General features: G+C 35.6%; 125 protein-coding genes, 3 tRNA genes and 1 riboswitch (1 of these 129 running past the window's edge). Of the genes, 90 read left to right on the top strand and 38 right to left on the bottom strand.

Going from position 1 to position 115343, the window contains the following annotated elements; all coding sequences use genetic code 11:
- The 6 genes from WFH39_RS05740 to WFH39_RS05715 form a co-directional block, all read right to left on the bottom strand.
- Positions 1-3: transfer RNA gene (locus WFH39_RS05740), tRNA-Glu, on the bottom strand; it reaches 69 nt to the left of the window's first position.
- A gap of 94 nt (positions 4-97) precedes the next feature.
- Positions 98-169: transfer RNA gene (locus tag WFH39_RS05735), tRNA-Glu, on the bottom strand.
- 11 nt (positions 170-180) lie between these two features.
- Positions 181-435, bottom strand: coding sequence for a 30S ribosomal protein S20 (rpsT, locus tag WFH39_RS05730; RefSeq protein ID WP_076391798.1), 255 nt, complete (start codon positions 433-435; stop codon positions 181-183).
- 67 nt (positions 436-502) lie between these two features.
- Positions 503-823 (bottom strand): hypothetical protein, encoded by a 321-nt coding sequence (locus WFH39_RS05725; protein WP_214588311.1) that lies wholly within the window; start codon positions 821-823, stop codon positions 503-505.
- Positions 824-833: 10 nt separating this feature from the next.
- A tRNA-Glu gene (locus tag WFH39_RS05720) sits at positions 834-908 on the bottom strand.
- 56 nt (positions 909-964) lie between these two features.
- Positions 965-2251 (bottom strand): N-acetylmuramoyl-L-alanine amidase family protein, encoded by a 1287-nt coding sequence (locus tag WFH39_RS05715; RefSeq protein WP_336689126.1) that lies wholly within the window; start codon positions 2249-2251, stop codon positions 965-967.
- A gap of 65 nt (positions 2252-2316) precedes the next feature.
- On the opposite strand from WFH39_RS05715, the gene WFH39_RS05710 reads away from it, so the two are divergent.
- The 4 genes from WFH39_RS05710 to WFH39_RS05695 all read left to right on the top strand — a co-directional run bounded on the left by WFH39_RS05710 (position 2317) and on the right by WFH39_RS05695 (position 6030).
- A complete protein-coding gene (locus tag WFH39_RS05710) occupies positions 2317-4905 on the top strand; it encodes a putative LPS assembly protein LptD (RefSeq protein WP_336689125.1) in 2589 nt (862 codons plus the stop codon).
- A gap of 56 nt (positions 4906-4961) precedes the next feature.
- Positions 4962-5342 (top strand): RidA family protein, encoded by a 381-nt coding sequence (locus WFH39_RS05705; RefSeq protein WP_214588314.1) that lies wholly within the window; start codon positions 4962-4964, stop codon positions 5340-5342.
- A complete protein-coding gene (locus WFH39_RS05700; RefSeq protein WP_108409502.1) occupies positions 5342-5794 on the top strand; it encodes a hypothetical protein in 453 nt (150 codons plus the stop codon). The genes WFH39_RS05705 and WFH39_RS05700 overlap by 1 nt, the downstream gene beginning before the upstream one ends.
- A gap of 68 nt (positions 5795-5862) precedes the next feature.
- Positions 5863-6030, top strand: a complete 168-nt coding sequence (locus WFH39_RS05695) for a hypothetical protein (protein WP_336689124.1) — start codon at positions 5863-5865, stop codon at positions 6028-6030.
- Between the two features lie 66 nt (positions 6031-6096).
- On the opposite strand, the gene WFH39_RS05690 is transcribed toward WFH39_RS05695, so the two are convergent.
- Positions 6097-7620, bottom strand: a complete 1524-nt coding sequence (locus WFH39_RS05690) for a trypsin-like peptidase domain-containing protein (protein ID WP_214591173.1) — start codon at positions 7618-7620, stop codon at positions 6097-6099.
- 357 nt (positions 7621-7977) lie between these two features.
- On the opposite strand from WFH39_RS05690, the gene trhO reads away from it, so the two are divergent.
- On the top strand, positions 7978-9345 hold the full coding sequence (gene trhO / locus WFH39_RS05685) for an oxygen-dependent tRNA uridine(34) hydroxylase TrhO (protein WP_336689123.1): 1368 nt from the start codon (positions 7978-7980) through the stop codon (positions 9343-9345).
- Between the two features lie 5 nt (positions 9346-9350).
- The gene (locus WFH39_RS05680) at positions 9351-9926 is read left to right on the top strand and encodes a 5-formyltetrahydrofolate cyclo-ligase (RefSeq protein ID WP_336689122.1); all 576 of its coding nucleotides are present in this window, start codon (positions 9351-9353) and stop codon (positions 9924-9926) included.
- Here WFH39_RS05680 and WFH39_RS05675 read toward each other — a convergent pair.
- Together WFH39_RS05675 and WFH39_RS05670 are read right to left on the bottom strand one after the other, a co-directional pair.
- Positions 9875-10456: a hypothetical protein gene (locus WFH39_RS05675; RefSeq protein ID WP_336689121.1), complete on the bottom strand. Its 582-nt coding sequence runs from the start codon at positions 10454-10456 to the stop codon at positions 9875-9877. The genes WFH39_RS05680 and WFH39_RS05675 overlap by 52 nt on opposite strands.
- Positions 10440-11618, bottom strand: a complete 1179-nt coding sequence (locus tag WFH39_RS05670) for a hypothetical protein (RefSeq protein ID WP_336689120.1) — start codon at positions 11616-11618, stop codon at positions 10440-10442. The genes WFH39_RS05675 and WFH39_RS05670 overlap by 17 nt, the downstream gene beginning before the upstream one ends.
- A 184-nt stretch (positions 11619-11802) precedes the next feature.
- Here WFH39_RS05670 and WFH39_RS05665 point away from each other — a divergent pair, with 184 nt between their 5' ends.
- Positions 11803-12075, top strand: coding sequence for a hypothetical protein (locus tag WFH39_RS05665; protein WP_290265926.1), 273 nt, complete (start codon positions 11803-11805; stop codon positions 12073-12075).
- 120 nt (positions 12076-12195) lie between these two features.
- Here the strand turns inward: WFH39_RS05665 and WFH39_RS05660 are convergent, their stop codons facing one another.
- The gene (locus WFH39_RS05660) at positions 12196-12963 is read right to left on the bottom strand and encodes a TrmH family RNA methyltransferase (RefSeq protein WP_336689119.1); all 768 of its coding nucleotides are present in this window, start codon (positions 12961-12963) and stop codon (positions 12196-12198) included.
- Between the two features lie 66 nt (positions 12964-13029).
- On the bottom strand, positions 13030-14574 hold the full coding sequence (gene rmuC / locus WFH39_RS05655) for a DNA recombination protein RmuC (protein ID WP_336689118.1): 1545 nt from the start codon (positions 14572-14574) through the stop codon (positions 13030-13032).
- 276 nt (positions 14575-14850) lie between these two features.
- On the opposite strand from rmuC, the gene WFH39_RS05650 reads away from it, so the two are divergent.
- Positions 14851-15510, top strand: coding sequence for an SGNH/GDSL hydrolase family protein (locus WFH39_RS05650; protein ID WP_336689117.1), 660 nt, complete (start codon positions 14851-14853; stop codon positions 15508-15510).
- Positions 15511-15554: 44 nt separating this feature from the next.
- Here the strand turns inward: WFH39_RS05650 and WFH39_RS05645 are convergent, their stop codons facing one another.
- The gene (locus tag WFH39_RS05645) at positions 15555-16310 is read right to left on the bottom strand and encodes a DUF5995 family protein (RefSeq protein ID WP_336689116.1); all 756 of its coding nucleotides are present in this window, start codon (positions 16308-16310) and stop codon (positions 15555-15557) included.
- Positions 16311-16452: 142 nt separating this feature from the next.
- Between WFH39_RS05645 and WFH39_RS05640 the strand changes: the two genes are divergently transcribed.
- The gene (locus WFH39_RS05640) at positions 16453-16626 is read left to right on the top strand and encodes a bacteriocin-like protein (protein ID WP_290265937.1); all 174 of its coding nucleotides are present in this window, start codon (positions 16453-16455) and stop codon (positions 16624-16626) included.
- A gap of 37 nt (positions 16627-16663) precedes the next feature.
- Here the strand turns inward: WFH39_RS05640 and WFH39_RS05635 are convergent, their stop codons facing one another.
- The 4 genes from WFH39_RS05635 to WFH39_RS05620 form a co-directional block, all read right to left on the bottom strand.
- Positions 16664-17398 (bottom strand): hypothetical protein, encoded by a 735-nt coding sequence (locus WFH39_RS05635; RefSeq protein ID WP_336689115.1) that lies wholly within the window; start codon positions 17396-17398, stop codon positions 16664-16666.
- 12 nt (positions 17399-17410) lie between these two features.
- Positions 17411-17875, bottom strand: coding sequence for a YciI family protein (locus WFH39_RS05630; protein WP_336689114.1), 465 nt, complete (start codon positions 17873-17875; stop codon positions 17411-17413).
- 10 nt (positions 17876-17885) lie between these two features.
- On the bottom strand, positions 17886-19064 hold the full coding sequence (gene pncB / locus WFH39_RS05625) for a nicotinate phosphoribosyltransferase (protein ID WP_336689113.1): 1179 nt from the start codon (positions 19062-19064) through the stop codon (positions 17886-17888).
- A 92-nt stretch (positions 19065-19156) separates the two neighbouring features.
- Positions 19157-19633: a Dps family protein gene (locus tag WFH39_RS05620; protein WP_336689112.1), complete on the bottom strand. Its 477-nt coding sequence runs from the start codon at positions 19631-19633 to the stop codon at positions 19157-19159.
- A gap of 423 nt (positions 19634-20056) precedes the next feature.
- On the opposite strand from WFH39_RS05620, the gene rpsL reads away from it, so the two are divergent.
- From rpsL to WFH39_RS05590, 6 genes are all read left to right on the top strand, one after another.
- Positions 20057-20470 carry a 30S ribosomal protein S12 gene (gene rpsL / locus WFH39_RS05615; protein WP_027381287.1) on the top strand — a complete coding sequence of 138 codons (414 nt, stop codon included), beginning with the start codon at positions 20057-20059 and terminating at the stop codon, positions 20468-20470.
- A gap of 23 nt (positions 20471-20493) precedes the next feature.
- Positions 20494-20970 carry a 30S ribosomal protein S7 gene (gene rpsG, locus WFH39_RS05610; RefSeq protein ID WP_214588325.1) on the top strand — a complete coding sequence of 159 codons (477 nt, stop codon included), beginning with the start codon at positions 20494-20496 and terminating at the stop codon, positions 20968-20970.
- A 6-nt stretch (positions 20971-20976) separates the two neighbouring features.
- Entirely contained in the window at positions 20977-23094 is a 2118-nt protein-coding gene (gene fusA, locus WFH39_RS05605) for an elongation factor G (RefSeq protein WP_214588326.1), read from the top strand.
- Positions 23095-23111: 17 nt separating this feature from the next.
- The gene (rpsJ, locus tag WFH39_RS05600) at positions 23112-23417 is read left to right on the top strand and encodes a 30S ribosomal protein S10 (RefSeq protein ID WP_002661363.1); all 306 of its coding nucleotides are present in this window, start codon (positions 23112-23114) and stop codon (positions 23415-23417) included.
- 124 nt (positions 23418-23541) lie between these two features.
- Positions 23542-24378, top strand: coding sequence for a GLPGLI family protein (locus tag WFH39_RS05595; protein ID WP_336689111.1), 837 nt, complete (start codon positions 23542-23544; stop codon positions 24376-24378).
- A gap of 128 nt (positions 24379-24506) precedes the next feature.
- Positions 24507-25007, top strand: a complete 501-nt coding sequence (locus WFH39_RS05590) for a low affinity iron permease family protein (protein WP_336689110.1) — start codon at positions 24507-24509, stop codon at positions 25005-25007.
- A gap of 21 nt (positions 25008-25028) precedes the next feature.
- On the opposite strand, the gene WFH39_RS05585 is transcribed toward WFH39_RS05590, so the two are convergent.
- The 7 genes from WFH39_RS05585 to WFH39_RS05555 form a co-directional block, all read right to left on the bottom strand.
- Positions 25029-27737 (bottom strand): hypothetical protein, encoded by a 2709-nt coding sequence (locus tag WFH39_RS05585; protein WP_336689109.1) that lies wholly within the window; start codon positions 27735-27737, stop codon positions 25029-25031.
- Positions 27738-27868: 131 nt separating this feature from the next.
- Complete coding sequence (locus tag WFH39_RS05580; RefSeq protein WP_336689324.1) at positions 27869-28846, bottom strand: hypothetical protein; 978 nt, start codon at positions 28844-28846, stop codon at positions 27869-27871.
- A complete protein-coding gene (locus WFH39_RS05575) occupies positions 28846-29259 on the bottom strand; it encodes a hypothetical protein (RefSeq protein ID WP_336689108.1) in 414 nt (137 codons plus the stop codon). Before WFH39_RS05575 ends, WFH39_RS05580 begins: the two co-directional genes overlap by 1 nt.
- 348 nt (positions 29260-29607) lie before the next feature.
- Positions 29608-30408, bottom strand: a complete 801-nt coding sequence (locus WFH39_RS05570; protein WP_336689107.1) for a hypothetical protein — start codon at positions 30406-30408, stop codon at positions 29608-29610.
- A 14-nt stretch (positions 30409-30422) separates the two neighbouring features.
- The gene (locus WFH39_RS05565; RefSeq protein WP_116095820.1) at positions 30423-31154 is read right to left on the bottom strand and encodes an MIP/aquaporin family protein; all 732 of its coding nucleotides are present in this window, start codon (positions 31152-31154) and stop codon (positions 30423-30425) included.
- Between the two features lie 17 nt (positions 31155-31171).
- The gene (gene glpK / locus WFH39_RS05560) at positions 31172-32668 is read right to left on the bottom strand and encodes a glycerol kinase GlpK (RefSeq protein ID WP_336689106.1); all 1497 of its coding nucleotides are present in this window, start codon (positions 32666-32668) and stop codon (positions 31172-31174) included.
- Positions 32669-32688: 20 nt separating this feature from the next.
- Complete coding sequence (locus tag WFH39_RS05555; RefSeq protein WP_336689105.1) at positions 32689-34278, bottom strand: glycerol-3-phosphate dehydrogenase/oxidase; 1590 nt, start codon at positions 34276-34278, stop codon at positions 32689-32691.
- 115 nt (positions 34279-34393) lie between these two features.
- Between WFH39_RS05555 and WFH39_RS05550 the strand changes: the two genes are divergently transcribed.
- From WFH39_RS05550 to rplQ, 30 genes are all read left to right on the top strand, one after another.
- Positions 34394-35158: a DeoR/GlpR family DNA-binding transcription regulator gene (locus WFH39_RS05550; protein WP_185144384.1), complete on the top strand. Its 765-nt coding sequence runs from the start codon at positions 34394-34396 to the stop codon at positions 35156-35158.
- A 135-nt stretch (positions 35159-35293) separates the two neighbouring features.
- Complete coding sequence (locus WFH39_RS05545; RefSeq protein ID WP_336689104.1) at positions 35294-36106, top strand: GLPGLI family protein; 813 nt, start codon at positions 35294-35296, stop codon at positions 36104-36106.
- Between the two features lie 294 nt (positions 36107-36400).
- Positions 36401-37027, top strand: a complete 627-nt coding sequence (rplC, locus tag WFH39_RS05540; protein ID WP_076391854.1) for a 50S ribosomal protein L3 — start codon at positions 36401-36403, stop codon at positions 37025-37027.
- Positions 37018-37647 carry a 50S ribosomal protein L4 gene (gene rplD / locus WFH39_RS05535; protein WP_214588337.1) on the top strand — a complete coding sequence of 210 codons (630 nt, stop codon included), beginning with the start codon at positions 37018-37020 and terminating at the stop codon, positions 37645-37647. Before rplC ends, rplD begins: the two co-directional genes overlap by 10 nt.
- A 3-nt stretch (positions 37648-37650) precedes the next feature.
- Positions 37651-37941, top strand: a complete 291-nt coding sequence (gene rplW, locus WFH39_RS05530) for a 50S ribosomal protein L23 (RefSeq protein ID WP_042720941.1) — start codon at positions 37651-37653, stop codon at positions 37939-37941.
- A gap of 21 nt (positions 37942-37962) precedes the next feature.
- On the top strand, positions 37963-38784 hold the full coding sequence (gene rplB, locus WFH39_RS05525; protein WP_027381305.1) for a 50S ribosomal protein L2: 822 nt from the start codon (positions 37963-37965) through the stop codon (positions 38782-38784).
- A 2-nt stretch (positions 38785-38786) separates the two neighbouring features.
- Positions 38787-39065 (top strand): 30S ribosomal protein S19, encoded by a 279-nt coding sequence (rpsS, locus tag WFH39_RS05520; RefSeq protein ID WP_002983209.1) that lies wholly within the window; start codon positions 38787-38789, stop codon positions 39063-39065.
- Positions 39066-39067: 2 nt separating this feature from the next.
- Entirely contained in the window at positions 39068-39466 is a 399-nt protein-coding gene (gene rplV / locus WFH39_RS05515; RefSeq protein ID WP_050020604.1) for a 50S ribosomal protein L22, read from the top strand.
- Between the two features lie 8 nt (positions 39467-39474).
- Positions 39475-40227, top strand: coding sequence for a 30S ribosomal protein S3 (gene rpsC / locus WFH39_RS05510; RefSeq protein ID WP_087708000.1), 753 nt, complete (start codon positions 39475-39477; stop codon positions 40225-40227).
- A 97-nt stretch (positions 40228-40324) separates the two neighbouring features.
- Positions 40325-40750 (top strand): 50S ribosomal protein L16, encoded by a 426-nt coding sequence (gene rplP, locus WFH39_RS05505; RefSeq protein WP_214588338.1) that lies wholly within the window; start codon positions 40325-40327, stop codon positions 40748-40750.
- Between the two features lie 12 nt (positions 40751-40762).
- On the top strand, positions 40763-40948 hold the full coding sequence (gene rpmC / locus WFH39_RS05500) for a 50S ribosomal protein L29 (protein ID WP_027381309.1): 186 nt from the start codon (positions 40763-40765) through the stop codon (positions 40946-40948).
- A gap of 12 nt (positions 40949-40960) precedes the next feature.
- On the top strand, positions 40961-41215 hold the full coding sequence (gene rpsQ, locus WFH39_RS05495) for a 30S ribosomal protein S17 (protein ID WP_029297775.1): 255 nt from the start codon (positions 40961-40963) through the stop codon (positions 41213-41215).
- A 2-nt stretch (positions 41216-41217) separates the two neighbouring features.
- A complete protein-coding gene (gene rplN / locus WFH39_RS05490) occupies positions 41218-41586 on the top strand; it encodes a 50S ribosomal protein L14 (RefSeq protein ID WP_007839504.1) in 369 nt (122 codons plus the stop codon).
- A gap of 20 nt (positions 41587-41606) precedes the next feature.
- Positions 41607-41933, top strand: coding sequence for a 50S ribosomal protein L24 (rplX, locus tag WFH39_RS05485; protein ID WP_076391862.1), 327 nt, complete (start codon positions 41607-41609; stop codon positions 41931-41933).
- Between the two features lie 13 nt (positions 41934-41946).
- Positions 41947-42498, top strand: coding sequence for a 50S ribosomal protein L5 (rplE, locus tag WFH39_RS05480; protein ID WP_072883928.1), 552 nt, complete (start codon positions 41947-41949; stop codon positions 42496-42498).
- Between the two features lie 3 nt (positions 42499-42501).
- Positions 42502-42771, top strand: coding sequence for a 30S ribosomal protein S14 (gene rpsN, locus WFH39_RS05475; protein WP_029297771.1), 270 nt, complete (start codon positions 42502-42504; stop codon positions 42769-42771).
- A 145-nt stretch (positions 42772-42916) separates the two neighbouring features.
- Entirely contained in the window at positions 42917-43315 is a 399-nt protein-coding gene (gene rpsH / locus WFH39_RS05470; protein ID WP_116095828.1) for a 30S ribosomal protein S8, read from the top strand.
- 17 nt (positions 43316-43332) lie between these two features.
- Complete coding sequence (gene rplF / locus WFH39_RS05465; protein WP_087707999.1) at positions 43333-43878, top strand: 50S ribosomal protein L6; 546 nt, start codon at positions 43333-43335, stop codon at positions 43876-43878.
- Positions 43879-43893: 15 nt separating this feature from the next.
- The gene (gene rplR / locus WFH39_RS05460) at positions 43894-44247 is read left to right on the top strand and encodes a 50S ribosomal protein L18 (RefSeq protein ID WP_100377194.1); all 354 of its coding nucleotides are present in this window, start codon (positions 43894-43896) and stop codon (positions 44245-44247) included.
- A gap of 19 nt (positions 44248-44266) precedes the next feature.
- On the top strand, positions 44267-44788 hold the full coding sequence (gene rpsE, locus WFH39_RS05455) for a 30S ribosomal protein S5 (RefSeq protein WP_047401284.1): 522 nt from the start codon (positions 44267-44269) through the stop codon (positions 44786-44788).
- Between the two features lie 10 nt (positions 44789-44798).
- On the top strand, positions 44799-44975 hold the full coding sequence (gene rpmD / locus WFH39_RS05450; protein ID WP_007839493.1) for a 50S ribosomal protein L30: 177 nt from the start codon (positions 44799-44801) through the stop codon (positions 44973-44975).
- A gap of 19 nt (positions 44976-44994) precedes the next feature.
- On the top strand, positions 44995-45444 hold the full coding sequence (rplO, locus tag WFH39_RS05445; RefSeq protein WP_034678030.1) for a 50S ribosomal protein L15: 450 nt from the start codon (positions 44995-44997) through the stop codon (positions 45442-45444).
- A 9-nt stretch (positions 45445-45453) separates the two neighbouring features.
- Positions 45454-46833, top strand: a complete 1380-nt coding sequence (gene secY / locus WFH39_RS05440; protein ID WP_072953559.1) for a preprotein translocase subunit SecY — start codon at positions 45454-45456, stop codon at positions 46831-46833.
- Positions 46834-46836: 3 nt separating this feature from the next.
- Positions 46837-47052 carry a translation initiation factor IF-1 gene (gene infA / locus WFH39_RS05435; protein WP_055861802.1) on the top strand — a complete coding sequence of 72 codons (216 nt, stop codon included), beginning with the start codon at positions 46837-46839 and terminating at the stop codon, positions 47050-47052.
- Positions 47053-47115: 63 nt separating this feature from the next.
- Entirely contained in the window at positions 47116-47232 is a 117-nt protein-coding gene (rpmJ, locus tag WFH39_RS05430) for a 50S ribosomal protein L36 (RefSeq protein WP_007839480.1), read from the top strand.
- Between the two features lie 9 nt (positions 47233-47241).
- Complete coding sequence (gene rpsM / locus WFH39_RS05425; protein WP_076391870.1) at positions 47242-47619, top strand: 30S ribosomal protein S13; 378 nt, start codon at positions 47242-47244, stop codon at positions 47617-47619.
- Positions 47620-47631: 12 nt separating this feature from the next.
- Positions 47632-48021 (top strand): 30S ribosomal protein S11, encoded by a 390-nt coding sequence (gene rpsK / locus WFH39_RS05420; RefSeq protein WP_002983263.1) that lies wholly within the window; start codon positions 47632-47634, stop codon positions 48019-48021.
- A 19-nt stretch (positions 48022-48040) separates the two neighbouring features.
- Positions 48041-48649 (top strand): 30S ribosomal protein S4, encoded by a 609-nt coding sequence (gene rpsD / locus WFH39_RS05415; RefSeq protein ID WP_029297746.1) that lies wholly within the window; start codon positions 48041-48043, stop codon positions 48647-48649.
- A 33-nt stretch (positions 48650-48682) separates the two neighbouring features.
- Positions 48683-49678 carry a DNA-directed RNA polymerase subunit alpha gene (locus WFH39_RS05410; RefSeq protein ID WP_062162712.1) on the top strand — a complete coding sequence of 332 codons (996 nt, stop codon included), beginning with the start codon at positions 48683-48685 and terminating at the stop codon, positions 49676-49678.
- A gap of 6 nt (positions 49679-49684) precedes the next feature.
- Complete coding sequence (gene rplQ / locus WFH39_RS05405) at positions 49685-50209, top strand: 50S ribosomal protein L17 (protein WP_076391872.1); 525 nt, start codon at positions 49685-49687, stop codon at positions 50207-50209.
- A gap of 57 nt (positions 50210-50266) precedes the next feature.
- Here rplQ and WFH39_RS05400 read toward each other — a convergent pair whose 3' ends face one another.
- Positions 50267-50686 carry a hypothetical protein gene (locus WFH39_RS05400; protein WP_336689103.1) on the bottom strand — a complete coding sequence of 140 codons (420 nt, stop codon included), beginning with the start codon at positions 50684-50686 and terminating at the stop codon, positions 50267-50269.
- 183 nt (positions 50687-50869) lie between these two features.
- On the opposite strand from WFH39_RS05400, the gene WFH39_RS05395 reads away from it, so the two are divergent.
- From WFH39_RS05395 to WFH39_RS05355, 9 genes are all read left to right on the top strand, one after another.
- Positions 50870-51502 (top strand): response regulator transcription factor, encoded by a 633-nt coding sequence (locus tag WFH39_RS05395; RefSeq protein WP_336689102.1) that lies wholly within the window; start codon positions 50870-50872, stop codon positions 51500-51502.
- 5 nt (positions 51503-51507) lie between these two features.
- Positions 51508-52245: a hypothetical protein gene (locus WFH39_RS05390; RefSeq protein WP_336689101.1), complete on the top strand. Its 738-nt coding sequence runs from the start codon at positions 51508-51510 to the stop codon at positions 52243-52245.
- Positions 52246-52289: 44 nt separating this feature from the next.
- Positions 52290-52907: a hypothetical protein gene (locus WFH39_RS05385; protein WP_336689100.1), complete on the top strand. Its 618-nt coding sequence runs from the start codon at positions 52290-52292 to the stop codon at positions 52905-52907.
- Positions 52867-53364 carry a sensor histidine kinase gene (locus WFH39_RS05380; protein ID WP_336689099.1) on the top strand — a complete coding sequence of 166 codons (498 nt, stop codon included), beginning with the start codon at positions 52867-52869 and terminating at the stop codon, positions 53362-53364. The genes WFH39_RS05385 and WFH39_RS05380 overlap by 41 nt, the downstream gene beginning before the upstream one ends.
- Before the next feature lie 15 nt (positions 53365-53379).
- Entirely contained in the window at positions 53380-53667 is a 288-nt protein-coding gene (locus WFH39_RS05375) for a sensor histidine kinase (protein WP_336689098.1), read from the top strand.
- Between the two features lie 111 nt (positions 53668-53778).
- Positions 53779-54924, top strand: a complete 1146-nt coding sequence (locus tag WFH39_RS05370; RefSeq protein ID WP_336689097.1) for a YEATS-associated helix-containing protein — start codon at positions 53779-53781, stop codon at positions 54922-54924.
- Positions 54925-55093: 169 nt separating this feature from the next.
- Complete coding sequence (locus tag WFH39_RS05365; protein WP_336689096.1) at positions 55094-56887, top strand: coiled-coil domain-containing protein; 1794 nt, start codon at positions 55094-55096, stop codon at positions 56885-56887.
- Between the two features lie 180 nt (positions 56888-57067).
- Positions 57068-58360, top strand: coding sequence for a phosphopyruvate hydratase (eno, locus tag WFH39_RS05360; RefSeq protein WP_336689095.1), 1293 nt, complete (start codon positions 57068-57070; stop codon positions 58358-58360).
- 90 nt (positions 58361-58450) lie between these two features.
- On the top strand, positions 58451-59737 hold the full coding sequence (locus WFH39_RS05355; RefSeq protein WP_076391888.1) for a citrate synthase: 1287 nt from the start codon (positions 58451-58453) through the stop codon (positions 59735-59737).
- A gap of 82 nt (positions 59738-59819) precedes the next feature.
- Here WFH39_RS05355 and WFH39_RS05350 read toward each other — a convergent pair whose 3' ends face one another.
- Both WFH39_RS05350 and WFH39_RS05345 read right to left on the bottom strand, forming a co-directional pair.
- Entirely contained in the window at positions 59820-60245 is a 426-nt protein-coding gene (locus WFH39_RS05350; RefSeq protein WP_336689094.1) for a hypothetical protein, read from the bottom strand.
- A gap of 68 nt (positions 60246-60313) precedes the next feature.
- Positions 60314-60475, bottom strand: coding sequence for a hypothetical protein (locus WFH39_RS05345; RefSeq protein ID WP_214588350.1), 162 nt, complete (start codon positions 60473-60475; stop codon positions 60314-60316).
- 312 nt (positions 60476-60787) lie between these two features.
- On the opposite strand from WFH39_RS05345, the gene WFH39_RS05340 reads away from it, so the two are divergent.
- The 13 genes from WFH39_RS05340 (at position 60788) to WFH39_RS05280 (ending at position 72190) form a co-directional block, all read left to right on the top strand.
- Positions 60788-61702, top strand: a complete 915-nt coding sequence (locus WFH39_RS05340; RefSeq protein ID WP_336689093.1) for a dimethylarginine dimethylaminohydrolase family protein — start codon at positions 60788-60790, stop codon at positions 61700-61702.
- An 88-nt stretch (positions 61703-61790) separates the two neighbouring features.
- Positions 61791-62186, top strand: a complete 396-nt coding sequence (locus WFH39_RS05335) for a four helix bundle protein (protein ID WP_271160252.1) — start codon at positions 61791-61793, stop codon at positions 62184-62186.
- Between the two features lie 113 nt (positions 62187-62299).
- Entirely contained in the window at positions 62300-63223 is a 924-nt protein-coding gene (ctlX, locus tag WFH39_RS05330) for a citrulline utilization hydrolase CtlX (protein WP_336689092.1), read from the top strand.
- Between the two features lie 24 nt (positions 63224-63247).
- Positions 63248-63607 (top strand): S-adenosylmethionine decarboxylase family protein, encoded by a 360-nt coding sequence (locus WFH39_RS05325; RefSeq protein WP_336689091.1) that lies wholly within the window; start codon positions 63248-63250, stop codon positions 63605-63607.
- Between the two features lie 3 nt (positions 63608-63610).
- On the top strand, positions 63611-65083 hold the full coding sequence (locus WFH39_RS05320; protein WP_336689090.1) for a DUF4178 domain-containing protein: 1473 nt from the start codon (positions 63611-63613) through the stop codon (positions 65081-65083).
- A 3-nt stretch (positions 65084-65086) separates the two neighbouring features.
- Positions 65087-65284: a hypothetical protein gene (locus WFH39_RS05315; protein ID WP_228423024.1), complete on the top strand. Its 198-nt coding sequence runs from the start codon at positions 65087-65089 to the stop codon at positions 65282-65284.
- Between the two features lie 12 nt (positions 65285-65296).
- The gene (locus tag WFH39_RS05310) at positions 65297-65512 is read left to right on the top strand and encodes a DUF350 domain-containing protein (protein ID WP_336689089.1); all 216 of its coding nucleotides are present in this window, start codon (positions 65297-65299) and stop codon (positions 65510-65512) included.
- Positions 65505-67019: a polyamine aminopropyltransferase gene (locus WFH39_RS05305; protein WP_288460345.1), complete on the top strand. Its 1515-nt coding sequence runs from the start codon at positions 65505-65507 to the stop codon at positions 67017-67019. The genes WFH39_RS05310 and WFH39_RS05305 overlap by 8 nt, the downstream gene beginning before the upstream one ends.
- Positions 67020-67077: 58 nt before the next feature.
- Complete coding sequence (locus tag WFH39_RS05300; RefSeq protein WP_336689088.1) at positions 67078-67416, top strand: hypothetical protein; 339 nt, start codon at positions 67078-67080, stop codon at positions 67414-67416.
- Positions 67400-67699 (top strand): type II toxin-antitoxin system RelE/ParE family toxin, encoded by a 300-nt coding sequence (locus tag WFH39_RS05295; protein ID WP_336689087.1) that lies wholly within the window; start codon positions 67400-67402, stop codon positions 67697-67699. The genes WFH39_RS05300 and WFH39_RS05295 overlap by 17 nt, the downstream gene beginning before the upstream one ends.
- Before the next feature lie 121 nt (positions 67700-67820).
- Positions 67821-69311, top strand: coding sequence for an NAD(P)-binding protein (locus WFH39_RS05290; RefSeq protein WP_336689086.1), 1491 nt, complete (start codon positions 67821-67823; stop codon positions 69309-69311).
- A gap of 67 nt (positions 69312-69378) precedes the next feature.
- Positions 69379-70404, top strand: a complete 1026-nt coding sequence (locus WFH39_RS05285) for a hypothetical protein (protein ID WP_336689085.1) — start codon at positions 69379-69381, stop codon at positions 70402-70404.
- A 28-nt stretch (positions 70405-70432) separates the two neighbouring features.
- Positions 70433-72190 carry a discoidin domain-containing protein gene (locus WFH39_RS05280; RefSeq protein ID WP_336689084.1) on the top strand — a complete coding sequence of 586 codons (1758 nt, stop codon included), beginning with the start codon at positions 70433-70435 and terminating at the stop codon, positions 72188-72190.
- Positions 72191-72249: 59 nt separating this feature from the next.
- Here WFH39_RS05280 and WFH39_RS05275 read toward each other — a convergent pair whose 3' ends face one another.
- The 7 genes from WFH39_RS05275 to WFH39_RS05245 all read right to left on the bottom strand — a co-directional run bounded on the left by WFH39_RS05275 (position 72250) and on the right by WFH39_RS05245 (position 81020).
- Complete coding sequence (locus tag WFH39_RS05275; protein ID WP_336689083.1) at positions 72250-73077, bottom strand: GLPGLI family protein; 828 nt, start codon at positions 73075-73077, stop codon at positions 72250-72252.
- Between the two features lie 10 nt (positions 73078-73087).
- The gene (locus WFH39_RS05270) at positions 73088-73936 is read right to left on the bottom strand and encodes an alpha/beta hydrolase fold domain-containing protein (protein ID WP_336689082.1); all 849 of its coding nucleotides are present in this window, start codon (positions 73934-73936) and stop codon (positions 73088-73090) included.
- A gap of 84 nt (positions 73937-74020) precedes the next feature.
- The gene (locus WFH39_RS05265; protein WP_336689081.1) at positions 74021-76282 is read right to left on the bottom strand and encodes a TonB-dependent receptor domain-containing protein; all 2262 of its coding nucleotides are present in this window, start codon (positions 76280-76282) and stop codon (positions 74021-74023) included.
- Between the two features lie 290 nt (positions 76283-76572).
- On the bottom strand, positions 76573-76911 hold the full coding sequence (locus tag WFH39_RS05260) for a DUF3817 domain-containing protein (RefSeq protein ID WP_336689080.1): 339 nt from the start codon (positions 76909-76911) through the stop codon (positions 76573-76575).
- 81 nt (positions 76912-76992) lie between these two features.
- On the bottom strand, positions 76993-77577 hold the full coding sequence (nadD, locus tag WFH39_RS05255) for a nicotinate (nicotinamide) nucleotide adenylyltransferase (protein ID WP_336689079.1): 585 nt from the start codon (positions 77575-77577) through the stop codon (positions 76993-76995).
- A gap of 9 nt (positions 77578-77586) precedes the next feature.
- Positions 77587-79299 carry a single-stranded-DNA-specific exonuclease RecJ gene (gene recJ, locus WFH39_RS05250; protein ID WP_214588364.1) on the bottom strand — a complete coding sequence of 571 codons (1713 nt, stop codon included), beginning with the start codon at positions 79297-79299 and terminating at the stop codon, positions 77587-77589.
- A 98-nt stretch (positions 79300-79397) separates the two neighbouring features.
- On the bottom strand, positions 79398-81020 hold the full coding sequence (locus WFH39_RS05245; protein ID WP_087707950.1) for an ABC-F family ATP-binding cassette domain-containing protein: 1623 nt from the start codon (positions 81018-81020) through the stop codon (positions 79398-79400).
- Positions 81021-81225: 205 nt separating this feature from the next.
- Here WFH39_RS05245 and smpB point away from each other — a divergent pair, with 205 nt between their 5' ends.
- The 5 genes from smpB (at position 81226) to WFH39_RS05220 (ending at position 85941) form a co-directional block, all read left to right on the top strand.
- Positions 81226-81684, top strand: a complete 459-nt coding sequence (smpB, locus tag WFH39_RS05240; protein WP_087707948.1) for an SsrA-binding protein SmpB — start codon at positions 81226-81228, stop codon at positions 81682-81684.
- A 77-nt stretch (positions 81685-81761) separates the two neighbouring features.
- Positions 81762-83252, top strand: coding sequence for an OmpA family protein (locus tag WFH39_RS05235; protein WP_336689078.1), 1491 nt, complete (start codon positions 81762-81764; stop codon positions 83250-83252).
- 94 nt (positions 83253-83346) lie between these two features.
- Positions 83347-84087: a YebC/PmpR family DNA-binding transcriptional regulator gene (locus tag WFH39_RS05230; protein WP_235133004.1), complete on the top strand. Its 741-nt coding sequence runs from the start codon at positions 83347-83349 to the stop codon at positions 84085-84087.
- Positions 84088-84145: 58 nt separating this feature from the next.
- Entirely contained in the window at positions 84146-84973 is an 828-nt protein-coding gene (locus tag WFH39_RS05225; protein WP_336689077.1) for a UDP-2,3-diacylglucosamine diphosphatase, read from the top strand.
- A complete protein-coding gene (locus WFH39_RS05220) occupies positions 84970-85941 on the top strand; it encodes a glycosyltransferase family protein (protein WP_336689076.1) in 972 nt (323 codons plus the stop codon). The genes WFH39_RS05225 and WFH39_RS05220 overlap by 4 nt, the downstream gene beginning before the upstream one ends.
- Here WFH39_RS05220 and WFH39_RS05215 read toward each other — a convergent pair.
- Complete coding sequence (locus tag WFH39_RS05215) at positions 85930-86220, bottom strand: GNAT family N-acetyltransferase (RefSeq protein WP_076394996.1); 291 nt, start codon at positions 86218-86220, stop codon at positions 85930-85932. The genes WFH39_RS05220 and WFH39_RS05215 overlap by 12 nt on opposite strands.
- A 49-nt stretch (positions 86221-86269) precedes the next feature.
- Positions 86270-86632 carry a helix-turn-helix transcriptional regulator gene (locus WFH39_RS05210; RefSeq protein ID WP_235133001.1) on the bottom strand — a complete coding sequence of 121 codons (363 nt, stop codon included), beginning with the start codon at positions 86630-86632 and terminating at the stop codon, positions 86270-86272.
- A gap of 149 nt (positions 86633-86781) precedes the next feature.
- Here WFH39_RS05210 and WFH39_RS05205 point away from each other — a divergent pair, with 149 nt between their 5' ends.
- Positions 86782-87288, top strand: a complete 507-nt coding sequence (locus WFH39_RS05205; RefSeq protein WP_336689075.1) for a hypothetical protein — start codon at positions 86782-86784, stop codon at positions 87286-87288.
- 725 nt (positions 87289-88013) lie between these two features.
- Here the strand turns inward: WFH39_RS05205 and WFH39_RS05200 are convergent.
- The gene (locus WFH39_RS05200) at positions 88014-88754 is read right to left on the bottom strand and encodes an RDD family protein (protein ID WP_108410658.1); all 741 of its coding nucleotides are present in this window, start codon (positions 88752-88754) and stop codon (positions 88014-88016) included.
- A 27-nt stretch (positions 88755-88781) separates the two neighbouring features.
- Here WFH39_RS05200 and WFH39_RS05195 point away from each other — a divergent pair, with 27 nt between their 5' ends.
- The 9 genes from WFH39_RS05195 to WFH39_RS05155 all read left to right on the top strand — a co-directional run bounded on the left by WFH39_RS05195 (position 88782) and on the right by WFH39_RS05155 (position 97490).
- Positions 88782-89765 (top strand): stage II sporulation protein M, encoded by a 984-nt coding sequence (locus tag WFH39_RS05195; RefSeq protein ID WP_336689074.1) that lies wholly within the window; start codon positions 88782-88784, stop codon positions 89763-89765.
- Positions 89752-90711, top strand: coding sequence for a DUF4013 domain-containing protein (locus WFH39_RS05190; protein WP_336689073.1), 960 nt, complete (start codon positions 89752-89754; stop codon positions 90709-90711). Before WFH39_RS05195 ends, WFH39_RS05190 begins: the two co-directional genes overlap by 14 nt.
- On the top strand, positions 90704-91498 hold the full coding sequence (locus WFH39_RS05185; protein ID WP_336689072.1) for a DUF4129 domain-containing protein: 795 nt from the start codon (positions 90704-90706) through the stop codon (positions 91496-91498). Before WFH39_RS05190 ends, WFH39_RS05185 begins: the two co-directional genes overlap by 8 nt.
- Positions 91499-91510: 12 nt before the next feature.
- Complete coding sequence (locus tag WFH39_RS05180) at positions 91511-92668, top strand: hypothetical protein (RefSeq protein ID WP_288460328.1); 1158 nt, start codon at positions 91511-91513, stop codon at positions 92666-92668.
- Between the two features lie 89 nt (positions 92669-92757).
- Positions 92758-93789: an AAA family ATPase gene (locus WFH39_RS05175; protein WP_076395014.1), complete on the top strand. Its 1032-nt coding sequence runs from the start codon at positions 92758-92760 to the stop codon at positions 93787-93789.
- A gap of 17 nt (positions 93790-93806) precedes the next feature.
- A complete protein-coding gene (locus WFH39_RS05170; protein WP_336689071.1) occupies positions 93807-94931 on the top strand; it encodes a transglutaminase domain-containing protein in 1125 nt (374 codons plus the stop codon).
- Between the two features lie 18 nt (positions 94932-94949).
- Positions 94950-96272, top strand: a complete 1323-nt coding sequence (locus WFH39_RS05165) for a DUF58 domain-containing protein (protein ID WP_273139877.1) — start codon at positions 94950-94952, stop codon at positions 96270-96272.
- A gap of 67 nt (positions 96273-96339) precedes the next feature.
- Entirely contained in the window at positions 96340-97056 is a 717-nt protein-coding gene (locus WFH39_RS05160) for a phosphodiester glycosidase family protein (RefSeq protein WP_336689070.1), read from the top strand.
- Between the two features lie 8 nt (positions 97057-97064).
- Positions 97065-97490, top strand: a complete 426-nt coding sequence (locus WFH39_RS05155; protein ID WP_235132994.1) for an OsmC family protein — start codon at positions 97065-97067, stop codon at positions 97488-97490.
- Positions 97491-97567: 77 nt separating this feature from the next.
- On the opposite strand, the gene WFH39_RS05150 is transcribed toward WFH39_RS05155, so the two are convergent.
- Positions 97568-101098: a DUF7619 domain-containing protein gene (locus WFH39_RS05150; RefSeq protein ID WP_336689069.1), complete on the bottom strand. Its 3531-nt coding sequence runs from the start codon at positions 101096-101098 to the stop codon at positions 97568-97570.
- Positions 101099-101378: 280 nt separating this feature from the next.
- On the bottom strand, positions 101379-103994 hold the full coding sequence (locus tag WFH39_RS05145) for an MGH1-like glycoside hydrolase domain-containing protein (RefSeq protein ID WP_336689068.1): 2616 nt from the start codon (positions 103992-103994) through the stop codon (positions 101379-101381).
- 187 nt (positions 103995-104181) lie between these two features.
- Positions 104182-104289, top strand: a riboswitch (SAM riboswitch).
- Between the two features lie 57 nt (positions 104290-104346).
- Between WFH39_RS05145 and WFH39_RS05140 the strand changes: the two genes are divergently transcribed.
- From WFH39_RS05140 to metF, 8 genes are all read left to right on the top strand, one after another.
- Entirely contained in the window at positions 104347-105294 is a 948-nt protein-coding gene (locus WFH39_RS05140; RefSeq protein WP_336689067.1) for an alpha/beta fold hydrolase, read from the top strand.
- The gene (locus WFH39_RS05135; RefSeq protein WP_336689066.1) at positions 105287-106831 is read left to right on the top strand and encodes an ACT domain-containing protein; all 1545 of its coding nucleotides are present in this window, start codon (positions 105287-105289) and stop codon (positions 106829-106831) included. The genes WFH39_RS05140 and WFH39_RS05135 overlap by 8 nt, the downstream gene beginning before the upstream one ends.
- 235 nt (positions 106832-107066) lie before the next feature.
- Positions 107067-108233, top strand: coding sequence for an O-succinylhomoserine sulfhydrylase (locus WFH39_RS05130; RefSeq protein WP_336689065.1), 1167 nt, complete (start codon positions 107067-107069; stop codon positions 108231-108233).
- Positions 108234-108296: 63 nt separating this feature from the next.
- Positions 108297-109307: a homocysteine S-methyltransferase family protein gene (locus WFH39_RS05125; RefSeq protein WP_076395034.1), complete on the top strand. Its 1011-nt coding sequence runs from the start codon at positions 108297-108299 to the stop codon at positions 109305-109307.
- A gap of 84 nt (positions 109308-109391) precedes the next feature.
- Entirely contained in the window at positions 109392-110483 is a 1092-nt protein-coding gene (locus WFH39_RS05120; protein WP_336689064.1) for a fatty acid desaturase family protein, read from the top strand.
- Between the two features lie 4 nt (positions 110484-110487).
- A complete protein-coding gene (gene metH, locus WFH39_RS05115) occupies positions 110488-113148 on the top strand; it encodes a methionine synthase (RefSeq protein WP_336689063.1) in 2661 nt (886 codons plus the stop codon).
- 56 nt (positions 113149-113204) lie between these two features.
- Entirely contained in the window at positions 113205-114203 is a 999-nt protein-coding gene (locus WFH39_RS05110) for a T9SS type A sorting domain-containing protein (RefSeq protein ID WP_336689062.1), read from the top strand.
- Complete coding sequence (gene metF / locus WFH39_RS05105) at positions 114203-115162, top strand: methylenetetrahydrofolate reductase [NAD(P)H] (RefSeq protein ID WP_059137971.1); 960 nt, start codon at positions 114203-114205, stop codon at positions 115160-115162. The genes WFH39_RS05110 and metF overlap by 1 nt, the downstream gene beginning before the upstream one ends.
- The last annotated feature ends 181 nt before the right edge of the window (positions 115163-115343 follow it).

Below are 115343 nucleotides of genomic sequence, written 5' to 3'. Positions count from 1 at the left end.
GCCATCTAATTTCTACGAATAATCGCAGGGTTAGTTTTTTGTTTTTATAAGTTTCAACTCTTATCAATTACTAGGTTAGAGTAGTAATTAAGTTTTGTAGCCCGTAGGGGAATCGAACCCCTCTTACCAGAATGAAAATCTGAGGTCCTAACCGATAGACGAACGGGCCAACTATACTTATTAAGCTAGTTTATTAACGTGCTTAGTTAATTTGCTTTTTAAGTTAGCTGCTTTGTTTTTGTGGATAATGTTTTTCTTAGCTAACTTATCCAACAAAGAGATAACCTTTGGCAATTGCTCTGCAGCAGCAGCCTTATCTTCTTCATTTCTTAACACTTTCATTGCTGTTCTAGCAGTCTTGTGGTAGTATCTGTTACGAAGTTTTCTTACTTCGTTTTGTCTGATTCTTTTTAATGCTGATTTATGATTTGCCATATCGTTCAAATGTGAGTGCAAAAGTAAAAACTTTTTTTTTATCCTCCAAATTTATTTTCAAAAATTTTTAATTTTCTTCGGATAAATATTTTCTGAGTTTATCTATTGCCTGTTCTATTTTAATATTCTCTTCTTCTCTTTCTATTTTTTTGATAGTGTTGCTGAGCATTACTATCGCATTGTTCCATTCTCCAGTGGTATTGGTGAAGGTAAGTCCGTCAATCGTTACTTCAAAAGTGACCCTTTCTCCAGTCCTGTCAAGTCTGAAACTTATTTTATCATCACTGCCTGTTATCCCGCCTTCATTGATTTTTAAATCGTAACTTTTTGGGTTAGAGTGGATTTTCTTAAAAAGCAATTTTGCTTCTTGTATTTTTAAATCCGGCATGATATAAATTTGGTAGCCTATAGGAGAATCGAACTCCTGTTGCAAGGATGAAAACCTTGAGTCCTAACCACTAGACGAATAGGCCAAATTTTGAGGTTGCAAAAGTAATAATTAACTTTTTAACTTCAAAATTATTTTTTATTATTTGAAAACTTTTTGAATTACGGTATTCTTAATTCCTTTAGCCTCAAGATCTTTCTGTAATTTCACTGCATCCTCCAGAGAATACACTTTTCCGTATGTATAATAGAAAACTCCGCTTTCTTTGTTTCTTTCCACATCTTTCAGCGTCTGAAGAATGAAAGAATTTCCATTGAGTTTTTCACCAACGTATACTTCAATCGTATAATACCCTGTGCTCAGTTTTTGGTTCGGCATAAATCCAACTGCATATGCATTTTTAAACCCTGCATCTTTTGCCGTTTTAATGTTGATATCTCTTACAGAAGCAAGGTTGGTAACCCCGTAATAATATTTGTACTGTCCGTTCTCTTTGATAGGCAGGATATAATTTAACCCTTTTAAAGCAGGATCTCCATCGTTGTATTTTTCAGGAGAGCTAAGCAATAGGATTCTGAAATCGTTTTTCAGTGCTACTTCCGCCAGTTTATCCGGTTCAGGTTTTTTCACCACTGCCGAAACACCTGATTTCCTGTCGATTGCTTTTTTATAATCAATAATAGCCTGATAAATACTTTCCGAAATTTCCTCCTGTCCTTTTTCTGATGCCAGATAATGGCTTTCTTCGGGATGATTGATAAATCCGGTTTCAATTAATACAGAAGGCATCGCATTCATACGGAGAACGTGCAGGTTTTTCTGGAACACCCCGCGGGAACTTCTTTTGTCTTTATTCACAAAATTATTTTCTACCAGTCCGCCAAGAAGAAGGCTGGATTCCAGATATTTGCTTTGCTGAAGCTTCAGGGCGATTAAAGACTCCGGTGAGCTTGCATCATAAGAACCAAAGGTCTGCTTATCTTTTTCATCAAGGAAAATCACATCATTTTCTCTTTTTGCCACTTCAAGATTGGTGTCGTTCTGATCCGGTCCCTGTACATAAGTTTCTGTTCCGTACGCGGTTGGTCTTTTGGAAGAATTACAGTGTATGGAAACAAAAAGATCTGCTTTGCTTCTGTTCGCAAGATTGGTTCTGTCGGATAACGAAGGATATTCGTCGATCTTTCTTGTATAGATTACTTTAAAATCTTTATTTTTTTCCAGCATTGCCCCAACTTTAAGGGTAATAGCAAGCGTTACATCCTTTTCGGAGATCCTTCCGATATCGGTGTAGGTTCTGTTAGCTCCGTAATCACTTCCCCCGTGTCCGGCGTCCAAAACAATGGTAAATTTCTTTTGCGAAAAAATAAAGTTGGTAAACAGGATGAAGAGAAATGATAAAATTATTTTAAAATTTACTTTGTGCATCTTACAGTTTTAAAATTTATATTAATTTTGAGCCTTAATTGTTTACATATAAATATAACAAAAAATTGGTCAAAACCGTCTCCAAAAATATATTACAAATTTTAATTATCCTAATTTTTAACAATTTTTTAGCACAGCAAAAGCCTGAAAAATTGCCTGAAAATGCGGTTAATGATACTATTTCCAAAAAAGATACCATTGTTCTGAAAAAGGAGCCTCTGGAATCTGTGCTGCAGACAAAAGCGGATTATCAGAGAAGAGATTTCCAGAAAAAAATGGTGTATCTGAACAAAAATGCCCAGGTGAAATACCAGGATATGCAGATTGATGCAGACTATATTTCCATCGATGAGCAGAAACATCTCATGTATGCACGTGGGAAACAGGATTCTCTGGGTAAAATTATCGAGCCTGTTATTACAACGCAGGCCGGGAAAAAATATGAAACCACAGAATTTCAGTATAACACCTTAACAAGACAGGCAATTGCCTATAATGCAAGAACCGAAGAAAGTGAAGGGGTAATTACGGCAAACAAAACCAAAAAGTACAACGACAGTATCTTCGCGATGAGCCGCGCAGATTACACAACCGACGATTATTACATCAAGAAAAAAGATACAGCGGCAGATTATTTTTTAAGAGCAAGATATCTGAAACTTGTAAAAACAAAAAACAAATCTTCCATTGTTTCGGGACCGATTCAGATGTATATAGAGCAGGTTCCCACTCCGCTTATCATGCCTTTTGCGATTCTTCCTTTTTCAAGCAAAAGATCTGCAGGTATTCTGATCCCGAGTTTCGGGGAAAGACAGGATGTAGGATTTTTCCTGAATAGTCTGGGCTATTATCAGCCGATAGGAGAGCATTTCGATCTGAAAATTCTTTCGGATATTTATACGAAAGGAAGCTGGAATTTGCGGCCGGAGATGAATTATATAAAGAAATACCGCTATTCCGGAAATTTTTCTGCGGACATCGGAACCATGGTTCGCGGAATCAAAGGTCTGGATAATTACAGTAAAACAGGAACATACAGAATTGCGTGGAGACATACGCAGGATTCGAAAGCCAATCCTTTCCTCACGTTTTCGGCATCGGTAGATATTGTAAGTACAAAGTTTTATAACAATACACTGAACAACAATTATATCTTAAATCAGAATGTTTTAAACACCCAACAGAACTCTACGGTTACCATTACAAAGAGATTTTTAAAACTTCCGGTTACCATTACGGGAACAGCTTCGTATTCTCAGAATTTTGCAACCGGTTTATCAGATCTGCGTCTGCCGCAGATGAACGTGGCAATTAATCAGTTTTACTTATTTAAGTCAAAAACGGGAGTACGTGCTGGTCTGCTTGAGAATTTAACCGTAAATACTGGGGTGAATTTATCTAATTTTGTTCAGACCAATGAAGGGGAACTGTTTAAAGCAGCAATGTGGGATAAATTACAGACAGGAGTTAAAAATAACATTGCTTTAGGAACCAATACAACTGTTGCGAAATATTTCACATTCAGTTTAGGGGCGAATATTGATAATGCGTTAACTACAAAAACCATCAATAAATTCTACGATCCGCTTCAGAATAAAGTAATCACGGAAACCAATAAAGGAATTTCCGGATATTCTACATTTTCTACCACAGCAAGTATTCAGACGACTTTATACGGGCAGGCAAACTTTAAGAAAGGTTCTGCGATTGAAGCCATCAGACACATGATGACACCGAGTATCGGGTTTACCTATTCTCCGGATTTCGGAGGTTCCGGCTATGGATATTTTAAAAATTATTACGACGCGAACGGAGCTTTAACGCCGTATTCTATTTTCGAAGGCGGAATTATCGGAAGCCCGACCACAGGATTGGTGGGAGCTTTAGGCTTTAACATCGGAAACAATCTGGAAATGAAAGTAAAATCGAAAAGTGATTCTACAGGCGTGAAGAAAATAAAGATTTTTGAATCTCTTAACCTTTCCGGAAATTATAATTTTGCAGCAAAAGATCACCCTTTTTCTATTATTACGATTACGGGGCAGTCTTCTTTCTTTAATAATAAGCTAAGCCTTAATACGAGTTTATCTTTAGATCCGTATAAAATTATCTTCCTTCCGGGGCAGGATGCGGGAATCAGAACAGAGCAGTTCGGCTACTTCAGTGTTCAGGGATTCAATGTTCAGATGTCTTATCCTTTAAGCAGCGAAATTTTTGGTGAGAAAACAGACTATGCCAAAAAGTATAAAACGAAAGGTGAGGTTAGAAATGAAAATTATTATTTTGATGATGATAATTATGCGCATTTCAATCAGGCATGGACATTAAACGTAAATGCAAACTATGCCTACACGAAAAGTTCGGCATCCAGAACCCCGACCAAGCTTGCTTCTGTAGGGCTCGACGGGAGTATTAAACTTACCCCGTACTGGAACATCAATGGGAGTACGCACTATGATATGGTAACGCAGAAACTGGCATATACCCGAATTGGTTTTGCAAGAGATCAGCGAAGTTTTACTATTAATTTCAACTGGGTTCCTTTCGGGCAGTATAAAGTATATGACTTCTTTATCGGCATCAAAGCCAATATCTTAAGCGATGCGCTGAAATATAAAGACAGAAGTTTTACACAGCCTAATGCACCTTTCTAATATTTGATTCTAGAAATAGAATATAAATTTTATATTTGCATCCAAAATAAATTTTCATGAAAAAAGTAATCAACACTGTTAATGCTCCTGCTGCTATTGGACCCTATTCACAAGCCAATATGGCAAACGGAATATTGTATATTTCCGGACAGATCCCTGTAGATCCTGCAACCGGAAAGCTGGTAGAAGGAATTGAAAAGGAAACGCACCAGGTGATGAAGAATCTGGACGCTATTCTTAAAGAAGCAGGAATGACTTTTAAAAATGTTGTAAAAGCTACCATTTTCCTTAAAAGTATGGATGATTTTGCTGTAATGAATGATATTTATGCTTCCTATCTGGATGCTGAAAGTTTCCCTGCGCGCGAAACGGTACAGGTTTCCTGCCTGCCGAAAAATGTGGATATTGAAATTTCTATGATTGCACATCAGGATTAATGAACTTTATAAGAAATACAATTGCGGTTATCGTAGGTCTTGGAATTGCAGGACTCATTATTACTCTTGGGATAAGAGCATTTCCGCAATGGGTAAATTTCGACGCTTTTGCTCCGTTTGAGCATTGGCAGAGATTTCTTCAGAGCAAGCAGAACGACGGTGCGTTTTTCGGCTTTCTGCTGTTTATTTCCGGACTGGGAACTACAGTGGGAGGGGTGGCAACTGCCATTATCGTAAAATATGCTAAGGTGGCTTATGCTATTCTTATCGGCTTTATTATGCTTTTTATAGCCATGCTGGATGTTATTGTTTTCCCTTATCATCCTACCTTCTATAAAATCTCTATTTTTCTTACTTTCTTTCCGTTTTCGTGGATCGGAGGTAAAATAGTAGAAGTCATCTATGAACGAAAGAAGAAAAGAAGAATCGCTGAAAAAATGAATAAATCATAATTATAAAAACGTTGCAGGTTGCAGCGTTTTTTGTTTTTATATCAATTTCCGGAAAGTTTCTTACTAGGGTGCAGGAAGGTTTCCCGCTTTCCGGAAAGTTTGCTTCGGGGGTGAAACATTCTTTCCTGGTTCCCGGAAAAGCTGTTGCAGGGGTGCAGGAAGCTTTCAGTAAGGTTGGTCTGCCGATTTATTGTCCATATGTCTATTTCAATAAACAATATGTTTCTGAAGATTAAAAAAACTCGGCTGTCTCATTTGAGACAGCCGAGTTTTTGATATGAAGTGAAGTTTAGCTCTATAAATTAAGGCATTTTAAATCCTCTCTGATACCCTCTTCCGTAGTCGTCCATGTATTTGATCTGGGCAGTTCCCGTGAACTTATTTAGAATGTTTTCTACGTCTTTCTGTGAGTTTACAGGTTTTCCGTTGATCTCTGTGATGATGTATCCGTCTACGATTCCTGCTTTTGCCATTTCACCGCCTTCAATTACATTTTTGGCGATTACTCCGCTGTTCAGCCCATAATACGCTTTTGTTTTATCATCAATACTCTGGAAATCGGCTCCGATTTTTTCCGTTACACTAAGATCTGCTTTTGTTCTTGTAGAAGTTCCCCCTTTCTGATCTCTTAAAGTAACCGTTGTTGTGGAAGGTTTTCCGTTTCTCTGATAAGTTACCGTCACTTTATCTCCGGGACGTTTGCTTCCGATCGCAATGGAAAGATCAGCAAAATCTGTAATTGGCGTTGTATCAATCTGGGTAATGATATCGCCTACTTTTAATCCGGCATCTTCTGCGCCGCTGCTTTCTCCGAATCCTGTTACCAGAACCCCTGAACCGGATTTATAATTGGTCTTTTTATCTTTATTGTATGCTGCAACAAGCTGATCGTCTGAAAGATCTAAAGAAGTTACCCCTAAGAATCCTCTCTGTACGATACCGAATTTTTTGATGTCTTCAACAATTTTTCTCGCTAAGTTTGCAGGAACTGCAAATCCGTACCCTTGGTAATAACCTGTGGTAGACTGAATCGCGGAGTTGATACCAATTAAATCTCCGTTTGTATTGACCAAAGCTCCTCCTGAATTCCCCGGATTAATTGCCGCATCGGTCTGGATAAAACTTTCAATCGGATTGGCAGCTTTTCCCTGTGAACTTAAAATTCCGATTCCTCTCCCTTTTGCAGAAACAATTCCTGCTGTAACGGTAGAATTTAATCCCAAAGGATTTCCTACGGCAAGTACCCATTGTCCTACTTCAATATTATCAGAGTTTGCAAAATTTAAATAAGGCAATCCTTTTTCTTCAATTTTAAGAAGGGAAATATCGGTGTTCGGGTCTGTTCCTACTAAAGTGGCGATATAAGATTTTTTATTGCTTAAAACAACTTCCAGTTTATTCGCTCCTGCTACAACGTGGTTATTCGAAATGATATATCCGTCTGGCGAAATAATTACTCCCGATCCCATTCCTGAAGGCATATTATCGGGAACCTGCTGCTTTTGTCTCTGCTGTCCTCTTCCTCCGAAAGGATCTCCGAAGAAGAAATCGAACATATCCTGTTCAGAAGCTCTGCTTGTACTTCTGGACTGATAGTTTTTAATGGTTACCACTGCCGGAACTGTCGTTTTGGCAGCCTTTACAAAATCATCTCCTACTGCAGCAGAATTCATTCCCGCAAAGGAAACATTGGAAGATTTTGTAAAATATGATTGATCTGCACTGTTGGAATCGTGATTAAAATATTGTAATCCTCCAACGGTAGTAGCACCGGAAATAACTCCCACTACTGCAAATGGTAATAGTTTTTTTAAAGTACTCTTCATTGTATATCTTTCTTTGTTATTTATTGATGTTAACTTTTTCATTTTACTGTAAACAAATTTAATGCTAAATACGTATGCAATTGGTATGTAATGTTTCATTTTTAACTAAAATTTAACAGCAATTGCAATAATTTATGCATTATCCCATAAATTTTAAAATCTCAATTAACGATCCTTAAAAAAAACTTAATGACATTATGGCATATCGATGTTTGAAATGTCACAAGCTAAATCATGCTGACAATACGGAAGCCAAAAGAGTACCAATCTTAATGTATACCTGATAAATTTTATATTTTGGAATTATCTTAAAATAATTATCTTTGCAAAAATTTTCTCACTTAAAACGTTTATAGCATGCAACTGTACAACACCTTAAGCGCAGAAGAAAGAGCTCGACTAATTGATGAGGCCGGAAAAGAGCGCCTTACCCTATCTTTCTATGCGTATGCCAAAATTGAAGATCCCAAAAAATTTCGCGACGATTTATTTATAGCCTGGAATGCACTCGATGCGCTTGGTCGTATTTACGTAGCGCATGAAGGAATTAATGCACAGATGAGCGTTCCTGCGGATAATTTTGAGGCATTTCGCGACACTCTCGAAGTGTATGATTTCATGAAAGGGATCCGTCTGAATGTAGCAGTGGAGCAGGACAATCATTCATTTTTAAAATTAACCATCAAAGTCAGAAACAAAATCGTAGCCGATGGTCTGAACGATGAGACTTTTGATGTTACCAATAAAGGTGTTCATTTAAGAGCAAAAGAATTTAACAGTTTGCTTGAAGATCCGAACACGATTGTCGTAGATTTCAGAAATCACTACGAAAGTGAAGTAGGGCATTTTGAAGGAGCAATTACTCCCGATGTGGAAAACTTCAGAGAAAGTCTGCCGATTATTAACGAGCAGTTACAGGATTTCAAGGAAGATAAAAACCTTTTGATGTACTGTACCGGAGGAATCCGTTGCGAAAAGGCGAGTGCTTATTTCAAACATCAGGGTTTCAAAAATGTATTTCAGCTGGAAGGCGGAATTATTGAGTACACCCGTCAGATAAAAGAAGAAGGCATAGAAAGTAAGTTTATTGGTAAAAACTTTGTATTCGATCATAGATTAGGCGAAAGAATTACCGACGACATTATTGCGCAGTGTCACCAATGCGGAAAACCGTGTGACAATCATACGAACTGTGCGAACGATGCGTGTCATTTATTGTTTATCCAGTGTGATGAATGTAAAGCGGCGATGGAAAACTGCTGTTCGACAGAATGTCAGGAAACCATTCATTTGCCATGGGAAGAGCAGGTTGCTAAAAGAAAGGGTCTTCAGGTAGGAAATAAAGTATTCAGAAAAGGAAAATCTGAAGCTTTGAAATTTAAAAAGTCAGGAAATTTGCCGGATGCACCATTGGCAAAAGCTGAAACAAAAGATATCCGTCAGAAAATAAAAGTAAAAAAGACTTTGATCGGAAAGGCGGAACATTATTATTCAAAATCTAAAATTGCTCAGTTTTTAATTGAAAACAATGAACTTGCAGTAGGAGATAAAGTATTAATTTCTGGTCCTACAACGGGAGATCAGGAAATAACCATCTCTCAGATTTTTGTGAACGGAGCTTTCAGCGACGCAGCAAAAGCAGGAGATCAGATTACTTTCGAACTTCCTTTCAGAGTTCGTCTGTCTGATAAATTGTACAAAATCCTTGATTCTGAAAACGCATAAACACTATGTTAAAAGCAGAATTAAGAAAAAAATATATGCAAAAAAGAAAAGCCTTGTCGATTGATGAGGCTTTCTTGTTATCTGAAAAGATTTTTAACAATTTCATTGAATATTTCAAACCTTTTCAAAGCCAGAAAATCCACATTTTCATCCCGATTGAGAAATTTAAGGAAATTAATACACAGATTTTTATCGATTACTTTTTAAGCCAAAAGATCAGAGTTTTTGTCCCTAAAATTATTGAAACAAAACTGATCTCTGTTGAAATTTTTTCCGATACAGAATATGAATTGAATTCATGGGGAATTTCCGAGCCGGTTTCTAATGAAGATTCGGGAGTTTCGGACTTTGATTTTGTTATAACACCTTTGCTGTACTGCGATTCTAAAGGAAACAGGGTGGGATACGGAAAAGGTTTTTACGATGGCTTTTTTGAAACACTTTCGGAAAAGACAAAAAAAATCGGAGTTAATTACTTTAACCCCGAAGAAAATATCGATGATGTCTGGAAAAATGATATTCCGCTCGACTATTTGGTAACGCCGGATGATGTACTGTCTTTTTCAGGAGCATCCGAGTAAAATTTCACAAAGTAAAATTTAAATTCCTTGCTTTTCTGGGCAGGTTTTGATACCAAAGTGTATTGGGCATTTCGTTCAAAATTTCCCAACGATTTATTTTTATCCCCAAAATATTCCACATTGAATTTGGCGAAATTCAGCGTGTCTTTTTCCTTTATTTTCTGGAAAACATTCAGATTGCTGACGCGTACTTTTTTTACATTCAGGCTTTCGAGTTCTTTAAAAAGATCCTTAAAGGTAGTAGAATCAGACTTCTGGAAATACTTTTCTATTTTGGAATAAATTGCCGTATCAATTTCCGTATTTCTCTGTCCCGAAAGATATAAGGTAGACAAATCCAGAACATCCTGTACTTTTTGGGAGGTAATGGAATTAATAGCCTGTGTGCTATCCATTTTTACTGTCTTGTTGTTGGTATTTCTTAGTTTTTCCAGATCGCTCTGTCCTCCGTTTTCTTCCTTTTTAACGCACGAAGTCATGGTGAATCCTATAATTATGATAAAAAACAAAAAGTTATTTATTGTTTTCATTGGCTGAGATTTTAAATTTAATAGATACAATTTTTCCTTTGTTATCTGTTTTCATTTCGATAACATTAAGATTTTTAAGTGAAGTTGTAGGTGTAGTGACTAAAGTGATGTAATCTTCCTTGTCTAAAGTTTCAAGTCCGTAAATATCGCTGTCGTAAACCTGTGTAATTACGGCGTTATTGCTGATACGGTTTTCCAGTTGTCTTCTTTTCTGGGTGATAAGATCATTCTGCTCCTCAGAATTTCCGCCTTTTACATCCTTTGTGGAAAAATAATAAAGCGCCATCTTATAATCATCAGGTTTAAGTTCGATGGTTTCTTCTTCAGGGGCATTTTCCAAATTTCGGTTCACTTCGAGATATTCATAAAACGGAGAACTGATCTGCATTTTAAGATTTTTATCCTTTGTAGCATACCTGAAACATTCTCCGGGTTTTATTCTGTAAAGAATGGGAGATTCGTTTTCCTTGATTACCTTGATTTCTATTTCACGCTGAATGCTTAAATTTCTGTCGGCATCCGTAAAACAGTAGACATAAGTTTTTTGGAAGATCGCATCTTTAAATCCTAAAAGTCCGGTAAGAATTACTAAAATAGAAGTTACAATTGCCCAAACGTTCTTTTTGAAGAAATTTTTCTTCGGTTTTTCAGCTTCTGCTAAAGAAATTTTTTCAGTCTCTGAATTTTTAGTAATTAGTTGATTTTCAGATATTGTTTTTTGTAAATCTAAGTTTTCAGAGGCTTTAAATTCCTGTTTTTTATGTAAATCGTCATCTTTTGGCAAATCGAGTGATGCAGAAACTGTTTTTTCCAGTTCTTTAAGTTCATTGTCTTTCAAATCTTCATCATCCTGCAGCAATTCACCTGCAAAAAGATGCTGTTTTTTGAATTCATACCATGAGTCGTATCCCGCATAAATACTGAGTAAATTCAGCATATCAATTCTTGGCAGTTTGGTAACCGGCGAATTCTTAAAATAGGTATAGAAAGATTTTTCGCTGATGTTCCCTTTTGCCTTTTTTCTGAGATCTTCCTGAAAATAAATGATGTCGATACCCTTCCATTTCGAAATATCGTCATAGGAAGGAGTGTATTCTTTCAGATATTGAGCCTGGACATCCTTTTTCAACTGCTCAAAATGTAATAGATCTAAGTCCGTCAATTTATTCTAAAATGATTAAATTATTGATTATCAGTAATGTTTTTTTGTAAAACTATTTTACAAAGGTATTACAATTATTTTTCCTAAACAAATTTTCTATCTGCTCTACCTTTGTCTTGTTCAAATAACAGAACAGAGAAAAGATTTTATAAAACAATATTAACAAAATTAAATTTAATTTATTATGAAAAAGTCATTATTCGTAGCTGCTATCGCTGCAATCTCTTTAGTTGCTTGTAAAAAAACTGAAGCTAACACTACTGAAGCTACTGCTGATTCTGCTACTACAGCTATCGATTCTACAGCTAAAGCTGCTGATTCTACAATCACTGCTACTGTTGATTCTGCTAAAGTTGCTGTTGATTCTGCTAAAGCTGGAGTTAAAGAAGTTGCTAAAGATGCTAAAGCTGAAGTTAAGGAAGTTGCTAAAGACGCTAAGACTGAAGTTAAGAAATAATCTAAGCTTAAAAATAAAAGAACCGTTTCACTCAGTGGAACGGTTTTTTTATGCTTATATTGTAATGATTGTCAAGAAATCTGATCACGATTAACAATCAACCAATCTCCAACAGCCAAATTATCCCTTCTTCTGTTTCAGTGTTTCGTAGCACGTGATTGCTACCGCATTGCTCAGGTTTAAAGAATCAATACTTCCTGCCATCGGAATCAGTGTATTTTTTCCTTTTCCGATCCAGAAATCACTTAATCCCGAATGTTCTGTCCCGAATAAAACGGCAGATTTCTGCTTGAAATCTCTTTTGTAAAGATCTTCGGCAGTTTCATCCATAATCGTTGTATAAATATTGAAATTATTTTTCTGAAGAAAATCTAATGTTTCATGGTTTTCTGCCTGAAAAACTTCCATTCCGAATAAACAACCGACACTTGAGCGGATTACATTCGGATTATAAAAATCGGTTTTCCCGTCTGAAATAATCAAAGCATCAATTCCGAAAGCTTCACAACTTCGCAAAATAGCCCCCAGATTTCCCGGTTTTTCAACACCTTCTACAATAATAATGGTAGAATCTTCCTTTGGTTTAAATAAAGAAAGATCCGCTTCTTTTGTTTTGTAAACGCCGATAATTCCTTCCGAAGTTCCACGATAGGCGATTTTTTCGTATACTTTTTCGCTGACAAGATGAATTTTTCCTTTGGGAAGTTCTTTCTGAAAAATACTTTCACAGATAAAAAATTCCAGCGGTTCAAAATGATATTTCTGAGCACGGTCGTTTTCCTGCTGTCCTTCCACCACAAAAACATCCGATTTTTTACGGAATCTGTTATCGGTAAGAAGTTTTGTAATGTATTTTACTTTTTCGTTCTGAAAGCTTTCTATTAACATCCTGCAAAATTAGTTAAAATTTACAGTTAAATAAAAAACCTCAGAGCTGATCTGAGGTTGTAAATTTTATTCTTCTAAATTTTCCAAAGTGGTTTGAGAACTTTCAATTTGATTTTGTAAAGAATGTAGTTGTGAAATTTCTTCATTAGCTTTTGCGCGAGTTACTAAATTCTCCGGTATAGCTTTTGTAGCTTTAGCACCCATTACTTTTAGTTTTTGTACTGCTGTAACTAAATTTCCTCTTCCTTCAACAAGTTTGTTCATTGCTCCTTCGTATTCAGTTTTCGCTTCTTCCATTTTTTTTCCAACTTTTAATAAGTTTGTAACAAAACCTTCGAACTTATCATATAATGCACCTGCTTGACGAGCAATTTCAATAGCATTGTTTTGTTGCTTCTGATTTGTCCACATACTGTCTATCGTTCTTAAAGTAGCTAATAATGTTGATGGGGTCACAATTACAATGTTTCTTTCGAATGCTTTATTATATAATTGGCTATCTTCAGCTAATGCAATTGCGAAAGCGGGTTCTATAGGAATAAAAAGAAGAACAAAGTCAGGACTTTCCATTTCATATAAATTATGATAATTTTTGGTGCCTAATTGTTCAATATGTCTTTTTAATGAATTAATGTGTTCTTTTAAAAATTGTGTTCTTATTTCATCGCTTTCCTCATTTATATATTTTTCATAAGCAACCAAAGATACTTTTGAATCAATAATCATTTTTTTTCCATCTGGAAGATTCACAATAACATCTGGCTGGACGCGATTTCCATCACCAGTTAAATGACTCTTTTGTATTTCATATTCTCTACCTTTTTCAAGTCCTGATTTTTCTAAAACTCTTTCTAGAACTAATTCTCCCCAATTTCCCTGGATTTTGCTATCTCCTTTTAATGCTTTTGTCAGATTGAGAGTCTCTTTGCTCATTTGGGCATTTAAATCTTTTAATCCAATAATCTGTTCTCTCAAAGCTGCATGATAATCAATGCTCTCTTTATGAGTCGTTTCAACTTTTTTCTCGAAATTATTAATTTTTTCTTGTAAAGGATTTAATAAGTTTTTAATATTTAATTGATTTTGCTCCGTGAATCTTTCAGATTTTTCCTCTAAAATTTCATTGGCTAAGTTTTTAAACTGCAGTTTCGCTTCTTCCTGAATTTTTGCGATTTCTTCTTTCTGCGTCTGCAAAGATTTCTGTAAGCTTTCGTTAATTGCGGAAAGCTCCGAGTTTTTTGCAAACAAAGTCTGTTTTTCTGTTAAAAGATTTTCGATCTGAAGATTCTGTTTAGCGCTAAATTCTTTCTGTTCGGAAAATTGAGTGTTTAAAGAAGCGTGTTCCGCAGAAATTTTGGCAAATTCATTTTTCAGGTCATTAAGAATGTCGCTCTGCTGTGCATTGATTTCTTTTTCCCTGCTGATATTTTGTGTTAATTCCTGAATTTTCTGATTTGAATTTTCTAAATCGGAACTGTTTTTAATGTGTAAATTATTGAGTTCATCGTAAGAATTCCTCGAAACGGTAGACGATTTCTGGGCGAAATATAAAATAACCGCACCAAGAATTCCTCCGGCTATAAATCCTATAATTAAATATGTCATCTCCATTTTTCAAAATTACAAAAAGGAAAATTGATTTCTTTTATGGAAAACCGTAAGTTTTATATTAGAAATTATTTTTTTTCAACCGCAAAACCTGCAAGAGATCATTATAATATGTTGATTACGATATTCAAATCTTTCGGTATAATAAAAAATTAAAAATCTTTTGTGACATTGTGGTTAAAAATTAATCAACTAAAAGTTTTGGTTTTTTCGGGAAAGATATTTGCAGGATCAATTTGTTTTCCGTTATTTCATCTTTTCAAATCAAAAATAAGTTTCATGAAATTCTTAAGCATTGCAGCGGTTATGTTTTCATCCATTTTTTCAGCGCAGGATTTTGCCAATTATGCTAAATATGAAAAGCAAAATCAGGAAGTTTTAGCCAAGAAGACAATTCCCAATACTGTTTTTATGGGGGATTCTATTACGGAAGGCTGGTTTTCTACAGATCCTTCATTTTTTACAAAGAATAATTTTGTCGGAAGGGGGATTAGCGGACAGGTGACTTCGCAGATGCTTTTGAGATTCCGTGAAGATGTTATCAATCTAAAACCGAAACGCGTTATTATTCTTGCCGGAACAAATGATATTGCGGAAAATCAGGGACCGATTTCTCTGAATAAAGTTTTTGGAAATATTGTTTCGATGGTGGAACTTGCAAAAGCGAATAATATAAAAGTGGTACTTTGTTCGGTACTTCCTGCTTATGATTTCGGCTGGAGAAAAGATATGCATCCGGCGGAAAAAGTAATTGCACTGAACAAAATGATTGAAGCGTATGCGAAAAAGAACAATATTCCTTACGTAGATTATCATTCCGAAATGAAAGATTCCCGAAACGGACTGGATAAAATCTACACCGAAGACGAAATTCATCCTACAGCAAAAGGCTACGAAAAGATGGAAGCTATTCTTATGAAAAAACTTGGTAAAAACTAAGAGTCTTACTTTAATTAAATTAATTGTAAGGTTACATAAGAAAGTTAAATATTTTTGGTAGAAGCCAAAATTTCAATGTTTTTCACCACGTCATTGCTCTCGCATTTTTTCAATTCCTTTAATAAAGAAGGAGTCAGGATTTTAGGATTCAAAATTTGGGTGGCAACTTTTGCTGCGGCATAATCTACGATTCCGATTACGTTTTCTCTCAGAAAGTTGGGTGTATTCGATGCAATAACGGCGGTTGCCCATGAAGTATCTCTCGCTTTTGAAATGGCAAAGTCCAGAACAGCGTTGTCTTTTCCGTTGGAAAGTTTGTCAATTAATTCTACTGGATAACAAATCTTGTTTAAAGAATCCTGAACTTTCTGGTTAATGGAGGCAATCACATTGTTGATGTTTTCGAAGTCTTTTTTCAGCGGGTTGATTTTTCGGTAAGGCATAATGGAAGCAGCGGAAATTCCTAAATCGAGATTGATGTGTGCATTCATGCCTAAGAAAATATGCTGTAAGATAAGCAGATTTTTATTTTTTGCGGCTTCAAAAGCAATAAACCATGAGTTGGTGCATTTTTGTCCTTTCGAATAAGCTTCCCACGCTTCAAGATAACGTGTGGCAAAAGCAATATCCAGTACAATCATTCTCGGATTGTCTTCAAATTTTTTCTGCTGAATTCCTTTCAGAACCTGTGCTGTCATAATTCTGTAGGTACAGGCAAAATATCCGACCGGACTTTGATTTTCTTTCGCCCAGATGATGATTGCGTCTAATTTTTTCAGAACTTCTTCTATGGTTTTCATAATGTTTTGTTTTTTATAAAGATAAGAAAACCTTGTGTAAATTTTTGTGTGAAAATATTTTGTATATTTAAATCTCTATAAAAGGAATTATTATAGAGGTGTCCAAAAATCTTAAGAGTAGGAGCAAATTAAACAAAATACTATGAAAAATTTAAAGTCTTTAAACAGAAAAGAGCTGAAAGCAATTGCAGGTGGCGCTTATGAAAACTGCCAAGTTCCTTTAGAATACGGAGTCTGTAATCCGGGATATATCTTCTGCAGTAATCCTTATTGTTGTGTACTTGCGCGTAAACCTTATATTTGCATTGATTATTAGAAAAAGCTGGCTGTCATAATTTTGACAGCCTGTTTTTTTATTTTTCGTAATACGTTATTTGAACTTTATTATCATGAAGTTTCATAATTCCTTTTTGGGGATGTTGGAAATACAATTCAAGATCATTCTCTGCTTTTTTAACAATAATGGGTTCTGAATAAAAAATCTTTTCAGGAAGTTCAGTTACTGTTTCAAACCGGTTATTTTTTAATTCTGAAATGGTTGTTTTTGTTCCGTCAATACCTGAAATTATTGAATACAGCTTTTTATTATAAACGAAACTTGATATAATGAGAACTCTGGTTGTATCAAGAATTTTTTTTGTTCCTAAAGTTGATTCTGATTCATATTCCCGAGTTATAATATCGGGATGATAAACCGGAATCTTCTTGGTGATTTCCATTTTTTCAGGATCTGCAATTTCAAGAATCTTTGAAAATCCCGTCATGTGTGCTAAAGAATTCGAAACGTAATATTTTCCGTTTATTTTATTTACAGAAACAGGGCAGGTTGCCACTGCATAATGAATGATGTTGTTTTGTCTGTTTTTAAAATAAACAGTTCCTCCCCATTCACCAGAGCAGCTTTTCCGCACTTCGTATTTTTCATCTTTATAAAGTAATCCTGAAAAATTAGTCTCCTCTGCTTTTAAGTGCTTAAGTTCATCAATAATATTTTTTGAAACATGATTTATTTTTACTTCAAATACGGAAGATTTATTCTTGCAGTTGATTAATAATAGTAACAATAAAACGTAAGATAATTTTCTCATTGACCTTAGTAATTAAGGATTTTCTTTTGCAATTTCCTCATGGTGCTTCAGGTATAAAGGCAGAGCTGCCGATCCGTACCATGGTAAGATTTCATATCCGAAGACTCCTGCTTTTACGGCGGGATCTGTTTTAACCCATGATTCTGCTTCTTCTTGGGATTTTGTATTGAAGATGAACATCCCTTCAAAATTTTGTTTGTTATCTGAGGTAAACGATCCTGCCACTATAACTTTTCCTTCTTTAGCAAGTTTTCCGATGTTGGCTAAATGTTCTTTCATTAATTCAGCCATTTTTGTCCTGTCTTCAATTTTTGTAGTTCCTGTCGTCAGTATTACGATTACGTACGGCTTCATTCCGTATTTATCGGCTCCCAGTTCTGTAGCTAATTTTTCGTTGAACTTCGGTTTTTCTGTAGTTTTCTGAGCAAACGAAAATGCTGTTGCAAAAATTGAAGCTGATAAGATAATTTTTTTCATCATTTCTGTTTTAATCTTTTATTCTTAAAAATTCTTTCGCCAATTCAATCATTTTAGGATCTCCGGTATATTTTCCGTGTTCATCGGATAATTTTACGGTTGGAATCCATTCTTTATTCGGAGCCTGAACGCCGATAAGCTTCATGACGATATTCATCGGTTTTAAGCCGACATCGTTGGTAAGATTAGTTCCGATTCCGAAAGAAACTCCGATTTTTCCTTTGCAGTAATTGGTGATTTCTTCTACTTTTTCAAGATTTAAACCATCTGAAAAAATAATATATTTGAATAGCGGATTAATGCCGTGTCTTTCATAATGGGCAATGGTTTTATCTGCGAATTCCAGAGGATCGCCGCTATCGTGACGAACACCATCGAAGAGTTTTGCAAACTTTTTATCAAACTGCTGAAAGAAAACATCCGTTGTGTAGGTATCTGAAAGGGCAACTCCCAAATCTCCACGGTAAACGTCTACCCAGTGTTCCAGAGCCAGTTCGTTTGCCATCTTGAAACCATATTCTGCTGCGTGGAACATAAACCATTCATGAGCATGGGTTCCGATAGGTTTTACATTGTATTTCATGGCGAAATGTACATTGGATGAACCAATAAATGTAGAATTTTTCTTCTGTGTTAAAGCCTCCATAACCAGATTCTGAACTTTATGGGAATGTCTTCTGCGGGTTCCGAATTCTGCGAAATTAACGCCCAGTTTTGCCAATGTTTCTGCTTTTTCCAAGGTTTTATTCATCACTACTTCATTGGAATCTCTTTCCATATGGTTCATTTCGTAGTGGAGCTCGCTGATGAGTGCGAGTAAAGGAACTTCCCAAAGAATTGTTCTGTACCAGAGTCCTTCAACCGTTACAGAAAGATCGCTTCCTTCCTGATGAATTTTAACTTCGGAAGGATCATAATGATAGCCTTCCAGAAAATCTAAGTAGGGAAGATCAATGTAAGGGCAGGTTCTTGCCATAAATCTTTTTTCATCTTTCGTCAGCTTCAGTTCTGCCATTTTATTAACCGCTTCTCTTAAAGCAACATCGAAACCTTCAGGAAACTGATGTTTTCCGCGGTTGATGAATTCATATTTTACTACAGAGCTTGGGAATAATTTTACTACCGCATTCTGCATGGTTATTTTGTAAAAGTCGTTATCTAAAATGGAGTTTAATCGTACGTTGTGCATAATTGTGTAATTTATACGCAAATATAGTTATTAAAAATAAAATCACCTAAATGTAAGGTGATTTTTTTACTTTTTAAGGAAAATTTTTTTCTTTACTTCCCAAGATAAGAATTGTACATCCATACTTCTTTTTCCTGTTCTGTAATGTAGTCACTCATCTGAGAGTTTGTTCCTTCGTCTCCGGCTGCATCAGTAATATCTAAAAGTTCTCTCTGAAGATCAATGACTACTTTGAATGAATTTAAAATGTTTTCAACACTTTTCGTAGCATCGCTTACTTCCACGCTTTCTTTTATGGTTGATACTTTCAGGTAGTCTGAATAATTGTGAGCCGGTGTAGCACCCAGTGTTAAAATTCTTTCTGCAATTTCATCAATCTTTAAAACAAGACTGTTGTATAGTTCCTCAAATTTAGGGTGAAGTGTAAAAAACTGATCTCCTTTAATGTTCCAGTGAGAGCCTCTTGTATTCTGATAAAATACGGAATAGTTAGCTAAAAGAATATTTAATTTTTCTGAAATCTTTTTGCAGTCGGTTTCTTTAAGACCGATAATGTGGGCGTTTTTCATATCTCTATTGTAGTTTATTTTTCTGAAACAAAATTAAGTAAATATTGTGCCGAAAATGCGGTTTCGTGATTGATGATACTTATCTTTGATATTTTTAGAATGAATTTAAATATGGCAGTTTTTGCATTCTAATTTGCAACACCATTTTTCTATATACATATTATATATTAGAATCAAAAATTGTAGATAATGATGCTGGAGTCGCTGCTTATTTTAACAATATCCATTTGTATTAATAAAGAATCTGTATAAACTTCAAATAATTCAGGCATTTTGGGTGGAACAGAAATGTTCGTGTTGCAATTGTTGATAAACCATAAGTATCTGTTAATTAAATTTTAAATAAAAATATTATTTCTATATAACTGCTTGTTAATTAAAAAAATATTACTATTTTTGCACCCTAAAATAAAAAGCAATTAAATGCCTACTATTCAACAATTAGTAAGAAAAGGAAGAGCCACGCTTGCCAAGAAGAGCAAATCGGCTGCCCTAGATTCTTGTCCACAAAGACGTGGTGTATGTACGAGAGTATATACTACTACACCTAAGAAACCTAACTCTGCACTAAGAAAAGTTGCTAGGGTAAGACTTTCTAACGGTAAAGAAGTGAATGCCTATATCCCGGGCGAAGGACACAATCTTCAGGAGCACTCGATAGTATTGGTTAGAGGCGGAAGGGTGAAAGACCTACCGGGAGTACGTTACCACATCGTAAGAGGTGCATTAGACACTGCAGGTGTAAATGGAAGAACGCAGAGAAGATCGAAGTACGGAGCTAAGAGACCTAAACCAGGTCAGGCACCAGCTGCACCAGCAAAAGGAAAGAAAAAATAATCATTAAATAAGGTACAGAAACAATGAGAAAGACGAAAGCGAAAAAAAGACCGTTGTTACCAGATCCAAAATTTAATGATCAGTTGGTAACGAGATTCGTAAACAATTTAATGCTTGACGGTAAGAAGTCAATCGCATTCAAAATTTTCTATGATGCATTGGATATCGTAGAAACTAAAAAAGGAGATACTGAAAAAACAGCCCTTGAAATCTGGAAAGATGCATTAACAAACGTTATGCCTCACGTAGAAGTACGTTCTAGAAGAGTAGGTGGAGCTAACTTTCAGATTCCTATGCCAATCAGAGCAGATAGAAAAATTTCTATGGCAATGAAATGGTTAATTAGCTACTCTAAAAAGAGAAATGATAAGTCTATGGCTTTGAAATTAGCTAATGAGGTAGTAGCTGCTTCAAGAGAAGAAGGTGCTGCTTTCAAAAAGAAAACAGATACTCACAAAATGGCGGAAGCAAACAAAGCTTTCTCACACTTCAAATTCTAATCTGAAATGGGAAGAGATCTTAAATTTACAAGAAATATTGGTATTGCTGCTCACATTGATGCAGGTAAGACTACCACTACAGAAAGGATTTTATTCTATACAGGTGTAAACCACAAAATTGGAGAGGTTCACGATGGTGCTTCTACAATGGACTGGATGGAACAGGAAGCAGAAAGAGGTATTACTATTACTTCTGCTGCAACTACTTGTAACTGGAATTTCCCAACAGATCAGGGTAAGAAATTACCTGAAACAAAACCTTATCACTTCAACATTATCGATACACCGGGACACGTTGACTTCACCGTAGAAGTAAACAGATCTTTGAGAGTATTGGACGGTTTGGTATTCTTATTTTCTGCAGTAGACGGAGTAGAGCCTCAGTCTGAAACCAACTGGAGACTTGCTGACAACTACAAAGTTGCGAGAATGGGATTCGTAAACAAAATGGACAGACAGGGTGCTGACTTCTTGAACGTTGTAAAACAAGTAAAAGAAATGTTAGGATCTAATGCAGTTCCAATCGTTTTACCAATCGGTGCTGAAGAAGATTTCAAAGGAGTTGTAGACTTAATTAAAAACAGAGCGATCATCTGGGATGAAGCAGGACAGGGAGCAACTTATGAAGTAGTTCCGATTCCTGAAGACATGAAGGATGAAGTTCTTGAATATAGAGAGAAATTAGTAGAAGCGGTAGCTGATTATGATGAGACTTTGATGGAGAAATTCTTCGAAGATCCGGATTCAATTTCTGAAGAAGAAATCAACGAAGCTTTAAGAAAAGCGACTATCGATCTTTCTATCATCCCAATGACTTGTGGATCTTCTTTCAAAAACAAAGGAGTACAGTTCATGCTTGATGCTGTTTGTAAATATCTTCCTTCTCCACTAGATAAGGATAATATCAAAGGAACAGATCCAAGAACTGACGCTGATATCGAAAGAAAACCATCTGTTGAGGAACCTTTCGCTGCATTAGCTTTCAAAATTGCTACTGACCCATTCGTAGGTAGATTAGCATTCTTCAGAGCTTACTCAGGAAGATTGGATGCTGGTTCTTATGTACTAAACACAAGATCTGGTAATAAAGAAAGAATCTCAAGAATCTATCAGATGCACGCAAACAAGCAAAATCCGGTTGAGTATATCGAGGCTGGAGATATTGGTGCTGCTGTAGGATTTAAAGATATTAAAACAGGAGATACATTATCTGATGAAAAGAACCCAATCGTTCTAGAATCAATGATCTTCCCGGATCCGGTAATCGGTATCGCTGTTGAGCCTAAAACGAAAGCTGACCAGGATAAAATGGGTAACGCTTTAGCAAAATTAGCTGAAGAAGATCCAACGTTCCAGGTTAAGACAGACGAGGCTTCAGGACAAACAATCATCTCTGGTATGGGTGAGCTTCACTTGGATATCATCGTAGACCGTATGAGAAGAGAGTTCAAAGTAGAGGTTAACCAAGGTCAGCCGCAAGTAGAATACAAAGAAGCTCTTACACAAAAAGCTAACCACAGAGAAGTTTACAAAAAACAGTCTGGAGGTAGAGGTAAGTTCGCAGATATCGTATTCGAAATCGGTCCTGCAGACGAAGGTAAAACAGGTCTTGAATTCATCAACGAAATTAAAGGTGGTAACATTCCTAAAGAATTTATCCCTTCAGTAGAAAAAGGATTCAGAGAAGCAATGAAGAACGGTCCTTTAGCTGGATTTGAGGTTGAATCTATGAAGATTACATTGAAAGATGGATCTTACCACCAGGTTGACTCGGATCAGTTATCTTTCGAATTGGCTGCAAAGTTAGGTTTCAAAGAATCTGGTAGAGCTGCTAAAGCGGTTATCATGGAGCCAATCATGAAGCTTGAAGTAGTAACTCCTGAAGAGTACATGGGTGATATCGTAGGTGACCTTAACAGAAGAAGAGGTACTGTAAACGGTATGGACGACAGAAACAACGCTAAAGTTATCAAGGCTTTCGTTCCGCTTTCTGAAATGTTTGGTTATGTAACTTCTCTTAGAACGTTATCTTCAGGTAGAGCAACATCTTCTATGGAATTCGAGAAATACGAAGCTGCTCCTACAAACGTTGCTGAAGAAGTAATCGCTAAGGCTAAAGGTTAATATTAAATTAGATTAAAATGTCACAAAGAATCAGAATAAAACTTAAATCCTACGATTACAACTTGGTAGATAAATCTGCAGAGAAAATCGTAAAAACGGTAAAGGCTACTGGTGCTGTTGTAAACGGACCAATTCCATTGCCAACCAACAAGAGAATCTTCACAGTGTTGAGATCTCCACACGTAAACAAGAAAGCAAGAGAGCAGTTCCAGTTATCAGCTCACAAGAGATTGATGGATATCTACTCTTCTTCTTCTAAAACTGTGGATGCTCTAATGAAGTTAGAACTTCCTTCAGGTGTAGATGTTGAAATTAAAGTGTGATAATTGCATACTTTGCAATGATTATATAAAATCCGTTCCTTTCGAGGAGCGGATTTTTTTAGTTTTATCCAATTTTATGAAGAGAAAGGTCATTGCTGTTATGTATATTTACGAAAATATTCTTATGAAAAAACTCTTACTTTTAACAGTCTTGCTTTACATATCGTTATCAGCGCAGACTCATCGGTTTATTTATGATGTAGCTTATCGTCCTGATTCAACTTCTGCTGAAGTAAGGAAAGCCAACTATTATCTTGATATTAATCCGGATGAAACATTCTATTATGAAAGATCTTTTTTTGTCAGTGATTCTATAGAAAAAGTTTCCGGGTTAAGGACGTTTAACGGGAAGGTTACAGATTTGCTCAGTAAAAAGATTAAAACAAAACAATATGTTCTTTACAGTATTCAAAGCTACGATGTTTACAAATTAATAGATGAACCTAAAATAAATTGGAAAATTGAAAAGGAAACTAAAGTTTCATCTTCCATTCAAGCTCAGAAAGCTACGGCAAGATTTGGTGGCAGAAACTGGATCGCATGGTTTGCAAAAGACTTTCCTTTTCAGGAAGGACCATATAAATTTCACGGTTTACCGGGAATGATTATTGAAATTTATGATGATAAAGAAAATTATCATTTCTCTTTGAACAGATCAGAAAACTTAACCGAAACACAGTTGATAAGCTTCTATAAAAATGCAAAATCAAGAGGAATAGAAATTCCATATTCTAAATACAAATCCATGTTACTAAGTTATTATCTTGATCCAATAAAATTTATCAATAACGGTGACGTGAAAATTGACGAAAATAACAAATTAGGACTGGATGATGGCAGAATCATTTACAAACCGGAAGAACTTCGGCAATATACTTTTGATGAACAGCATAGAATTAAAAAATATAATAATCCAATTGAAGTGGATAAAGCAGTGAAGTACTCTGAAGTAAAAAAATAATATTGAAATATAAATAACATCAGGAATATCATTTGGATAATTAATCTAGCGGATATAAAAATTACAATTTTACATTGGCTTTTTCGGCGGAATTTTTGATGCTTATTAACTTACTAATACAACGAAAAATGGCAAGATCAGATAAAAGTTTTTTCGAAAAATTCTCAGATTGGGCAACAAAATTTACAGGGAGTTCTTACGCTTTCATCGGGGCGACCTTAATCGTCATTATATGGGCAGTTTTAGGACCTGTTTTTAACTATTCCGAAACATGGCAGCTCGTTATAAATACAGGGACAACTATTATCACTTTTCTCATGGTATTTTTAATTCAGAAAGCACAGAATAAAGATTCCAAAGCCATTCAGATCAAATTAAATGAATTGATCGCAGCGAATGAAAAAGCCAGCAACAGGATTGTTGATATTGAAGATTTAACGGAGAAAGAACTCGATCAGCTTCATTGTTACTATGAAAAACTGGCAGATTTTGCAGAAGAAGATGAAGATATCCATTCTTCACATTCTATTGATGCTGCCAAAAGAAATCAGGATTACAAGCACGATTTTTTCAGAAAAAAACATGAAGAATGGCTGCAGAAACAGAAACAAAAAAAGGAATCGATCTGATTCCTTTTTTTATTAAACATTCTATTTCATAAAATACCCGAAATAAGAACAGCTTCCCATCAGATTTTTTGCAGTCTCCGTATCGGCATACTGCGTTTTCAGCATGGCAAAATACGTTCTGTATTTCTGATTTTTAATCTGATCTAACTGCTTTTGGAAAGCATCTGTTTTCTCGCTCCATTTTGGATCCGAATAATCTACGTTCGAAGGATTTTTAGTTTCATACTGATAATATTTCCCTTGTTCCGCACTTGCCATCTGAAACAGAATTCTTGCTTTTTGCTCTTTATCCGTTGATGTATTCAATGCTTTTTTATAATAATTAATTGCCAGATCAAAATTATCAGGTTCAATAAAAGTAGTACTCGTAAAGTTTTTATAATAGTACTGATAAGGCGTTTCATTGTCGGTGCTCCAGAAATTATATTTTCCGCCATTCGTATTGTCAACATCCATCACAAATAACTGTCTGTAATATCCCAAAGAAGAAGTATTGTAAAGAAGATTTCCAATGAGCTGATTGGCTTTTGTTGATTTTTCGTCCTTACCGCTTCCTATTTTTTTAAGCTGAATTAAAGCATCTGTCAATTCAAGTTTATTCATCATAGGTTTAATGAAAGAAAACTGAGAAAAATCTTCCTTCACCATACTTTCTTCAGGCGCACTCTGATAACTTTCCCAAACATTATGTCCGAAAACAAGATCCGAAATACTTCTGAAACCATTGTATTCTGAAGCTCCGTATTGATGAGGCGTTTTTTTCTGAGAATTCCCGTCCCAGTCATAATTGATTCTAGGAATTCCTGTGAAATTCTGAGCTTTTGTGTAGTATGATTTAGCTTTCTCAAAGTCTGCCTGTCTCATGGCTCTGTCACCATAAATCACTGCAAAAAAGGCATCGATATTTCCTACATCATCAATATTTTTAGCAATAATCTGTTCCTCGAATTTCGTTTTGTTCGGCTTTCTGTAAAAATCTTCCACACTTTTTACCAGACTGGAGTTGGGGTTGTACTGAAGGTCAGAAAGCGTATTGCTCATCAGGAAAGATTTTCCGTCTTCACCCTGCAGGAAATAACGGTTGGCAAGAACATCTTTCAGGAAATCTTTTGTAGAAGGAAGCTCACCATAATAATCATATTCTGTTTCCGTACTGTCTTTTTTAGGCTCCTCCGGTTTATCCACAAAATATTCAGCATAATCTTTCATTAAATGATCTTCGAAATCCGCATCAATTTTAGGCTGGGAAACAATATTATTCAGAACCTTCATTCTTTTAATCTGTTCCTGATATTCCGGATTGCTGGTTTGGATGTCTTCTAAAATCTCTGTACTCGCTTTATAATCTTTTTTAAGGAATTTCAGATAAGCATCTGCAATTTGCCAGTATTCGTCCTTAGATTTCTCTTTCGTTTTGCTTGTGAATTTTTCCAGATCATCTAAGAAATCTTTCGTCTGATCGTCATAGTAATAATTATTCTTGTTGAAAACCGGAATTCTGTTCGGGTTGTCCAGCAATTCATCATCGCTTTGATCTGCTTTCGTTTCAGCACTCGTTTTATCTTTAACGCCGAATAACTTCTTAAAAAAGCGCACAATTTTCTGCCAGAACGATATTTTTTCCTCTTTAGGAGCTTCCGCAGCTTCAGTTTTAGGCTGATCCGTTGTAGTGTTTGCAGAGACTTTTACCGCAGTTTTTTCATTATTGTTGGTGTAATAATAAATCGGAAGATAGTTTCTTTCCAGTTCATTGATGCTCCTCACCGCCATCACTTTCAGAATTTCAGAATCAGGATCTATTTCAAACATTTTCTCCATAATCGGAATCGGATTGTTGAAATCTTCATAGCCTAAAAGAAAATAAGCCATGTTTTTTTCTTCATTCGTTCCCGCTCTTTTCATAATATTATTAAAAGAAGCAGTGTCCGAAAGTTTCATAGACACGAAGGCAGACTCTTTACGGCTTTTACTGTTCATAAAGACCTGAAAGAAATTCCAGTTGGCATCACTTTTCAGATCCAGTCCGCGTTGTGCACCCGCCAATTGATCGAGAGCCATAAAATAGGTTGCTCCTCTTAATTTTATGGGTTCAACATAATTCTTGAAAGCTTCAATCGCTGCTTCGTAATTTCTTGTATAATGGTTGAAACGCACCAATTGATATCCGTAACGCTGCTTAATTTCAGGATTTTTTGCCGCATTGTAAAGAGAGGTTAATGCCGTGATGGTTTTATTGTAATCAAGATTTGTTGCATTTTGTGAACCTTCGCTTTCACGGTAATAAAATGAATCCGGACTTTCAACGTAGTTGATTTTCATGTACGGTTCAAGATATTTTGCCTCAATCAGATAATCAATCGCTTCCTTATATTTAGAATAGAAACCAGATCCGAGTTTTGTAAGAAGCTGATTGTTCGTGCTGCCATTTTTCAGAGCATTCAGATCATTGATGTTCATTTTATTCACCAGATAATCTGTCTCCGCGAAAGTCAGTTGATTATTAAAGAATTTTTTCCAGGTATCCACATTTTCATTAGGAATCTGGGATTGTTTAAAATCAGTATAAAATCTTGTTGAATAGCTGTGAAGAAAAGGCAGGTACGATTTATCCTTGATGATACTCTGCGTAAACAGATTGAAATATTCATAATCCGGATCAGACCATGCGCACGCTTCAGTTTTACTGTAAAAAAGCGATAGAACCGCAAGCGAAAGAAAGTACTTTTTCATTTTGTTAATGGTGTTTTTTTAAGTTATAATGGTAATGTATATTCTCAAATTATTCTTACGCTCAATCATTTAAGAAATCCGTAAGAGCTCTTTTTAAACATGAGACAATTTACGCAGAATTTTAATTGGATTTACAAGTTAAAGTTCTGATCTGTAACAAATTTACTGTCTAACTGATAATAAATAATATCGAAATTGTTTATTTTTTTCTCCAGAAAACGGATAACTTCCTGAAGCTGCTCATCTGAAATCTCTTCAATTTTTATTCTGAAACCTTTGTTCAGATAACTTCCGAAATAAAATCCGTCCTTCTGTATTTCAATTTCTGTGTCGGATATTCTCTTGAAATCGGGGTTTTTAAGATCCTTTTCAGACAAAGCATTAATCAGTTTATGTTTTCCCAAATGATTGGTTACGATTCCCCACGAATAAATCGGTAAGGCAACCTCAATTTTTTTAACAGGATAATCTTCCAGCTTGGAAAGATAATTTTTCAGAGTATTAACATCAAGGATAGAATTTTTATCTGAGTTTTCCAGCGGTGAAGAAGTGGAGTAGCACATCAGAAATACCTGCTCAACCGGTGGAATTCCCATGATATTTTTATCTTTTACCTGATGAAGACGAAGTGTGCAGGTTACCGTTTTTTTTGAAACCTCCTTTAATTTTTTCAGAAATTTAAAATAGTCATCACGGGTTCCTGCAGTCCAGTCGCAGTCAATTTGTATTTGATTGTCCGTTTTCAGCTGATATTCTGAAGACTTTTTTGTAATTAAATCATTAATACTTTCTGCAAGAAACTGTATTTCCTCATTGGTAATGTTGAGAAACGCACGGTTTGTAATAAAAACCGTCGGAACAATATTTTTATCATTGCTGAAACTCTGATCCTTAGTAATAACTCCGACAGGCTGAAATTTCCCGTCCAATTTATCAACATCAAAAAAACGCGTATATAAATAAGGATCGGTTGCTTTTTGTAAAACGTCTTTCTCTGTTTTGTCTAAAGCTAAACGGGTTTTCCAGTAATAAAAAGTGTACGGATGAGACTGTTTTTTACCACAGGAAACAACGAGAAATAAAATTAACAGAAGTTGAGACGCTTTCATCATTGGTATAATATTCCTGAGCATTCGCAATTCGTTTTTTCCATTTCAGAAACTGGACAGCAATCGTCTGACTTTCTTACTTTTCCGTTTTCATCCGTCAGGTAAATTTTTTCTTTATCAAATTTCACGTAAAATGTTTCATTATAGGTCTTAAAATAAACTTTCATCACTTTCGGATCATATTTTCCGGCATTGATTTCTTCTTTGGTTTCTGTTCCGTCTGCCTGATTGATCTGTATAAAACCGAAATAGACATCGCCGTTATCTTTTATGTTGATATAATAGCTTGGTGTTCCGGAGCAATTTGTTCCATCTTCTATATTGAAATCTCTTTTCCCGAGAAACGGAACTTTCGACTGCGCCAATGAAAGTAAGGAGAAGAGAAAGAAGAATAGAAATAAAAGTTTTTTCACGAGTAAATTTTTCTCAAAATTAAAAATATCCTATCAAAAATTACACCGTAAAATCACGGTGATTACTTTTATGACAAGATTTTGTAAAGTTTAATTTTACTCTTCGTTTTACTTTTTATGAACGAAGTGCCATTGTCTATCTTTAAAATACGATATATTTAAAAATACTCTTTGTTTAACTTAGCGATTAAACTAAACGCAAAGAAAGATAAAGAAAATTCAAATTATTAACACCGTAGATTTAGATAAACAAAGGCGTTTCACTTATTTTCGAAAAACAAAGTTTTTTAACAAAAGCAAAAAACCACCTCAAAAAGAGATGGTCTGTACATTACTAACAATTAATTTTTAAAATACCGTTGCAGCTAATTGAATTCTTGCAAACTTATTGGAAGGATTCCACATTGCCATCATGGAAACAGGCAGGCTGTAATGATCGGTAATTTTTACCGTTTTACTTGCCTTCACGCCTACATTTACGATATCAAAACTGTTTTCTCCGTTTCCGTAAAGAAATCTTTTATCATTTAAGGCAAATCCGGCTCCTACAAACGCATCCAGATTTACTTTTTTATCTTTAATAACAGGATAACTCGCATGAATATACGTTGAGTATTTATTCTTTTTAAATGTTCCGTCAGATTCCAGGACCACTTCTCCTGCATTAGCTCCTCCATACAGCATAATATCTGCTTCAATATTTAAAGGAAAAGAAGCTCCAAAAGTATAATTGGTTCTCAAATCAATAATGTGTGCCGTTCTTCTGTTGGAATAATTAAAAATATCATCCGAAGCCACCGCAGTGTTTATATTTCTTGAATTAAATAAATCCCACAATCCAATGTAAAATCTTCCGTTGGAAAACTGTACATAATAATTGATTTCTTTATAATGTGTATTGTCTTTATCGTCCGCTAGAGCAGATGCTCCCCAAATCCCGACTTTCCATTTTTTGTCTTTATCCAAAGCATAAGAAAGATTTCCCATCACAACCGGCTTATCGGTAATTATTAAGCCTCTCCAAAGATGGTTATTCTGAATATTTGCGGTAAAATCCAGTCTGCTTTCTTCCGCTGTTTCTTTATTTTCTTGGGCAAAAAGAGTTCCTGTACCTGATAAAATCAGGCATAAATAGATTAGTTTTTTCATAAAGTAAAGTGTTGTTAGCTCAGAATTCCGTGAAGTAACGCAGCAAGTCCTGCTCCGATGATTGGTCCTGCAATGGGAATCCATGCATAACCCCAGTCACTGCTACCTTTTACCGGAAGAAGAGCATGCATAATTCTTGGTCCGAGGTCTCTTGCCGGATTAATAGCGTAGCCTGTGGTTCCTCCTAAAGAAAGACCGATTGCCCAGACTAATAAAGTTACCGGTAACGCTCCTACACTTCCTAATCCTATTTTTGCGGTTGGATCATTATTTAAAGTCATACTTGGATCTGCAAAATGAAAAATCACAAACACCAAAACGAAAGTTCCGATAATTTCGCTGATTAAATTGGAAACAGGTTTTCTGATGGCAGGTCCTGTACTGAAACATGCAAGTTTTGCCCCTTCATCTTCTGTAATGGCAAAATGATCTTTATTAAAAATCCAGACCAGAGATGCTCCCAACATTGCCCCGATCATTTCTCCGGCAATATAGGTGGGAACAAGATCCCATGAAAATTTTCCTGCGAAAGCCAATCCTAAAGTCACTGCGGGATTCAGGTGCGCGCCGCTTACGGGGCCTGCAACGGTTACCCCCACAAAAACTGCCAGAGCCCAAGCGGTGGTAATTACAATCCAGCCGGAATTGTTTCCTTTTGTTCCTTTCAAAACAACATTGGCTACTACGCCGTTTCCTAAAAGGATCATCAGCATTGTGCCGATTATTTCTGCTGTAAATGGAGTCATAGTTTTATTTTAAAAGGTTAATCTTCGATCCAGTTTTGAGAACGCTGTACCGCTTTTGTCCACGTTTTTACCATCTTTTCTACTTTTTCTTTTTCCAATTGCGGATGGAAATCTTTATCAATGATCCATTGAGACTGTATTTCATCAATGTTTTTCCAGTATCCTACTGCAAGTCCGGCAAGATAAGCCGCTCCCAAAGCCGTTGTTTCCAGAGTTTTTGGTCTTGTAATCTTAAATCCGAATAAATCCGACTGAATCTGCATCAGCAAATCGCTTGCAGAAGCTCCGCCATCTACTCTTAATTCTAAACTTTCCGTTCCGGAGTCAGCTTCCATTGCTTTTACAATATCATACACCTGGAAAGCAATGCCTTCCAAAGTAGCTCTTGCGATATGTCCGTTTGTGGTTCCGCGGGTTACCCCAACGATCGTTCCGCGGGCATACTGATCCCAGTGAGGAGCGCCTAATCCAGTTAATGCAGGAACAAAATAAACTCCGCCGTTATCTTCAACCGATTGTGCAAGTGTGTTTACTTCTTCCGCAGAATGAATTAGTTTTAAACCGTCTCTTAACCATTGAATGGCTGCTCCGCCCACAAAAACGCTTCCTTCCAGAGCATAATTCACTTCGCCATTAATTTTCCATGCAACGGTCGTCAGTAAATTGTTTTTAGATAAAACAGCTTCTGTTCCTGTATTCATTAAAAGAAAGCAGCCTGTTCCGTAGGTATTTTTTACCATTCCCGGAGTCGTACACATCTGTCCGAATAATGCAGCCTGCTGATCTCCCGCAATTCCTGCAATCGGAATTTTTGTGGAGAATAATGTAGTGGCTGTTTCTCCATAGATTTCACTGCTTTGTTTCACTTCCGGTAAAATCGCTCTTGGAATGTTGAAAAGTTCCAGTAAATCATTGTCCCATTCTAAAGTATGAATATTTAAAAGCATGGTTCTGCTTGCATTCGAAACATCGGTGATGAACATCTTTCCGCGCGTAAGTTTCCAGACGAGGAAAGTGTCTACTGTTCCGAAACATAATTTTCCGGCTTCTGCTTTTTCTCTTGCGCCTTCTACATTGTCTAAAATCCATTTCAGTTTTGTTGCTGAAAAATAAGCATCCAGTACAAGACCTGTTTTTTCTTTGATTTTCTCAGCATGTCCCTGTTCTTTTAATTCGTCACAATATTTAGACGTTCTTCTGTCCTGCCAAACAATGGCATTATACACAGGTTCTCCGGTTTCTTTATCCCATACAACGGTGGTTTCACGCTGGTTGGTAATTCCGATGGCGGCAACTTCTCTTCCGGAAATTCCGGCTTTGGCAATGACTTCTGCTGCTACGGAAACCTGAGAAGACCAGATTTCATTGGGATCGTGCTCTACCCAACCCGGTGTAGGAAAGATCTGTTCAAAACTTTTCTGAGAAACAAATTCAATTTCTCCGCTGTGATTGAATAAAATGGCTCTCGACGAAGTCGTACCTTGGTCCAGAGCGAGAATCAACTTTTCACTCATGCTGTAATCGTAAATTAAGGTTAAATGGATCTTGGAGAATAAGGAGTCAGTAAATATCCTTTCGCCAATTCGATAAATTCTCTTTCCTGTTCATCTGCCCATTCTGCAGAATGTCCGTTTTCTTTTGCAATGATCTGTGCAATCTTGTGCGCGCTGTCGATTGCTGCTCTTGCATCTAAAAATAAAAGCCGTACTCTTCGTGCTAAAATATCCTCAATGGTTTGTGCCATTTCTCTTCGGATAGCCCAAATTGCTTCCGCGACTGTGAAGGGATGATCAGGATGTATCTTTTCTGAAAATTCAGGATTGTTTTGCTGTAATTTTTTGATTTCCGGAATATCGGCTCCGTACACATATAAATGATTCGTTCTGTCCACCGTTTCGGGTTTCACATTTCCATGTATCGAAAGGTGTTCTGTTTTGGAAGTGGTTATTCCGAGGTTATGCACTTTCATGGCTTCATCAATCGTGTCTTCCGCCATTTTACGGTAAGTCGTCCATTTTCCTCCGATAATCGAGATAAGTCCCGTGTCTGAGGTAACGACTTTATGACTTCTGGAAACTTCTTTTGTGCTTTTGCTGCCGTCTTTCGGAGCTGCGAGAGGTCTGAGTCCTGCGAAAACAGATTTTACGTCTTCTCGGGTTGGCTTTTTCGCTAAATATTGTCTTGCGGTATTCAGGACAAATTTAATCTCGTCTTCCAAAGCTCTTGGCTCAAAACTTTCGTTTTCCAGTAAAGTATCTGTTGTTCCTACCAAAGCTCTGTCGTGCCACGGAACGACAAATAAAACCCTTCCGTCCGAAGTTTTAGGAATCATGATGGCATCGTCGCTTTTTAGGAACGATTTATCCAGAACCAAATGAATTCCCTGACTTGGAACGACGAATTTTCCGTGTTTCGGGTTGTTCATATTTAAGATATCATTCGTGAAAACTCCGGTTGCATTAATAACAACTTTCGCTTTGATTTCGAATTGTTGTTTTGTGAACTGATCTTCAGCAATAACGCCTATGATTTTATTGGAATCATTTTTAATTAAATTAATCACTTTTACATAATTAACCGCTGTTCCTCCTTTTTCGATAATCGTCTGTGTTAAGTTGATCGCCAGTCTTGCATCATCGAACTGCCCGTCCTGATAAACCACTCCGCTTGCCAGACCTTTTTGTTCGATGGTCGGAAGTTTCTCTACGGTTTTTGATTTGCTGATGTATTTCGTTCTTCCCAAACTTAATTTTCCGGCTAGAAAATCGTAAATAGAAAGTCCTATTTTATAATAAATTCCTTCCCACCAAGTGTAATTTGGAATAATAAAAGACTGGTTTTTTACAACGTGGGCTGCATTTTTTGCCAGTAAACCTCTTTCTTTCAAGGCTTCTTTCACTAAGCCGATATCTCCCTGTGCTAAATATCTTACGCCGCCGTGTACCAGTTTTGTACTTCTGCTGGAAGTTGCTTTTGCAAAATCGTGAGATTCTAACAGTAACGTTTTAAATCCTCTGCTCGTTGCGTCCAGTGCCGAACCTAATCCACTCGCTCCTCCGCCAATGATGATAAAGTCCCATTCTTTAACGGTGGATAATTTGCTGAGTTCTTCGTTTCGTTTCATAATATTTCGTTATGTTTCGTTTTCAAAGTTATAAATTAAAAACGAAACCAAAAAGAAAATAAATGAAATTTTTCGAATCAAAATAAAAATGGTATTTTTGAGAAAACGAAACATAATGGAGAAATTGCTTCCAAGGCATAATGATATTTTAAAGGAATTAGACGAAAAAGATCATATTCTGGTTCAGGATCTTTGTGAGAAATTCAATGTTTCGTCGGTTACGATCCGAAAGGATCTGAATTACCTTGAAAGTCTTGGATTGCTGTTCCGGAATCACGGAGGAGCAAGTAAGCAGGTGAGGTATGCGTACGAAAAAAATGTTGATGAAAAGGAAAATATCAATGTAGAGGCTAAAAAGAATATTGCGAAAGGTGCGCTTTCTCTGATTCAGGAGAACGACTGTATTATTCTGGCTTCAGGAACCACGATGCATTATCTTGCACGTATGCTGGTAAATTTTGGTCCGTTGACGGTTCTCACTTCTTCTTTACGCGTTGCAATAGAACTTTGCAATAATCCTAACATTAATATTATACAATTAGGAGGGGAGGTGAGAAAAAGTTCGACTTCTATTGTGGGTTCCATCTCTGAGACGATTCTGAAACATTTCTCGTGCAATAAGTTATTTCTGGGAGTAGACGGAATTGATATGGATTTCGGGATCAGTACTTCGAATGCTGCGGAAGCTCATCTCAATCAATTAATGATTGAATGTTCAGACAAAGTAGTGATTCTTGCAGATTCCTCCAAGCTGAATAAAAAAGGTTTCGGAAAAATTGCGGATCTGGATAAAATTGACTTTCTGATTACAGATGGCGATATTTTAGACGAAGATAAAAATAAACTTGAAGAGATTGGCATTAGTGTTATTGTTAAATAAATACGGCGTAATTTTTTAATTCAAAATATTATTGTCTTGTTTTTCTATATTATTCGCAATTAATTTTGATTATAGAATGTTTATTTATATTTTTAGGAACGCATATGCAGTCTCCAATCATAAAATATAAATAGGATGTCTTATAAAATCACAATTTTTACTTTTTTATTCTTTTTTGCGATTTTTAATTTTTCCGCTCAGGAAAAGGTAAATATCGATGATGTTGAATCCAGATATGTATATCTTTTGAAATATCAGATTGATTCTCTGGATAAATCCAGTTCTAACGAAGAGTATTTTATTTTGGAGAGGGGAAAAGAAAAATCTCAGTTTATGGGAGTAACTTCATATAACAGAGATTCTTTAGCTGGTGGAGCAAACCGTTTTGCTTTTGGTCTTGATCCTAAAAGTTTACCTAAAACCAATTTTACTTTTCGCGTCATTAAAAACTTTGAAAAAAACAATATTTCTTATTATGATTATATTATTAAGGACAATTTTATTTACGAAGAAAAGCCTGATTTTAACTGGAAGATTACCGATGAAACAAAAGAAATAGGGAATTTAAAATGTCAGGCTGCGTTGGTTACGTATGCGGGACGTGATTATAAAGCGTGGTTCACGAACGAAATTCCGGTTTCTGATGGTCCTTATAAATTTTATGGTCTTCCGGGACTGATTGTGGAGATTGAGGATTCTAAAAAACAATATACGTTCGAGCTTGTGAGTTATAAAACCTTTTCAGAAAAGCCTAAGATGTGGATTTCCAGAAAGAGAGTTAAAGGAAAAATGGTAAAGAAATCTGAATTTTATAAAGCATTTAAAAATTTTCATGAAAATTTTGTCTCTGAAATTGCTAAAGGAGGCTTCAGCTTCGATTCAGGAACAGAGCGACAAATAAAGGGTAGGATTAAAAAGAAAAATAATCCGATTGAACTGGCTCCTTAATTATTCAGTGATTAAGTCATATCATTTCCTTCTTCCGGCTATTTCTTTCGTTTTTGCAAAAAAGTCTGTGGGAAGAATATTTTTACATGATTTAAAAACTCACGATTCCAGGTTTTTTCTGTAAATCACTAAAAATCAAAATATTTTACTGAAAATATTTGTCAGTTATAAAAATATTCATAAATTTGCACACTCATTTTAGGGGCGTAGTATGCCTATATTCAAAAGTAGAAATTACTTCAGACCTCCAAAAATGGTGATAAATAAAGGATAAATTTTATTATAACATAAACAATGTCAGGTATTATTGGTAAAAAAATCGGTATGACTTCTTTGTTTGACGAAGCAGGGAAAAATATTCCTTGTACAGTTATTCAGGCTGGTCCATGCTCGGTTTTACAGGTCAGAACCATTGAAAAAGACGGTTATAAGTCAGTTCAATTAGGTTTCGATGACAAGAGTGAGAAGAACGTTGGTAAAGCGTTAGCTGGTCATTTCAAAAAGGCTGGTTCTGCTCCTAAAGCTAAATTGGTAGAATTCTACAGAGAATTCGTTGATGAAGTAAAAGTAGGAGAAGAAGTAAAGGTAGACTTGTTCAACGAAGGAGAATTCGTAGACGTAACAGGTACTTCAAAAGGTAAAGGCTTCCAGGGTGTTGTTAAAAGACACGGATTTGGAGGTGTAATGCAGGCAACTCATGGTCAGCACAACAGACTTAGAGCTCCAGGTTCTATCGGTGCCGGATCTGACCCTTCAAGAGTATTCAAAGGGATGAGAATGGCTGGAAGAATGGGAGGTAAGCAGGTAACTGTACAAAACCTTCAGGTGTTAAAAGTGGATCAAGAACAAAATCTTTTAGTAGTAAAAGGTGCTGTTCCGGGAGCTAAAAATTCTTATGTAATTATCAGAAAATGGAACTAGTAGTATTAAATACATCAGGAAAAGAGACCGGAAGAAAAGTAACTCTAGACGAAACAGTATTCGGAATTGAGCCAAATCAGCACGCGGTTTACTTAGAAGTTAAACAGTACCTTGCTGCACAGAGACAAGGAACTCATAAAGCAAAAGAAAGAAGCGAAATTACTGCTTCTACTAAAAAACTTAAGAAGCAAAAAGGATCTGGTTCTGCTAGATATGGTGATATTAAATCTCCAACATTCAGAGGTGGAGGTAGAGTATTCGGTCCAAAACCAAGAGACTACAGATTCAAATTGAACAAAGCTCTTAAGAGATTAGCAAAAAAATCTGTTTTATCTCAGAAAATGAGAGACAACAGCATCAAAGTTTTAGAAGATATGAGCTTTGAAGCTCCTAAGACTAAAGATTTCATCAATGTATTAAACGCATTGGAACTTAACGGTAAAAAATCTTTATTCGTTCTTCCTGAAGCTAACAAGAATGTGTATTTATCTTCAAGAAACTTACCTAAAGCTAAAGTAATGAACTACAACGAAATCAGTTCTTACGATTTAGTAAACGCAGGTGAGATCGTATTCTTCGAAGGTGCAGTAGAAAAATTCCAGGAAAATTTAAAGAAATAAATCATGTCTATTATCATTAAACCAGTTATCTCAGAAAAGGCTAATTACCTTACAGATTTAAGAGGTTCTTATTCTTTCTTGGTAGATACTAAGGCGAATAAAATCCAGATTAAGAAAGCTGTAGAAGCGGCTTATGGTGTAAAAGTAGCAGACGTTAATACAATGATTTATGCTCCGAAGGTTTCTTCGAAATACACTAAAAAAGGTCTTCAAGTAGGAAAGACAAACAAATTGAAAAAAGCGGTAATCAAACTTGCTGAAGGTGAGGTTATCGATATTTTTGCTGTAAATTAATTATAATTATAAATAATAGTAATGTCTGTTAGAAAATTAAAACCTATCACCCCGGGACAGAGATTCAGAATTGTAAACAATTTTGAGGAAATTACTACTAACAAACCAGAGAAATCTCTAACAGTTGGTATTAAAAAGTCAGGTGGACGTAACCAAACAGGTAAAATGACCATGCGTTACACCGGAGGTGGACACAAAAAGAAATACAGAATTATTGACTTCAAAAGAAACAAAGCAAACGTTGAAGCAACTGTAAAATCTGTAGAATACGATCCAAACAGAACTGCATTTATCGCTTTATTAGAGTACGCAGACGGAGAGAAGAGATATATCATCGCTCCAAACGGTATCAAAGTAGACCAAAAAGTAGTTTCAGGTGAAAGCGTAGAACCAAATGTAGGTAACGCAATGAAATTGAAAAACATTCCATTGGGTACTGTAATTTCTTGTGTTGAAATGAAGCCTGGTCAAGGTGCTATTTTAGCAAGAAGTGCTGGTTCTTCAGCGCAATTAACATCAAGAGACGGAAAATATGCAATCATTAAATTGCCTTCAGGAGAATCCAGAATGATCCTTACTGAATGTATGGCAATGATTGGATCTGTTTCCAACTCTGATCACCAATTAACTGTATCAGGTAAAGCTGGTAGAAGCAGATGGTTAGGTAGAAGACCAAGAACAAGAGCGGTAGTAATGAACCCTGTAGATCACCCAATGGGAGGTGGTGAAGGACGTTCTTCTGGAGGTCACCCAAGATCTAGAAACGGTAAACCGGCTAAAGGTTACAAAACTAGAAAGAAAAACAAAGTGTCTAACCGTTACATCGTATCTAAAAGAAAATAATTATGGCAAGATCACTTAAGAAAGGACCGTTCATTCATCATACTTTAGATAAGAAGGTTCAGGCAAATATAGAGTCTGGTAAGAAGACAGTTATCAAAACTTGGTCTAGAGCATCTATGATCTCTCCGGACTTCGTAGGACAAACTATTGCTGTACACAACGGGAAATCTTTTATCCCTGTATACGTTACAGAAAACATGGTTGGTCACAAGTTAGGCGAATTTTCTCCAACAAGATCTTTCAGAGGTCATGGTGGTAACAAAAACAAAGGAAGCAGATAATCATGGGATCAAGAAAACAAGATAGCGCAATCGCAAGAAAAGAAGCTAACAAAGACGTTGTTAAAGCTTCATTAAATAACTGCCCATCTTCTCCGAGAAAAATGAGATTAGTTGCTGATATCATTAGAGGAGAGCAAGTAGATAAAGCTCTTTATATCCTTAAATATTCTAAGAAAGAAGCTTCTAACAAATTAGAAAAATTACTTCTTTCTGCAATTGCTAACTGGCAAGTGAAAAACGAAGGGGCTGACATCGAGGAAGCAAACCTTATCGTTAAAGAAATATTCGTGGATAGTGCAAGACAATTGAAGAGACTAAGACCAGCTCCGCAAGGTAGAGGGTACAGAATCAGAAAAAGATCTAACCACGTTACATTAATCTTAGGTAATAAAGAAAACTAAATCAAGGTATGGGACAGAAGACAAATCCAATTGGTAACAGATTAGGTATCATCAGAGGATGGGATTCTAACTGGTTTGGCGGAAACGATTATGGAGACAGAATCGCGGAAGACTACAAAATCAGAAGATACCTTGAAGCTAGATTATCTAAAGGTGGGATTTCAAGAATTTATATTGAAAGAACATTAAAATTAGTAACAGTTACAATTACTACTGCTAGACCGGGACTTATCATCGGTAAAGGAGGTCAGGAAGTTGATAAACTGAAAGAAGAGTTGAAAAAATTGACTAAAAAGGATATTCAGATCAACATCTTCGAAATCAAAAGACCTGAGCTTGATGCAGTATTAGTTGCAGACAGCATTGCTAAGCAGATTGAAAACAGAATCTCTTACAGAAGAGCTGTTAAAATGGCGATGGCAGGTACAATGAGAATGGGAGCAGAAGGTATCAAAGTTCAGATCTCTGGTAGATTGAACGGAGCTGAAATGGCAAGATCAGAATCTTTCAAAGAAGGAAGAATTCCATTGTCTACTTTCAGAGCGGATATCGATTACCACATCGGTGAAGCGCTTACTCAGTACGGAAAACTAGGGGTAAAAGTTTGGATCATGAAAGGTGAAGTTTACGGTAAAAGAGAACTTTCTCCATTAGTGGGACAACAGAAAAAAGGAGGTCAGTCAGACAGAAGAGATAACAGAGGAGGAGACAGAGACAACAGAAGACCTAGAAAAAACAACAACAATAACAATAATAATTAAAATTTTAGATTAGAAATTTTGAATTTTAAATTACCGTTACTTTTTTAAAATAAAAAAAATCTAAAATCTAAAATCTAAAATCTAAAATTTAGAAATTATGTTACAACCAAAAAGAACCAAGTTCCGTAGAGTTCATAAGATGAAAATGAAGGGGAATGCCCAGAGAGGTAGTCAACTTGCTTATGGAACTTTCGGAATCAAGGCGACAGAAGGTGCTTGGATCACTGCAAGACAAATTGAAGCTGCTCGTATCGCTGCGACAAGATATATGAAGAGAGAAGGTCAACTATGGATCAAAATCTTCCCGGATAAGCCAATTACTAAAAAACCTGCGGAAGTACGTATGGGTAAAGGTAAAGGTGCTGTGGAATATTGGGTAGCTGTAGTAAAACCAGGTAAAATTATGTTCGAAATCGGAGGTGTACCTTACGATATCGCTAAGGAAGCTTTAAGACTTGCTGCACAAAAATTACCAGTTGTTACTAAATTTGTAGTTGCTAACGATTTTGTTAAACCTCTTTAATCTTTGAATACAATGAAAAAAGCTGATATTAAAAATTTAAGCGCGGGTGATATTCAAGCTCAATTAACTGAAGCAAAAGCTCAATATTCTAAATTGAAATTGGCTCATGCGATCAGCCCAATTGAAAACCCGATCCAAATCAGAGATTTGAGAAAAACAATCGCTAGACTAAACACTGAGTTAACTAACAAACAATAATTTCATTTTAAAATGGATAGAAATTTAAGAAAAGAAAGAATCGGAGTGGTTTCCAGCAATAAAATGGAAAAAACTATTGTTGTTAGTGAAACTACGAGAGTAAAGCACCCGATGTACGGTAAATTCGTATTAAAAACGAAAAAATATACTGCACACGACGAGAACAACGAATGCGCAGAAGGAGATACAGTTTTAATCCAGGAAACTAGACCTTTGAGCAAGAACAAGAGATGGAGATTAGTAAGAATCATTGAAAAAGCTAAGTAATAATGTTACAAACAGAATCAAGATTAAAAGTTGCTGATAACACAGGTGCTAAAGAAGTATTGGTTATCAGAGTTCTGGGAGGAACCAGAAGAAGATATGCTTCAGTTGGTGATAAAATCGTTGTTACTATCAAAGATTCTACACCATCAGGAAACGCTAAAAAAGGTCAGGTATCTAAAGCTGTAGTAGTAAGAACTAAAAAAGCAGTTAGAAGAAAAGATGGTTCATACATCAAATTCGAAGACAATGCTTGTGTATTGCTAAACGCAGCGGGAGAAATGAGAGGAACTCGTGTTTTCGGACCAGTTGCTCGTGAGTTGAGAGACAAAGAATATATGAAAATCATTTCATTAGCTCCTGAAGTACTTTAATATTTAAAATTGTAAAAAAAATGTCAAAGTTAAAAATAAAAAGAGGAGATAACGTAATCGTAACTACAGGTAAGAAAGGTCTTAAAGGTGGTACAGGTGAAGTTATTGAAGTGATCAAAAAAGAAGGAAGAGACCCAAGAGTAGTAGTTGCAGGACTTAATATCGTTAAAAAACACGTTAAGCCTTCAGCTTCAAATCCTCAAGGAGGAATCGTTGAAAGAGAAGCTTCTATTCATATCTCAAACGTAGCTTTAGTTGGAAAAGACGGAAAAGCTATCAAAGTAGGTTACAAAATCGAAGGAGATAAGAAAGTAAGAATCAACAAAAAAACGGGTGAAACTTTATAATTTTAAATAACACATGGAATATATAGCAAGACCCAAAAAAGCATATAAAGAAACGATTGTTCCTGCAATGATGGAAGAATTCGGATACAAATCTGTAATGCAGGTACCTAGATTAGAGAAAATTGTTTTATCTCAAGGTTTAGGAGATGCTACAGCAGACAAAAAAATCATCGATTATGCTGTTGAAGAATTAACGAACATCACTGGTCAGAAGGCTGTAGGTACAATCTCTAAGAAAGACGAAGCTGCTTTCAAATTGAGAAAAGGAATGCCTGTAGGTGCTAAAGTTACTCTTAGAGCGAATAAAATGTATGAGTTCTTAGACAGATTAACTTCTTCTGCTTTGCCAAGAATCAGAGATTTCTCTGGAATCAAGGCTGATGGTTTCGACGGTAGAGGAAACTACAACTTAGGGATCACTGAGCAGATCATCTTCCCTGAGATCGTAATCGACAAAGTGAAAAAAATCCAGGGGATGGACATCACTTTCGTTACTACTGCGAAAACAGATAAAGAAGCAAAAGCATTATTAACTCACTTCGGTTTACCATTTAAAAAGAACTAAGAAATGGCTAAAGAATCAATGAAAGCGCGTGAGCGCAAAAGAGAAGCACTAGTTGCTAAATACGCTGCTAAAAGACAGGCTCTTAAAGAAGCTGGTGATTACGAAGGACTTCAAAAATTGCCTAAAAATGCTTCTCCTGTAAGATTACACAACAGATGTAAACTAACAGGTAGACCAAGAGGATACATGAGAACGTTCGGTATTTCCAGAGTAACTTTCAGAGAAATGGCAAACAACGGTCTTATCCCGGGAGTTAAAAAAGCTAGTTGGTAATAATTACTAATTAAAAATCGGGACAATTAAGTTGTCTGGATACTAAAGATAAAAATATCAGACCGAGATTTCTGAGGTCTGATATTTTACTCTTCAAGTCCTTACAATACTGATTGTTCTTTAACCAATAATTTATAAAAGAAAAATGGTAACAGATCCAATTTCAGATTTCCTAACAAGAGTAAGGAACGCACAAAGCGCAGGCCACAAAGTGGTGGAAATTCCTGCATCGAAAATCAAAAAGGAGATTACTAAGATCTTATTCGATCAGGGGTATATCTTAAACTACAAGTTTGAAGATAGCGCTGTTCAGGGTACGATTAAAATCGCTTTAAAGTACGATAAGCAAACCAACAAACCAGCTATCAAGTCTATCCAAAGAGCTTCTAGACCAGGTTTGAGACAGTACAAAGGTTCAGGAGAACTTCCAAGAGTACTAAACGGTTTGGGTATTTCTATCATCTCTACTTCTAAAGGAGTAATGACTGACAAGAAAGCTAGAGAAGAAAAAGTAGGCGGTGAAGTAATCTGCTATGTTTATTAATTTTTAATCACAGGAAAATGTCAAGAATTGGTAAAGCAATTATAACAGTTCCAGCAGGAGTTACTATCACTGAAAAAGATGGTGTGGTAACTGTAAAAGGTCCTAAAGGAGAACTTTCTCAGGAGCTTACAGCAGGAATTACTATAGAACAGAAAGATGGAGAACTGAATGTAAACAGACCATCTGATGCTAAACAACACAAAGCGCTTCACGGTTTATACAGAGCGTTAATCAACAACATGATTGTTGGTGTAAACACAGGTTTCGAAAAGAAACTGGAATTAGTAGGGGTAGGATACAGAGCTTCTCACGCAGGTCAAAAACTTGAGTTGGCTTTAGGATTCTCTCACGGTATCGTGCTTGAACTTCCAAACGAAGTAAAAGTAGATACATTGACTGAAAAAGGTAAAAACCCAATTATTACTTTAACGTCTCACGACAACCAACTTCTAGGGATGGTAGCTGCAAAGATCCGTTCTTTCAGAAAGCCTGAACCATACAAAGGTAAAGGGGTAAGATTCGTAGGAGAAATTGTTAGACGTAAAGCTGGTAAATCTGCTTAATAAATTATAAGTATTATGGCATTAAGTAAATTAGAAAAAAGAATAAGAATCAAAAGAAGAGTAAGAGGGAAAATCTCCGGATCTTCTGAATTGCCAAGATTATCTGTATACAAAAGTAATAAGGAAATTTACGCTCAGTTAATCGACGATAACAGTGGAAAAACTTTGGCTTCTGCTTCTTCAAGAGAGAAAGGAGTTGACGCTAACGGAACTAAGACTGAAGTTTCTGCTGCTGTAGGTAAAGCTATTGCTGCTAAAGCTATCGCTGCAGGAATCGAAAATATTGTATTTGATAGAAACGGATTCGTATATCACGGAAGAGTAAAAGCTCTTGCTGATGGTGCGAGAGAAGGTGGACTTAAATTCTAATCATTAAATTTCGGAAAATATGTTAGGACTAGATAATATAGAAAGAGTAAAACCGGGAGGATTAGAACTTAAAGATCGTCTCGTAGCTGTTAACAGAGTAACAAAAGTAACTAAAGGAGGTAGAGCTTTCGGATTCTCTGCTATCGTAGTTGTAGGTAACGAAGATGGAGTTATCGGTTACGGATTAGGAAAATCTAAAGAGGTTGCTTCTGCAATTGCTAAAGCAGTGGAAGACGCTAAGAAAAACCTTGTGAAAGTTCCTGTAATGAACCACACAATTCCTCACCAGACTACAGCCAGATACGGAGGTGCAGATATCTTCTTAAGACCTGCTTCTCACGGTACAGGTCTTATCGCCGGAGGTGCGGTAAGAGCGGTATTGGAGTCTGCTGGTATTCACGATATCCTTTCAAAATCTAAAGGATCTTCTAACCCTCACAACGTGGTGAAAGCTACTTTCAAAGCGTTATTGGATATCAGAAGACCTGAAGAAATCGCTAGAATGAGAGGAGTTTCTCTAAGTAAAGTGTTTAACGGTTAATATATAAACAATGGCAACAATCAAAGTAAAGCAAGTAAGAAGCGCTATTGGAAGAACAAAAACCCAAAAGAGAACGCTTGAAGCATTAGGATTTAAGAAACTTCACCAAGTTGTAGAACACGAAGCTACTCCTTCTATCTTAGGAATGATAGCTGCAGTTAGTCACTTACTTGAAGTTCAAAAATAATTTTTAAAATAATTTTAAAATGAATTTAAACAACATAAAGCCAGCTGCAGGATCTACTTTCAATTCAAAAAGAATTGGTAGAGGACAAGGTAGCGGAAAAGGTGGTACTTCTACAAAAGGTCACAAAGGACAGAAAGCAAGAGCTGGTTATTCTCAGAAAATCGGTTTTGAAGGAGGTCAGATGCCTTTACAAAGAAGATTACCGAAATTCGGATTCAAAAACGTAAACAGAAAAGAGTTTAGAGGAATTAACCTTGATACAATCCAGACTTTAATTGAAAATAAATCTATCACAGGAGATATTACAAGAGAAGTTATGATTGAGAATGGTTTAATTACTAAAAACGAATTAGTGAAAATTATGGGTAGAGGAGAATTGAAATCTGCGGTTTCAATCTCTGCTGACAAATTCACTAAATCTGCTGAAGAGCTTATCGCTAAGGCAGGTGGAAAAGCAATTACCTTATAATAATCACTAATGAAAGAATTTATACAAACCCTCAAAAATATTTGGAGTCTTAAAGAACTTAGAGATAAAATTCTCTTTACTTTAGGAATTATCCTTGTGTATAGATTCGCATCTTATATCTCATTACCTGCAATTAACCTTGCGGAAGTAGGAGATCTCTTAGAGCATTATAAAAATCAAGGCGGTAACAAGCAAGGAGCAGGTCTCCTTGGCTTGCTTTCGTCGTTTACGGGGGGAGCTTTCAGCCACGCTTCCGTAATGGCGTTAGGTATCATGCCTTATATTTCTGCTTCTATTATTGTTCAGTTGATGGGAATGGCTATTCCTTATCTTCAGAAGCTTCAGAAAGATGGAGAGTCTGGTAGAAATACATTGAACCAGATCACAAGATGGTTAACAATCGGAGTTTGTCTTGTACAGGCACCTTCTTATTTAACATCGATCACTCAGTTGTTTTTACCGTATGCTCAGTTCTCATCTGCATATTATGTAGAGCCAAATTCTATTATGTTCTGGTTACCAAGTATTGTTATTTTGGTTGCTGGTTCAGTATTCGCAATGTGGTTAGGTGAAAAAATCACCGACAAAGGTATCGGAAACGGTATCTCTATCCTTATTATGGTGGGGATTCTTTCAAGATTACCGGAAGCATTCGTTCAGGAAATGGCAGTGCAGAACGGAAAAGGAGGTATGGGATCTATCATGATCCTTATTGAAGTAATTTTCTGGATGTTGGTGGTTCTTCTTGCAGTAGTATTATCTGTTGCAGTAAGAAAAATTCCGATCCAGTATGTAAGCAGAGCTCAGGCAAGAGGAGGTGTAAACAGAAATCTTATGCAGGGAGCGAGACAGTGGATTCCATTGAAAGTGAATGCAGCCGGTGTAATGCCGATTATCTTTGCTCAGGCATTGATGTTCGTGCCTGGTTTATTAACGAAAGTAGATGAGTCCAATACTTTTCTTGCAGGTTTCAAGAATGTTTTTAGCTGGCAGTACAATGTATTGTTCGCGCTATTAATTATTATCTTCTCGTTTTTCTATACTGCAATTACAATTCCGGTGAACCAGATGGCTGATGATTTGAAGAGAAACGGAGGTTTAGTACCGAAAGTAAGACCGGGAAAAGAGACGGCTGATTATTTAGATGATATTTTATCAAAAATTACCTTGCCAGGTGCAATATTTTTATCTATCTTTGCAATCCTTCCGGCAATTGTGCATGGAACCTTTGTTCAGACAGATGCGTTTGCCCTATTTTTCGGGGGAACATCACTATTGATTATGGTGGGAGTAATTTTAGATACCGTTCAACAGATTAATACTTATCTGCTGAACCATCATTATGATGGCTTAATGCAGTCTAAATTGTCAAGAACGACTGGATATTAATTTATGGCGAAACAAAAACATATTGAACAAGACGGCGTTATTACGGAAGCACTTTCGAACGCTCAGTTCCGTGTAGAGCTTGAAAATGGGCATGTACTCATCGCTCATATTTCGGGTAAAATGCGAATGCATTATATTAAACTTTTACCCGGTGATAAGGTAAAATTAGAAATGTCTCCCTATGACTTAACGAAAGGGAGAATTACATTTAGATATTAAAACAATCTGCCAAATGGAGCATCCGTTCCATTTGGCTATTGTTAAAAAATAAATACTATCAAAATGAAAGTAAGAGCATCAATTAAAAAAAGAAGCGCTGATTGCAAAATCGTACGCAGAAAAGGTGTACTATTCGTAATCAACAAAAAGAACCCAAAATTTAAACAAAGACAAGGCTAAAATTAAATTATGGCGAGAATTTCAGGTATTGATTTACCAAAAAACAAAAGAGGCGTTATCGGTTTAACTTACATCTACGGGGTGGGAAGAAGTACTGCTTCAGAAATCCTTAAAGCTGCCGGTATCAGCGAAGACAAGAAAGTCAACGAATGGAATGACGATGAATTGGCTGCAATCAGAACATACATCTCTGAAAACGTAAAAGTAGAAGGAGAATTAAGATCTGAAGTGCAATTGAACATTAAGAGATTAATGGACATAGGATGCCAACGAGGAATACGTCACAGACTTGGATTACCTTTAAGAGGCCAGAGAACGAAAAACAACTCTAGAACCCGTAAAGGAAAGAGAAAAACTGTTGCTAACAAGAAAAAAGCTAGTAAATAATCGTTAGGAATTATGGCAAAACAAACTAAAGTAGTTAAGAAAAGAAAAGTAAAAGTTGAAGCTATTGGTGAAGCTCATATTCAGGCTTCTTTCAATAACATCATCATTTCTTTAACAAATAAAAACGGAGAGGTAATCTCTTGGGCTTCTGCCGGTAAAATGGGTTTCAGAGGTTCTAAAAAGAATACTCCATTTGCTGCTCAGATGGCAGCTGAAAATTGCTCTGCTGTAGCTCACGAAGCTGGATTAAGAAGAGTAAAGGTGTTTGTGAAAGGTCCGGGTGCAGGTAGAGAATCTGCTATCAGATCCATCCACAATTCAGGAATTGAAGTTAGCGAAATCATTGATGTGACTCCTATGCCGCACAATGGATGTAGACCACCAAAAAGAAGAAGAGTTTAATTTTTAGAATTTACCCATTATGGCAAGATATATTGGACCTAAAACTAAGATTGCTAGAAAGTTTGGTGCTGCAATCTACGGAGATGACAAAAACTTCGAGAAAAGAAAAAACCAACCGCCAGGACAACACGGTCCTAACAAAAGAAGAGGTGCTAAAAAATCTGAATACGCAGTTCAGTTAGCTGAAAAGCAAAAAGCTAAATATACTTACGGTATTTTAGAAAGACAGTTTGCTAACTTATTCGACAAAGCACACAGAAGTAAAGGGGTAACAGGTGAAGTTCTATTACAACTTTGCGAATCCAGATTGGATAACGTAGTATACAGATTAGGTTTTGCTAAAACAAGATCTGCTGCTAGACAGCTTGTTTCTCACAGACACATTACTGTGAACGGTGAGCTGGTAAATATTCCATCTTATTTGCTTAAAGCAGGTGATGTAATTGCAGTAAGAGAAAAGTCTAAATCTCTTGAAGTGGTTACAAATGCATTAGCTTCTAAAGCAAATTATGAGTGGTTACAATTCAACGATGAGAAGAAAGAAGGTACTTTCGTTTCTGCTCCTGAGAGAATCCAAATTCCGGAAGACATCAAGGAACAGCTTATCGTCGAACTTTACTCTAAATAATTTTTTAATCAAATTTTTGCTCAACCCAATAATATGGCAATTTTACAATTCATAAAACCCGATAAAGTAATTTTACTTAACTCTGATGAATTTAGAGGTCAATTCGAATTCAGACCACTAGAACCAGGTTTCGGGCTTACAATCGGTAATGCTTTGAGAAGAGTGTTGCTTTCTTCTCTGGAAGGTTATGCTATTTCATCTATCAAAATAGAAGGTGTAGAGCACGAATTTTCAACTATTCCAGGAGTAATCGAAGATGTTACCGAAATTATTCTTAACCTTAAGCAGGTAAGATTAAAAGCTACGGCAGAAAACCAATCGAATGAGCAGGTTGTTGCTAAAGTTTCAGGTCAAACGGTTATTACTGCTGGTGATTTAGGTAAGTCTGTCAACGGATTTGAGGTTCTTAACCCGGATTTGGTGATCTGCAACCTGAACAGTGATGTAACTTTCGAAATTACTTTCAATATAGAAAAAGGAAGAGGGTATGTTCCTTCTGAACAAAATAAGTCAAACAATGCACCTGTAGGTACAATTGCGATTGACTCTATTTTCACGCCAATCAAGAAAGTACAGTATAGCATTGAAAATTATCGTGTAGAGCAAAAAACAGACTACGAAAAACTTGTATTAGATATAGAAACTGACGGATCTATCAGTCCTCAGAACGCTTTAACAGAAGCTTCTAAGATATTAATTTATCACTTTATGCTGTTCTCTGATGAGAGAATCACGCTTGAAACGGAAGCTGTAAAAGCATCTATCCAATATGATGAGGAAACTCTGCATACAAGACAACTCCTTAAGTCTAAATTAGCAGATATGGATCTTTCCGTAAGAGCCCTTAACTGTCTGAAAGCGGCTGAAGTGGAAACTCTTGGAGAATTGGTTTCTTACAGTAAGTCTGATTTGATGAAATTCAGAAATTTTGGTAAAAAATCTTTGACAGAACTAGAAGAATTAGTGCATTCAAAAGGTCTTAACTTCGGTTTCGACGTTGCAAAATATAAGTTAGACGCTGATAAATAATTAATAATGAGACACGGTAAAAAATTCAATCACTTAGGAAGAACAGCTTCTCACAGAAGTGCTATGCTTTCTAATATGGCTTGTTCTCTAATTGAGCATAAAAGAATCAACACTACTGTTGCTAAAGCTAAAGCTTTAAGAGTATATGTTGAGCCTCTATTAACAAAAGCAAAAGAAGATACTACACACAACAGAAGAATTGTTTTTTCATATCTTCAAAATAAAGAAGCAGTTGCTGAATTGTTCAGAACGGTAGCTCCAAAAATCGCTGAGAGAAACGGTGGTTATACAAGAATCATCAAGACAGGATTCAGACCAGGTGATGCTGCTGATACTGCTCTAATCGAATTGGTAGACTTCAACGAGCTTTACAATCCGAATGCGGAAGAGAAAAAAGCGACAAGAAGAAGCAGAAGATCTGCAACAGCTAAGAAAGAAGCTGTAGTAGCTGAAGCTCCTGTAGTAGAAGAAAAAGCTGCTGAGCCAACGGCTGAAGCTGCAGATTCTACAGAAGAAAAAACTGAAGAATAATATTCATCAGATATAAAAATAAAAACCGTTCAGATTACTGAGCGGTTTTTTTATGCATTATATTTTGGTTTTTACAAGCTGGATGATATTGTTCCCCTGATTCAGGATCAGGCTGTCTTTTTTCACAGTAGCTTTCATATCCATTTTTTCGTAGATGGTTTCACTGCCGTTGGATTCTACTTTATTCAGGATGAAAGTCTTATTATTGCTTCTTATACTCATTGTTTTTTCTGGATAATTAAAAATAACTTTTGCGAGACTTCCGTCGGTGGCTTTATACACATAATCTGTCTTTATACTTTTCTTTCCGTTAATATCTGTATCATAGCTTACCGTTGAGTCTATTTTGCCATTATCTGCCAAAATGGGACCTGAATCATTAGTTTTCAGCACACTTTTATTTCCTTCTTCACTTTTTTTGCAGCTTATCAACGACAAAGAAATCGCTGAAATAGCGATCAAAAGTACATTTTTCATGATGTTAATTTTTTTAAGGTATTGATTGTTAAATATTTTCGTTTGTAAAATAATTTTCACTAAATTTAGTAAAAACAAAAACTAAACCAAAAAGCTATGAACTCAAACTCTGAATATTACACAAAAGGGTAATTGACTTTGTTTTGTTTTCTGTTGAAATTTGTCTTAAACAAAATAACCGACATGAGCATTTCCATAGCCATAGTAGAAGACGAAAAAAACTACAACAATGCGTTGAAGAAAGTCATCAATTATCAGGATGACATGAAAGTCGTTGCGCAGTTTTTTGATGGAAATGAAGCTTTAAAAAATCTTTCTGACCTTTCTCCGGATGTGGTAATGATGGATATTCAGCTACAGGATATGCTCGGTATTGAAATTATCGAAAAGCTTAGGAAGGGATTGCCTCAAACGCAATTTATCATGTGTACCAGTTTTGAAGATGACGAAAAAGTCTTCAATTCCTTAAAAGCCGGCGCAATGGGCTACCTTGTAAAAGGTGAAAGCATGGATAAAATCCTTTCTTCAATAAGAGATGTATACAACGGTGGTGCTCCGATGAGTTTCTCGATTGCCCGAAAAGTTCTTAGTCATTTTGAAAGGAAGCTTCCCGAAATAAAAGGCTTTGATGAACTTACGGAAAGAGAAAAAGAAGTACTGGAACTTTTATCTCAAGGACTGCTCTACAAAGAAATCGCGGATAAAAAATTCATCAGTATTGATACCGTTAAAAAACACGTCGGAAACATTTACAGAAAACTCCACGTAAACAACAAAGTGGAGGCTATTAATAAATTTAACCATTTTAAAAACTAAGAATTATGGATGCAAAATCTTATTTGGAAAACTTTAACTGTATTGAAGCAAAACTTCAAGCTATTAAAGGAATTATAGAATTAAGTTGTGACAAATTTGATTCAAATAGAAAAATATCAACTTACAAAGCATTTGCTTCAGAAGAACCTCTACCTTCAGATGAAGCTCAAATAAATAGAGAATTATTTAATACCTTGTATGGTAGTGATTTTAAGAATAATGATAGTTTTATTATTAAACGTAAAGTAATCAACGATATAGTTGGGAGTAACTGGACTAAAAATTATCTTCATATTTTTTTTGTTAATGATAAAACTAATCAAAGTAAATTATCTTTAGTATTTAGATTTTCAATGACTGAAACTTTTAATTATGCCAATTTAGATGACATTAGTGATGATTCCGCTTATTGGTTAATGGATAATGGAACCGTTGAAGCTTTCAATAATTCTGATGACAGTTTTAGTAATATAATGCGAAGTTTTAGAGAAGGAGTAGGTACAAAAATATCAAAAAAATCAAATTCTAAACTTACAGAGTATATTACTTATGATATGTCAAAGCTTTTGTTATTTAAAGGTTTTGAACAAGATATTGTGTATGAATTAATGTGTAAAAAAGAGGGGTATGATATAAGAGTCGGTTTACAAACACTTATAGACGATAAAGATCGAATTCACCATTATGATATTGGAGGAGCTATTACTAAAGGCTATTATGATTTAGGAAACTTAAAACCATAATATTGATAATACATTATTTATACAATATTCTTTTAATCATAGTATTGATTAAATCTTTTATTCTGGGTGAAAAAAATGGTTTTTCTACCCAGAATAATTTATTTTTTTATCTTTTTGTAACAGTTCTGGTTGAAGGCTATTCATTTGTTGTTGATAAGATTGATGAAAGTATATTGATAGGATTACAATATAATTTATATTTGATGTTTGTTACTGTATTCTTTTATTTTTTTTATTCTAAAAGTTTTTATTCTAAAATCCCTAAAGCTTTATCTAAAATATCATTATTGATTTGTCAATTATTTATAATATTTTTCACCAAATTCTTAGGATTAGATTTTGATGAAAAAATTGCGATTGCAGCTATGTTATTTTTAATAGTTCATTCAATAATTTGGTATTGTAATAAACTTTTTTCAGTAGATGATGATAAAATTTTTAATGATCCCAATTTTTGGATCAGTTCAGGTTTACTTTTATGGAGTTGTTTTGGGATTTTTAGATGTTTACCTATGTACTATTTTTATAACCATGATAAAGAGTTTTCAAATTTTATTAAAAGTAATTTTGATGTAGTAAATATAATCTTGTATTTATTAATTTTTATTTCTTTGTTTAAATATGAGTATAATTTTAAAAGAAGAACTTCCTCAAATCATTAAGAGTACTTATATTTTAGCTTCAATCATAGTACTTTTCTTTGTAATATTTATAATTTTTGTTGTATTGATGTACAACCGAAAGCAACTTCTCTACCTCAAAGAAAAGCAACTCAAAGAATCCGAACACCAAAACCAGCTCCTTCAAAAAGAGCTTGAAAAACAAAAATCCATAGAAGCAGAGCGTGAAAGAATTTCCCACGACATGCATGATGATCTGGGCGCGGGAATTTCAGCGTTAAAACTTCAGGCAGAATTTTTAAAACAACGGGCAGAAAATGATGATCTGAAAAATGATATTGATGAACTCCTGAAAACCTCCGAAGAAATGAATCTTTCCATGCGGGAAATGCTTTGGAGCCTCAATTCAGGAAACGATACGTTGGGAAGCTTCATCGATTATTCAAAGATGTATGCACAAAATTTTTTGAAAAAAACAAAGATTCTCCTGCTCACATAAAGTGAAAACGTTGTTTTGGAAACAATAATCACAACAGAACAGAGACGGAATTTATTTCTATGCTTAAAAGAAGCCCTGAACAATGCTTACAAGCATAGCCAATCCAATCAGATTAAATTGTCATTCATCCAGAAAGACAAAGAATTCATGATGAAAATCTCCGACAACGGAATAGGAATTAACCGCGAAAAATCAGAAGGAAACGGACTCCGAAATATGAAACGGAGAATGCAGGAACAAAACGGACACTGCGAAGTCACAACAGAAAATGGAACACATCTGTTTTTCAGAATCGATTTGTAGAATATTTTCACAAGAACAATCCTATTGATTTTTATTGAAATATTCCCTTTTTGTGTAATTGTTTTACAAACGTTTCTATCATACATTTGATATAACAAAAATACTAAAACCATGGAATTATCAATTATGTTATTAATTATGCTTGCTACAGGTATTGTAGGTGGCTGTGTTAATTATTTATTACCATCAAACAGAAAGCAAGATGGAACATTAGAACTAAGTTTCTTAAGATCTATTGTTTTAGGAATAGGAGCAACACTTTTAGTACCTATTTTTCTAAATACTGTTGATAGCCAATTAATGGACGATATTAAACTATGTAGTGAAAAAACACAAGAAAAAAGGATTAATCTTGGTAATGAAAAGCAAAAGCAACAAATTTCAATTCCCATTAAAAAAGCTCATTCTGATTCTCCAAATGTGATCACAACTAATGTAGTATCTCTGAGAAAAGATTCTTTATCCACAAAAGACTCGGTAAAATCTCAAAAAAATACTATCAATAAATCTGTGGATATAGTTCAGCCATCAAAAGATTCGGATCATAACGCAGGTAAAAAATATCTTTTATGGGGAGCATATTGTGCATTAGCTGCAATAGCGGGATTTAAGTTTATAGAACTTATTATTAAAAATGTATTACGAGCTGAAGAAGTGAGAATCTTAAGACACGAAAATCTGGAAAAAGAAAAAGAATTAGACAAAACTAAGGAAGAAAAGGAAAAGAAAGAAAAAGAATTACAGAAAAGAAAAAAATTATCTACCGCTAATCTAGTTGAGAGTGAAGCCGTAGTAAAAAATGATATAGAAAGCAATTTTAACACGAAAGAAATATATAAACATAGTAATGAAAAAACAGTTGATTACTTTCCCAAAATATTTGTTATGCCAGCTTTGCCGGGTATTACCAACTTAGACGATCCGCAAAAAGGTAGATTTGGTGGGAAATCGGAAGTTAACAATAGAAAACTTTCTGCAACCGTTACAGAGTCAAGATTGTCCGGATTTTTCAATGTTTCATTGAAGGTATCTTCTGCTGATGCAAATAATCCTATAATTTCAGAAACCTATTTTTACCTCCATGATACCTTTCTTAATCCGGTAAGAAAAGTTCTGCCAATTAATGGAGAAGTGGTATTAGAAGATTTATTAAGTTATGGAGCTTTTACAGTAGGAGTAATAACGGATTTCGGGGAAACAATTTTAGAACTAGATCTATCCGAAGGAAATTTTCCGAAAAAGTTTAAAGAAAGTTAATAGTTGAAATCAGAAAGTTAAACAAACAGATATATATTATTTTAAAAGTAAAATATGGCAGCATCATTTTTATGGTGCTGTTTTTTTGTAGTAAGATTCACCCGTTTGGGTAATTGACAGAGGTTTGTTTTTAAAGGAACTTTGATGAAGAATTTAAAAATTAATAGCCATGAAAACTAAAATTTTACTTGTGGTCTTATGTATAATCATGTTGTCCTGTAAATCAATAACAGAAACACAAACGATTAATTACAATTTTTCGAAAGGAGAATTTAATAATGTTCCTATAAAACCTGTTCAAGGGCAGCCTGTTGTTTTAAAAATTGAACATATTAATAACCTGTTTTATAAAGTTAACATTGAGTCAAAAGATATAGCAATACAAGATAAAAATCTCTTTGATGAAGAACGTCCAAAATCAGATAAGTCTCCAGAACCTTCTGAACCGAAAAAATTAGATTCTCCTGTGAAAATTGAAAATGAAATTCAAAAATCGGTTAATAAAGAAAAGTTTGAAGACAGATCAAATAAAGAACTTTCAAAAAAAATCACTGAGATTGAAAAACAAATAGAAAATAATTCAACTCTGCTAAAAGCTAAGAAATTTGAAAGGGACAATGTAATGGGCAAAATAGAAAACATAAACAAGCAATTGTCTTCAATGGAATCGTCAGATGATTTAAAAGCAAAAATTGATTCTTTGAAACCTGAAAATGATAAAATGAGAGCAGAAGTACAAAAAAAGATAGAGAAGAGAAATAAATTAGATAAAAATCAAGCGAATTATGAAAGTGAAATTAAAAGTATAAATGCTCAAATCGCTGAATATGTAAATAAAAATGACATGCTTAATTCTGAGTTAAAAAAAATTACGGATCAAGATAAAACAGCAAAGGAAATAATTGTTGATTATTTACGCGGAATAAAAAAGATGTATGCAGATCTTTATCTATCTGCAAACCAAATTTATAAGATTAATGACAATTACAATAGCTATATAGATAAAGTACTTTCACCCGAACTTACGTTAGAAGAATATACCAAAATAAAAAATAATGCGGAATTAGAAAATGCCGTAATCCTTAAAGAAGGAAAATTAAATGAATGCAACAGCGAAATTAACCTTTTCGACAATATTAAAACTAATCTTTTAATGAAGCTTAATGATGTTGAATTAGATAAGATCAAAGACCTATTAACAAAGCTTTCAGATGGTCAAAGTCTTATTACAAAATTGAACGATGATATTTCAACAGTTAAAAAAGACATAAACGATCTCTCAAAAACAGTCAATGATCTCAATATTAGAAAAAAACTGAATTATGTAGAAGGCTTAAATAGAATTCTATCAAATCCCGAAACTTACATCTATACTTCTCCTCCGATACAAGGATATGAAGATTATTTAAAATTTGATGTCAATATTACCGGCAAAAAAGCAGAAGACGGAAAATATATCATTGACAGATCAAAACTATTTGAATACAAAGAATATTTAAAAGGAGGTGTCCGTTTTGATTTTAGTATAGGTACAGTGTTTGATATAGGATCGAAACAACAGGAATACGAAATACAGCAAATAAATAATGACTTTAAGATTGTTCAGAAAACAAACAATAAATACATACCTACCATTGCTGGAATGTTACATACAAGCTGGAGATCGTCAAGCAATTTCGCATTCGGATTCACATTTGGCATTTCTATGGATATGACTAAACTTCAGTTAAACTCATTATTTCCGGGAATAAGCTTACTCGTAGGGAAAACAGATAAAATTATTTTCACAACAGGTCCTGCGCTAAGAAAAATATCAGAGTTGAAGTATGGATATGAAGCAAATCAGTTTGTATCCTCTTCATCAGAAAATTATCTTACTGATAGTTATAAATTAGGCTGGTTTATTGGTGTAAGTTGGAATTTAACCAACAAGCAAAAATCATTAATGAGGCTCGCTTATTAATAAACTTTATCTTACAGAAATCCTCCAACACCGGAGGATTTTTTATCATTAAACCATCCAGATTATCATAATATCAAAATTAACTAAAATTTAACTCACAATAACCCCATAAATTCCCATTCATTTGCTTCAAAAACTCAAAAATTCATTAAATTTGTCTGAACTATAAAAAAACGAACAATGAGTTACATTTCTTACATAGAAGCGAGACAAATTTTGGATTCAAGAGGAAATCCTACAGTTGAAGTAGATGTATTCACGGAAAGTGGTGCGATGGGACGTGCTGCGGTACCTTCCGGAGCTTCTACAGGAGAACATGAAGCGGTGGAATTGCGCGACGGCGGTTCAGAATATATGGGGAAAGGAGTTCTTAAAGCTGTTGAGAATGTAAGAGAAGTGATTGCGCCTGAGTTGGTAGGTCTTCCTGTTTACGATCAGAATCTTATCGACCAGATTATGATCGATCTTGACGGAACCAATAATAAAGGAAATCTTGGAGCAAATGCAATTCTTGGTGTTTCTTTGGCAGCGGCTAAAGCAGCAGCAGCAGAATTGAAAATGCCTTTGTACAAATATGTTGGCGGTGTCAATGCAAACACCCTTCCTGTTCCGATGATGAACGTGATCAACGGAGGTTCTCACTCTGATGCGCCGATTGCGTTTCAGGAATTTATGATCATGCCGGTAAAAGCAGATTCTTTCTCTCACGCATTGAGAAAAGGAACGGAAATTTTCCACAACCTTAAATCGATTCTTCATTCAAGAGGTTTATCTACTGCGGTAGGTGATGAAGGAGGTTTCGCACCAACGTTCAAAGGAACAGAAGATGCTTTGGATACTTTACTTCAGGCTATTGAAAAAGCTGGGTACAAGCCGGGTGATGATATTATGTTGGCGCTTGACTGTGCAGCTTCTGAATTCTACAAAGACGGAATCTATGATTACAGAAAATTCCAGACTCCGGATGCCGCTCAGTTCTCAAGCAGCGAGCAGGTTTCTTACCTTGCTGAACTGGCAGCGAAATATCCGATCATTTCAATTGAAGACGGAATGCAGGAAAACGACTGGGAAGGCTGGAAAATGTTAACCGATAAAATCGGAGACCGAGTACAGTTGGTAGGAGACGATTTATTCGTAACCAATGTTGAAAGGCTATCAAGAGGAGTAAAAGAAGGAATTGCAAACTCAATCTTGGTAAAAGTAAACCAGATCGGATCTCTCTCTGAAACAATGGCAGCGGTACAAATGGCGCAGAACAACAGATTCACTTCTGTAATGTCTCACAGATCAGGAGAAACTGAAGACTCTACAATCGCAGATTTGGCAGTAGCAATGAACTGCGGACAGATTAAAACAGGATCGGCTTCAAGATCAGACAGAATGGCGAAATACAACCAGCTGTTGAGAATTGAAGAAGCTCTTGGTGAAACCGCAGTTTTCCCGGGCTTAGGTGCTTTTAAAATCAAAAGATAATTAATCGAATTTATAAATAACGGCAAGCGAAATTTTTAGTTTGCCGTATTTTGTAATAAGTAGTATATTTAGAAAAAAATAAATTAAATAATGTCAGACAACAAGGTAATATTGAATTACGACGGTAATTCATATGAATATCCAATTGTGGATAGTACTATCGGAGACAGAGGAATCGATATTTCAAAATTAAGAGACCAGACAGGTCTAATCACTCTTGATTTAGGGTATAAGAACACCGGAGCTACACTTAGTGACATCACTTACTTAGACGGAGACAAAGGAGAATTATTCTATAGAGGATATCCGATCGAGCAGATCGCTGAGAAATCCAACTTCACAGAAGTGATGTATCTTTTGTTACACGGTGAATTGCCTTCTCAGGATCAGTACAATTCTTTCGAATCAAACATTAAAAAATATAATTTCGTAGCAGAGGAGATGAAAAAGATCATGGATGCTTTCCCTCGTTCTGCTCACCCAATGGGAGTTTTATCTTCTTTAACTTCTGCGTTAACAGCGTTTAATCCAAAAGCAGTTAACGTAAATTCTAAAGAAGAAATGGATCATGCGGCAGAATTGTTAATTGCAAAATTCTCTCACCTTTGCGCATGGACGTACAGAAAAACTCAGGGATTGCCGCTTAATCATGGAGACAACAGCCTGAATTATGTAGAAAACTTCTACAAAATGGCTTTCAGAATGCCAAATCAGGAATTTGAAATCGATCCTGTTGTAGTAGGAGCTTTGGATAAACTGTTAATTCTTCATGCAGATCACGAGCAAAACTGTTCTACTTCTACAGTGAGAATGGTAGGTTCTGCTCATACAGGTCTTTTTGCTTCAGTTTCTGCAGGGGTTTCTGCACTTTGGGGACCACTTCATGGTGGAGCAAACCAGGCAGTTATCGAAATGCTTGAACTGATCGAAAAAGATGGAGGAGATGTATCTAAATACATTGCAAAAGCAAAAGATAAAAACGATAACTTCCGTTTAATGGGATTCGGACACAGAGTATACAAAAACTTCGATCCGAGAGCTAAAATCATCAAGAAAGCTGCTGATGATATTCTTAATGCATTAGGAATTCAGGATAAAGCGCTTGATATTGCAATGCAGTTGGAAAGAGTAGCTCTTGAAGACGAATACTTCGTAGAAAGAAAACTATATCCAAACGTAGATTTCTATTCAGGAATTATCTACAGAGCATTAGGAATTCCTACAGAAATGTTCACCGTAATGTTCGCATTAGGAAGACTTCCGGGATGGATTTCTCAGTGGAAAGAAATGAGACTGAAAGGAGACCCGATCGGAAGACCAAGACAGGTTTACCAAGGGGCTCCAAAAAGAGACTATATTGATATGGTTAACAGGTAATCAGTATCCTGATATAAATAAAATCCCGAAGCTTGCTTTGGGATTTTTTTATTTCTCAGCTTTGGAAAATTTTTTTATTTTTTTACTGCTGTATTTGTATCATCGTCCTTACACCTTGGATCATTATCATCGAAGCTCTTCCTGTTTCAATAAAATATTCTAAAATTTTGCCATTTTCCAGTTCTACAGAACCTAAGGAAAATCTCTGTGTTTCACTTTTAAAATTTCCATAAAATTGATCTGTTGAATTGATCAGGCTTCCTGAAGAAAGTATTCCGTTTTGTAGAGTAACGAGTTTCTTCGTAGTTAAAACACTTAAATTATCAGCATCTATAATGATTGAGCATATAATTAATTCATCGTTATGTAATTCAAAAGGATAGTTTGTAAACAAATTTTTTGAATCATTTTCATAGAATGTACTCCATTTGAAATCATAAGGTTTCATTGTACATCTCTTAATTTTTGCGATGCAGATATGGTGTAAAGATTTGTCTGATTTTTTCATTCTGATTAACAAAAATAAACTAAAAAATAAAACCTGCTTCAAAAGCAGGCTTTAATTTTAATTTCTGGTTATGGACACTGGCATCTGTCGCAAGTCCAGAGTGTACATTTTCCTGTTTCAAAATCATATTCGCAGCAACGTCTTGCGGTGGTTGCTCCTCCAATGATGTTTTTTTGTTGCTCTCTGCCTAATTTTTGTGCTTTAAGAAGCACGGTTTTTTTTGCGTTCATGATTTTTTTGTGTTTGATTGTTAATGTTTTATAGTCTAATTTTTCTCAAAATTATATCACTAATATAGGAATTTTAATTGATATTTACTCAATTTTATTGAAAAATAATTCATAATCTAATTATATTGAATAAAATTATCTGATAAAATCGCTTATTTAAGTGAATAAATGCTTTAGTCTATCAATCTGCTGAAGTAAAAAACTGTAAGAAGATTATTTCATAGATTTATATTGCGCAGATCGCCTAAAAACAGGACAAAAGTTTCCCAGATTCAGTCCTTTACTTATATTTGTAGCATTGCATAAATCTTTATGAAGCTAAATATAAAAAACGAAACGGGAAGGCTGAAATCAGTGGTTTTAGGGCAGCCCAATTCAATGGGAGCAGTTCCTACATTAGAGGAAAGCTATGATGCAAAGTCATATCATTCAATCGAAAATAACATCTATCCGAAAGAGTCGGATATCATCCATGAAATGAACGCTTTTGAAGCAGTTTTAAAAAAATATGACGTAGAAGTTCTTCGTCCGGACATCATTGCAGATTACAATCAGGTTTTTGCAAGAGATGTTGCCTTTGTAATCGATGATAAAATGATCATTTCCAATGTTATTGCAGACCGTGCAGACGAACAGGAAGCTTATAAAACGGTTTTTGAAAAAGTGGCGTGGAGAAAAATAATTAATCTTCCGGAAACAGCACACATTGAAGGTGGAGATGTTATTGTCTGGGACGATTTTCTGTTTATCGGAACGTGTTTCAGTGAAGATTACAGAAGTTATAAAACGGCAAGAACCAATGAATATGCGATCGAAATTCTGAAAGAATACTTTCCTAAAAAAAGAATCATCGATCTGGAACTGAAAAAGAACGACAGGATACCATACGAAGGAATTTTACACTTGGACTGTACATTCAATCCTATCGGAAAAGATAAATGTATTATTTATAAAGACGGATTTGTAGACGAAAGCGATTACCGACTGATTATTGATATTTTCGGGGAAGAAAACTGTTTCCAGGTTACAGCAGAAGAAATGTTTGAAATGTTCCCGAATATTTTTTCAATCTCTCCGGAAATCGTAGTTTCCGACAAAGCATTCACCAGAATGAACAATCATCTCAGAAACGAATGGGGAATGACCGTTGAAGAAATTCCGTACCGCGAGATTTCTAAAATGGGAGGATTGTTGAGATGTTCTACAATGCCGCTTGTTAGAGAGTAGTTGAGTTTGAGAGTCTGAGTGTTTTAGAGTTAGAAAGTTTTGGGGCTGAGTTGTTGTTATTTTTTCTATTTTAGCTTAAAATACAAAGATGTCAACAATTAAATTTCACCAAGATTTAAAGGTGTTTCAAAAGTCAGTAGAATTTGCGATGATAATTTTTGAACTCACAAAATCTTTTCCTAAAGAAGAACTCTACTCTCTTACAGATCAAATAAGGCGTTCATCACGATCCGTTTCGGCAAATATAAGCGAAGCTTGGGGAAAAAGAAAGTATGAAAAATCTTTCGTCGCAAAGCTTACAGATTCTGAAGGAGAAGCAAGAGAAACCCAAACATGGCTCTTGTACGCATGGAAATGCAAATATATAAATGAAGAACAGTTTATTAGTTTAAATAAACAATACAATCAAATAATCGGGATGTTGGTCAATATGATGAGTCAGTCTGGAAAATGGTGTTCGTTTTCACAAAATAAGAATGAGTAGTAATTTTGCACTAAAACACTAAAACACTAAAACACTAAAACACTAAAACACTAAAACACTAAAACACTAAAACACTCAGACTCTCAAACCCAAAACACCCTCAAACCCAAAGTATGCAGACAACAGATACAGTACTAATGATAGAGCCGATTGCATTCGGATTTAATGCAGAAACGGCAAAAAATAATTATTTTCAGGTAGAGCAGAAAGGTTTCGATACCCAGTTCAAAGCTTTGTCTGAATTTAAAGCTTTTGTTGAAAAATTACGAAGCAAAGGAATCAATGTCATCACCATAAAAGATACATTGGATCCACATACTCCGGATTCTATTTTCCCAAACAACTGGGTAAGTTTTCATAATGACGGAAAAGTGGTTTTATATCCGATGTTCGCTTCCAACAGAAGAGTGGAAAGAAGAGACGATATTATTGAAACCATTAAAGAACAGGGATTTGAAGTCGCTGAAATCGACGACTGGTCTTTTCCTGAAACACAGGGACACTTTTTGGAAGGAACAGGAAGCATGATCTTCGATCACGATAACAAAATTGCTTACGGTTCGGTTTCTTTAAGACTGGATGAAAACCTGTTCAGAGAATTTTGCGAGAAGTACGGTTTTACACCGGTTGTTTTTCATTCATTCCAAACCGTTGGAGAGGAAAGACTTCCGATTTACCACACCAATGTAATGATGTGTGTAGCAGATAAATTTGTGGTAATCTGTCTGGATTGTATAGATGATGAACTCGAAAGAAGCAAAGTCATTGAAACCATTAAAAACTCAGGAAAAGAAATTATTGAAATTTCTGAAGAGCAGATGCAGCAGTTTGCCGGAAATATGCTTCAGGTAAATAATAAAGACGGACAGAAATTTTTGGTAATGAGTGAAACCGCTTATAAATCCTTACATCAGGATCAGGTTTCAGCAATTGAAAAGTATTGTGAGATTATCTATTCAGATTTAAATACAATTGAAGTAAACGGAGGCGGAAGTGCACGTTGTATGCTTGCAGAAGTTTTCTTACCAAAAAAATAATATATTTGCTGAAAATACATTGAATTGGAATCAATTACCAGCAAAGGTTTACATATTCTTCTGACTTTGGAAACGGAGTCAGAAGCTTTGTTAATAGACGGTGACGGTTTCTTGACATTTACCGAAAATATGCTCGCAACAAAAGACGTGGAAATTGTAGGAATTACCAGTCATATTTTTGAAAATAACAGCTTTACTTCCGCGGTTTGTCTTAAAGAATCCCACCTCTGTATTCATACGTGGCCGGAATTTAAACAACTTACTTTTGATGTTTTTCTCTGCAATTATCTGCAGGATAACACAGAAAAAGTTGAAAAAATTGCAGATGAAGTAATAGACTATTTTAAAGCTAAAACCATTCAGAAACACAAAATTTACAGATAAAAAATGTATTACACTTGTCCTTTATGTAAGACAGAGAATAAGATTGATGCAGATTTTCAGATCACAGAATACATTTGCCGATCTTGTTCCAATCTTATTGATATTCAAAAAAATACTTCTACAAAGGTTGTTAAGAAACCTATAGAAAACGTAGTGCTGGAAATCGGGCAGAAAGGAATTATTGATGAAAAAGAATATACCGTTACAGGAATTATCATCCGCAAATACGGAACCAGTATTTTTTGGAGAGAATATTATTTAAAAGATACAAAAGGAGAAGATGCTTTTTTAAGTGAGAGTGATGGACACTGGACTTTTCTTCATACCATTAATGCAATGGATGTAAAGAAAAAACTGAACGGAAAAGTAATGGAACTGCATGGAAGAAATTTCCGCTGGTACGAAACTACAGAATGCACCATTCATTCTGCAGCAGGTTTTTTTGAAGATAAACTGGATTTCGGACTGGCAACATACAAAGAGTACGTGAATGCGACTCAGATGATTTCGCATGAACACTCTAAAGGTAAAAATGAATTCTTCTTTGGCGAACATATCTCAAAATACAAAGTAAAAAAAGCATTCGGGATTTCAAACCTTCCCAATTATTCAGGAATAGGAATTGTTCAGCCATTTTATGTAAATGTAAAGCACACCATTAATATTATGGCGGTTTCAGCATTATTAATCAGCCTGATTCAGTTATATGTAGTCGGGACGAGAACCAATAAATCGGTTTTTGAGCAGGAAATTAATTTTGCAGATGTCCGCAATAAAGAAATGGTCAGCAAAAGCTTTGATTTATCAGGCGGTTCTGCCCCATTGAAAGTTGAGGTATATTCCAATGTGGATAATTCCTGGGCAAATGTCGGCTTAGGATTGGTGAACGAGAAAACCAACGAAATTGTCTATGCTTCAAAAGATATTGAAGAATATCACGGATATGAAGACGGTGAAAACTGGAGCGAAGGAAGAAAGAATGAAAGTTTTAATTTTTGCGGAGTAGCTCCCGGAAAATACCATTTCACGATTTCAGCAGAAAAACAGGAAACTCCAAAGGAAACTCCACCTTCTTATTATGCAACTCAGGACGGAAGTTTAACCTTATCCAGAGATAACAACGGAACCATTAATGTTACCAACAACAATACGATGGAAACAACGGCTTTCGGAAGCTCAAAAATGATTAAGGAAGACACAATAAGCAGTCTCGGACAATTTGTTCATCAGACTTTAGGAAAAGCGGATATCGACTCCCTTCTGAATACCAATCTTGCAGCCGGAACCACAACAGCAGAGTTAACCGAAAACAAATCGGTTAAAATTAAAGCAGAATGGCTTCCTGTTTCCTTCAGGAATTTTGTGTTTATTCTTTTGTTTATCATCGGGTTTGTCGCAGCAGTCTGGTTCGGAAGAAAATCTTTCGAAAGATCAAAATGGTTCAACAGTTCAAATTCACCTTACACCTACTCATAAACGATGGAAACTATTATTAATTACATAAAAGAACACTGGATTCTCTGTCTCATCGGAGTATTTTTTGTCGGCTGGTTTACTTATCTCACTTTTGACGGCAACCAATTCTGCGACTGCGAGAAAACGGAAACATACAGAGACGGAACAACGCGAAGACATCACTCTTCCGGAGTGGGCTATTACAGATACTATCACAAATAAAAAATATAAGCTATGGATCAGATCAACTTTTTACCGGTCATCAATTCAGTGATTTATTCCTTTCTGGGAATTGCCATATTGCTGGTTTGTTATTTAATCATTGAAAAAATAACGCCGGAAAAAACGTGGTACGAAATCTCTCACAATAAAAATACTGCTTTGGCGATTATTTTCGGAGCATTCATCATCGGGATATCAATGATCATAAGCGCAGCAATTCATGGATAAAAAGAGGATTCCTCTTGAACTGCTGTTGATGTTTTCGGTGTTTGTCATCGCAACCTGCGGACTGATCTACGAATTGGTGGCGGGAGCTTTGGCGAGCTATCTTTTGGGCGATTCCGTGAAGCAGTTTTCCTTCATCATCGGAGTCTATCTTTTTTCGATGGGAGTGGGATCATATTTTGCCAAATTCATCAAAGGAAATTTAATTGATAAATTCATAGAAATTGAAATTCTGGTCGGGATCATCGGCGGAATAAGCTCTGTGGTTTTATTTATTCTGTTCAATACTTTGGCTCATTTTGAAGCTGTTTTATACCTTTTTGTGTTTTTTACGGGCTGTCTGGTTGGAGTAGAAATTCCGTTGTTGATGAATATTCTAAAAGACAGAGTTCAGTTCAAAGATCTCGTTTCAAATGTTTTCGCCTTTGATTATATCGGAGCTTTATTGGCTTCTATTCTGTTTCCTTTGGTATTGATACCGCAATTGGGAATCGTAAAAACCCCTCTGTTTTTTGGCTTGGTTAATATTTCCATTGCCATATTTTTATGTTTTTATCTGAAAAATGAACTTTCAAAACCAGTTTCATTAAGAGTTAAATCAATCGGAGCCTTTCTTTTGCTTGTTATTCTCTTTATTTTTTCAGACAGAATTTTATCATTTTCGGAAGAAAAACTGTACGGTGAAAATGTCGTTTACACCAAAAGTTCGCCCTACCAAAGAATCGTTTTAACCAGAAACAGCCGCGAATTCAGATTATATCTTAATAATAATTTACAGTTTTCTTCGGTAGACGAATACCGTTATCATGAAGCGTTGGTTCATCCTGCGATGTCGATGGCTAAAAAGATCGATCATATTTTAATTCTCGGTGGCGGAGACGGTTTTGCCGTTCGGGAAGTTTTAAAATACAAAGAAGTAAAAGACATCACTCTGGTCGATTTAGACGGAGAAATGACGGATTTTTTCAGGAATAATGAAACCATGCGCCAATTGAACCAAAGTTCTTTATCCAATCCAAAGCTGAAAGTAATCAACAAAGATGCTTATATCTGGGTAAAAGAAAACTCAAAAAAGTACGATGTCATTATCATCGATTTTCCAGATCCTTCCAATTACAGTTTAGGAAAATTGTATTCCTTACAGTTTTACAAAGAGCTGGAAAGACTGACTACTTTAGATACAAAGATTGTGGTACAGACTACTTCTCCTTACTTTGCCCCGAAATCTTTCTGGTGTATTGAGAAAACAATTAATCAGGTTTTTCCTTTTACTTCCGCGTATCACACGTATGTTCCGTCATTCGGAGAATGGGGATTTTCAATGGCTTCCTTTGAACCGATCAACAATAAAATCTATCGTAAGATTCCAAACTTGAAATTTTATGATTACAATTTTTCACAACTCTCTTACTTTACGAAAGATATGAAAACAAAAGATATTGAAGTCAATCGATTGGATAACCAAATTTTAGTACGATATTTTGATGAAGAATGGGGAAAAGTTCAGTAGAAAAGTGTCAATTATTTATTATATTTGTATCATAAATTGATACTTAAATTGTAAAAATATGATAGCTGAAATTGAAAAATATATAGAAATCCAGAACAACATCGATCAGATTCTGAAAGATTCACCATTTAAAATTTCTTACATTATCGAAAAAACAGGGATCAAAAAGCCGACCTTTTTTAAAAAAATGAAAGAAAAAAGATTTACTTCCGAAGAACTGCTTTCTATTGCTAAAGTAATGGAGCCTGTTTATAGAAACGAAACCCATGAAGAGATTTTAGAATCGTTGAAAAGATCTGAGGAAGATTTCAGAATGGGTAGAACAATATCTCACCAGGAATTAATGAAGCAGGCTCGAGCAAGATTACAACAGCGTAAGAATGAGGGTAGAATATAGTGATCTTTCCAAGAAAGATTTTGAAAATCTTCAGGATTATCTTTTTGATCAATGGGGCGTTCTGGTTTTAGAAAATTTTTTGGATAAATATGATGAGGCTATTCAAATGCTACTTTCAAAAAATGTATACTTTGAAAAATATAGAGATACAGGTTTTATGAAATATTTGGTAACGAAACACAATTACATCATTTATGATTATCAGGATGATATGTTGAGAATCCACAGAGTTATCAACAATTTCCAGAATCCCGATGACAATTATGAAAGCATCTCAAAATAACCATTAAATCTTGCCAACTCAACCTACTCAATTTTCACGTAAAGATTTCCTTAAAACCCTATTTTTGGGCAGTCTCATGATTCCTTTTTTACACTATTGCAGTAAAAAAGGCAAATCGTTATTGCTTAAAATCACCGGAACCAATCATATTTTAGGGCACAAACTCTGGGCAAAAGATTTTCCTCAACCTACGGAAGAAATTCGCACAAAGTATCTTATTGTCGGTGGAGGAATTTCAGGACTTTCTGCGTGTAGATTTTTCAGTCAGAATCAGGAAAACAATTATCTGTTGCTCGAAATGGAAAACCATTTAGGCGGAAACTCTTCCAACGGACAGAACAAATTTTCAAAATTTCCTTTAGGAGCGCATTATTTGCCATTGCCGAATAAAGAAAATACTGAAATCATCGAATTTCTGAAAGAATGCAAAATTTATCAGGGAAACGATGAAAACGGCGATCCGATTTTAGACGAATATCAGATGACTTTTCCGCAACAGGAACGGTTGTTTTTTAAAAATTCTTGGCAAAATGATCTTGTTCCGCAAAACGGAATTTCTACAGAAACAAAAGCGGAATTTGACCGGTTTTTTAAAATGATGGATCATTTTCAGCATAAAAAAGATGCCGAAGGAAAATATTGGTTTGCCATTCCTGTTCACGATTCCAGTCGGGAAGAGGAGGTTTTACAATTAGAGAAAATTATTTTCAAAAACTGGCTGAAACAGGAAAATTTTATATCTGAAGAATTACTCTGGCTGTTGGATTATTCCTGTCGCGACGATTACGGTTTGGGAATCGATTATGTTTCAGCTTGGGCGGGAATTCATTATTTCGCCGGAAGAAAAAACAACTGGAGCAAAAAATACAAAGATCAGGTTTTTACATGGCCGGAAGGAAATGCAAGACTGGCAAAACATTTTTCAAAATATACAGAAGGAAAATCTTCATCGAATAATTTAGTTTTTGAGGTAAAAATTAATGATAAAAATGTTGAGGTTTTAAGTTTCGACAATATTCAGAAAAAGACAAAAAAGATCGTTGCTGAAAAAGTTCTGTTTGCGACTCCGCAATTCGTCAACGAAAGAATTTTCAACAATAAAAGGGCTGAACATTTTAACTATGTTCCGTGGCTTTTAACAACGATTACTTTGCAAAACGATTTCGGAGGAGATGAAGAATTGGCTTGGGATAACGTAATTTATGGTTCCGATGGTTTGGGTTATATTTACGATCAGCATCAGAATGTAGACCAGATTATGGGTGAAAAAGTAATTACCTACTACAGAAGTTTTTCTACCAATGACTGTAAAAAAGCAAGGAAAAAATTATACAGTCTGAAAGAAGATCAGTTGAAATATCTTGTTTTGGAAGATCTGAAAAAAGCCCATCCTATGATTGAAGATTTTATCCTCGAAATGCAGTTTCACAAAATCGGTCATGCGATGATTGCGCCGGTTCCGAATCAGATTTTTGGAAATTCAGAAAAAGCAAAACAGCCGATTGACGGAAAAGTTTTCTTTGCCCATTCTGATCTTTCGGGAATTTCAATTTTCGAGGAAGCCTTTTATCAGGGATGGAGAACCGCAAAGCAGATGCAGCAATTTGATTGATTAAAATTAAAATAAGAATTCAAACCTTATAGGTTTTTAAAACCTATAAGGTTTCCCCAAAATAAAAATGAAACAACCCTGGATCCATAACGCAAAAACAGACGGCTGGTTTATTCTGTCGCCGCCTTTCATTATTTTGCTGATTGTTTTCTTATTTCAGAGACAGGTTCAAGGGCTGGAAAATCATTATTCCTTTTACACATGGCTTTTTCTTATTGTTTTTGTGGATGTAGCGCATGTGTATTCTACTTTGTTTAAAACGTATTTCGTTAAAGAAGAAGTCAGGAAAAGAAAACTTTTATATTACGGAATTCCTGCATTGAGCTGGATTTTGGGATTGATTTTATACCAGTTCGGAAGTCTTACCTTTTGGTCGGTGTTGGCTTTGATTGCTGTTTTTCATTTTATCAGGCAGCAATATGGTTTCATGAGAATTTATGCCAGATTTGAACCCAATAACTGGAGTAAAAAGTTGGATGAAATTGCGGTGTATTCTGCTACAATTTTTCCGATGTTGTATTGGTTTAAAACACCGAGAGCTTTTACGTGGTTTGTACAAAATGAATTCAATTGGTTTCAGAATCTTCCGGATTATATTCCTTTCATTAAGATTTTATATTTCGGGATTTTAATGATTTGGCTATTCAAAACTATTTTTGAAATCTTTAAAACCGGACAATTCAATATTCCGAAAATCGCCTTAATTTCAGGGACTTATCTTTCATGGTATTTCGGAATTGTTTACTTTAATAACGATCTGGTTTTCACTTTTCTGAATGTGATTTCGCACGGAATTCCTTACATTGCATTAATATACATTAGAGAAATAAAGCAAAAAGATACACAGAAACTCAACAATCTTTCTTTATTTAAATCAACTTTTGGAATATTTCTATTTATTGGAATAATCATTGGATTTGCATTTTTTGAGGAATTTTTATGGGAAATTTTGGTCTGGAACGAACATTTTTCATTAAATCTGAATGTTTCAGTAAATTGGTTTCAGTTTTTAGTCCCTTTATTAGTCGTTCCTCAGCTTACGCATTACTTATTGGATGGCTTTATTTGGAGAAAACCGAAAAAAGTTAACTAATTTTGCCTTCAAAGTTAAAAATATGAAAATGCAGAAGTGCCTCCTTTCATTCATGCTTTTGTTGGGATTTTTCAGTTTAAATGCTCAGCAGAAGACATTTTGTAACCCGATTAATATCGATTATGGGTATACTCCGTTTGAAGTTTTTTCAAAACAGGGAAAACACCGTGCAACAGCCGATCCGGTGATTGTTAATTTTAAAAACAAGCTCTTTCTTTTTTCCACCAATCAGGAAGGATACTGGTACAGCGACGATATGCTCGACTGGAAGTTCGTTCACCGGAAATTTCTAAGGGACAATAAATATACCCACGATCTGAATGCTCCTGCAGTTTGGGCAATGAAAGATACGTTATACGTTTTCGGATCTACATGGGAACAGGATTTCCCGATCTGGAAAAGTACCAATCCCACCAAAGACGACTGGAAAATTGCTGTTGATACTTTAAAAGTCGGAGCTTGGGATCCCGCATTTCATTACGATGAAGACAAAAACAAGCTGTACTTGTATTGGGGATCAAGCAACGAATGGCCTTTGTTGGGAACTGAAGTAAAAGTAAATACGCTTCAGTCGGAAGGTTTTGTAAAGCCTACGATCAGACTAAAACCTGAAGATCACGGCTGGGAAAGATTCGGGGAGTACAATGACAATGTTTTCTTACAGCCATTCGTAGAAGGAGCATGGATGACGAAGCATAACGGGAAATATTATCTGCAATATGGAGCTCCAGCAACGGAATTCAGCGGATATTCGGATGGAGTATATGTAAGTAATAAACCTTTAGAAGGTTTTGAATATCAACAGCACAATCCATTTTCTTACAAACCGGGAGGTTTTGCAAGAGGAGCAGGACACGGTGCAACGTTTGAAGATAATTACAAAAACTGGTGGCACATTTCTACCATTTTTATTTCCACAAAAAATAATTTTGAAAGACGTTTGGGAATCTGGCCTGCCGGATTTGATAAAGATGATGTAATGTATTGCAACACGGCTTACGGAGATTATCCGACGTATCTTCCGCAATATGCACAGGGAAAAGATTTCTCTAAAGGACTTTTTGCAGGATGGATGCTGCTGAATTACAATAAGCCGGTTCAGGTTTCATCCACTTTAGGCGGTTATCATTCCAATTATGCGGTGGATGAAGATATTAAAACGTACTGGAGTGCCAAAACAGGAAATTCAGGAGAATGGTTTCAGACGGATTTGGGAGAGGTTTCTACCATTAATGCGATTCAGATCAATTATGCCGATCAGGATGTTGAGTTTATGGGTAAAACGCTGGGTAAAATGCATCAGTATAAAATCTATGGTTCCGATGACGGGAAAAAATGGAATGTGATTGTGGATAAAAGCAAAAATACCAAAGATGTTCCTCATGATTATGTAGAACTGGAAAAACCTGCAAAAGCGAGATTTTTGAAAATGGAAAATCTGAAAATGCCAACCGGAAAATTTGCATTAAGCGGTTTCAGAGTTTTTGGAAAAGGAGCGGGAATTGCTCCTCCAAAAGTTCAGAATTTTGTTCCGTTGAGATCTGATCCTAAGAAATACGGCGAAAGAAGAAGCATCTGGATGAAATGGCAACAAGATTCCGAAGCAGATGGCTACGTTATTTATTGGGGCAAATCTCCTGAGAAATTATACGGAAGCATTATGGTATACGGAAAAAACGAATATTTCTTCACCGGAGCCGACAGAGCGGACGCATATTATTTCCAGATCGAAGCTTTCAATGCGAATGGAGTTTCGGAGAGATCGGAAATTTTTAAGTCTGAATAAAATATAATAAACGCTTTGAGTTTTTCGGAGCGTTTATTTTTTTAGTAATAAAGAGAATATTAATTTTTTATAATATCCCATCTTAAAAGATTATTCCTTTTCTCTAAAGCTTTTTTATTATTTCTTTCCACCATTCTATAAAATTCGGAATCTGATATTTCTTTTCCGTTACCGTCAAAAAAAAATTGTTTCAAATCATTGTTATCATTGTTCCGCTGCGGAGAAGGATTGTCGAAATAATTTTTTAAAATAGTTTTGAAAGAATTTTCTGTTACTAAAATAAGCTTATGTCTGAAATAATATGGAAGTTCTTTCGGATCTGAATTTCGAAGTGATTTTATCTCTACAAGCTGAAATGAAATTCCTTTCTTCTCGTCTTCTGCTTTTACAATTAACCCAGGTAAGCCATGGAGCAAATAAGGACCGTCCTGAATGGGAATATCAGTTGTAAACCAAACTGTCCATTTTCTGTTATATAGTGTAGTTGTTGCTTTTTGAGCTAAAAAATTTAAAATCTTTTCTTTTTCAGGAAAGATTTTCCATTTAGGTTTTTTCTGCATGTTTACCTGATAATAATTCTGACAGCTTGTATACAATGTCATATTAAAATCTGGATAATTTTTTACAATAACGTCTAAATACTGAACTCCCTGATAAGGAAATTTATCTTTCGGTTTCTCTTTAATTCTTACTAAAGAGTCCTGTTCGGGAATATCGGAAGAATAAAATCGGGAACTGTTTTTATGAATATCAAGATTCAGAAATTCTTTTTTCTTAATATCAAGATGCGTGGAATCTTCTGCGAAACTGTATTCGTAAACAAAACGTTTATTTTGAGATTTATATAACTGAGCTGTTATTAAAAGAAAAAATACTATTCTGTACATCTAAAGAATTTTAAGGATTTATATTCTTCATAAACCCCTCAATTTTGTTAACCAGAAAATCTCCATTGGAAGACTGATCCCAACCGAGATGATCTCCGGTAAATTGATACGATTCATGATAGACTTTATTTTTTGTGAGAGTGGAGTCTAAATTTTTTTGCTGAGATGGCGGAACCACATGATCATTAATTCCGTAATAAGAAAGGGTAGGAGCGGAAGTTGGAGTAATCCAGTAAACCGGACTTCCAAAGTCCATTAGCGTTGTTTTGCTGTCAACGATTTTAGGATCGATCAAATGCTTTTCTACGAATGCATAATCGTCATAATTTTTAAATCCGGGATCATTCAGATTGGTTGGGCCTACGATATTAATAACGGCCTTTACGTTTTTTTTAGGATCAAATTTATAGGCATACAACATTGCTAAATGTGCTCCTGCGCTATTCCCGAGAAGAATATATTTGGGATGGATTTTTAAGGTTTTTTCTACGTAGTTCATGGCATTGGTAATATCATCCGTTTGATTGGGAAGAGCAAAGCGTTTGGATGATGCAAGGCGATAATCCAGATTGATAAAGATCTTTTCCGGAAACTTTTTCATCAGATCATAAGTAAAACTGGTAAGTTGAGATCTTCTTCCGCCGCGCCAACCGCCGCCATGAATAATGATGAAAGCATCTTTGTCTTTTGTAAAAGTTTTAGGAACATAGATGTCCATTTTCTGCTCTTTATCTTTTCCGTAGGAAATATTTTTCTCTATGGTGAAAGACCGACCGTTGCCTAAATCAATGGTGTTTTGTTTACAATTTAAAAGTGTAAGAAGAAATAAACCTGTTAAAACCATTAAACGACTCTTCATCATTGAATTTTAATTAAAAATAAAAAAACTCGCCGATTTCTCAGCGAGTTTACCACAAAAATGATTTATATGAAGAAATGATTGTTATCTGGTTCTGTTTTTAATTTCGTCTGAAGCACTTTCGATATTTCTTACCTTTTTCACTTTCTGGTTTCCGAAATTGTAAGTAATGCTTACATTAATGCTTCTTTTGTACATGTCGTTTTTAATGTAATTGTAATTTCCGGAAGCCTGTAAATCTTCAATTTCCACTACGTTGGTTCTTAAAACATCATTCAGATTCACCGCAAAAGTCCAGTCGTTCCAGTTTTTCTTAATGCTCAGATCTAAACTTGCTAAGTTTTTCAGCATACCAAGTTCTATCTGCTGTTTATCCACATAGAAGAAATTTACACCTAAGAACCATGTTTTCTTTTTGTCTAAACGGATGGTATTGTTACTGGTAATCACCATACTTGCCGATTTTCTGTTGTTTACATAAGTGTCAAAAACCTGTCCTGTTGTGGGATCTGTATCTAATGTTCCGTTGTTGATGTTATACTGAACACCCGCATTGAAGTTTAATGTAAGATATTGCTTGAATAAGGATTTCTGAATTCCCAACATGGCAGACATTTCCTGCTTGTCTCCGAAATTGGTTCTGATGTACGCCAACTGAACTCTTTTCTGATTGGTTTTCGGATCGATATAGCTTCTCTGCAACGGAACCTGTGTAATCTGGTCTTTTTCATAGGTATGATTCAAAATCAGGAAATAAGAATTTTTGTACATATACGTTAACTCCTGATTGTAGGTAGAAGACGCTTTTACGAAAGGATTATTCTGGGTATAATTATCTTCCGTAATAAGATTTTTTACAGGGTTCAGTTCCCAAAAGCTTGGTCTTCTCATTCTGCTTGAAAAGGAATAGGAAATATTGTTCTTATCATTAATAGCATAATTGAAACTCAAATAAGGTAAAAGATTATTATAATTTCTTTCGATCTGCTGATTGTTTTCTACATTGTTTTTCCAGCTGTCTGCGGTTCCTAAACTATTTGTGATTTCGTATCTGGCTCCGATTTTTCCTGAGAATTTATCCGAAAACTTCTTTTCAAAAGTTACATACAGCCCATAAATATTTTCATTGTAAATAAAATGGTTAAAATCATTTTGAGAAGCTAACTGGTTACCGGAAAGATCATATGGATAAGAATAGTTTTTGGTGTCGTTGTCTGTTTTTGTTTTATTGTAATTTCCTCCGGCAGAGAACGTAAAATCGTTTTTAAATTTCTGAATATAATCTACCGTCCCGGAAAAATTGTTAATAACCTGCGGAAGATCCTGAATTATTTTGCTGCTGTTTTGGGTGAAATTTCCTGCCGCATCCTGAATCAGCGTGTTGTTATTCGTGTACTGAAATCTTTTATAATTAAGATAAGCCGCATTCACGTTCAGTTTGCTTCCTAAAGAATCAAGCTTCACTTCATAGTTTAAATTTACAGAATTGTTGTAACTTCTTGCGTCCTCTTTATTTTTGGTTTTAGTGTAAGCGGTTGAAAGTATATTGCCGTTAGTATCATATTTTGTAATCGTGTTCATCAGATCAATCGTAGAATTGTAACTTTTGTTTGCCCATGTATTCCATGATAAAGCCAGATTACTTTTGTCATTCAACTGATAATCAATATTCAGATATCCTCCTAAATTTTTGTTTGGATCATCAATATTCCCTACAGATTCATTCTGTACATTTTCAGATCGGTTTCTGAGAATGTAAGACTGCGGATTGATATTTTCGCCACCGCTAAGATTCGCATTAATTCCCAGTTTGTCTTTTCTGTAGTTTAAGGAAAAACTGGCGTTGCTTGCATTGTATTTGCTCTGGGTATTAGACATTCTCATGTTTCCGCTGGTTCCGTCGCTCATTTTTTTCTTCAGCACGATATTGATGATCCCATCGGAAGATTCCACTTGATATTCACTTCCCGGAACTGTAATCACTTCAATTTTCTGAATATTTTCTGCGGGTGTGTTTTTAAGAAACTGAACCAGAGATTCCGCATCCATATTGCTTTTTCTGCCGTTAATGTAGATCAGCGCATTGTTCTTTCCTGCAATCTTTAACGTTTTATCATCTGTTGTAGACAAAAGGGGAGTCTGCTTCAGAATATCGAATGTTGTATTGCCTTTTGCAATCGGAGATGCTGCAACATCATATACAAAACGGTCACTTTGTTTTTTGAAAACCAGCTTGGTTAAAGTAACTCCTTCTATGCTTTTTGTTTTTACAGTGTCTTTTTTAGTTTGCTGTGCGAAAGATAATCCACTGAAGAATATAGCTGCGATAAGAATGGTCGTTTTCATGATATAATATTTTAGAGAGTTTAATAGCTTGTATTTATTATTATTTAACATTGCAAAGATATATAATAAATTAAGTATCTTGCAATACAAAGTACTTAAAATGTTTTTAATTAAAATTTAACTATTTGATTTTCAGTTAGTAAATTTTTAGATTAAATTTTTAACTTTTGTTTCTTTGCTGTTAATAAGACAATTTTGAGCATGATTGTATTACATTTCAGGATAAAATTTCTGAAATGTTATGTTGGTAATAAAAAGAAAAAAGAACCGAAATGGCTCTTTTTATTCATTTACTCTCTGTCGAAACGGGCAAGTTTTTTATCAATCCAGATCGTAGCAAATGGGAAGAAGGCGGCAATTAAGGCAAAAACGCTGTCTTCATCGTCCCACACGTAAATTTTTCTCACAGCAGGTAAAAAGATCAGATAAAGAGAAAAAAAGAATCCGTGAATACTTCCGATGGTACTGATGTAGATAATAGGAACAATTTCATCGGGATTGGTGCGGATCCAGATCATTGCCGTGAAAAGAAAAAACCACGAAACGGCTTCTGCAAGGCAGATATTTTTAAACCACTTAATGATCTTTTCCTGAGGATATTTTAAGAAAAATTTTTCGATGAAGTTCATAGTATTGAATTGAGAATTCGGTTTATGAGTTGAAAAAAATTGCAATTATTAATTCTAAATTCTAATTTTCTGAATATAAAATTACTTATAAAAACTGCTTCCATCCAGATAATCAAAAACTTCGGGAGGAAGCATCGGTCTTACATTTTTTCCGCTTTTAATCATATTACGGATTTCTGTTGCGGAAAGTTCAATAACCGGCGCGTTGATTAGAGAAATATTTTCGTGCTGAAGATATCCAGAATCTTTCTTTTCACCTTCAAAAACCCTCGGATAAACAATGATATGATGATTCTTAATCAAGGTTTCAGCATTCTTCCATTTGTGAAGGCTTTCCAGATTATCTTCTCCCATAATTAAACTGAAAGAATAGTCCGGATATTTCTCATGAAGATAAGTCAGCGTATCAATCGTATAACTTGGTTGTGGAAGCGAAAATTCCACATTTGAAGCGCGCATTCTCGGATAATTTTTTACCGCAAGCTGAACCATATCCAGTCGGTTATGGTCTTTTAACAAAGATTTTTTTTCTTTAAAAGGATTTTGCGGACTTACCACAAACCACAATTCATCCATATCGGAATTTTCCAGAATGTAATTGGCTAAAATTAAATGACCAATATGAATTGGGTTAAACGAACCGAAAAACAAACCAATTTTTTTCATAAAAAACTTCTAATCCCTGAATTTTACATCTTTAATATTCAGATAATGCGTTACATTTCCTTTCCAGTGGTTTTCTTCCAGCGTGAAGGCAAGATCAAAATATTTATTTCTGAAATCATCGGCAAACTGTCCTAATTTAAAGCCTACACATTCAATATTTCTTCCGGTGGATTCCTGCTTGATATAGAATTTAAGATGATTATTATCTTTACCCATCGTTTTGATATACCCCGAAATTTTCTGATTCGTTAATGTAAGAATCGGTTTCATATTGTGAGGTCCGAAAGGGGCTAATTTTCTGTGGAAATTAATAAATTCCCTGTTAATTTCATCAATCTGTATTTCCGAATCTATCGTGATCGAAGGCTCTTTCTGATGTTCTTTTATTTTTTCGGAAACCACCCGTTCAAATTTTTCTTTGAAAGCCGCAAATTTTTCCTTTTCCATAGAAAGTCCTGCTGCGGCATGATGTCCTCCGAATTTTAAGAAATATTCCGAACACATATCCAGTGCTTCGTGAACATCAAAATCTGAAACGGATCTCGCCGAAGCCACCATTTCCCCATTATTTCCATCGGTGAAGACGAGAGTAGGTTTGTAGTAGGTTTCAATCAGTCTTGAAGCTACAATTCCGATCACTCCTTTATTCCATTCCGGATGATAAACAATGGTAGTATATTTTGTTTCCTGCTGAGATTCAATAACCTGATTCAAAGCAGAAAGGGTAGAATTCATATCCAGTTCACGCCTTTCATCGTTAAGATTCATGATGTCGCTCACGATCTGATGGGCGTGTTTCAGGTTATCCGAAACCATAAGCTCAACGGCTGCTTTTCCGTGCGAAATTCTTCCGGCAGCATTAATTTTCGGCGCAATTTCAAACACAATATTTGAAATTTCAAAATGAGAAAGCTTGTCTTCAGGAATTAATAATCTTAATCCTAAATTTCTCGTTTTTCTCAGGGTTTTCAGTCCCATTTTAGCCAAAACCCTGTTTTCTCCGGTCATTGAAACGATATCTGCGGCAATGGAAATCGCAAGAAGATCTGTTAATTCAAACAGTTCTGCTTCAGGAAGTTTATAAATCGTATTCAGTCCCTGACAAAGTTTAAAACCAACTCCGCAACCGGAAAGTTCTTTGAAAGGATAACGACAATCGCTTCTTTTCGGGTCCAGAACAGCAACAGCGTCGGGAATTTCTTCGCCGGGTAAATGGTGATCGCAGATGATGAAATCAATATCCAGACTTTTGGCATAGCTGATCATGTCTAATGCTTTGATTCCGCAGTCTAAAGCGATAATTAGCGAAAAGCCGTTTTCTTTGGCAAAGTCGATTCCTTCGGTGGAAATTCCGTATCCTTCAGAATTTCTGTCGGGAATATAGTAATCTAAATATTTTTTCTGAACAATTTTGCTGAGGTACAAATACATCAGTGCAACGGCAGTTGTTCCGTCCACGTCATAATCTCCGTATACCAATATTTTTTCTCCATTCTCAATTGCAGTGGCGATCCGCTCTACAGCTTTTTGCATATCTGCCATTAAAAACGGACTGTGAATGTCGTTAAGGTTGGGTTTAAAAAATTCTCTTGCCTTTTGATAATTGTCAATTCCTCTGAGAACGAGGAGTTTAGATTCAAAAGTTCCAAAACCAAGAGACGAACTTAATCCATCCACAATTTCCTCATCGGGTTCGGGCTTGTAAATCCATTTTTGACTCATTTCACAAAAATAGGGAATTATAATTTAAAAGAAAAGTTTATTGTTGAAGGGGAAGTGTTAAAAAAACCGTTCAGCAGTTGAACGGTTTTTAAATATTTTTAAGAATACATTTTCTCTCTTAATTCTTTTACTTTCTTATCAGCAAGATATTCATCGTAAGTCATTTCTCTGTCGATAATTCCGGTTGGAGTAAGCTCGATTATTCTGTTACAGACTGTGGAAAGCATTTCGTGGTCATGAGAAGCCAATAGAATATTTCCTTTGAAGTTAGACAGTGAGTTATTCAAAGTCGTGATACTTTCAAGATCTAAGTGGTTCGTAGGTTCGTCCAGTAAAAGAACGTTGGCTTTCTGAAGCATCATTCTGCTGAACATACATCTCATTTTTTCACCTCCTGAAAGTACTTTACATGATTTTAAAGCTTCATCTCCTGAGAAAAGCATTCTTCCTAAAAATCCTCTTACGAATTCTTCATGACGCTCTTCATCATTTTTGGTGAATTGTCTTAGCCAATCAACAAGACTTAAATCTTCCTGAAAGAAATTGGTATTGTCCAAAGGCATATGAGACTGGTTTGTAGTAACTCCCCAAGCAACAGTTCCTTTATCCGCTTCTACGTTTCCTGCTAAAATTTCGAAAAATTCTGTGATTGCCAATGAATTTTTAGACAAAACAGCAACTTTATCTCCTTTTTTAAGATTTAAATCGATGTTTGAGAATAGTAATTCTCCGTCTTTTGTTTTTTCGAGACCTTTTACATCTAAAATCTGATCTCCCGCTTCTCTTTCCATTTCGAAAATAATGGCAGGGTATCTTCTTGAAGACGGTTTGATATCATCGATGTTTAATTTATCGATCATTTTCTTTCTTGCAGTTGCCTGTTTCGCTTTCGCAACGTTCGAGCTGAATCTTGCAATGAAGTCCTGAAGTTCTTTCTTCTTTTCCTCTGCTTTTTTGTTCGCCTGAGCTCTTTGTCTCGTTGCTAACTGAGAAGCCTGATACCAGAAAGAGTAGTTACCGGTGTAAAGATTTAATTTAGCGTAATCCAAGTCACCGATGTGCGTACAAACCGTGTCTAAGAAGTGACGGTCGTGAGATACAACAATTACTGTGTTTTCGTAATCTGCCAAGAAATCTTCCAGCCAAGAGATCGTATCGATATCAAGGTCGTTCGTAGGCTCATCCAGAATAAGTACATCCGGATTTCCGAAAAGCGCCTGAGCCAAAAGAACCTTTACTTTGTCTTTGTTCTCAAGTTCGCTCATCATTTGCCAGTGCATATCATCTTTAATACCTACGTTGGAAAGCATGGTCTGTGCATCAGATTCTGCAGTCCATCCTCCCATTTCATCGTAGATTACACCTAATTCTCCGGCTTTAATACCGTCTTCATCAGAGAAGTCTTCCTTCGCATAAAGCGCGTCCATCTCTTCCTTTATCTCGAATAATTTCTTGTTACCTCTCAAAACCGCTTCAAGCACAGTAAATTGATCATAAGCAAAGTGATCCTGCTCCAGAACAGACATTCTTTTTCCAGGTTCCAAAGATACGTGTCCTGTTGTCGGGTCCTGCTTTCCTGTTAATATTTTAAGGAATGTAGACTTTCCTGCACCATTTGCTCCGATAATTCCGTAGCAGTTTCCTTTCGTAAACATAATGTTTACCTCGTCAAAAAGAACTCTTTTCCCGAATTGTAAAGATAAGTTAGATACTGTTAACATATAGTTTTGTAAATTTGGCGCAAAAATACGAAAAGAATTTGGGTATTTCGCAATATTGTAATAGTCAGGTTTTTAAATGTGGGGTATTTTTTATATATTTCATTCATTAAATTAATAAAACGCAGAAAAAAAATTTCAGAAAAGATAAATTTCACCTGCAACTTTATTAAATTTTTACATCTTATAAATACAAAAGGATTTTAAAATGAAGATTGAAAAAACAGTCAATATATTAAACCGAAGAGCCAGATTTGAATATGAAATTCTGGAAGAATACGAAGCGGGAATGGTTTTAACGGGTACGGAAATAAAATCTTTGCGTTCTTCAAAAGCATCTATCGCAGAATCGTTCTGTCAGTTTATTGATGGGGAATTGTATATCATTAATATGATGATCGATGAGTACAAATTAGGAACTTTTTACAATCATAAAACAAAAAGGGAACGGAAATTGCTGTTGCACAAAAAAGAGTTACAGAAATTAGAAAAAAAGTTAAAGGATGCAGGGAACACCGTTATACCTCTTAAGTTATATATCAATGACAGGGGAAAAGCAAAGGTTCTCATAGCGCTGGGTAGAGGGAAAAAACTCTTCGATAAAAGGGAGAGCATAAAAGATAGAGAAAATAAACGAAACCTCGACAGAATATTAAAGAAAAGTTAAAAATCATCTGAAAAACTTTGTATATAAAGAAAAATTATATTTATTTTGCATTATCAATTATTTAATCATTTAATTCTATGAAAAATCTAAAATTAGGAATTTCAGCATTGGCACTTACTGTTGCTTCTACTGTGTTCGCTCAGACTACCAACAATCCGTGGTTGATCGGAGTTGGTGCTCACGCGGAAAACCATTTGGCACAGAGAACCAATTTCAGTAATACGTTCTCTGCTAATAATTTGACGAAGACAATGTTCAATATGAACAACTTCTCTATCACTCCACCATTATCAAAACTTACTGTAGCTAGGAACATCGGTAAAGGCTTGGTAATCGACTGGCAGACTACTGTTGGAAATGTTGAGAACAAAAGATTCAACATGGGTAAAGAGTTTATGTTGATGACAGGTTTAGGTTTCCAGGCGAAGGCTGCAGGTCTTCTTTGGAACGAAGAATCTTGGTTTGATCCATATTTAAGAGTTGGTGCTAACTATTTAAGACACGATTATACTTCTCTTACTTTCCCTAGAACGGATGCTAACGGAGAGTATGTAACAAATGGTGACAATGGAAACGAAAGCGGTAAAGCTAACTTCTTTACAGTTGCTACTGGTGCAGGTGCTAACTTCTGGTTAACTAAAAACTTCGGTTTAGGTATTCAGGGAGATTATGTATCAACTCCGGGAGATAAATCTAACGTTGCTAACTTCTGGCAAGCTTCAGCATCTTTGAACTTTAGATTTGGTAACAGAGATAGAGATAAGGATGGTATCTTAGATAAAGACGACTTATGTCCAGATACACCAGGTTTACCAGAATTCCAAGGATGTCCTGATACTGATGGTGATGGAGTTCCAGATAAAGACGATCAATGTCCAGATGTGGCTGGTCCGGTTGAAAACAACGGATGCCCTTGGCCAGATACTGATGGTGACGGTGTAATCGATAAAGATGATGCTTGCCCTACAGTTGCAGGTCCTGCTGAAAACAACGGTTGTCCTTGGCCAGATACAGACGGAGACGGAATCTTAGATAAAGATGATGCTTGTCCTACTGTTCCGGGTCTTCCAGAATACAACGGATGTCCTAAGCCTAAAAAGCAAACTGCTATTGAATTAGAAAAACAATTCGGAAGTGTATTCTTTGACTTCAATAAAGCTACTATAAAGGCTGAGTCTAAAGGTGCTCTTGATTCTGCTGCTGATCTAATCAAAAAAGACGGTGGTAACTATCTATTAGAAGGTAGAACTGATGCTAAAGGATCTGAAGCTTACAACTTGAAATTATCTAGAGAAAGAGCTGCTGCTGTAGTTGCTGCTTTAGATGCAAGAGGTGTAGATGCTAATGCTCTTAAATCAATCGGTGTAGGTAAAGCTAAAGCTACTGTACCTGCTACTGCTTCTGATGCTGAAAGACAAGTAGACAGAAAAGTAGTTGTAACTGCTATCGAAGATGCGGCTCAGTGGGAATCTCTTAAGAAAAGAGACTACGAAGATCCAACTCCGGTAAAAGTAGTTAAGAAAAAAGCTCCAGCTAAGAAAAAAGCTCCGGCTAAAAAGAAAAAATAATTAAATTTTTCTAAATATAAATACCTCCAGTTCTCTGGGGGTATTTTTTTTTCGTTCACTTTTAAGTAATTTTGTTGAAAATTAAAAATATAAAATGGGAAGAGCGTTTGAATATAGAAAAGCTTCTAAAATGGCCAGATGGGACAAAATGGCTAAAACATTTTCTAAAATAGGTAAAGATATTGCATTAGCGGTGAAAGCCGGAGGGCCGGATCCTGAATCTAATCCTGCACTGAGAAGATGCATCCAGAATGCAAAAGGAGCAAACATGCCAAAAGATAACGTAGAAAGAGCGATTAAAAAGGCAAGTGGTGCAGATGCAGAAAGCTATGAAGAAATTACTTACGAAGGTTACGGACAAGGCGGAGTTGCATTTTTCGTAGAATGTACTACCAATAACCCTACAAGAACGGTTGCCAATGTAAGAGCTGTTTTCAATAAGTTTGACGGTAATCTTGGTAAGAATGGCGAGTTAGCTTTCATCTTCGACAGAAAAGGAATTTTCACCATAGAATTAGCTCAAATTAAAATGGACTGGGACGATTTCGAAATGGAAATGATTGACGGCGGAGCAGAAGACGTAGAAAAAGATGAAGAAGAAGTAATGATTACAACGGCTTTCGAAGATTTCGGTTCTTTGTCTCACAAGCTTGATGAACTGGGAATTGAGGCAAAAAGCGCAGAACTTCAGAGAATTCCGAACAATACAAAAGAAGTAAACGAAGAGCAGTTCAAGGCAAATATGAAAATGCTTGAGCGTTTCGAGGACGATGATGATGTACAAAACGTGTATCATAATATGGAAATCACAGAAGAGTTGATGGAAACTCTCTAAAAAAATAATATAACATTCATATACAGTTAACTTTCAAGTAGTTTCTTTGCATAAAACTATGAAAAGAAACGTAGAATTAGTTGTTATATCGGATGTTCATCTGGGAACTTACGGATGTAAGGCTAAAGAATTACTGAGATACCTTAATTCTATTCAGCCTAAAACTTTAGTTTTGAATGGAGATATTATCGATATCTGGCAATTCAAAAAGTCTTACTTCCCTAAACCCCATTTAAAGGTCATCAAAAAAATATTGTCCTTTGCCACAAAAAACACGGATGTTTTCTACATTACCGGAAATCATGACGAGATGTTCCGGAAGTTTACCGACTTCCAATTGGGTAAACTTAAAGTCTGTAATAAAATCTGTTTAGACATCGACAATAAAAAAACATGGATCTTTCACGGAGATGTGTTTGATGCCTCTGTTCAGCATTCGAAATGGATTGCTAAACTGGGAGGAAAAGGCTACGATTTATTAATTGTGATTAATAATATTGTGAATTGGTTTTTGGAGAAAATGGGTAAAGAAAAATATTCATTTTCAAAAAAAATTAAAAACAATGTGAAGAAAGCGGTAAAATACATCGGGGATTTTGAGCTGACTGCTTCCGAACTTGCCATCGATAATCATTACGATTATGTAGTTTGCGGACACATTCATCAGCCACAGATTCGGGAAGTGATTAATAAAAAAGGTTCCTGCACGTATCTTAATTCCGGAGACTGGATCGAAAATCTTTCCGCACTGGAGTACAATAATAACGAGTGGAAGATTTTTTATTATGACGAACATAAAGATTCTCTAAAAGATGATACCGCAGAGGAAATTCAGGAAATCGATAGTGATGAACTTTTAAAAATAGTAACCAACTTCAGCCAATGAAAATTTTATACGCCTTTCAGGGAACAGGAAACGGACACGTTGCACGCGCACAGGAAATTGTTCCGATCCTGAAAAAATATGCTTCGATGGATACACTCATCAGCGGACATCAGTCGCAGTTAAAGGCTGATTTTGATATTAATTTTAAACACAAAGGCGTTTCCCTTCTTTACGATAAAACAGGCGGTTTATCCTACCGGAAAACGTTTACAGACAATAGTTTTTTAGAAGCCTTCAAAGCGATCCGCGAAATTGAGCTTTCTCAGTACGATTTAGTCATCAACGATTATGAACCTTTAACGGGATGGGCTTGTAAATTCAAAAAACATCCGATGATAGAACTCAGTCATCAGGCTTCCATGTTGTTTAAAGAAACGCCGAAACCGGATAAAAAAGATTTTTTCGGGGAAATGGTGCTGAAATATTATGTTCCCAGCGAAAGAAGAATTGGTTTCCACTTCGAAAATTATCATCCTCAGATAAAAAAACCGGTCATCAGAAGGAAAATCCGAAACTTAAATCCCGACAAAAAAGGTTTTTATCTGGTGTATCTTCCTAGCTTTTCAGATGAAAATATCATTAAAGTTTTAAAGCAGATTCCGGTAGAATGGAAAGTTTTTTCCAAATATTCCAAATTGCAGTTTAAGGAAAATAATGTTGAAATTTTTCCGATTGATGAAATTCAATACTTAAAAGCGTTTGAAAACTGCGATGGTATTCTCTGCAATGCAGGTTTCGAAAGTCCCGCAGAAGCACTTTTTATGGATAAAAAACTGTTCGTAATCCCTATTCATAATCAGTATGAACAGGAATGCAACGCATGTGCTTTAGACAAGATGGGAATTCCGAATTCTAAAGTTTTGAAACTGGAAGAAATACAGAATTGGGTAAACTCCGATCAGCATCTGAAAGTAGATTATCCCGATGATATTGAAGAAATCTTGGTGAACGAAGTTTTAACGCTGTAAAAAAATATCTTCCACATCTTTCATTCTCATCATCACAGATCGCGCGTAAGAACAATGCGGGTAAACTTTCCAGTTATTTTCTCTGGCAAATTTTATGGCTTCTTCTACCAGATATTTTCCCATTCCGCGACCTTCAAATTCGGGGTGAACCAGAACGAAGGAAATAATGAATTTGCTGTCTTCGGGGAAAATAGTGTACGTTAATCTTCCGATTTCTTTTACTTCATTATTTAGAGTAATGACTCCGCCGTTTCCCGATTTATTATTTTCAAATCTCATAACTTAAACTTTTATGAAGCGTAAAATACAAAAACTGCACCGCGAAAGGTTATTTGTATTTTGCGATTTCTGCTTTTAGTGCTTCAATTTCTGCTTCCAGTTTATCGATGTATTTCTTCTGAGATTCCCACAAAGAAAGCGGAATGTTGTAATTATTGGTATTTCCAATTCCATTTCCGTTACCTGTAGAATTATCATTAAATATAAAAACTAAACTTTCTTCATTTTCAAAAATGTCTTCAATTGGAACTTCCAATACTTCAGCGATTTTCTGCCATTCCGGTAAAGAAATTTTTGCCGTTCCTTTCTCTCTTCGGTTGTAGTTGGAAACATCCATAGAAAGGATGTCTGCCATTCTTTCCTGGCTGATGTTTCTTCTTTTGCGGGCTTCGATGAGTTTTGTTTTTTCCATTTCTGTAAAGTTTAGTGTAAAGATAAATTTTTTGCGAAAAATCGCAATAAAATCGCAAAAAGAAAAGTCTTTTTGTTGATTTCTAATTTTTACTTTTGACAAGTTAGCTAAAAAACACAAACGTTCAAAAAATACCTTTAAAAACTAATATGCCGGAAAGATCAAATTTAAATTATTTCGCTTATCATTTCTTTTGGCTTCCTGTAACGGTGGGAGCGCTGTATATTTCCATTCAGTATTTTGTGGTGTACCATCTTCTGAATTTTGGGAATTATGATATTCTTTTTACCATAACATCCTGTTTACTTTTGTCGTTTATAAATTTAGGTTTCGCCCTGATTGGTAAAGAAAGAAACCAGTTTGTAAAAGATTTTTCAGAATACGTCATCATTTTATACCTCTCGTGTATGTTGTCTTTTTTCATTCACTTTTGCAGGTTCAATTTTGGAACGGTAAGGCGTTGCGCTTTTGATCTTGATATTTCTGAAGTGAAAAATATGCATGATGTGGCGATACTTTTTACATCCGTTATCAACATTATTTTTCTTTGCATCATCCGTAGATATAAACTCAAAATTAGAGTATTGCATTTTGTACTGTTGATTTTGGCGATGGTTGCTCAGTTCTTTTATACACGTAGTTTTAGAATGATTTAATTTGAATATTATGTCATTTCGACGCAGGAGAAATCTGTCAAATACAATCCTAAAGACGCTTTGAGCAAGACAAACTTTGTTCCGGATTATCTAAACGCAAAGTTTTTATTTTGAGAATGAATATATTTAGGGTACAAAGTGAAGGCAGATTTCATCTGCTAAGAAGCGCGCTTCATCATCCGTCTGCGACGGAGTATCTTTGCCTCTCTTTAATGAGGTGAAAACTTTTTTCCTTTGCGTTTAGATTGCAGTTTTAAATCGAATCAATAAAAAATGTTTGTATAAGCATTCGATGGTTTTTACAGAATCATCTGCAAAATCCGCCAAATCTGCGGGAGCTTTCATAAACAGCTCTGTCATTTCGACGAAGGAGAAATCTATCAAATATAATCTTAGAGATGCTTTTCAGCATGACAAACTTTGTTCCGGATTATCTAAACGCAAAGTTTTTGTTTTGAGAATGAATATATTTAGGCTACAAAGTGAAGGCAGATTTCATCTGCTAAGAAGCGCGCTTCATCATCCGTCTGCGACGGATTATCTTTGCTTCTCTTTAATGAGGTGAAAACTTTTCCTTTGCGTTTAGATTGCAGTTTTTAAATCAAATCAATAAAAAATGTTTGTATAAGCATTTGATATTTTTTTCAGAATCATCCGCTAAATCTTTAAAATCTGCGGGAGTTTTTATAAGAAGAGTGGTTTTAAAATATTTTAAAATCGTCTTCCTAACTGTCTTTCCCCGTATAATAATTGTAATCCTTAATAACAACCCCGATGAATTGTCTTTCCGTCATTTTGGTAGGATCTACTTCCAGCTTCAGAATTCCTTTAATTTTATCGGAAAGTTTGCTGATGATTTGTCGGTCGTCCACTCTTAAAGCTTTCAGATAATTATCTTTAATAATTCTCATATCATTATCGCTTAAAGCAATGACCTGCGGAAAAGTTGGAACATAATCTTCTTTAATGTTTTCCAGAATCGTATGCGAAATATTGATGTTGTTTTTTAAGGAAATAACGGCGGTTCCCGATGCAATATCTCCCAAACGCTGGTTGTTTTTGGAAACAATGGCAGAGATAAGACCGATAATAGAAATATCGATGATCCTGAAAACCCAGCGAATCATATAATCTCCGAATCCCGCCTGATAACCGTCGATTTTCACCACACGGATTTTCATGACTTTCTTTCCCGGAGTCTGCCCTTCCATAAGGCTTTCCAGAACTAGAGGATAAATCGCAGTCGGGAAAAGAAGAATGCTGTAAATAGCAATAATCGACCACTGATCCAGCCCGTCCATCACATATCCCAGATTCAGAATATTGAAAAAAAGATACAGAATAGCGATGGTGTACGCAATTTGAATAAGAAGATCGATAATATAAGCAAGAAGTCTTTCTCCAACACCCGCAATGTTGAAATTAATATTTACATTTTGTGAAGTATTTATCGCGATTTGAGACATTATTTTTATTATTTTAGCCTTACAATTATGAGAGAAGTTTATTTCATTAAACAAAATAAAGAAAAATGGTTGGGAATAGAACAGGTTATTCAGGGGAAAATTAAAAAAAATCCTGATGATCTCTCTTCGCTGTACATCAACCTCGTTAACGACCTTTCTTTTGCACAGACGTATTACCCGAAAAGTAATACCACGGTTTATCTTAACCATTTGTCTGCACAGATCTTCCAGAAAATTTATAAAACCAAAAGGGTAGAAGAAAACAGGTTTCTGCATTTCTTCAAAACCGAAGTTCCTTTGCTGGTGTACCAGTACAGAAGATATTTGGGATATGCTTTTCTGTTCTTTACATTATTTACCTTAATCGGTCTGCTTTCCGGCATTTACGATAAAGATTTCGCCAAGGTTATTCTGGGTGAAGAATATGTGAACCAGACCATTGAAAATATTAAGGCAGGAAATGCGGTAGGAGTTTACCAGAGCGGTTCTACATGGGGAAGTACGATTGGGATTATTTTCAACAATATAAAAGTTGGTGCAAGACTGTACATCTACGGAATTGCAGGCGGAGTAGGAACGTTATGGGCATTGCTGAACAACAGCGTGATGCTCGGTTCTTTCCATTATTTCTTTTACGATTACGGCGCACTGAAGGACAGCGCAAGAGGAATCTGGCTTCACGGAGTTTTTGAAATCTTTGCGATGGTAGTGGAAGCGATGTGCGGTCTTATTCTGGGAGCCTCTATTTTATTCCCTAAAACACTGTCGAGATTTAATTCTTTCAAAAGCGGATTTAAAGATTCATTCAAAATATTCCTGAGTACCGTTCCTTTTACCATCTGTGCGGGAATTATTGAAGGATATGTAACAAGACACGCCCTGAAAATGCCTTTAATTTTAAATTTAATTATTATTTTCGGGTCTTTGGCAATCATCGGATTTTATTACTGTATTTATCCGTCTGTTGTCAGCAAAAAAATTAATAACCAGATTCAGGATGCAGTTTTATAAAAAAAGAGATTTCGGAAGTTTCATCAGCGATACTTTTGCTTTTTTCAAATTATACGGTAAGAATTATTTTAAAAATTTTATTCTGCTGAACGGCTTGCTGCTTATTTTAACCGTCGTTGTGATGGTGGTAGGATTCAGAGAATTCTTCGGTGCCATTTTCGGGTCTAATATGAGCGGACAGAGCTATTATTTTGAACAGTATTTTCAGGATAATTTAGGACTGATTATCATCGCTGGAATTGTACTTTTTGTGCTTTCCACGGCTTTAATGACGGTTAATCTGCTTTTTCCTGTATTTTATATGAAAAGAGCTGCGGAAGGGCAGAAAGAAATAAAAACAGACGATATCATCAGTGATTTTAAAGTGAATTCTAAAAAAGTTTTCATTGCCTATTTTGGGCTTACCTTTTTGGTAATGCCGGTTGCAACGGCTATTTTCGGATTCTCTTATCTGTTGGTGTTTTTTTTCATTGGGATTTTTCTGCTGCTTTTTATCCTGCCGAATTTATTCAGCATCATCACCTTTCTCTGCTACGATTATTTTAACGGTAATAAAGGTTTTTTCGAAAGCCTCAGTTATGCTATAAGATCTCAGTTTTCTTATCCGAATGGCAGAGAAAAATCTCCTTACTGGAAATATTGGGGTGCAACCATTATTTTGGGACTGCTTTTTTATATTGTAAGCGGATTTTTATCCGGAGTTCCGATGATTTTATACATTCTTAAACTTTCAACAACCGCTCCGGATGGGAATTTTGAACAGAATCCTTTCTCTGGAAATTTCGGAATTGTTATATTCTTTATCTACGGACTTTCAACATTGGTTTCAACCATTTTAATGAATGTTCTGTATGTAAATTCAGGATTGATGTATTACGACAGCCGCACCGATCTTCATCAGAAAATGGAACTGGCAGAAATAGAAACAATAGGAAATAATGAATAGGCTTCTTTTTTTACTGCTTTTTTTCAGCTTCGGAACTGTTTTTTCTCAGCAGCAGGACGATCTGCCTCCTGAAGAAGCAGTTTTTATAGACTCGATAGAAACGGGACATTACAGGAATATGTACCGTGCAGATTCTGTATTGTATAAAAATCCGGTAACGGAAAACACCGTTTATCCTAAAAAATTTAAAGACAACATCCCTTCAAGATACAAAGACAAAGACTTCGATTATACTACGGTAAAACCCAGAATGTCTTTCGGGCAGAAGCTGATGAAGAAACTCGCGGAATTGTTAGACAGTATTTTCGGGGAAACCGTATTTACAAAATCCGGAAATTTCGCAGGGATTTTAGTGCGTCTTTTTGTGATTATTCTTGTCGGTTTCCTGCTGTATTTCATCATTAAATATCTCATCGGGAACGGCGGAATTTCATTCTTCGGAAAGAAAAACCGGAAAGTGGATATCCGCGAAGAAGAACTTCATGAAAATATTCACGAAATTAATTTCCCGGAAAGTATTCTGAAATTTGAAAAATCGGGCGATTTCCGTTCGGCAGTCCGTTATCAGTTTTTATTTGTCTTAAAAAAATTAAGCGATAAGAAACTCATCGTCTGGAATCCGGAAAAAACCAATAAAGATTATGTGGCAGAGCTGAAAGCACCGCATTTAAAAGAAAGTTTTTACGATCTTGCCTATATTTTCGATTATGTCTGGTACGGAGAATTCTCTATTGATGAAGAAAACTACCTGAAATTTAAAAACCAATATCAATCCTTTAAACCGTAATTAATTGTTATCATGAACAAAACTTTCAAAATATATGCTGTAATCTTCGTCGTGGTGATGATTATTCTGGCGTTGTTTGAAGTCAACAAAACAGAAAGTACGGATTGGAGGAAGAATTTCAAGACTTACCAGAAATCACCGTTCGGATTGTATGTTTTTAATAACGAGATCAAAGATCTTTTTAAGAATAAAGTTAAAAAAATAGATCAGACTCCTTACGATTATTATACCCAGAATAAAGAAAAAGGCAGTCATAATATTCTTGTCATCGAGCATGAAGTAGATACCGAATCGTGGAATAAAATTCTGGAAGAAGTTTCCAAAGGTTCCAACGCGATGTTGATTATCAGCGAAATGCCAAAAGAAATTTCCGACAGCATCGGTTATTATGATTCTATGATTTCTTTTCGGGACGAAAATGTTTTAAAACTTACCGACACGAAATACCAGAACGATTTCATTAAACTGGATAAATTTCCATCCGGAAGAGGTTTTACTTTCATTAAACCGGGATCTGAAGTCTTAGGAAAGACAGTGGAAAAAAATAATGACGATCAGGCAAACTTTGTTAAAATAAAATTCGGGGAAGGTTACTTTTACGTTCATTGCGAACCGCTTTTTATTACCAATTACTATCTTCTGAAACCCGGCAATGTAAAATATGCACAGGACGTTTTTTCTTATCTGGATGATAAAGAAACATTGTGGTTTCTGGAAAGCAATTCGAAATCTTCGCAGTTTCTGCTGAGGTTTATCCTTTCAAACCCTGCTTTAAAATATGCTTGGTGGGTTCTTCTGGGCGGTCTGGCTTTGTTTATTTTCTTTAATGCCAAAAGAAAACAGCGCATTGTTCCTATTGTGGAACCGCTGAAAAATAACTCGGTAGATTTTGTGAAAAGTATCGGAAATCTTTATCTTCAGGAAGGCGATTTCCATGACATGATGTCGAAAAAAGCCCAGTACTTCCTGAACAAAGTAAGAATGGATCTCCTTATCGATACCCAGAAACTGGATGAAGAATTTGCAAAAAAACTCCATCTGAAAACCGGAAAACCAATGGAAATGATTGATGAAGCCATTGGGCTGATTAAAAAAGGACAGGATCCTTACGCGCACGTAATGAAGGAAGATCTTGTGAGAATGAATAAAATTTTGGATGAAATTATTTAATAAATGTAACAATCTGAAAATATAACAGTGCTGTAATTCTCAATGTAATTGGTAATTGGATACACTGTTCTATTGATAAATTATAGGATATGGAAAACTTTGAAAACCCAAATATAGAAAACGAATTTTCTATCAGCTTAGATAAAAAAGAAGATCAGTTTCAGTCGAGAATCGATATGATCGAGCTTCGTACAAGTCTTGAAAAAGTAAAAGCCGAAATTGCAAAAGTAATCGTTGGTCAGGAAAACATGGTGGAGCATCTTTTGGCGGCACTTCTTTCGAACGGTCACGTTCTTATTGAAGGTGTTCCGGGAGTTGCCAAAACCATCACGGCAAAATTACTGGCAAAAACCATCGATGTAGGTTTCAGCAGAATTCAGTTTACACCCGATTTGATGCCTTCCGATATTTTGGGAACCTCTGTTTTCAGCGTAAAAAATTCTGAATTTGAATTTAAAAAAGGACCTATTTTTTCTAATTTCATCCTGATTGATGAGATCAACCGATCTCCGGCAAAAACTCAGGCGGCTTTGTTTGAAGTGATGGAAGAAAGGCAGATCACGATGGACGGAACCCGCTATCCGATGGAAGAACCTTTCCTTGTAGTTGCAACCCAAAACCCGATCGAGCATGAAGGAACATACAGGCTTCCGGAAGCCCAGCTTGACCGTTTTCTGTTTAAAATAAATGTGGGTTATCCGAATCTGGAGCAGGAAATTGCCATCATCAGAAACCAGCACGAAAGCAAGCAGGAAGATAAAACGGAGGTTGTTAACAAAGTGATTACTGCACAGCAACTGAAAAATTATCAGCATCTGGTAAAAGAAATCATCGTTGAATCTCAGTTGATGGAGTACATCGCTAAAATTATCATCAACACCAGAGAAAACCAGTTCCTGTATTTGGGAGCTTCTCCGAGAGCGAGTCTGGCTTTGTTAACCGCATCAAAAGCATTTGCGGCTTTAAGAGGAAGAGATTTTGTAACGCCGGAAGACATTAAAGAAGCAAGTTATGCCGTTCTGAGACACAGAGTTATTGTATCGCCGGAAAGAGAAATGGAAGGTCTTACCGCAGACGAAATCATCAGACAGATTTTAGAGGGAATAGAGATTCCAAGGTAGATTTAATTACATGAACTATGAAAATAAACATTATACTTCTTTCAGCTTTTCTGATTTTTGGAGTGAAATTAGCAGGACAGAAAAAGCTACCTGTTATAAAAGCTGTTTCCGAGAATGTGGATATTAAAGTGGATGGAAAAAGAATAAAAAATGCATGGACAATTGTGCCTGAAGAAAAACTGGATGTTTATACGACTTCCGGAAAAAAAGTTACTTTTTATACAGATTCAGATTCCATTTCATATAATTTAAAACCGGGATCCGTATTTGATTTTATCATTTTAAAAGGTAAAGATTCCGCCAGAACGCAGATTAAACATGAGCCTTCAAGACTGGATATTCTTAAAAATGCCGGAAAATATAATCTCTCTGATGGTCGTTTTATTCCAAAATTTGCTTATCAGTCTCAGGATAATGCAGATTTAAAAAGAATCAGAGAAGATCTTAAATTGGATTCAATCGCAGGAAACGGAAGTGAGCTTACGAAGATTTTTAATCTGATGCATTGGGTACATAATCTTGTAAGACATGATGGAAGCAGTAATAATCCAACGCTGAAAAATGCTATTGATCTTATCAGGGTTTGTAAAACAGAAAATCGTGGTGTAAATTGTAGAATGTTGGCAACAATTCTTAATGAATGTTATTTGTCATTAGGAATTAAATCTCGTTACATTACATGTATGCCAAAGGAAACTCAGTTTGATGACTGCCATGTAATTAATATGGTATATAGCAGTGAACTTAATAAATGGATCTGGATTGATCCTACTTTTGATGCATACGTTATGGACAATAAAGGAAATCTTTTGGGAATTCAGGAAGTCAGAGAAAGATTGGTCAAAGGATTACCATTGGTTTTGAATGCAGATGCAAACTGGAACAGGAATGTATTGCAGACAAAGGAAGCATATTTGGAAAATTATATGGCTAAAAATCTTTATCGTCTGGAAACTCCCGTTATAAGCCAATATGATTCTGAAACATGGAAGAATGGAAAAAGCATAGAATATGTAGAACTTCTTCCTTTGGATGGACTTGTTCAGGAACCACAAAAAAAAATGGTGAAAAATAATCAGACAGGGGTTACTTTTACCAACTATAAAACCAATAATCCTGATCTTTTCTGGACAAAGCCTTAATAGCTGATCTGGTAAAAAATGAAAAATTTATACCTCAATACACGCTTTTTCTTCACGCTCATCGGAGTGGGGATTCTGTATGTTCTCGCTTTTTTCTTTCCGTTGCTCATGTGGGTAGCGCACATCGTTTTGCTTCTGGTTTTTTTGGCGGCAATGGTGGATTATCTTTTTGTTTTCAACAGGAAAGAAGGGATTTCTGCACAGAGAATATTGCCCGAAAAATTATCCAATGGTGATGAAAATCCCGTAAAAGTTGATATTAAAAACAACTATGCTTTCAAAATCAATGTGAAAGTAATCGACGAGATTCCGTTTCAGTTTCAGAAGAGAGATTTTTTAATCGAAAAACAGATTGAACCGGGAAGAAATACATTTTTTCAATATATTCTGGAGCCAAAGGAAAGAGGAGAGTACAATTTCGGAAGTTTAAATGTGTATGTTTCTTCACCTTTAGGTTTTGTCGCAAAACGGTTTAATTTTCAGAAAGATGCCAATTTACCGGCTTATCCGTCATTTATTCATCTAAGAAAATATGAACTGATGGCTTTGCAGAGTGAATTTCTGTTGGGCGGAATCAAAAAAATCCGTAAACTGGGACATACGATGGAGTTTGAGCAGATTAAAGAATATGTTCCGGGAGATGACATCAGAACGATCAACTGGAAAGCGACGTCTAAAACAAACCGATTGATGGTTAATCAGTTTCAGGATGAAAAATCACAGCGTATTTTTATGCTGATTGATAAGGGACGAACGATGAAGATGCCTTTCAAAGGACTGAGTCTTTTGGATTATTCCATTAATGCAACAATGGCTTTGTCGCATATCATTCTTAAAAAAGGCGACCGCGCCGGAATGATGACTTTTTCGAAAAAAACTGAAAATAAAATTGCGGCAGAAAATAAATCGGGACAGCTTAGAAAAATTTCAGAAGCGCTTTATAACATCAAAACGGATTTCTTTGAGAGTGATTTCAACAGATTATATCAGGATGTAAAATATTCGCTGAACCAGAGAAGTTTGATTCTTTTATTTACGAATTTTGAAACATTGGATGGCTTAAACCGTCAGTTAAAATACCTTCGCGGAATTGCTAAAAACCATTTGCTGGTTGTGGTTTTCTTCAAAAATTCAGAATTGCAGACGTTGATTCATAAAAATCCTGAAAGTATGCAGGAAGTGTATGACGAAATCATCGCTGAAAAATTTGAGTTTGAAAAGAAACTGATCATTCAGGAACTCCGCAAATACGGAATTTACACAGTATACACTTTACCGGAAAATCTGAACATTGATGTCATCAATAAATATCTGGAAATTAAAGCGAGAGGGATTTTGTAATTTTTAAACAGGGATTTCATTTCAAAATGAACCGCAAAATTCACAAATGATTTAAGCAAACTTATAAATGACGAAAATTGCATTGTTTATAGTATGTCTCTGTTGTTTTTTATCCTGCGATAAGAAAATAAAACAAGAGGATGATTTTGTCATTTTTAAAGTAAATCCTAAAATACAAAATGTCGCTTTTTACTGGAAAGATGATAACGGAACAATTCTTAAAAGCATTGCTCATTTAAAGAATAAAACAGAGCAGGAAAATAAAGAATTAATATTTGCCATGAACGGCGGAATGTTTGAACCCAATAACTTTCCCAAAGGATTGTATATTGAAAATTTTAAAATCCTGAATAAAACAGATACTTTATCCTGCAAAGGAAATTTTTATCTCCATCCTAACGGAATATTTTACCTCACGAAGAATAACGATGCTGAAATTGTTGAAACAAAAGCTTTCAGAAATAATTCTGAAATAAAATATGCAACACAATCCGGACCGATATTGCTGATTGATGGGAAAATAAATCCAATATTTAAAAAAGATTCAAAAAATCTCAATATCAGAAATGGTGTCGGAATTCTAAAAGATGGAAATATAGTTTTTATAATGTCTAAAAAAGAGGTTAATTTTTATAATTTTGCTTCAGTATTTAAAGAATCGGGCTGCGTAAAAGCTTTGTACCTCGATGGCTTCGTTTCCAGAACCTATTGTCCTGAACAGAAATGGACGCAGGAAGACGGAAACTTCGGAGTCATGATCGGGGTTACCACATCTAAAAAATAAATTTAAAAATGAAAATATCACTTAACCGAATCAACGACGATTTTTTATTTGAATGTACCAATTCTCAGGGAAATTCAATTCTTTTAGATAATACAACACAGCCCGGCGCGAAAGGCGTTTCTCCGATGGAAAGCGTTTTGATGGCAGTTGCGGGATGCAGCGGAATAGACGTTGTTTCTATTCTGAAAAAACAGAGACAGGAAATCACTGATTTTAAAGCAGAAGTGGAAGGCGAAAGAATTCCTGTAGATGATGCAAAACCTTTCAAATCGATAAAAGTTAAGTTTCTTCTGGAAGGAAATATTGATCCTAAAAAAGCCCAGAAAGCAGCTCAGTTGTCTTTCGAGAAATACTGCTCGGTTTCCAAAACACTGGAACCGAATGTGGAAATAGGATATGAGGTTTTTGTAAATGGCGAAAGTGTAAAAGATTAGATTGAGCTAAGTTCTATAAAGAACAAGAGGCTGTCCAAAATGTCTGGACAGCCTCTTGTTTTACACGGATTATTGTATTATTTTTTAATTACTTTTTTTGTTATCGTTTCTTTGTCTGTAAAGATTTTTAAAAGATATAATCCTGAAGTGGTATTTTGAAGAGAAATTTTTGTTTTTGCAGCACTAATTCCTATTTGCTTTTGGATGATTCTTCCATTGCTGTCATATACCTCAATAGACTTAATTTCAGAATCGACTTCAATATTCACATCATCTTTTGTCGGATTGGGATAGACAGAAACTGTTTCTTTTTCTCTGGTTATATCTGATGCTGATAATGTTGTGCTTCCCACGTTTGTTATTGCCTCATTGGTAGCAACCGGATAGTTGTAGTCAAAATAGATATTCGCTTTATTCATTATAGTATCACCAGCAACGAGATTATTTTTGGATTTCATCTTCAGGGCAATATTACCGTGAGCCAAAGCAGCTAGATTGATCTCTTTCATCATAAATTCTACCTTATTTCCATTGATTTTAGTATATGTATTGTGAGAAGTATTTTGTAATTGTAATGTATTAATGTCAAAATCGTCAGGATTAATTTCCATTTCCACGACAATATTTACAGCCGAAGCAGTTCCTGTATTTTCAAAATTAACAATATAATGAAGATCTTTTCCTGCCATCGCAACAGGAATCTGGTTTCCTTCAAGGCAGATTATATCATTTGGATCATACGAACCAACAACCGTTTCTTTATAATTAAATGAATTGTCATCCGGATTCATATCTCCTGAAAGCGGAGTGATATTCGCGGTGAAATTCAGAATGTCTCCGTTATTTACAGGGTTTGAAGGATGTGTCGGTGCATTAATTGTAAATTTAATTTCAGATGCTGAATTTGCATAAGGTTTTAAATTATTAAAATTGAAAACTACCTGATTTCCCGCAACAGTAGATGGTAAAACTGAAGAAACAAAGCTCATTCTGGAATTGTCAAAGGTAAGAATAGCCGAACCGGAAAGTGTTGTATTTCCCTTGTTTCTCCAAATTAATTTATAAACTGCATCAAAACCAGGTCTTGCATTGATAACCGGAGCAACTACGATTTCAAGATCTTTTGTATTCCCGTTTTTTGTAACACAAATATTTTGAGTGAAGATGTTATTGTTACTGTTTGCGAAATTTGTTGTGAATGTTGATGGTGATACTGTAAATAATGCCGGATTTTCAGCCTCAGCTGTTATGGTGTAATTTCCTGCCTGACTGTTGTATAGATTATATTCTCCGTTACTTTTTACAAACGTTTCGGAAGCTGTGGTTCCGTTACTGATTTTTAGTTTTAAATGTTCGAAAGCTTCGTCGTTTGTATCGCAACCGTTGTTATTTTCATCAAACCTTACGGTTCCTGTGATTGTATTGTGATCTCCTCCCGGAATGAAATTACAGTAATCATTCACATTACAAACAATGCCTTCCATTGAAAGATAAGCCTGCAGATCAGTAATTTGGGAAGCATCACAACATATGTATTGAAGATTGGGATAATTTCCTGTCATTTGGAAACTTATCCCTTCATTAACACCGTTTTTAGCAAAAACTTTTTCTAAAGAAGAAGATTCAAGAAATAAGTTTTCTAAGCTTGTGCAGTTATTTACATTAAATGTTTTTGTAAATGTGGAGGGGTTGGTAAAACCCGGATTGCCCCAATAGTTGCTGTAATCATATTCATAAATTGTTTTGATCTTAGTATGACCGGAAAAATCTACATCAACGATTTTGTTTCTTCCCATAGTTATAGTTTCTAAGTTCGGAAGATTCTGAATATTAAAACTAGTAAGATTGTTATTGGATATGTCCAGAATTTTTATAGATGAAGATGTTCCTGCAACAGAAGTGATTAGATTGAAAGAAGTGTCTAATTTCTGGAGATTATTCGGTAAAGTGGAGAAATTTAAACTTGCAAGTTTATTTTTTGAAGCTAAAATTGTAGCCAAATAATTATTATTTAGCAATTCAAAATTTGTAAGCTCATTGTAACTTATGTTGATAGTGGTTGCGCCTGTATTTTTAAGTTTAAAATCAGTCATTTGATTATAGCTGAAATTTACAGAAGATAAAGCAGAACAATCTTCTATATCTACAGTTTTTAATTCTCCAAGTTCTGGAGAAGCCATCCACCAATTAGAATGTTCTAAACTAGTAAGGCTTGCGCAATTTTTTATCGTGATATTTTTTAAACCCTTTTGTCCCGGAAAAGTAACACTTGTAAGTAAAGGGCAATTTTGTATGTTGATAGACTGCAGAAATTCAGTAGTGAAATCCGGTTGCGGAGAGTAGGTTGAACCAGAATTATAAGCAAGTTCCATAGATACACTTTCCAGCTTTGGAAGACCGTTAATATTTAATTGCGTTAATTTATGATTGCGAAGACTTAAAGTTTTAAGCTTTAAATTATTGGAAATTATAAGATTTTGAAGCGTCCCGAAATAATTCGTATTATAGCTAGGATAATACCAAGGAGAGCCTAAATAAAGGTGTTCCAGATTCACAATATTGGTTGCGTCAAAAGAGTCATTTCCGTATTTCTCGATCTGGATATTTTTCAAATTAGGGCAGTTTGCTATCTGAAATGCATTGAGAGAACTAAAGGACACTAATTTGATCTCATCAAGCAAAGGACAATTATTGGCGCTGAAATTTCCAAGATATTCAGATTTGCAGTCAATACTTTGCAAATTGGTACAATTATTAGCACTTAAACTTAGAATATTTGAGTCTCCTTCAAGGTTAATAGCTGTTAAGGAAGGACAATAGTCTACATTTACACTTCCAAAATAGTTAGGATTTACGTTAGGAAGGTTGTATTCCATTTTTATTGCTACAGTATCCAATAAGTTACAGTGGCTTAGATTTAACTCGTTTAGATTTAAATAATCTATATCAACTTCTTTTAAAAATTGATGATAACTAAGATTTAAAGTTCCGGCTGTTGTTCCTGCGCTATATATTCCGGATGAAGATAGTTTTATTCTTTCAAGATTTGATAAATTTCCTAAATCATTTAAAATATTTTGTATACTTCCGCCTGGATAAATATTAAGTTCAATATTTTTAACTAATGGTGTATTTGTAATATTTTGAAGAGTAATTACGCCTACCTTAAGATTTTTGAGATTTGGGCAATTGTTTATGGATAATATTCCGGGCGTGGAAGAGGTTCCCTGAAATGAAATGTCTACATTTTCCAAAAGATTCAGACCTGAGAGGTTAAGATTATTATTAGGTAAGTTATAGTAATCTATATGTACAGTTTTAACATTTGTAAAAGATAATATTCCCTGATAATTCTGAATGGGATTACTATTAGTATAACTGGTAATTACTAAAGCACCAACCTGATTAGCTTCGCTTTGCTGTATTTGTCCGTCATTATTAGCGTCGATAGCAAAATAATTTCCGCTAAGATCTTGTGCAACAGGATTCGTTGTAGACGAAGACAGAAGTTTGGCTTTAAAGTTCGCATCCGGAATGTTAATGTTTTGCGCTTTCATTCCCATGCTGAACAAACAGAAGCAAAGCAAATAAAATAATTTTGTTTTCATTATAAAATTTTTAGTGTGTTTTTTTAAATTTTTATGCACGAAATTTTGATAAGATTAATTAAAATCTATTTAAATTAATGACATGAAAAATTTGTCATTGATTGTAAGATAATGTAATCTTGAAAATCCCTAATGCCAAGATTAGGAAAAAAATAGTACGGACGAGTTTTCAATTATTATGTTTTTTGTTTGTCCAAAAATACTCAAATAATTAATATTAATTTTACATATTTTGTCGATATAATTCTACAAAAAAGCCTCTTAAAAAGAGGCTTTAAAACTATAATGTCAATCTTGGTTTCATCAGCTTTGCAACCGTAGCTGTCCATCCTGTCTGGTGAGACGCTCCTACGCCGCGACCATTATCTCCGTGAAAATATTCGAAAAAGGTAATATAGTCTTTAAAATTTTCATCATAATTAAACTTAGCATTTCCTCCGTTGAAAGCACGTTCTCCATTTTCATCTTTTAGGAAGATAGAACAAAGTCTGTTGCTGATATCGTGAGCGACCTCATCAAGATTTTTCTTGTCACCGCTTCCCGTAGGCAATTCTACTTTCAAGCTGTTTCCGTAGTAGAAATGGAATCTCTGTAAACTTTCAACAATCAGGAAATTGATTGGAAACCAGATGGGACCACGCCAGTTGCTGTTTCCCCCGAACATTCTGCTGTCGCTTTCCGCAGGAGTATAATACACAATATTTTCATTACCATGAACAGAAAATTTAAAAGGATTATCCTCATATACTTTCGACATTGCCCGAATTCCGTATTGGCTTAAAAATTCTTTCTCATCAAGCATTCTGGTTAAAACTTTTGTCAGACGGTTTTTCCTCAGAATACTCATCAGGTGCTTTCTTCCATGCCCTTCTTCTTCCCAGTGCGAAACAAGTTTCGTAAGTTCAGGTTTGTTTTTCAGAATCCAATCCATTCTTGTGGTAAAGTTGGGCATTTTATCCAACAAATGATGATCGATAATTTCCACAGCAAACATAGGAATCAATCCTACAATACTTCTCAGTTTCAGAGAAACACTGTCGCCGTTTCCAAGCTGAAGCACGTCATAGAAAAAGCCGTCTTCTTCGTTCCATAGCCCTTTTGTTCCTTCCCCCAGATTTTCCATGGCTTCGGCAATATAGAGATAATGTTCAAAAAATTTAATTGCCATATCTTCATACACCTGATAATACTGAGCCAGTTCCATGGCAATCCGCATCATATTCAGAGCGTACATTGCCATCCAGCTCGTTCCGTCCGCCTGCTCAAGATGCTGTCCGTCTTTTAACACCATGTTCCGGTCAAAAGCCCCGATGTTATCAAGCCCAAGAAAACCGCCTCCGAAAATATTTTTTCCGTTTTTATCTTTTCGGTTTACCCACCATGTGAAGTTCAATAGTAATTTCTGAAAAACCTTTTCTAAAAATAAAAGATCCGGTTTTCCGTTTTGCTTTTCATCAATTTTAAATACGCGGAAACATGACCACGCATGAACGGGCGGGTTTACATCGCTCAGATTCCATTCATAAGCAGGAAGCTGTCCGTTCGGATGCATATACCATTCTTTAGTTAATAAAAGAAGCTGTCCTTTTGCAAATTCGGCATCAATAATCGCAAACGGAACACAATGGAAGGCAAGATCCCAAGTTGCATACCAAGGATATTCCCATTTATCAGGCATCGAAATGATGTCTTTATTGTGCATATGATTCCACTCTGTATTTCGGACATAATGGTTGAAGTTTCTTGGAGCTTCAAAATTCGGGTCGCCTTTCAGCCATTTTCCTACGTTGTAATGATAAAACTGCTTATTCCAGAGAAGTCCTGCGAAAGCCTGTCTCTGAACGTTTTTTTCATCATCACTGGTTACATCATTCTGGATTTCATCATAAAATTCATCCGCTTCAGAAATTCTGTTTCTAAAGATCTCATCAAAATCATAAAACGGATTATCCAGTTCATTAGGCGATAATCTGAAATCAAATGTTTTCGATTGTCCTGCCTCAATAACTTCATCAATTAAAAAAGAGGCTTTGGTTCCTCTCTTTTCAGGATTTACGGTATTGCTCCCGTATGTAATGTAATCGTTGATTCCGTCTTTATAAAAAGAATTTCCCGGATAAGGCGTTCCGTATAATTTCGGACTGTTGGTCTCGTTATCACAGAAAACACTTTCCGCCAGAATATTTCTTGAGTAAAACTTTTTAATCGCAATACTGTCATGACTGATATTGATGCAGCCTTCGTGAGAAGCATGGGTTTGCCCTTTATACGTATTATAGCCCCATTTCCAGTTATTTCTGAACCATACCATGGGAGCAACTATAATCGGAGCATCTTTATTACTCCTGTTGCAGACAGTTACCCTCACTAAAATATCATTATGTTCAGCCTTTGCATATTCAATGAAAATATCAAAATATTCATCCTTATCGAAAATACCGGTATCGAAAATCTCATATTCAGGTTCCTTCTTACTTCTTTTTGCATTCTCGGAAAGAAGATCATTATAAGGAAATTCATTAATCGGATATTTGTACACCATTTTCATATAGCTGTGAGTAGGTGTATTATCCAGATAATAAAATAGTTCTTTAATGTCTTCTCCGTGATTTCCCTGTGGATTGCTCAGTCCAAAGAAGCGTTCTTTCACTATTTTATCCTTCTTGTTCCAAAAGGAGAGCGCAAAACAGAAAAGCTGCTTTGCATCAGAAATTCCGGCTATTCCTTCTTCTCCCCAACGGTAGGCATAGCTTTCTGCGTTATTGTGATTGGCGAAATTCCATGCGTCGCCGTTTGGGCTGTAGTCTTCGCGTACATTTCCCCATTGCCGGTTACTCACGTAAGGTCCCCAGTTTTTCCAGTTTGTGTCTTGTAATCTTTGTTTTTCAGCAATCATATCTCATCATTTTCATTACGAAGTTAGTTTTTTTGCGAAAAAATTCCAACTCACGAAATTTGAATTATTATTAATATTTCCCTGAAAGCCTTCTGTTTATCGGGGTTTGTAAGATTAAATTAAATTTTTATAAATATTTAAAAGAAAAGTTTTATCTTTGCACCATTCGTTCATTCAAATATTGAAAATGTTATCAAGAAAGGTTGAGGGATTAGACCCTATGAAACCTTAGCAACCCTTTGCGCAGGCAATGAAGGTGCTACGTTCTACCAGAATTATTTTGGACAGATAACTCACTGAAGTTCTTTCAGCCATTTCCTGTGGCATTTTCAATTGTATTAAAATAATAGAATTGAAAACAGAACTTAAACATATTAATTTTTCGTATCGTACCGATTCCCAAAAGGAATACAATATCCCGTTGAGCTATCAGCTTTTCGGGAAAGACCTGTTTTCTGCCCCGATCATTTTAGTGAATCATGCTTTAACCGGAAATTCCAATGTTTCCGGAGAAAAAGGATGGTGGAAACAACTGATTGGAGAACATCAGGTAATCGATACCGAACAGTATACAGTTTTGTGCTTCAATATTCCCGGAAACGGATTTGATGATTTTTTTATTGATGAATGTGAAGATTTCACGCCTTCAGATATCGCAAACATATTTTTGAAAGGTCTTGAAATTTTAAATATCAAAAGTTTACACGCCATTATTGGAGGTTCTTTGGGAGGCGGAATCGGTTGGGAAATGCTGGTGAAAAATCCAAAACTTACCGAAATTTTCATCCCGGTAGCCTGCGATTTTAAAACCCACGACTGGCTTCATGCACAATGTCTGGTTCAGAAATTTTTATTAAACCAAAACGATGAACCTTTACAGAAAGCCAGAATTCATGCAATGTTGTGTTACAGGACGCCTGAATCGTTAAATAACAGATTTCAAAACAGATACAGTGAAGAAAAGCAGAGATTAGAGTCGGAAGACTGGCTTGTTTATCACGGAAAAGCTTTAAACGAAAGATTTAGTTTAAAATCATACAAGCTCATGAATCATTTGCTGATGAACATCAATGCCAATGAAGAACATTTGGAAAAAATTCAGGCGCGAATGCACATGATCTCTGTAGATACAGATTTATTTTTCCCCGCTTCGGAAATCCGGATGTGTTTTGAAAAGCTGAAAGAGAAAAACAAAGATGTTTTCTATCACGAGATCACCTCAGTTCATGGGCACGATGCCTTCTTAATGGAATATAAACAATTAAATACGATCATTAAAAATATTTTGAAAAATGAGTAAGATTAATGCTAACGAAATAAAATTTTTAAAAAACAGATCCATCATCAAATTTGAAGGAGAAGATTTCTTAGGTGAAATCGGGATTGACGGACGAATTTTTAAAGCGTTGACTTTGGCGCGAATCAGTGTGGGAGTAATTTCCCAGCAGGCAATTGAAAACGGAATCTCCATTTTAGTTCATGAAAACGATTCCGAAAAAGCAGTCAATTGTCTGATTGACGAATTTGAATCAGAAAGAAAATCAGGGAAAGTTTCCCAGATTTACAGCATCAATAATGTGTCGGTTTTAGGATTTGTTGCAGAAGACTTCAACAAAGTTTTAGCGGAACTTGCAAGAAATAATGTTTTTCCGTTGCTTTTAAACCAGATTGCAGCCGAAAAACGTGTGAATATCGTTGTGACATCTTCACAGGACGAAAAAGCAAAAAATATCATAGAATCTGAAATTTCTAAAAAACCGAAAACCGTTCATCTGGCAATTATCGGTCACGGAAACGTAGGGAAAACCTTAATACAGCAGGTTTTAGAATCTTCAGAAGAAATTAAAAGACGAAAAAAAATAGATCTGAAAGTAGTTGCAGTTGCCAATTCCAGAAAAATAGCCTTCAACAAAAAAGGATTCGACAGCAATTGGAATGATGAGGTTTTAACGGCAGAAAAACCTTCAAATGTTCAGGAACTGATTAATTTCTCCAAAGAAAATCAATTGGAAAATCTAATCGTTGTGGATAATACGGCAAGCAAAGACTTTGTGAAAAATTATCATACATTGGCGGAAAACGGTTTCGATCTTGTTTCTTCCAATAAAATTTTCAATACCCTTCCCATTTCAGAATACCGTCAACTAAGATATACGTTGAACAAAAACAACAGACGATATCTCTATGAAACCAATGTGGGAGCAGGTTTGCCATTGATTGATACCATTAAGCTTCTACACCTTTCAGGAGAAAATATTACCAGAATTAAAGGTGTTTTCTCAGGAACATTAAGCTATGTTTTCAATAATTTTTCTTTAAGAGATGATAACTTTTCCACCATCATCAATGAAGCGCTGGAAAAAGGATATACAGAACCCGATCCAAGAGAAGACCTTTCAGGAAACGATGTAGCAAGAAAGTTATTGATTTTGGCAAGAGAATTAGACTTAATCAATGAGTTTGAAGATATTAAAATTCAGAATCTGGTTCCGGAAAGTCTGCTTTCTGTTTCTAAGTCAGAATTCCTTTCAAGACTGGACGAATTAGATGCGGAATATCAGAAAATCAAAGAAAATCAGGAAGAAGGACACGTTTTAAGATATGTGGGAGATCTTCACGGAGATTTGCAGAAAGAAAAAGGAGAATTGGATGTGAAATTAATTTCCGTTCCGGCAACTTCCGCATTAGGACAACTGAAAGGCTCAGATTCAATCTTCGAAATCTACACCGAAAGTTACGGTGAAAACCCAATCGTTATCATGGGAGCCGGAGCCGGCGCAATAGTTACGGCAAGAGGCGTATTCGGAGACATTTTAAGAGTAAGTGAAACAAAATAAAAGGACCTGTGAACCCGAAGGGTTCAATATTAATAGCCGTAGCTAGAACCTATGGAACGAAATAAAACAGCGTTTAAGCCCGAAGGGTTCAATATTAATAGCCGTAGGTAGAACCTATGGAACGAAATAAAACAGCGTTTAAGCCCGAAGGGTTCAACATTAGTAGCCGTAGGTAAAACCTATGTCATGAAATAATAAAAAACAACCGTAAATAAAACCTACGGAAAATATAGAAATGGAAAACGAAAATTTTGAAACCTTTGCCATAAGAACCCAGACTGAAAGAACTCAGTTTGATGAGCATTCAACCCCTTTGTATCTCACATCCAGCTTTATTTTTCAGGATGCGGAAGACATGAGAGCGAGCTTTGCGGAAGAAAAACCAAAAAATTTATACAGCCGTTTTTCCAATCCGAACGTGACAGAATTTACAGATAAAATTGCCAAAATGGAAGGCGCAGAAGCAGGATATGCTTTTGCTACAGGAATGGCGGCGATTTACTCCACATTTGCCACTTTGTTAAATGCCGGAGATCATATTGTAAGCTGTCAGTCCGTTTTCGGATCTACGCATACTTTGTTCACAAAATATTTTCCGAAATGGAATATCGAAACAACCTATTTTAAAGCAGAAGACGCCGATAATGTTGAAAAATATATTAAGCCAAACACAAAAATTCTGTATCTGGAAACACCTACCAATCCTGCGATTGAAGTGTTGGATTTAGAGTTTTTCGGACAGATTGCGAAGAAACACAACTTAATTTTTATTGTGGATAACTGCTTTGCGACACCTTATCTGCAACAGCCGATAAAATACGGAGCAGATATCGTGGTGCATTCGGCAACCAAATTAATTGACGGACAAGGTCGTGTTTTAGGCGGAGTAGCGGTCGGAAGAGAAGATTTAATCCGTGAAATCTATCTTTTCGCCAGAAATACAGGACCAGCAATGTCACCTTTCAACGCCTGGGTTTTGTCTAAAAGTCTCGAAACACTGGCGATTCGTGTAGAAAAACATTGCGAGAACGCTTTAAAAGTATCTGAGTTTCTTGAAAATCATCCAAATGTAGAACTGGTAAAATATCCGTTCTTAAAATCTCATCCAAGCTATGAAATTGCAAAAAAACAGATGAAATTAGGCGGAAACATCGTTGCCTTCGAAATCAAAGGCGGAATTGAAGGCGGAAGAAACTTTTTAGATAAAATTAAAATGTGTTCCCTTTCCGCAAACTTAGGCGATACAAGAACCATTGTAACGCATCCCGCTTCTACAACGCACTCTAAACTATCAGACGAAGAAAGAAACGAAGTCGGAATTACTGCAGGTCTGGTTCGTTGTTCGGTAGGTCTGGAAAATGTGGAAGATATCATTGCGGATTTAAAACAGGCGTTGGATTAACAACGAACCCGAAGGGTTCAATAATAATAGCCGTAGGTGCAACCTATGGAAAAAATATAATTAATGAAAAATTCAGAACAACTATACAAAGCATTATCCGAAAGAATTTTAATTCTCGACGGAGCGATGGGAACCATGCTTCAGCGGTATAAATTCGAAGAAGAAGATTACCGTGGCGAACGTTTCAAAAACTGGGAACATCCGGTAAAAGGAAACAATGATTTGTTGTCTTTAACGCAGCCCCACGCAATAGAAGAAGTTCACAAAAAATATCTTGAAGCGGGAGCAGACATCATCGAGACCAATACATTTTCAGGAACAACCATTGCCATGGCAGATTATCACATGGAAGATCTGGTTTACGAACTGAATTACGAATCTGCAAAAATTGCAAGAAAAGCCTGCGACGAGTACACCGCGAAAAATCCGGATAAACCAAGATTTGTGGCAGGTTCCATCGGTCCAACCAACAGAACAGCTAGTTTAAGCCCCGATGTAAACGATCCCGGATACAGAGCCATTACTTTTGATGAACTGAGAATCGCTTACAAACAACAGTGCGAAGCTTTATTGGACGGAGGATCAGATATTCTTTTGGTAGAAACCATTTTCGATACATTGAATGCAAAAGCTGCCCTTTTCGCCATTGACGAACTTCAGGACGAAAGAAATATCAAGATTCCAATCATGGTTTCAGGAACCATTACCGATGCTTCAGGAAGAACATTGAGCGGACAGACAGCAGAAGCATTTTTGATCTCAGTTTCCCATTTAAATCTTTTAAGTGTAGGTTTTAACTGCGCTTTGGGAGCAAACCAATTGACACCTTATTTGGAGACTTTAGCCCACAATTCAGAATTTGCTGTTTCAGCTTATCCGAACGCAGGTCTACCAAATGCTTTCGGGAAGTATGATGAAACTCCGGAAGATATGGCGAGTCAGATCAAAGAATATGTAGAAAAAGGATTAATCAACATCATTGGAGGCTGCTGCGGAACAACGCCGGAACACATCAAGGCAATTGCAGATCTGGTTTCGCAATATCCGCCAAGAAAATTGAGAGAATTGGTCTGAATGAATAGAATTTTTTAATTAAAACAGTAAAAAAAAGGAACAGTTTTTAATATTATTTTTAATTATCACACAAAATTAAATATAATGGAAAAACCTATTTACTTTAAAAATTCAGAGGATGCCAAATTGTTTAATGAACTCAGAAAAAAAGTGAACCAAAGAGTAGAAGCCATTCCCGAAAACAGGGATATTTATATTCAGATCAAAGCAGTTATTCTGCCTTTGGTCTATTTCGGTTTATATGTCTTTGCACTTTTACATGCAGATCAGTCTGGAGTTTATATCCTGAGTTTCATTCTGATGGGGCTTTCTCTGGTTTTAATTTATCTGAATTTAATTCATGAAGCGGCTCACAATAATATTTTCAAAAGTAAAAGACTGAACAGTCTGGTTTTACAGATTTTCGATTTTGTGGGAGCCAATTCCTACATCTGGAAAAAAAGACACATCGCAAGCCATCACGCATATCCGAATGTGGACGGTTGGGATACGGATATTGAGCAAAGCGGACTGCTGTTAATCGTTCCGTGGATCAAAGCAAAAGGAATTCAGAAATACCAGCACCGCTTTTTCTTTCTGGTCTATCCTTTATATCTGTTCAACTGGATGTTTATTCGTGATTTCAGAGATTTTTTCGATAATGAAAGAGTGATCCTGAAAACGCAGGGAGCGATTCCGGTAAAAGAAAAAATTAAAATGGTGGCATATAAACTGTTTTATTTTTTCTATCAGATAGCCGTTCCCGTTCTGTTTTTTAAAGTCTCTTTAGGCTTGGCTTTGGGAGCATGGTTTTTACAGGTAATTGCAGCGAGTATTTTTGCGCTTTTTGTACTGTTGCCTTTGCATCCGCTTCCCGATAATGCCTTTCCGAAACTGGATGAGAAAAACGAACTTCCTTACAGTTGGCTTCATCATCAGTTTGAAGTCACCAACGATTTAAAAGAAAATAACTGGTTTGTGCGGAATATTTTGGGAAATTTCAACTTTCACGTTGCCCACCATCTTTTTCCGAATTACAGTTATGCCTATTATAATGAAATTACAGAAGAAATCGAGCAGTTTGCCAAAGAACACGGCTTAGCATACAAAAGATTTCCAATGACCACCGCTTTGGGCAAACATGTCGATTTGCTGAAGCAAAATGCAAATAATGCATATTTTATTTTAGAAGAATAAATTGATGAAATATTTAAGATTATCGGGGCTTGAGCCTTTGATTATTACACCGGAAAGCAACTTTATTAACGTTGGGGAAAGAACCAATGTTGCCGGTTCAAAGAAATTTTTAAGATTAATAAAAGAAGAAAAATTCGGGGAAGCGCTCAATATTGCACGTCATCAGGTTGAAGGCGGTGCACAGATTCTCGACGTTAATTTTGACGATGGACTGATTGACGGAAAGGCTTCCATGATTAAATTTTTAAACCTGATTGCCTCAGAACCGGACATCGCAAGAATTCCTCTCATGATCGACTCTTCAAAATGGGAAATTCTGGAAGCCGGATTGCAGGTTGCACAGGGAAAATGTGTGGTCAATTCCATCAGCTTAAAAGGAGGTGAAGAAGAATTCATCAAACAGGCAAAAGCCATCAAAAGATACGGAGCTGCTGTGATTGTCATGGCTTTTGATGAGGTGGGACAAGCCGATACCTACGAACGCAGAATCGAAATATCAAAACGTTCCTATGATATCTTAGTGAATCGTTTAAATTTCCCTGCCGAAGATATTATTTTCGACTTAAATATTTTCCCTGTGGCAACGGGAATGGATGAACATCGCAGAAATGCCATCGATTTTATTGAAGCAACAAGATGGGTTCGCCAGAATCTTCCGTATGCATCCGTAAGTGGAGGAGTTTCCAATGTTTCGTTCTCGTTCCGTGGAAATGATACGGTGAGAGAAGCGATGCACTCGGTTTTCCTGTATCACGCTATTCAGGCAGGAATGAATATGGGAATCGTAAATCCTGCCATGCTGGAGGTTTATGATGAAATTAATAAAGAACTTCTGGAGCTTGTTGAAGATGTGATTCTCGATAAAAGAGAAGATGCTACAGAAAGGCTTCTTGATTATTCTGAAAAACATAAATCAGTCAAAAAAGAAAAGGTTGAAGATTTAGAATGGAGAAATCATCCTTTACAGGAAAGAATTACCCATGCTTTGGTAAAAGGAATCGACCGTTTTATCGAGGAAGATGTGGAGGAAGCAAGATTACAGGCAGAAAAACCCCTTCATGTGATTGAAATTAATTTAATGACTGGAATGGGCGTTGTGGGAGATCTTTTCGGAAGCGGAAAAATGTTCTTACCACAGGTTGTAAAATCGGCGAGAGTGATGAAAAAAGCGGTGGCGTATTTACAGCCATTCATCGAAGCGGAAAAAGACGGAACAAAACCTGCCAACGGAAAAATTTTGATGGCAACCGTTAAAGGAGATGTTCATGATATCGGTAAAAATATTGTAAGCGTGGTTTTAGGCTGTAATAATTACGAAATTGTAGATCTTGGCGTAATGGTTCCTGCTGAAAAAATTATTCAGACCGCGATTGAAGAAAAAGTCGATGTGATCGGACTTAGTGGGTTAATTACACCAAGTCTGGATGAAATGGTATACATCGCACAGGAACTGGAAAGACAGAATTTAAATTTCCCTTTGCTGATCGGTGGGGCAACGACTTCAAAAGCGCACACGGCGGTGAAAATCGATTTAAAATATAAAAACGCCGTAGTTCACGTCAATGATGCTTCCAGAGCGGTCAACGTGGTGAGTTCATTATTGGGCGACCGAAATAAAGAATATGTTGATGATCTGAAAAGCGAATATTCTGAATTCCGCGAAAAGTTCCTGAACAGACAAGTGGAAAAAGACTACATTTCCATTGAAGAAGCCAGACAGAATAAATTTAAAATCGACTGGGAAAATGAAGAAATTTTTACACCCAATCAGTTAGGAATTACCGTTGTTGAAAATCAGAATCTGAGAGAATTATTGCCTTTCATCGACTGGTCGCCGTTTTTCAGAAGCTGGGATCTTCATGGCAAATATCCGCAAATTTTAGAAGATGAGGTTGTAGGAGCTCAGGCAAAGGAATTGTTCAAAGATGCGCAGGTAATTTTAAAAAGAATTTTGGATGAAAAGTTATTAACGGCAAAAGCGATTTTCGGAATTTTCAAAGCCAATTCCAACGAAACGGATGATATTTTAATTTTTGATGAAAACAACGATCAGAAAACGAAGTTCATTACTTTGAGACAGCAGGCGCAGCGTTCAAAAGGGAAAGATTATTTGGCATTAAGCGATTTTATTGCCCCTGAAAGTTCAGGAAAAACCGATTATATGGGAGCTTTCTGTGTAACAACTGGTTTCGGAACGGATGAACTGGCGCAGGAATACGAAAAAGCAAATGACGACTACAACGCGATCATGGTAAAAGCTTTGGCCGACCGTTTCGCAGAAGCTTACGCGGAATTTTTACATAAAAAAGTAAGAACGGAATATTGGGGGTACGCCAATCAGGAAAATTTAACCAATGAAGAATTGATTGCTGAAAAGTATAAAGGAATTCGTCCCGCTCCGGGTTATCCTGCGTGTCCGGATCACTTGGAAAAACACGCAATCTGGGATTTACTAAAAGTGGAAGAAAATATCGGTGTTTACCTGACGGAAAGTTTAGCAATGTTCCCGACAGCTTCAGTTTCCGGATATTATTTCGGAAGTCCGCACGCCAAATATTTCGGATTGGGAAAAATTGCCGAAGATCAGCTGAAAGATTATTCGGTAAGAAAAGGAATTGCTTTGCAGGAAGCGAGAAAGTGGCTGAATCCTAATTTAGCAGATTAATTTTTCTATCATATAATTAAGACAAAAAATGATAATACATAAATTGATAAAAAAAGATGAAAAAAATATTATTTCTAATGATGCTTACTAATCTTGTTAGAGCACAAATTATTTATTCAGCAGATATTTCAAATTACCAAGCCGGACAAAGTTTGTTAGGACAATATGGATGGAGTGAAGTACCGTATTTAAGTACATACAATAATCATATGCAGGTGGAAAACTTTTCAATGAGTTATTTGAATTATGGGACTACAAATAAGGCATTACATTATGTTCCTAATCTAAATACGCCATCACAAATATTTGCAAATAACACAACTACCACAGAAGCAAACTACTATTTTGCCTTCTTATTAAACGTACAAAGTGCAATTATAACAGATCAAATTACATCATTGGATTTTGTTCAATTACATTCCGGAAATAATCTTGTATTTAGAATAATGACTTCCGGAACTGGAAACGGATATCAAATAAGATTTGGAAAAATGGATACAGAAGTGGCTCCTATGGTTCTTAATTTTAATCAAACCTATTTATTGGTTTTTAAATATTCACAAAAATCCGCAAGTTTATCAGATGATAATATTTCATTGTTTATTAATCCGGATGTAAGCTTAAATGAACCGCTTCCTCATTATACAAACTACTCAGGAAATGATGTTAATTTTTCATTGGCAATAAACAAAATTTATTTAACACAAAATAATGCAACTTATAATGGATTTAAGGCTTATATATCTCAGCCTAAAATTTGTATGAACTGGAATGACCTGAAAAATTTACAGGCTTTAGCGGTTAATGATAACAAAAGGAGTGAAAATGAGGTTCGTATTATTGAAAATCCTATAAAAAATAATATCCTTAAAATTAAATCTCCGGATGGTATTTCAGATTATAATATTGATATTTATGATATTTCAGGAAAAAAAATAATGAATAACATAAAAATGAAATCTGAAATAGATATCTCTAATCTAAAAGAAGGGGAATACTTTCTTAAAATTTTAGAAAAACAAGAAAAAACTTTAAAATTTCTAAAAGTCAGATAATGAAAATCACAGACCATATAAAAAACGCAAACGGAAAAACGTTATTCTCCCTCGAAGTCGTTCCGCCACAAAAAGGAATCGGGATTGAAGATCTTTATAAAAATATTGACCCTTTGATGGAATTTAAACCGCCGTTCATCGACGTTACGACTTCACGAGAAGAATATATTTACATCGACAAAGGAAATGGATTAATGGAACGCAGAATTACCCGAATGCGTCCCGGAACGTTGGGAATCTGTGCTTCGATTCAGCATAAATACAATGTAGATACCGTTCCGCATCTGCTTTGCGGAGGTTTTACAAAAGAAGAAACAGAATATCTTCTGGTGGATTGTATGTATCTCGGAATTGATAACGTAATGGCTCTCAGAGGCGATGCGATGAAAGGACATCAGTATTTTGAGCCAACTCAGGGTGGTCACGGAAGTGCAATGGAATTGGTTCACCAGATTAACGATCTGGGAAGAGGAAAATATCTGCATAATCAGGATGAAATTTGTGATGAGCATAATAAGTTCTGCATCGGCGTTGCCGGTTATCCCGAAAAGCACATGGAAGCACCTTCAATGAATTATGATCTGAAATGGCTGAAACAAAAAGTAGATGCAGGAGCAGATTATATCGTGACCCAAATGTTTTTCGACAATAAAAAATTCATTGAATTCGTTCAGAAAGCCAGAGAAATGGGAATCACGGTTCCTATTATCCCGGGAATTAAACCAATTGCCACGAAAAAGCATTTAAAGATTTTACCTCAGATTTTTAAAATTGATCTTCCGGAAGATTTAATTAATGAAGTGGAGAATGCCAAAAACAACGAAGCCGTAAAACAAATCGGAATCGAATGGGCAATCGCACAGTGCAGAGAACTGCTGGAATTCGGAGTTCCTGTTCTGCATTTTTATTCGATGGGGAAGAGTGATAATATTAAAAAAGTAGCCGGAGCGCTATTCTAATAAAGTGAAAAATGAATATTTGAGAGTTCTGCAGAAATGCAGAACTTTTTTATAGGGTTTTGGGGGGGGGGGGCGCCCGCCACCCCCAAAAAAAAAAAAAAAAAATAGGTTATTAAAAGTTAATAATGTGAAAAAAAAAAAAAAAAAATGTAAAATATATTGTGGTTGGTGGGGTGAAGTT

This window comes from Chryseobacterium sp. MMO-72 (assembly GCF_037146035.1).
Classification (GTDB): Bacteria; Bacteroidota; Bacteroidia; order Flavobacteriales; family Weeksellaceae; genus Chryseobacterium; species Chryseobacterium indicum.
Note: the sequence above shows the minus strand (reverse complement) of the source record. Positions and strands in the feature narration are given on the sequence as shown.

Excerpts from the sequence above, each read along its gene's own strand:
- rpsT (WP_076391798.1), bottom strand. The coding sequence starts at position 435 with ATGGCAAATCATAAATCAGCATTAAAAAGAATCAGACAAAACGAAGTA.
- WFH39_RS05725 (WP_214588311.1), bottom strand. The coding sequence starts at position 823 with ATGCCGGATTTAAAAATACAAGAAGCAAAATTGCTTTTTAAGAAAATC.
- WFH39_RS05715 (WP_336689126.1), bottom strand. The coding sequence starts at position 2,251 with ATGCACAAAGTAAATTTTAAAATAATTTTATCATTTCTCTTCATCCTG.
- WFH39_RS05705 (WP_214588314.1), top strand. The coding sequence starts at position 4,962 with ATGAAAAAAGTAATCAACACTGTTAATGCTCCTGCTGCTATTGGACCC.
- WFH39_RS05700 (WP_108409502.1), top strand. The coding sequence starts at position 5,342 with ATGAACTTTATAAGAAATACAATTGCGGTTATCGTAGGTCTTGGAATT.
- WFH39_RS05690 (WP_214591173.1), bottom strand. The coding sequence starts at position 7,620 with ATGAAGAGTACTTTAAAAAAACTATTACCATTTGCAGTAGTGGGAGTT.
- trhO (WP_336689123.1), top strand. The coding sequence starts at position 7,978 with ATGCAACTGTACAACACCTTAAGCGCAGAAGAAAGAGCTCGACTAATT.
- WFH39_RS05680 (WP_336689122.1), top strand. The coding sequence starts at position 9,351 with ATGTTAAAAGCAGAATTAAGAAAAAAATATATGCAAAAAAGAAAAGCC.
- WFH39_RS05675 (WP_336689121.1), bottom strand. The coding sequence starts at position 10,456 with ATGAAAACAATAAATAACTTTTTGTTTTTTATCATAATTATAGGATTC.
- WFH39_RS05665 (WP_290265926.1), top strand. The coding sequence starts at position 11,803 with ATGAAAAAGTCATTATTCGTAGCTGCTATCGCTGCAATCTCTTTAGTT.
- WFH39_RS05660 (WP_336689119.1), bottom strand. The coding sequence starts at position 12,963 with ATGTTAATAGAAAGCTTTCAGAACGAAAAAGTAAAATACATTACAAAA.
- rmuC (WP_336689118.1), bottom strand. The coding sequence starts at position 14,574 with ATGGAGATGACATATTTAATTATAGGATTTATAGCCGGAGGAATTCTT.
- WFH39_RS05650 (WP_336689117.1), top strand. The coding sequence starts at position 14,851 with ATGAAATTCTTAAGCATTGCAGCGGTTATGTTTTCATCCATTTTTTCA.
- WFH39_RS05645 (WP_336689116.1), bottom strand. The coding sequence starts at position 16,310 with ATGAAAACCATAGAAGAAGTTCTGAAAAAATTAGACGCAATCATCATC.
- WFH39_RS05640 (WP_290265937.1), top strand. The coding sequence starts at position 16,453 with ATGAAAAATTTAAAGTCTTTAAACAGAAAAGAGCTGAAAGCAATTGCA.
- WFH39_RS05635 (WP_336689115.1), bottom strand. The coding sequence starts at position 17,398 with ATGAGAAAATTATCTTACGTTTTATTGTTACTATTATTAATCAACTGC.
- WFH39_RS05630 (WP_336689114.1), bottom strand. The coding sequence starts at position 17,875 with ATGAAAAAAATTATCTTATCAGCTTCAATTTTTGCAACAGCATTTTCG.
- pncB (WP_336689113.1), bottom strand. The coding sequence starts at position 19,064 with ATGCACAACGTACGATTAAACTCCATTTTAGATAACGACTTTTACAAA.
- WFH39_RS05620 (WP_336689112.1), bottom strand. The coding sequence starts at position 19,633 with ATGAAAAACGCCCACATTATCGGTCTTAAAGAAACCGACTGCAAAAAG.
- rpsL (WP_027381287.1), top strand. The coding sequence starts at position 20,057 with ATGCCTACTATTCAACAATTAGTAAGAAAAGGAAGAGCCACGCTTGCC.
- rpsG (WP_214588325.1), top strand. The coding sequence starts at position 20,494 with ATGAGAAAGACGAAAGCGAAAAAAAGACCGTTGTTACCAGATCCAAAA.
- fusA (WP_214588326.1), top strand. The coding sequence starts at position 20,977 with ATGGGAAGAGATCTTAAATTTACAAGAAATATTGGTATTGCTGCTCAC.
- rpsJ (WP_002661363.1), top strand. The coding sequence starts at position 23,112 with ATGTCACAAAGAATCAGAATAAAACTTAAATCCTACGATTACAACTTG.
- WFH39_RS05595 (WP_336689111.1), top strand. The coding sequence starts at position 23,542 with ATGAAAAAACTCTTACTTTTAACAGTCTTGCTTTACATATCGTTATCA.
- WFH39_RS05590 (WP_336689110.1), top strand. The coding sequence starts at position 24,507 with ATGGCAAGATCAGATAAAAGTTTTTTCGAAAAATTCTCAGATTGGGCA.
- WFH39_RS05585 (WP_336689109.1), bottom strand. The coding sequence starts at position 27,737 with ATGAAAAAGTACTTTCTTTCGCTTGCGGTTCTATCGCTTTTTTACAGT.
- WFH39_RS05580 (WP_336689324.1), bottom strand. The coding sequence starts at position 28,846 with ATGAAAGCGTCTCAACTTCTGTTAATTTTATTTCTCGTTGTTTCCTGT.
- WFH39_RS05570 (WP_336689107.1), bottom strand. The coding sequence starts at position 30,408 with ATGAAAAAACTAATCTATTTATGCCTGATTTTATCAGGTACAGGAACT.
- WFH39_RS05565 (WP_116095820.1), bottom strand. The coding sequence starts at position 31,154 with ATGACTCCATTTACAGCAGAAATAATCGGCACAATGCTGATGATCCTT.
- glpK (WP_336689106.1), bottom strand. The coding sequence starts at position 32,668 with ATGAGTGAAAAGTTGATTCTCGCTCTGGACCAAGGTACGACTTCGTCG.
- WFH39_RS05555 (WP_336689105.1), bottom strand. The coding sequence starts at position 34,278 with ATGAAACGAAACGAAGAACTCAGCAAATTATCCACCGTTAAAGAATGG.
- WFH39_RS05550 (WP_185144384.1), top strand. The coding sequence starts at position 34,394 with ATGGAGAAATTGCTTCCAAGGCATAATGATATTTTAAAGGAATTAGAC.
- WFH39_RS05545 (WP_336689104.1), top strand. The coding sequence starts at position 35,294 with ATGTCTTATAAAATCACAATTTTTACTTTTTTATTCTTTTTTGCGATT.
- rplC (WP_076391854.1), top strand. The coding sequence starts at position 36,401 with ATGTCAGGTATTATTGGTAAAAAAATCGGTATGACTTCTTTGTTTGAC.
- rplD (WP_214588337.1), top strand. The coding sequence starts at position 37,018 with ATGGAACTAGTAGTATTAAATACATCAGGAAAAGAGACCGGAAGAAAA.
- rplW (WP_042720941.1), top strand. The coding sequence starts at position 37,651 with ATGTCTATTATCATTAAACCAGTTATCTCAGAAAAGGCTAATTACCTT.
- rplB (WP_027381305.1), top strand. The coding sequence starts at position 37,963 with ATGTCTGTTAGAAAATTAAAACCTATCACCCCGGGACAGAGATTCAGA.
- rpsS (WP_002983209.1), top strand. The coding sequence starts at position 38,787 with ATGGCAAGATCACTTAAGAAAGGACCGTTCATTCATCATACTTTAGAT.
- rplV (WP_050020604.1), top strand. The coding sequence starts at position 39,068 with ATGGGATCAAGAAAACAAGATAGCGCAATCGCAAGAAAAGAAGCTAAC.
- rpsC (WP_087708000.1), top strand. The coding sequence starts at position 39,475 with ATGGGACAGAAGACAAATCCAATTGGTAACAGATTAGGTATCATCAGA.
- rplP (WP_214588338.1), top strand. The coding sequence starts at position 40,325 with ATGTTACAACCAAAAAGAACCAAGTTCCGTAGAGTTCATAAGATGAAA.
- rpmC (WP_027381309.1), top strand. The coding sequence starts at position 40,763 with ATGAAAAAAGCTGATATTAAAAATTTAAGCGCGGGTGATATTCAAGCT.
- rpsQ (WP_029297775.1), top strand. The coding sequence starts at position 40,961 with ATGGATAGAAATTTAAGAAAAGAAAGAATCGGAGTGGTTTCCAGCAAT.
- rplN (WP_007839504.1), top strand. The coding sequence starts at position 41,218 with ATGTTACAAACAGAATCAAGATTAAAAGTTGCTGATAACACAGGTGCT.
- rplX (WP_076391862.1), top strand. The coding sequence starts at position 41,607 with ATGTCAAAGTTAAAAATAAAAAGAGGAGATAACGTAATCGTAACTACA.
- rplE (WP_072883928.1), top strand. The coding sequence starts at position 41,947 with ATGGAATATATAGCAAGACCCAAAAAAGCATATAAAGAAACGATTGTT.
- rpsN (WP_029297771.1), top strand. The coding sequence starts at position 42,502 with ATGGCTAAAGAATCAATGAAAGCGCGTGAGCGCAAAAGAGAAGCACTA.
- rpsH (WP_116095828.1), top strand. The coding sequence starts at position 42,917 with ATGGTAACAGATCCAATTTCAGATTTCCTAACAAGAGTAAGGAACGCA.
- rplF (WP_087707999.1), top strand. The coding sequence starts at position 43,333 with ATGTCAAGAATTGGTAAAGCAATTATAACAGTTCCAGCAGGAGTTACT.
- rplR (WP_100377194.1), top strand. The coding sequence starts at position 43,894 with ATGGCATTAAGTAAATTAGAAAAAAGAATAAGAATCAAAAGAAGAGTA.
- rpsE (WP_047401284.1), top strand. The coding sequence starts at position 44,267 with ATGTTAGGACTAGATAATATAGAAAGAGTAAAACCGGGAGGATTAGAA.
- rpmD (WP_007839493.1), top strand. The coding sequence starts at position 44,799 with ATGGCAACAATCAAAGTAAAGCAAGTAAGAAGCGCTATTGGAAGAACA.
- rplO (WP_034678030.1), top strand. The coding sequence starts at position 44,995 with ATGAATTTAAACAACATAAAGCCAGCTGCAGGATCTACTTTCAATTCA.
- secY (WP_072953559.1), top strand. The coding sequence starts at position 45,454 with ATGAAAGAATTTATACAAACCCTCAAAAATATTTGGAGTCTTAAAGAA.
- infA (WP_055861802.1), top strand. The coding sequence starts at position 46,837 with ATGGCGAAACAAAAACATATTGAACAAGACGGCGTTATTACGGAAGCA.
- rpmJ (WP_007839480.1), top strand. The coding sequence starts at position 47,116 with ATGAAAGTAAGAGCATCAATTAAAAAAAGAAGCGCTGATTGCAAAATC.
- rpsM (WP_076391870.1), top strand. The coding sequence starts at position 47,242 with ATGGCGAGAATTTCAGGTATTGATTTACCAAAAAACAAAAGAGGCGTT.
- rpsK (WP_002983263.1), top strand. The coding sequence starts at position 47,632 with ATGGCAAAACAAACTAAAGTAGTTAAGAAAAGAAAAGTAAAAGTTGAA.
- rpsD (WP_029297746.1), top strand. The coding sequence starts at position 48,041 with ATGGCAAGATATATTGGACCTAAAACTAAGATTGCTAGAAAGTTTGGT.
- WFH39_RS05410 (WP_062162712.1), top strand. The coding sequence starts at position 48,683 with ATGGCAATTTTACAATTCATAAAACCCGATAAAGTAATTTTACTTAAC.
- rplQ (WP_076391872.1), top strand. The coding sequence starts at position 49,685 with ATGAGACACGGTAAAAAATTCAATCACTTAGGAAGAACAGCTTCTCAC.
- WFH39_RS05400 (WP_336689103.1), bottom strand. The coding sequence starts at position 50,686 with ATGAAAAATGTACTTTTGATCGCTATTTCAGCGATTTCTTTGTCGTTG.
- WFH39_RS05395 (WP_336689102.1), top strand. The coding sequence starts at position 50,870 with ATGAGCATTTCCATAGCCATAGTAGAAGACGAAAAAAACTACAACAAT.
- WFH39_RS05390 (WP_336689101.1), top strand. The coding sequence starts at position 51,508 with ATGGATGCAAAATCTTATTTGGAAAACTTTAACTGTATTGAAGCAAAA.
- WFH39_RS05380 (WP_336689099.1), top strand. The coding sequence starts at position 52,867 with ATGAGTATAATTTTAAAAGAAGAACTTCCTCAAATCATTAAGAGTACT.
- WFH39_RS05370 (WP_336689097.1), top strand. The coding sequence starts at position 53,779 with ATGGAATTATCAATTATGTTATTAATTATGCTTGCTACAGGTATTGTA.
- WFH39_RS05365 (WP_336689096.1), top strand. The coding sequence starts at position 55,094 with ATGAAAACTAAAATTTTACTTGTGGTCTTATGTATAATCATGTTGTCC.
- eno (WP_336689095.1), top strand. The coding sequence starts at position 57,068 with ATGAGTTACATTTCTTACATAGAAGCGAGACAAATTTTGGATTCAAGA.
- WFH39_RS05355 (WP_076391888.1), top strand. The coding sequence starts at position 58,451 with ATGTCAGACAACAAGGTAATATTGAATTACGACGGTAATTCATATGAA.
- WFH39_RS05350 (WP_336689094.1), bottom strand. The coding sequence starts at position 60,245 with ATGAAAAAATCAGACAAATCTTTACACCATATCTGCATCGCAAAAATT.
- WFH39_RS05345 (WP_214588350.1), bottom strand. The coding sequence starts at position 60,475 with ATGAACGCAAAAAAAACCGTGCTTCTTAAAGCACAAAAATTAGGCAGA.
- WFH39_RS05340 (WP_336689093.1), top strand. The coding sequence starts at position 60,788 with ATGAAGCTAAATATAAAAAACGAAACGGGAAGGCTGAAATCAGTGGTT.
- WFH39_RS05335 (WP_271160252.1), top strand. The coding sequence starts at position 61,791 with ATGTCAACAATTAAATTTCACCAAGATTTAAAGGTGTTTCAAAAGTCA.
- ctlX (WP_336689092.1), top strand. The coding sequence starts at position 62,300 with ATGCAGACAACAGATACAGTACTAATGATAGAGCCGATTGCATTCGGA.
- WFH39_RS05320 (WP_336689090.1), top strand. The coding sequence starts at position 63,611 with ATGTATTACACTTGTCCTTTATGTAAGACAGAGAATAAGATTGATGCA.
- WFH39_RS05315 (WP_228423024.1), top strand. The coding sequence starts at position 65,087 with ATGGAAACTATTATTAATTACATAAAAGAACACTGGATTCTCTGTCTC.
- WFH39_RS05310 (WP_336689089.1), top strand. The coding sequence starts at position 65,297 with ATGGATCAGATCAACTTTTTACCGGTCATCAATTCAGTGATTTATTCC.
- WFH39_RS05305 (WP_288460345.1), top strand. The coding sequence starts at position 65,505 with ATGGATAAAAAGAGGATTCCTCTTGAACTGCTGTTGATGTTTTCGGTG.
- WFH39_RS05300 (WP_336689088.1), top strand. The coding sequence starts at position 67,078 with ATGATAGCTGAAATTGAAAAATATATAGAAATCCAGAACAACATCGAT.
- WFH39_RS05295 (WP_336689087.1), top strand. The coding sequence starts at position 67,400 with ATGAGGGTAGAATATAGTGATCTTTCCAAGAAAGATTTTGAAAATCTT.
- WFH39_RS05285 (WP_336689085.1), top strand. The coding sequence starts at position 69,379 with ATGAAACAACCCTGGATCCATAACGCAAAAACAGACGGCTGGTTTATT.
- WFH39_RS05280 (WP_336689084.1), top strand. The coding sequence starts at position 70,433 with ATGCAGAAGTGCCTCCTTTCATTCATGCTTTTGTTGGGATTTTTCAGT.
- WFH39_RS05275 (WP_336689083.1), bottom strand. The coding sequence starts at position 73,077 with ATGTACAGAATAGTATTTTTTCTTTTAATAACAGCTCAGTTATATAAA.
- WFH39_RS05270 (WP_336689082.1), bottom strand. The coding sequence starts at position 73,936 with ATGAAGAGTCGTTTAATGGTTTTAACAGGTTTATTTCTTCTTACACTT.
- WFH39_RS05265 (WP_336689081.1), bottom strand. The coding sequence starts at position 76,282 with ATGAAAACGACCATTCTTATCGCAGCTATATTCTTCAGTGGATTATCT.
- WFH39_RS05260 (WP_336689080.1), bottom strand. The coding sequence starts at position 76,911 with ATGAACTTCATCGAAAAATTTTTCTTAAAATATCCTCAGGAAAAGATC.
- nadD (WP_336689079.1), bottom strand. The coding sequence starts at position 77,577 with ATGAAAAAAATTGGTTTGTTTTTCGGTTCGTTTAACCCAATTCATATT.
- recJ (WP_214588364.1), bottom strand. The coding sequence starts at position 79,299 with ATGAGTCAAAAATGGATTTACAAGCCCGAACCCGATGAGGAAATTGTG.
- WFH39_RS05245 (WP_087707950.1), bottom strand. The coding sequence starts at position 81,020 with ATGTTAACAGTATCTAACTTATCTTTACAATTCGGGAAAAGAGTTCTT.
- smpB (WP_087707948.1), top strand. The coding sequence starts at position 81,226 with ATGAAGATTGAAAAAACAGTCAATATATTAAACCGAAGAGCCAGATTT.
- WFH39_RS05235 (WP_336689078.1), top strand. The coding sequence starts at position 81,762 with ATGAAAAATCTAAAATTAGGAATTTCAGCATTGGCACTTACTGTTGCT.
- WFH39_RS05230 (WP_235133004.1), top strand. The coding sequence starts at position 83,347 with ATGGGAAGAGCGTTTGAATATAGAAAAGCTTCTAAAATGGCCAGATGG.
- WFH39_RS05225 (WP_336689077.1), top strand. The coding sequence starts at position 84,146 with ATGAAAAGAAACGTAGAATTAGTTGTTATATCGGATGTTCATCTGGGA.
- WFH39_RS05220 (WP_336689076.1), top strand. The coding sequence starts at position 84,970 with ATGAAAATTTTATACGCCTTTCAGGGAACAGGAAACGGACACGTTGCA.
- WFH39_RS05215 (WP_076394996.1), bottom strand. The coding sequence starts at position 86,220 with ATGAGATTTGAAAATAATAAATCGGGAAACGGCGGAGTCATTACTCTA.
- WFH39_RS05210 (WP_235133001.1), bottom strand. The coding sequence starts at position 86,632 with ATGGAAAAAACAAAACTCATCGAAGCCCGCAAAAGAAGAAACATCAGC.
- WFH39_RS05205 (WP_336689075.1), top strand. The coding sequence starts at position 86,782 with ATGCCGGAAAGATCAAATTTAAATTATTTCGCTTATCATTTCTTTTGG.
- WFH39_RS05200 (WP_108410658.1), bottom strand. The coding sequence starts at position 88,754 with ATGTCTCAAATCGCGATAAATACTTCACAAAATGTAAATATTAATTTC.
- WFH39_RS05195 (WP_336689074.1), top strand. The coding sequence starts at position 88,782 with ATGAGAGAAGTTTATTTCATTAAACAAAATAAAGAAAAATGGTTGGGA.
- WFH39_RS05190 (WP_336689073.1), top strand. The coding sequence starts at position 89,752 with ATGCAGTTTTATAAAAAAAGAGATTTCGGAAGTTTCATCAGCGATACT.
- WFH39_RS05185 (WP_336689072.1), top strand. The coding sequence starts at position 90,704 with ATGAATAGGCTTCTTTTTTTACTGCTTTTTTTCAGCTTCGGAACTGTT.
- WFH39_RS05180 (WP_288460328.1), top strand. The coding sequence starts at position 91,511 with ATGAACAAAACTTTCAAAATATATGCTGTAATCTTCGTCGTGGTGATG.
- WFH39_RS05175 (WP_076395014.1), top strand. The coding sequence starts at position 92,758 with ATGGAAAACTTTGAAAACCCAAATATAGAAAACGAATTTTCTATCAGC.
- WFH39_RS05170 (WP_336689071.1), top strand. The coding sequence starts at position 93,807 with ATGAAAATAAACATTATACTTCTTTCAGCTTTTCTGATTTTTGGAGTG.
- WFH39_RS05165 (WP_273139877.1), top strand. The coding sequence starts at position 94,950 with ATGAAAAATTTATACCTCAATACACGCTTTTTCTTCACGCTCATCGGA.
- WFH39_RS05160 (WP_336689070.1), top strand. The coding sequence starts at position 96,340 with ATGACGAAAATTGCATTGTTTATAGTATGTCTCTGTTGTTTTTTATCC.
- WFH39_RS05155 (WP_235132994.1), top strand. The coding sequence starts at position 97,065 with ATGAAAATATCACTTAACCGAATCAACGACGATTTTTTATTTGAATGT.
- WFH39_RS05150 (WP_336689069.1), bottom strand. The coding sequence starts at position 101,098 with ATGAAAACAAAATTATTTTATTTGCTTTGCTTCTGTTTGTTCAGCATG.
- WFH39_RS05145 (WP_336689068.1), bottom strand. The coding sequence starts at position 103,994 with ATGATTGCTGAAAAACAAAGATTACAAGACACAAACTGGAAAAACTGG.
- WFH39_RS05135 (WP_336689066.1), top strand. The coding sequence starts at position 105,287 with ATGAGTAAGATTAATGCTAACGAAATAAAATTTTTAAAAAACAGATCC.
- WFH39_RS05130 (WP_336689065.1), top strand. The coding sequence starts at position 107,067 with ATGGAAAACGAAAATTTTGAAACCTTTGCCATAAGAACCCAGACTGAA.
- WFH39_RS05125 (WP_076395034.1), top strand. The coding sequence starts at position 108,297 with ATGAAAAATTCAGAACAACTATACAAAGCATTATCCGAAAGAATTTTA.
- WFH39_RS05120 (WP_336689064.1), top strand. The coding sequence starts at position 109,392 with ATGGAAAAACCTATTTACTTTAAAAATTCAGAGGATGCCAAATTGTTT.
- metH (WP_336689063.1), top strand. The coding sequence starts at position 110,488 with ATGAAATATTTAAGATTATCGGGGCTTGAGCCTTTGATTATTACACCG.
- WFH39_RS05110 (WP_336689062.1), top strand. The coding sequence starts at position 113,205 with ATGAAAAAAATATTATTTCTAATGATGCTTACTAATCTTGTTAGAGCA.
- metF (WP_059137971.1), top strand. The coding sequence starts at position 114,203 with ATGAAAATCACAGACCATATAAAAAACGCAAACGGAAAAACGTTATTC.